This is a genomic window from Hymenobacter cyanobacteriorum, assembly GCF_022631375.1.
Lineage (GTDB): Bacteria > Bacteroidota > Bacteroidia > Cytophagales > Hymenobacteraceae > Hymenobacter > Hymenobacter cyanobacteriorum.
In genome coordinates, this window is sequence record NZ_JALBGC010000003.1 from 456772 (window position 1) to 572114 (window position 115343).

86 protein-coding genes and 1 pseudogene (2 of these 87 only partly in view) are annotated in these 115343 nt (G+C 63.4%); 50 read left to right on the forward strand and 37 right to left on the reverse strand.

Annotated elements, in window-relative coordinates:
- Nucleotides 1-322, reverse strand: the beginning of a protein-coding gene (locus tag MON38_RS11765; protein WP_241936363.1) for a hypothetical protein. Its footprint begins 1088 nt before the window's first position; only the first 322 of its 1410 coding nucleotides appear in the window; it begins with the start codon at nucleotides 320-322; its stop codon lies off the left edge, out of view.
- Between the two features lie 184 nt (nucleotides 323-506).
- Between MON38_RS11765 and MON38_RS11770 the strand changes: the two genes are divergently transcribed.
- The 17 genes from MON38_RS11770 (at nucleotide 507) to MON38_RS11850 (ending at nucleotide 19670) form a co-directional block, all read left to right on the forward strand.
- Nucleotides 507-926: a ribosome-binding factor A gene (locus MON38_RS11770; protein WP_241936364.1), complete on the forward strand. Its 420-nt coding sequence runs from the start codon at nucleotides 507-509 to the stop codon at nucleotides 924-926.
- A 98-nt stretch (nucleotides 927-1024) separates the two neighbouring features.
- A complete protein-coding gene (locus tag MON38_RS11775) occupies nucleotides 1025-1834 on the forward strand; it encodes a class I SAM-dependent methyltransferase (RefSeq protein WP_241936365.1) in 810 nt (269 codons plus the stop codon).
- A gap of 220 nt (nucleotides 1835-2054) precedes the next feature.
- Nucleotides 2055-3287 (forward strand): ABC transporter permease, encoded by a 1233-nt coding sequence (locus MON38_RS11780; protein WP_241936366.1) that lies wholly within the window; start codon nucleotides 2055-2057, stop codon nucleotides 3285-3287.
- Nucleotides 3288-3480: 193 nt separating this feature from the next.
- Entirely contained in the window at nucleotides 3481-6459 is a 2979-nt protein-coding gene (locus tag MON38_RS11785) for a DEAD/DEAH box helicase (RefSeq protein ID WP_241936367.1), read from the forward strand.
- A 261-nt stretch (nucleotides 6460-6720) separates the two neighbouring features.
- Nucleotides 6721-7293: a CsgE family curli-type amyloid fiber assembly protein gene (locus MON38_RS11790; protein WP_241936368.1), complete on the forward strand. Its 573-nt coding sequence runs from the start codon at nucleotides 6721-6723 to the stop codon at nucleotides 7291-7293.
- Between the two features lie 43 nt (nucleotides 7294-7336).
- Nucleotides 7337-7756, forward strand: coding sequence for a curli production assembly/transport component CsgF (locus tag MON38_RS11795; RefSeq protein WP_241936369.1), 420 nt, complete (start codon nucleotides 7337-7339; stop codon nucleotides 7754-7756).
- A gap of 87 nt (nucleotides 7757-7843) precedes the next feature.
- Nucleotides 7844-9319: a CsgG/HfaB family protein gene (locus MON38_RS11800; RefSeq protein ID WP_241936370.1), complete on the forward strand. Its 1476-nt coding sequence runs from the start codon at nucleotides 7844-7846 to the stop codon at nucleotides 9317-9319.
- Nucleotides 9320-9531: 212 nt separating this feature from the next.
- Nucleotides 9532-10224, forward strand: a complete 693-nt coding sequence (locus MON38_RS11805; protein WP_241936371.1) for a hypothetical protein — start codon at nucleotides 9532-9534, stop codon at nucleotides 10222-10224.
- A 131-nt stretch (nucleotides 10225-10355) separates the two neighbouring features.
- The gene (locus MON38_RS11810) at nucleotides 10356-10985 is read left to right on the forward strand and encodes a hypothetical protein (protein ID WP_241936372.1); all 630 of its coding nucleotides are present in this window, start codon (nucleotides 10356-10358) and stop codon (nucleotides 10983-10985) included.
- A gap of 74 nt (nucleotides 10986-11059) precedes the next feature.
- Nucleotides 11060-11446, forward strand: a complete 387-nt coding sequence (csgH, locus tag MON38_RS11815; protein WP_241936373.1) for a curli-like amyloid fiber formation chaperone CsgH — start codon at nucleotides 11060-11062, stop codon at nucleotides 11444-11446.
- Between the two features lie 57 nt (nucleotides 11447-11503).
- Nucleotides 11504-13018, forward strand: coding sequence for a carboxypeptidase-like regulatory domain-containing protein (locus MON38_RS11820; RefSeq protein WP_241936374.1), 1515 nt, complete (start codon nucleotides 11504-11506; stop codon nucleotides 13016-13018).
- A gap of 39 nt (nucleotides 13019-13057) precedes the next feature.
- Nucleotides 13058-13498 carry an SRPBCC family protein gene (locus tag MON38_RS11825; RefSeq protein ID WP_241936375.1) on the forward strand — a complete coding sequence of 147 codons (441 nt, stop codon included), beginning with the start codon at nucleotides 13058-13060 and terminating at the stop codon, nucleotides 13496-13498.
- Nucleotides 13499-13621: 123 nt separating this feature from the next.
- Nucleotides 13622-14821 (forward strand): class I SAM-dependent rRNA methyltransferase, encoded by a 1200-nt coding sequence (locus MON38_RS11830; RefSeq protein WP_241936376.1) that lies wholly within the window; start codon nucleotides 13622-13624, stop codon nucleotides 14819-14821.
- 122 nt (nucleotides 14822-14943) lie between these two features.
- Nucleotides 14944-16449, forward strand: a complete 1506-nt coding sequence (crtD, locus tag MON38_RS11835) for a 1-hydroxycarotenoid 3,4-desaturase CrtD (protein ID WP_241936377.1) — start codon at nucleotides 14944-14946, stop codon at nucleotides 16447-16449.
- Between the two features lie 88 nt (nucleotides 16450-16537).
- Complete coding sequence (locus MON38_RS11840; protein WP_241936378.1) at nucleotides 16538-17218, forward strand: carotenoid biosynthesis protein; 681 nt, start codon at nucleotides 16538-16540, stop codon at nucleotides 17216-17218.
- A 75-nt stretch (nucleotides 17219-17293) separates the two neighbouring features.
- Entirely contained in the window at nucleotides 17294-17908 is a 615-nt protein-coding gene (locus MON38_RS11845; protein WP_241936379.1) for a TetR/AcrR family transcriptional regulator, read from the forward strand.
- A gap of 40 nt (nucleotides 17909-17948) precedes the next feature.
- Entirely contained in the window at nucleotides 17949-19670 is a 1722-nt protein-coding gene (locus MON38_RS11850) for a M28 family metallopeptidase (protein WP_241936380.1), read from the forward strand.
- A gap of 101 nt (nucleotides 19671-19771) precedes the next feature.
- Here the strand turns inward: MON38_RS11850 and MON38_RS11855 are convergent, their stop codons facing one another.
- Nucleotides 19772-21226, reverse strand: a complete 1455-nt coding sequence (locus MON38_RS11855) for a hypothetical protein (protein ID WP_241936381.1) — start codon at nucleotides 21224-21226, stop codon at nucleotides 19772-19774.
- 235 nt (nucleotides 21227-21461) lie between these two features.
- The gene (locus tag MON38_RS11860; protein ID WP_241936382.1) at nucleotides 21462-21893 is read right to left on the reverse strand and encodes a hypothetical protein; all 432 of its coding nucleotides are present in this window, start codon (nucleotides 21891-21893) and stop codon (nucleotides 21462-21464) included.
- A gap of 159 nt (nucleotides 21894-22052) precedes the next feature.
- Between MON38_RS11860 and MON38_RS11865 the strand changes: the two genes are divergently transcribed.
- Nucleotides 22053-23687 (forward strand): NADP-dependent glyceraldehyde-3-phosphate dehydrogenase, encoded by a 1635-nt coding sequence (locus MON38_RS11865; RefSeq protein ID WP_241936383.1) that lies wholly within the window; start codon nucleotides 22053-22055, stop codon nucleotides 23685-23687.
- A 128-nt stretch (nucleotides 23688-23815) separates the two neighbouring features.
- On the opposite strand, the gene MON38_RS11870 is transcribed toward MON38_RS11865, so the two are convergent.
- The 3 genes from MON38_RS11870 to MON38_RS11880 form a co-directional block, all read right to left on the reverse strand.
- Complete coding sequence (locus tag MON38_RS11870; protein ID WP_241936384.1) at nucleotides 23816-26020, reverse strand: tetratricopeptide repeat protein; 2205 nt, start codon at nucleotides 26018-26020, stop codon at nucleotides 23816-23818.
- Between the two features lie 57 nt (nucleotides 26021-26077).
- On the reverse strand, nucleotides 26078-26698 hold the full coding sequence (locus MON38_RS11875) for a hypothetical protein (protein WP_241936385.1): 621 nt from the start codon (nucleotides 26696-26698) through the stop codon (nucleotides 26078-26080).
- A gap of 74 nt (nucleotides 26699-26772) precedes the next feature.
- Nucleotides 26773-27192, reverse strand: coding sequence for a VOC family protein (locus MON38_RS11880; protein ID WP_241936386.1), 420 nt, complete (start codon nucleotides 27190-27192; stop codon nucleotides 26773-26775).
- 326 nt (nucleotides 27193-27518) lie between these two features.
- Here MON38_RS11880 and MON38_RS11885 point away from each other — a divergent pair, with 326 nt between their 5' ends.
- The 6 genes from MON38_RS11885 (at nucleotide 27519) to MON38_RS11910 (ending at nucleotide 34509) form a co-directional block, all read left to right on the forward strand.
- The gene (locus MON38_RS11885) at nucleotides 27519-29570 is read left to right on the forward strand and encodes a M13 family metallopeptidase (protein ID WP_241936387.1); all 2052 of its coding nucleotides are present in this window, start codon (nucleotides 27519-27521) and stop codon (nucleotides 29568-29570) included.
- A 230-nt stretch (nucleotides 29571-29800) separates the two neighbouring features.
- Entirely contained in the window at nucleotides 29801-30667 is an 867-nt protein-coding gene (nadC, locus tag MON38_RS11890; RefSeq protein WP_241936388.1) for a carboxylating nicotinate-nucleotide diphosphorylase, read from the forward strand.
- 90 nt (nucleotides 30668-30757) lie between these two features.
- Nucleotides 30758-31390: a hypothetical protein gene (locus MON38_RS11895; RefSeq protein WP_241936389.1), complete on the forward strand. Its 633-nt coding sequence runs from the start codon at nucleotides 30758-30760 to the stop codon at nucleotides 31388-31390.
- Between the two features lie 27 nt (nucleotides 31391-31417).
- Nucleotides 31418-31786 carry a hypothetical protein gene (locus tag MON38_RS11900; RefSeq protein WP_241936390.1) on the forward strand — a complete coding sequence of 123 codons (369 nt, stop codon included), beginning with the start codon at nucleotides 31418-31420 and terminating at the stop codon, nucleotides 31784-31786.
- Nucleotides 31787-31963: 177 nt separating this feature from the next.
- The gene (locus MON38_RS11905) at nucleotides 31964-32710 is read left to right on the forward strand and encodes a ZIP family metal transporter (RefSeq protein WP_241936391.1); all 747 of its coding nucleotides are present in this window, start codon (nucleotides 31964-31966) and stop codon (nucleotides 32708-32710) included.
- Between the two features lie 38 nt (nucleotides 32711-32748).
- Nucleotides 32749-34509: an ankyrin repeat domain-containing protein gene (locus tag MON38_RS11910; protein ID WP_241936392.1), complete on the forward strand. Its 1761-nt coding sequence runs from the start codon at nucleotides 32749-32751 to the stop codon at nucleotides 34507-34509.
- Between the two features lie 17 nt (nucleotides 34510-34526).
- Here MON38_RS11910 and MON38_RS11915 read toward each other — a convergent pair whose 3' ends face one another.
- Both MON38_RS11915 and MON38_RS11920 read right to left on the reverse strand, forming a co-directional pair.
- Entirely contained in the window at nucleotides 34527-34850 is a 324-nt protein-coding gene (locus tag MON38_RS11915; protein ID WP_241936393.1) for a chaperone modulator CbpM, read from the reverse strand.
- A gap of 18 nt (nucleotides 34851-34868) precedes the next feature.
- Nucleotides 34869-35813, reverse strand: coding sequence for a DnaJ C-terminal domain-containing protein (locus tag MON38_RS11920; protein WP_241936394.1), 945 nt, complete (start codon nucleotides 35811-35813; stop codon nucleotides 34869-34871).
- 296 nt (nucleotides 35814-36109) lie between these two features.
- On the opposite strand from MON38_RS11920, the gene MON38_RS11925 reads away from it, so the two are divergent.
- Nucleotides 36110-36610, forward strand: a complete 501-nt coding sequence (locus tag MON38_RS11925) for a DUF6799 domain-containing protein (RefSeq protein ID WP_241936395.1) — start codon at nucleotides 36110-36112, stop codon at nucleotides 36608-36610.
- Between the two features lie 116 nt (nucleotides 36611-36726).
- Complete coding sequence (locus MON38_RS11930) at nucleotides 36727-38088, forward strand: lysophospholipid acyltransferase family protein (protein WP_241936396.1); 1362 nt, start codon at nucleotides 36727-36729, stop codon at nucleotides 38086-38088.
- A 67-nt stretch (nucleotides 38089-38155) separates the two neighbouring features.
- Here the strand turns inward: MON38_RS11930 and chrA are convergent, their stop codons facing one another.
- A complete protein-coding gene (chrA, locus tag MON38_RS11935) occupies nucleotides 38156-39463 on the reverse strand; it encodes a chromate efflux transporter (protein WP_241936397.1) in 1308 nt (435 codons plus the stop codon).
- Between the two features lie 111 nt (nucleotides 39464-39574).
- Nucleotides 39575-40549: an isopenicillin N synthase family dioxygenase gene (locus MON38_RS11940; protein WP_241936398.1), complete on the reverse strand. Its 975-nt coding sequence runs from the start codon at nucleotides 40547-40549 to the stop codon at nucleotides 39575-39577.
- 154 nt (nucleotides 40550-40703) lie between these two features.
- On the opposite strand from MON38_RS11940, the gene MON38_RS11945 reads away from it, so the two are divergent.
- The 4 genes from MON38_RS11945 to MON38_RS11960 all read left to right on the forward strand — a co-directional run bounded on the left by MON38_RS11945 (nucleotide 40704) and on the right by MON38_RS11960 (nucleotide 44673).
- The gene (locus MON38_RS11945; RefSeq protein ID WP_241936399.1) at nucleotides 40704-41546 is read left to right on the forward strand and encodes a hypothetical protein; all 843 of its coding nucleotides are present in this window, start codon (nucleotides 40704-40706) and stop codon (nucleotides 41544-41546) included.
- Nucleotides 41547-41723: 177 nt separating this feature from the next.
- Nucleotides 41724-43025, forward strand: coding sequence for an AAA family ATPase (locus MON38_RS11950; RefSeq protein ID WP_241936400.1), 1302 nt, complete (start codon nucleotides 41724-41726; stop codon nucleotides 43023-43025).
- Nucleotides 43026-43089: 64 nt separating this feature from the next.
- On the forward strand, nucleotides 43090-43545 hold the full coding sequence (locus MON38_RS11955) for an SMI1/KNR4 family protein (protein ID WP_241936401.1): 456 nt from the start codon (nucleotides 43090-43092) through the stop codon (nucleotides 43543-43545).
- A gap of 93 nt (nucleotides 43546-43638) precedes the next feature.
- Nucleotides 43639-44673 carry a 5-methylcytosine restriction system specificity protein McrC gene (locus tag MON38_RS11960; protein ID WP_241936402.1) on the forward strand — a complete coding sequence of 345 codons (1035 nt, stop codon included), beginning with the start codon at nucleotides 43639-43641 and terminating at the stop codon, nucleotides 44671-44673.
- Between the two features lie 169 nt (nucleotides 44674-44842).
- On the opposite strand, the gene MON38_RS11965 is transcribed toward MON38_RS11960, so the two are convergent.
- Nucleotides 44843-45100 carry a hypothetical protein gene (locus tag MON38_RS11965; protein ID WP_241936403.1) on the reverse strand — a complete coding sequence of 86 codons (258 nt, stop codon included), beginning with the start codon at nucleotides 45098-45100 and terminating at the stop codon, nucleotides 44843-44845.
- Nucleotides 45101-45268: 168 nt separating this feature from the next.
- Here MON38_RS11965 and MON38_RS11970 point away from each other — a divergent pair, with 168 nt between their 5' ends.
- From MON38_RS11970 to MON38_RS22970, 3 genes and pseudogenes are all read left to right on the forward strand, one after another.
- Nucleotides 45269-45847: an RNA polymerase sigma factor gene (locus tag MON38_RS11970; protein ID WP_338423770.1), complete on the forward strand. Its 579-nt coding sequence runs from the start codon at nucleotides 45269-45271 to the stop codon at nucleotides 45845-45847.
- A gap of 84 nt (nucleotides 45848-45931) precedes the next feature.
- The gene (locus MON38_RS11975) at nucleotides 45932-47095 is read left to right on the forward strand and encodes a S1 family peptidase (protein ID WP_241936405.1); all 1164 of its coding nucleotides are present in this window, start codon (nucleotides 45932-45934) and stop codon (nucleotides 47093-47095) included.
- Nucleotides 47096-47533: 438 nt separating this feature from the next.
- Nucleotides 47534-47695, forward strand: a pseudogene (locus tag MON38_RS22970) (YkvA family protein); the annotation flags it as partial.
- A 371-nt stretch (nucleotides 47696-48066) separates the two neighbouring features.
- Here MON38_RS22970 and MON38_RS11985 read toward each other — a convergent pair.
- The 5 genes from MON38_RS11985 to MON38_RS12005 form a co-directional block, all read right to left on the reverse strand.
- The gene (locus tag MON38_RS11985) at nucleotides 48067-48333 is read right to left on the reverse strand and encodes an acyl carrier protein (protein ID WP_241936406.1); all 267 of its coding nucleotides are present in this window, start codon (nucleotides 48331-48333) and stop codon (nucleotides 48067-48069) included.
- A gap of 117 nt (nucleotides 48334-48450) precedes the next feature.
- Complete coding sequence (locus MON38_RS11990; protein ID WP_241936407.1) at nucleotides 48451-51888, reverse strand: efflux RND transporter permease subunit; 3438 nt, start codon at nucleotides 51886-51888, stop codon at nucleotides 48451-48453.
- Between the two features lie 111 nt (nucleotides 51889-51999).
- A complete protein-coding gene (locus MON38_RS11995; protein ID WP_241936408.1) occupies nucleotides 52000-53139 on the reverse strand; it encodes an efflux RND transporter periplasmic adaptor subunit in 1140 nt (379 codons plus the stop codon).
- Between the two features lie 115 nt (nucleotides 53140-53254).
- Nucleotides 53255-54919 (reverse strand): TolC family protein, encoded by a 1665-nt coding sequence (locus MON38_RS12000; protein WP_241936409.1) that lies wholly within the window; start codon nucleotides 54917-54919, stop codon nucleotides 53255-53257.
- A gap of 41 nt (nucleotides 54920-54960) precedes the next feature.
- Nucleotides 54961-55575 (reverse strand): TetR/AcrR family transcriptional regulator, encoded by a 615-nt coding sequence (locus MON38_RS12005; RefSeq protein ID WP_241936410.1) that lies wholly within the window; start codon nucleotides 55573-55575, stop codon nucleotides 54961-54963.
- A 329-nt stretch (nucleotides 55576-55904) separates the two neighbouring features.
- Here MON38_RS12005 and ispF point away from each other — a divergent pair, with 329 nt between their 5' ends.
- The 6 genes from ispF (at nucleotide 55905) to MON38_RS12035 (ending at nucleotide 71832) form a co-directional block, all read left to right on the forward strand.
- Nucleotides 55905-56384: a 2-C-methyl-D-erythritol 2,4-cyclodiphosphate synthase gene (gene ispF / locus MON38_RS12010; protein ID WP_241936411.1), complete on the forward strand. Its 480-nt coding sequence runs from the start codon at nucleotides 55905-55907 to the stop codon at nucleotides 56382-56384.
- Nucleotides 56385-56529: 145 nt separating this feature from the next.
- Nucleotides 56530-58203 carry a M28 family peptidase gene (locus MON38_RS12015; protein WP_241936412.1) on the forward strand — a complete coding sequence of 558 codons (1674 nt, stop codon included), beginning with the start codon at nucleotides 56530-56532 and terminating at the stop codon, nucleotides 58201-58203.
- A gap of 181 nt (nucleotides 58204-58384) precedes the next feature.
- Nucleotides 58385-60061: a M28 family peptidase gene (locus MON38_RS12020; RefSeq protein ID WP_241936413.1), complete on the forward strand. Its 1677-nt coding sequence runs from the start codon at nucleotides 58385-58387 to the stop codon at nucleotides 60059-60061.
- A gap of 6 nt (nucleotides 60062-60067) precedes the next feature.
- Complete coding sequence (locus MON38_RS12025) at nucleotides 60068-61456, forward strand: LutB/LldF family L-lactate oxidation iron-sulfur protein (protein ID WP_241936414.1); 1389 nt, start codon at nucleotides 60068-60070, stop codon at nucleotides 61454-61456.
- A gap of 51 nt (nucleotides 61457-61507) precedes the next feature.
- On the forward strand, nucleotides 61508-62563 hold the full coding sequence (locus MON38_RS12030; protein ID WP_241936415.1) for a hypothetical protein: 1056 nt from the start codon (nucleotides 61508-61510) through the stop codon (nucleotides 62561-62563).
- A gap of 338 nt (nucleotides 62564-62901) precedes the next feature.
- On the forward strand, nucleotides 62902-71832 hold the full coding sequence (locus tag MON38_RS12035) for a beta strand repeat-containing protein (protein WP_241936416.1): 8931 nt from the start codon (nucleotides 62902-62904) through the stop codon (nucleotides 71830-71832).
- Nucleotides 71833-72007: 175 nt separating this feature from the next.
- Here MON38_RS12035 and sdaAA read toward each other — a convergent pair whose 3' ends face one another.
- The 4 genes from sdaAA to MON38_RS12055 form a co-directional block, all read right to left on the reverse strand.
- Nucleotides 72008-72916, reverse strand: a complete 909-nt coding sequence (sdaAA, locus tag MON38_RS12040; RefSeq protein ID WP_241936417.1) for an L-serine ammonia-lyase, iron-sulfur-dependent, subunit alpha — start codon at nucleotides 72914-72916, stop codon at nucleotides 72008-72010.
- Nucleotides 72917-73023: 107 nt separating this feature from the next.
- Nucleotides 73024-74283 carry a T9SS type A sorting domain-containing protein gene (locus MON38_RS12045; protein ID WP_241936418.1) on the reverse strand — a complete coding sequence of 420 codons (1260 nt, stop codon included), beginning with the start codon at nucleotides 74281-74283 and terminating at the stop codon, nucleotides 73024-73026.
- 75 nt (nucleotides 74284-74358) lie between these two features.
- Complete coding sequence (gene msrB / locus MON38_RS12050) at nucleotides 74359-74826, reverse strand: peptide-methionine (R)-S-oxide reductase MsrB (RefSeq protein ID WP_241936419.1); 468 nt, start codon at nucleotides 74824-74826, stop codon at nucleotides 74359-74361.
- Between the two features lie 102 nt (nucleotides 74827-74928).
- Complete coding sequence (locus MON38_RS12055; RefSeq protein ID WP_241936420.1) at nucleotides 74929-75468, reverse strand: RBBP9/YdeN family alpha/beta hydrolase; 540 nt, start codon at nucleotides 75466-75468, stop codon at nucleotides 74929-74931.
- 31 nt (nucleotides 75469-75499) lie between these two features.
- On the opposite strand from MON38_RS12055, the gene MON38_RS12060 reads away from it, so the two are divergent.
- Nucleotides 75500-77026, forward strand: coding sequence for an NAD(P)H-hydrate dehydratase (locus MON38_RS12060; protein ID WP_241936421.1), 1527 nt, complete (start codon nucleotides 75500-75502; stop codon nucleotides 77024-77026).
- 79 nt (nucleotides 77027-77105) lie between these two features.
- Here MON38_RS12060 and MON38_RS12065 read toward each other — a convergent pair whose 3' ends face one another.
- The 4 genes from MON38_RS12065 to pafA all read right to left on the reverse strand — a co-directional run bounded on the left by MON38_RS12065 (nucleotide 77106) and on the right by pafA (nucleotide 81229).
- On the reverse strand, nucleotides 77106-77738 hold the full coding sequence (locus MON38_RS12065; RefSeq protein ID WP_241936422.1) for a CatB-related O-acetyltransferase: 633 nt from the start codon (nucleotides 77736-77738) through the stop codon (nucleotides 77106-77108).
- 61 nt (nucleotides 77739-77799) lie between these two features.
- Nucleotides 77800-78684, reverse strand: coding sequence for a UbiA prenyltransferase family protein (locus MON38_RS12070; RefSeq protein WP_241936423.1), 885 nt, complete (start codon nucleotides 78682-78684; stop codon nucleotides 77800-77802).
- 138 nt (nucleotides 78685-78822) lie between these two features.
- Entirely contained in the window at nucleotides 78823-79377 is a 555-nt protein-coding gene (locus MON38_RS12075) for an inorganic diphosphatase (protein ID WP_241936424.1), read from the reverse strand.
- Between the two features lie 145 nt (nucleotides 79378-79522).
- Nucleotides 79523-81229: an alkaline phosphatase PafA gene (pafA, locus tag MON38_RS12080; RefSeq protein ID WP_241936425.1), complete on the reverse strand. Its 1707-nt coding sequence runs from the start codon at nucleotides 81227-81229 to the stop codon at nucleotides 79523-79525.
- Between the two features lie 69 nt (nucleotides 81230-81298).
- Between pafA and MON38_RS12085 the strand changes: the two genes are divergently transcribed.
- Nucleotides 81299-81991 (forward strand): HAD family hydrolase, encoded by a 693-nt coding sequence (locus MON38_RS12085; protein WP_241936426.1) that lies wholly within the window; start codon nucleotides 81299-81301, stop codon nucleotides 81989-81991.
- Here the strand turns inward: MON38_RS12085 and MON38_RS12090 are convergent.
- Complete coding sequence (locus MON38_RS12090; protein ID WP_241936427.1) at nucleotides 81988-82431, reverse strand: hypothetical protein; 444 nt, start codon at nucleotides 82429-82431, stop codon at nucleotides 81988-81990. The two genes, MON38_RS12085 and MON38_RS12090, sit on opposite strands and share 4 nt — an antisense overlap.
- Nucleotides 82432-82477: 46 nt before the next feature.
- Nucleotides 82478-82894, reverse strand: coding sequence for a hypothetical protein (locus MON38_RS12095; RefSeq protein WP_241936428.1), 417 nt, complete (start codon nucleotides 82892-82894; stop codon nucleotides 82478-82480).
- 269 nt (nucleotides 82895-83163) lie between these two features.
- Here MON38_RS12095 and MON38_RS12100 point away from each other — a divergent pair, with 269 nt between their 5' ends.
- Nucleotides 83164-85635, forward strand: a complete 2472-nt coding sequence (locus MON38_RS12100; RefSeq protein WP_241936832.1) for a S9 family peptidase — start codon at nucleotides 83164-83166, stop codon at nucleotides 85633-85635.
- A 178-nt stretch (nucleotides 85636-85813) separates the two neighbouring features.
- On the opposite strand, the gene MON38_RS12105 is transcribed toward MON38_RS12100, so the two are convergent.
- Together MON38_RS12105 and MON38_RS12110 are read right to left on the reverse strand one after the other, a co-directional pair.
- Nucleotides 85814-88045, reverse strand: a complete 2232-nt coding sequence (locus tag MON38_RS12105; RefSeq protein ID WP_241936429.1) for a prolyl oligopeptidase family serine peptidase — start codon at nucleotides 88043-88045, stop codon at nucleotides 85814-85816.
- Between the two features lie 54 nt (nucleotides 88046-88099).
- Complete coding sequence (locus MON38_RS12110; protein ID WP_241936430.1) at nucleotides 88100-89170, reverse strand: hypothetical protein; 1071 nt, start codon at nucleotides 89168-89170, stop codon at nucleotides 88100-88102.
- Between the two features lie 604 nt (nucleotides 89171-89774).
- Here MON38_RS12110 and MON38_RS12115 point away from each other — a divergent pair.
- On the forward strand, nucleotides 89775-97136 hold the full coding sequence (locus MON38_RS12115) for an FG-GAP-like repeat-containing protein (RefSeq protein WP_241936431.1): 7362 nt from the start codon (nucleotides 89775-89777) through the stop codon (nucleotides 97134-97136).
- Nucleotides 97137-97272: 136 nt separating this feature from the next.
- Here MON38_RS12115 and MON38_RS12120 read toward each other — a convergent pair whose 3' ends face one another.
- On the reverse strand, nucleotides 97273-98274 hold the full coding sequence (locus MON38_RS12120) for a sugar phosphate nucleotidyltransferase (RefSeq protein ID WP_241936432.1): 1002 nt from the start codon (nucleotides 98272-98274) through the stop codon (nucleotides 97273-97275).
- A 226-nt stretch (nucleotides 98275-98500) separates the two neighbouring features.
- Here MON38_RS12120 and MON38_RS12125 point away from each other — a divergent pair, with 226 nt between their 5' ends.
- The 3 genes from MON38_RS12125 to MON38_RS12135 all read left to right on the forward strand — a co-directional run bounded on the left by MON38_RS12125 (nucleotide 98501) and on the right by MON38_RS12135 (nucleotide 100552).
- Nucleotides 98501-99079, forward strand: a complete 579-nt coding sequence (locus MON38_RS12125; RefSeq protein ID WP_241936433.1) for a LemA family protein — start codon at nucleotides 98501-98503, stop codon at nucleotides 99077-99079.
- Nucleotides 99080-99236: 157 nt separating this feature from the next.
- Nucleotides 99237-99695 (forward strand): TPM domain-containing protein, encoded by a 459-nt coding sequence (locus tag MON38_RS12130; protein ID WP_241936434.1) that lies wholly within the window; start codon nucleotides 99237-99239, stop codon nucleotides 99693-99695.
- On the forward strand, nucleotides 99692-100552 hold the full coding sequence (locus MON38_RS12135) for a TPM domain-containing protein (RefSeq protein ID WP_241936435.1): 861 nt from the start codon (nucleotides 99692-99694) through the stop codon (nucleotides 100550-100552). The genes MON38_RS12130 and MON38_RS12135 overlap by 4 nt, the downstream gene beginning before the upstream one ends.
- A gap of 150 nt (nucleotides 100553-100702) precedes the next feature.
- Here MON38_RS12135 and MON38_RS12140 read toward each other — a convergent pair whose 3' ends face one another.
- Nucleotides 100703-101338, reverse strand: a complete 636-nt coding sequence (locus MON38_RS12140; RefSeq protein ID WP_241936436.1) for a DUF1684 domain-containing protein — start codon at nucleotides 101336-101338, stop codon at nucleotides 100703-100705.
- A gap of 269 nt (nucleotides 101339-101607) precedes the next feature.
- On the opposite strand from MON38_RS12140, the gene MON38_RS12145 reads away from it, so the two are divergent.
- Complete coding sequence (locus MON38_RS12145; protein WP_241936437.1) at nucleotides 101608-101787, forward strand: hypothetical protein; 180 nt, start codon at nucleotides 101608-101610, stop codon at nucleotides 101785-101787.
- Nucleotides 101788-101863: 76 nt separating this feature from the next.
- On the opposite strand, the gene MON38_RS12150 is transcribed toward MON38_RS12145, so the two are convergent.
- The 6 genes from MON38_RS12150 to MON38_RS12175 form a co-directional block, all read right to left on the reverse strand.
- Complete coding sequence (locus MON38_RS12150; protein WP_241936438.1) at nucleotides 101864-102532, reverse strand: sterol desaturase family protein; 669 nt, start codon at nucleotides 102530-102532, stop codon at nucleotides 101864-101866.
- 36 nt (nucleotides 102533-102568) lie between these two features.
- Nucleotides 102569-103153 carry a shikimate kinase gene (locus MON38_RS12155; protein ID WP_241936439.1) on the reverse strand — a complete coding sequence of 195 codons (585 nt, stop codon included), beginning with the start codon at nucleotides 103151-103153 and terminating at the stop codon, nucleotides 102569-102571.
- Between the two features lie 129 nt (nucleotides 103154-103282).
- Nucleotides 103283-104341, reverse strand: coding sequence for an ABC transporter permease (locus MON38_RS12160; protein WP_241936440.1), 1059 nt, complete (start codon nucleotides 104339-104341; stop codon nucleotides 103283-103285).
- A gap of 130 nt (nucleotides 104342-104471) precedes the next feature.
- Nucleotides 104472-105629, reverse strand: a complete 1158-nt coding sequence (locus MON38_RS12165; RefSeq protein WP_241936441.1) for a BT_3928 family protein — start codon at nucleotides 105627-105629, stop codon at nucleotides 104472-104474.
- A gap of 103 nt (nucleotides 105630-105732) precedes the next feature.
- Nucleotides 105733-107007 (reverse strand): TPR end-of-group domain-containing protein, encoded by a 1275-nt coding sequence (locus MON38_RS12170; protein ID WP_241936442.1) that lies wholly within the window; start codon nucleotides 107005-107007, stop codon nucleotides 105733-105735.
- 331 nt (nucleotides 107008-107338) lie between these two features.
- The gene (locus tag MON38_RS12175) at nucleotides 107339-107881 is read right to left on the reverse strand and encodes a DUF1599 domain-containing protein (RefSeq protein WP_241936443.1); all 543 of its coding nucleotides are present in this window, start codon (nucleotides 107879-107881) and stop codon (nucleotides 107339-107341) included.
- A gap of 89 nt (nucleotides 107882-107970) precedes the next feature.
- Here MON38_RS12175 and folP point away from each other — a divergent pair, with 89 nt between their 5' ends.
- The 3 genes from folP (at nucleotide 107971) to MON38_RS12190 (ending at nucleotide 114122) form a co-directional block, all read left to right on the forward strand.
- Nucleotides 107971-108849 carry a dihydropteroate synthase gene (folP, locus tag MON38_RS12180; RefSeq protein ID WP_241936444.1) on the forward strand — a complete coding sequence of 293 codons (879 nt, stop codon included), beginning with the start codon at nucleotides 107971-107973 and terminating at the stop codon, nucleotides 108847-108849.
- 86 nt (nucleotides 108850-108935) lie between these two features.
- Nucleotides 108936-109772, forward strand: coding sequence for a diadenylate cyclase CdaA (gene cdaA, locus MON38_RS12185; protein ID WP_241936445.1), 837 nt, complete (start codon nucleotides 108936-108938; stop codon nucleotides 109770-109772).
- A 420-nt stretch (nucleotides 109773-110192) separates the two neighbouring features.
- Nucleotides 110193-114122 (forward strand): HYR domain-containing protein, encoded by a 3930-nt coding sequence (locus MON38_RS12190; RefSeq protein ID WP_241936446.1) that lies wholly within the window; start codon nucleotides 110193-110195, stop codon nucleotides 114120-114122.
- A 113-nt stretch (nucleotides 114123-114235) separates the two neighbouring features.
- Here the strand turns inward: MON38_RS12190 and kbl are convergent, their stop codons facing one another.
- On the reverse strand, nucleotides 114236-115343 hold the 3' portion of the coding sequence (gene kbl, locus MON38_RS12195; RefSeq protein WP_241936447.1) for a glycine C-acetyltransferase. It continues 89 nt past the right edge of the window; the window shows 1108 of its 1197 coding nt (coding positions 90-1197); the start codon falls outside the window, past its right edge — the gene reads right to left on this strand; it ends in the stop codon at nucleotides 114236-114238.

The window sequence follows — 115343 nt, forward strand, 5'->3', positions numbered from 1 at the left end:
CGTCGTAGCGGGCAAACACCAGGTTCAGGCGCAGCGCCTGGATGAGCAGCAACGCCAGCGCCACCACCCGGTACAGCCACACGGGCCGGGCCAGCACGGCATCGAGGCCGGCAAAAAAGGCGGCGGCCAGCGGCGCGGTGCCGTCGTACAGGTCGCGGTACGGAATGGCCCCGCCGTGCAGCCGCTCGCCCACCAGCAGCGCCCGGAGCTCTTCGGCCGTGAGGGGCAGGCCCAGCCACAGCAGCGGCAGGCGCAGGGCCAGCACCAGCAGCAGCAGCGCCGCCAATTGGGCCGGCAAAGAGCTTTTGAAAAAGCGTAGCAAAGCGTTGGGGTATGAGGGTAGGTGGGTAAGGGGGCAGGAGTTGTTGGACCGGGGCAAAGGTATTGCGTTGGCTCAAGGCGTGGCCCTACTCTTTCTGCCCGTTCCTTGCTGAAACTTAAAACTCCTGCCCTCCCACCCTCCTACCTGCATACCCTAAAAACCCCTCGTACCTTTGCCGGTCATTATGGAAAGCAAACGACAACAGAAAATGGCCAGCCTGCTGCAACAGGAGCTGGCGTCCGTGCTTCAGCGCGATTTGCCGCACCTGTTCGGGGGCGGCATGGCTCCGGGCATCAGCACCGTGAAGGTGACGCCCGACCTGGGCCAGGCCCGCGTGTACCTGAGCCTGCTGCTGGGCGGCGACGCGGAGGAACGCCTCGCGACCATTCGCGACAACGGCAAGGAAATCCGCCACGCGCTGGCCAAGCGCATCCGCCAAACGGCCCGCGTGGTGCCCGAGCTCATCTTCTTCCACGACGACAGCGCCGCCTACGCCGCTCACATGGACGGCATCCTGGGCACGCTCGTCATCCCGCCCGCGCCCAAGGACGACGCATCGGACGACGACGACGACAAACCCGCCCGCCCGCGCCTTTTTAATTAGCAAATGAGCAAATGAGTAACTGAGTAAGGGCACGGACATTATCGTGTGATGCGCCTTCTCACTCATTTACTCATTTACTCAATTACTCACTTACCGACTTGTACTACGACCCGATTAAGAAGACGCTCGGCCAGGTATTCAACCGCACGCCGTGGCTGCGCCGGCTGTTTTATCACCTGCTCGACCTGCTGCTGCTGCGCACCTGGCACGTGCACCGCGAGCTGCGCCGCTGGGCCAAAGGCCGCACCCAGGAGCCGCTGAACATCCTCGACGCGGGCTCGGGCTACGGCCAGTACACCTACTGGCTGAGTGGCCTGAGCTCGAAATGGAACATTCTGGCTGTGGATGTGAAGGACGACCAGGTGGCCGACTCGAATGCGTTCTTCCGGCAGATTGGCCGCAAGAACGTGCAGTTTGCCGTGCAGGACCTCGTGCTGTACCAGGAGCCCAACACCTTCGACCTGGCTCTGTCGGTCGACGTGATGGAGCACATTCTGGAAGACGTGGAGGTGTTCCGCAACATCCACGCCTCGCTGAAGGACGGCGGCATGCTGCTGATTTCGACCCCCAGCGACCAGGGCGGCTCCGACGTGCACGACGACGGCGAAACCAGCTTCATCGAGGAGCACGTGCGCGACGGCTACAACATCCGCGAGATTCAGCAGAAGCTGAGCACCGCCGGCTTCGAGCGCATCGAGGCCCGCTACAGCTACGGCGAGCCCGGCCAGATTTCGTGGCGCCTGAGCATGAAATACCCCATTCTGATGCTGGGCAAGTCGCGCACATTTTTCATTCTGCTGCCCTTCTACTACGCCATCGTTTTCCCTTTCTGCCTGCTGCTGAACTGGTTTGATGCCCGCACCACCCACGATTCGGGCACCGGCCTCATTGTAAAGGCGTGGAAGTAACTCACGCACCGGCTACGCCGAACTTCGTTTCGTCGGATTTCAGTTGAATTCGTCGGATTTTGTAGTTGTTAATACCCGGCCTTCCTGCGTTAACTTTCCTTTTACGTCTTCGTTAGCGTAGCTTTCCGGGCGCAATCGCTGCGCCGCCACTCTACTAGCACCTGAGGAGTCGTTCACGAAATCAGCCTAATCGGCGCGAAATCCGACGAATCCGTGATTTATGAACGTACCCTTCCTCATTGCCCGGCGCTATTTCCGTTCCAAGAACAAGCGCAACATCATCACCATCATCTCCAACATTTCGATGATTGGGGTGGCGGTGGGCACGGCTGCGCTCATCATTGTGCTGTCGGTGTTCAACGGGCTTGAAGACTTGGTGCGCACGCTCTACGGCAAGTCCGACCCCAACCTCGTCATTTCGGCTACCAAGGGCAAGGCCTTCGACGTGGACCGCACCTTTTTGATGAAGCTGGAAAACACGCCCGGCGTGGCCCTGCTCACCCAGGTGATTGAGGACAACGCCCTGCTGCAGTACCACGACCGCCAGATGGTGGTGAAGATGCGCGGCCTGAGCGACAACTACTTCGGCCAGAGTCAGATAGATGCCAACATCCGCGAGGGCGACCACCGCCTGCACCGCGACAGCCTCGACGTGGCCCTGGTGGGCGCCGGCGTGCAGCACGAGCTCAGCATCACGCTCAACAACCGGCTGGCCCCGCTACGCCTGCTGTATCCGCGCAACACGGCCGGCCGCAAAACCCTGAGCATGAACCCCGAAGAGGCCTTCAACCAGGAAAGCCTGATTGCCGGCGGCGTGTTTCTCATCGAGCAGCACATCGACGACAGCTACATCTTCGTGCCCATTTCGTTTGCCCAGCGCCTGTTGGGCTACACCACCCGCCGCACCGCGCTGTATGTGAAAGTGGGCCAGAGCTTCGAAATCGACCAGGTGAAAAACCAGCTCCGCAAGCAGCTGGGCCCCGATTTCAAGGTGCAGGATTCGGACGAGCAGCACGTGAGTTTGTTCAAAGCCATCAAGGTCGAGAAGCTGTTTGTGTTCATCACCTTCACGCTGATTCTGCTCATCGCCTCGCTCAATATTTTCTTCTCCTTGTCGATGCTGGTAATTGACAAGAAAAAGGACATTGCCGTGTTGCTGGCCATGGGGGCCAACCAGCTGGCCGTGCGGCGCACCTTTCTGTATGTGGGGGCCATTGTGGCCCTGGTAGGCGCGGCCGTGGGTTTGCTTACGGGCGTCACGCTGTGCTGGCTGCAGCAGCGGTTCGGGCTGGTGAGCATGGGCATGGCCACGAGCGTAGTCGAGTCGTACCCGGTGAAAATGCAGGTGTCGGACATTGCCTTCACCTGCCTGTCTATTGTGCTTATCACGCTGGCCGTGAGCATTCGGCCGGCGTTGAACGCGGGCAACCTCGATTTGCGCGAAAACCTGTAGCCTGCACGCCTGCCCCAACCGCCTTAAATGACTGTTTATGTGGCAAACAAGCAGCAGCATTTGAAAAGCCGGCCCAAAATGGGCTGGCTTTTCCCGTTTTAGAACTACGGCCCCACGCCAAAATCACAAAAAATTAACAGTGTAAATTCCCCGTTTCGGCCCTACCTTGCGCATTCCGCGAGCGTGCCCGGCTATGAAAGTATCTACTGCTGAACCTTTTCAAATCGTCTACTCCCTTTTCGAACACGAGTGCCTGGGGCACCTGTTTGCAGCCTACGTGGTGCAGCTGGGCCCGCGCGGGCAGCTTACCCTGCAGCACCAGACGGTTTCGGGCAAGAACGTGCACGAGTTTGCCGCCGGCCTGGACGCGACTGATTTTGAGTTGGTAGCCCTCTGCGACCAGCTGCAGCAGGAGGCCATTGTGAAGGAATTCTGGCCCCGCAAGATTGCCACGGCCGAGTTCTTCCTGAAAACCTACCACCCCGAAAAAGGCGACAAGCCGCTGCAGGAAGCCATTGCCCGACAGGTGCAGGCCCGCATGGGCGCGGTGCTGGCCCGGCTGGCCGGCAAGCAGGTATTCATCATGGGCCGCGACGGCGAGCCAACCTGGAAGGAAATCGGCATGGCCCCGGCCAAGGCGTCGATTCTGTTCCACTTCCGGCGCAACGAGGAGGGCACGCATTACTTCCCCACCATTCAGTACCAGGGCCAGAAGCTCGATTTTCAATACAAGGATGCGGTGCTGGTGTGCCTGCAGCCGGCCTGGCTGCTGCTCGGCGATTTGCTCTACACCTTCCGTACCGAGGTCGACGGGCGCAAGCTGCTGCCCTTCCTCAAGAAGAAGTTCATTGTGGTGCCGCGGCAGGTGGAAGAAAGCTATTTCCAGAAATTTGTGGCCCCGCTCATGGAGTCGTTCGAGGTGCACGCCCGGGGCTTCGACATTCGCTCGGAGCGGTTTGTGGCCCGGCCGCTGCTCACCTACACCGATGCCGTGCCCGCCCCGCCGCTGCCCGAAGCGCCCGTGCGCCCGCCCGGGCCGCCGCGCCGGGGCCGCATTCCGCAGCCCAAGCCGGTTGCGCCCCTGCTCACGGGGGCCGAAACCGAGCAGATTCACTTCGAGCTCAGCTTCCGCTACGGCCCGCACCTGATGCCGCTGGGCACCAACAAGCCCGTGAGCGTGCACCTCGAAAAAACGCCCGAGAGCTACGTGTTTCACCGCCTGCTACGCAACCCCGAGCAGGAGCAGGCCACCGTGGAAGAGCTGCGCGCCCGCCAGCTGAAGGTGGAAAACGGCCAGGTAACGCTGCCCAAAGGCGAAGCCTTTAAATGGCTGCACGACCACACGCCCGAGCTGACGGAGCTGGGCTACACCGTGGAAGCTGCCACCACGGCCATCAAAAACTACTTCATCGGCCCGACCAGCGTGCAGGTGGGCATTCAGGAAGCCGGCGACTGGTTCGATGTGCGCGGCACTGTGCGCTTCGGCGACATTGAGGTACCGTTTATCCGGCTGCGCGGCCACATTCTGCAGCGCCGCCGCGAGTTCAAACTGCCCAACGGCCAGATTGCCATCATTCCCGAAGAGTGGTTTACCGATTACCTGGAGCTGTTTGCCTTCGGCGAAGAAACCGCGGAGGGGCTGAACCTGCGCCGCCACCACCTGGCCCTGGTGGCCGACCTGCAGAGCAACGAGCTGGCCACCGTGCGCATGGGCCGCAAGCTGGCCAAGCTGCGCGATTTTGCCGAGGTAGAAGACCACCCGCTGCCCGCTGGCTTCCTGGGCGAGCTGCGCCCCTACCAGAAGGCCGGCTACAACTGGCTGCGCTTTGTGCAGGACTACCAGTTTGGCGGCTGCCTGGCCGACGACATGGGGCTGGGCAAAACCATTCAGACGCTGGCCATGCTGCAGCAGCGCAACGAAAGCGGTGATAACCAGAATGCTGCTTCGTTGCTGGTGCTGCCCACGTCGCTGGTGTATAACTGGCAGAGCGAGGCGGCCAAGTTCACGCCCGGCCTGCGCGTGCTGGCCTACACCGGCACCTACCGCGACAAAAACCCTGACCGGTTTGCCGACTACGACGTGGTCCTCACCAGCTACGGCATCGTGCGCTTGGATACTGAATTGCTGGCCAGCTACAAGTTCGACTACGTGATTTTAGACGAGTCGCAGGCCATCAAAAACCCGTCGAGTACCACCTCACAGGCGGTGCGGCAGCTACGCTCACGGCACCGGCTCATCCTCACAGGTACCCCGGTGGAGAACAGCACGATGGACTTGTGGTCGCAGATGTCCTTCATAAACCCCGGGCTGCTGGGCACGCAGGCATTTTTCCGGAAGGAATTCCTGAAGCCCATCGAAAAAAACCAGGATGAAAGCCGGACCAAGCGACTGCATGCGCTGATTAAGCCATTCATCCTGCGCCGGCACAAGTCGCAGGTAGCCAAGGAACTGCCCGCCAAAACCGAGCAGCTCAGCTACTGCCCGATGACGGAGGAGCAGGCCCACGCCTACGAGGAAACCAAGAGCTTCTACCGCAACAAGATTCTGCAGAACCTGGACGAGCACGGGCCAGCCAGCACGCAGTTTTTGCTGCTGCAGGGCCTCACGCGCCTGCGGCAAATTGCCAACCACCCGCATTTAGCTGACGAGCACTATACCGGCGAGTCGGGCAAGCTGCGCGAGGTGCTGCGGATGCTGCGCAACGTGGTAGCCGAAGGACACAAGGTTTTGGTATTCAGCCAGTTTGTGCAGCATTTGTCGTTGGTACGGGCTGCGCTCGATGAGCGCCAGATGCCCTACGCCTACCTCGACGGCGCCACCCGCGACCGCAACGGCGAAGTGGCGCGCTTCCAGGAAGACGAGGAGTTGAAAATCTTCCTCATCAGCCTGAAAGCCGGCGGCGTGGGCCTGAACCTGACCGCCGCCGACTACGTGTTCATCCTCGACCCCTGGTGGAACCCCGCCGTGGAGGCCCAGGCCGTCGACCGTGCCCACCGCATCGGGCAGCAGCGGCCGGTGTTTACCTATAAGTTCATCACCCAGAACACGGTAGAGGAAAAAATCCTGGCGTTGCAGCGCCGCAAGCTGGCGCTGGTGAGCGAGCTTATTGCCACCGACGAGGCCGTGATGAAGCACCTCACCCGCGCCGATATCGAGGAATTGTTGAGTTAACTCACTTTTTGCGCAGCGCCTCTGGCCCCTGCCCCTGCCCGGCTTCCCTGCCGGCCCGGGCAGGGGCCTTTTTGTTGGGCTGGAATCACCGACGGCCAGTTCGATTGAGGCAGCCTTGAATTTAATTATTCTTGCATTTACTTGAAATATATCTTACGTTTGTTGCCCGACCGGTGCAGGCTCTGCTTTTCACTTTTATTCTGCTGAAACGCCTTATTGGTCTACCTCTCACGCCATTAATAGTGCGGTTTCATGCAGCTGGTGCATACAATCAGACAGTTGAGCAGCAGCACGGTTCGGGCCGGGGCACTCCTGGCCGGGTTGTGGCTGACCAGCACGCCTGCACCTGCCCAAACGCGGGGCCGCCAAGCCGTGCCCACCAAGCCCACGGCCGCCCCTACCGGCCAGCCAGCCCCTCTGGCCCCCGCCAAGCTCGAAGAAGCCCTGCGCATGCTACTCAAAGCCGATTCGGTGGCGACGCTTAAAGGACGCAAGCTGGGGGGAGCCGAGTCGCAGGGCCTGGTGCTCGACCAGGCCCTGACCAAATTGGGGCATGATTTCTACGACCAGTTCTACAGCACTTTCGAAGCCCCGATGGGTGTGGTAGACTACAACATTGTGGTGGCTGAACGGCCTGCCCGCGGCAACTCGGCTCTGGTGGTGCTGACGGTGAACGACACGGAACTGCTGGAACTGCCCCTGCCTACCCGCGCCGACCAGATGGAAGAAATTGTTTCGGCAGCCGTGGAATCGGCCCAGGAGTTTCTGCAGGAAGCCCTGAACACCAGCCGCCAGCTCGAACAAGGCCACCGCCTGCCACCCGAGCAGTACTAGCGCATTTTACGTCTTAATTCATTCCCACCTTTTCTGCACGCTCATGAAATCTTTTTTTACCCTGCTGCTGGCATTGCTGCTGGTTGGGCTGGCCCACGGGGCCCAGGCCCAGGACATGGTGTACCAGCCCAAAAACCCGGCTTTTGGCGGCGGCAACCCGTTCAACTACTCGTGGCTGCAGGCCTCGGCCACCGCCCAGAACACCATTCCGGACCCGGTGCAGCCCACAACCGCCCAGGACCCGCTGGCCCAGTTTGCGACCAACCTCAACCAACAGGTACTGGCTCAGCTCACCAACCGGCTCATTACCTCGCAGTTCGGTAGTGGAGCCATCCGGCCCGGCACGTACACCGTGGGCGGCTACCAGGTGCAGGTGTCGCAAGGCACCTCGGGCGTGGTGGTGCAGGTAACCGATACCGGTACCGGCAACCAAACCATCATTACCATCCCCAACGGGCTGTAGCCGGCTACGCTTCCGGCTTGGTATTTCCTTAAGCTGGCCCCGGCACCTGCCCGGGGCTTCGGTCGTTCCTTCTTCCTTTTTTCTGCAATGAAATTACCAAAACTGCGCCGGCTGGGGGCTACCCTGGCCTTGCTGCCCGCGCTGCTGGCCGCCTGCACTCCTTACCTGCACCAGCACCTGCTGGCCACGCAGCCGGCCCGCCTGGGGGCCGAAATCGCGGCCAATTCGCTGTGGCGGGGCCTGCCGGCCCCTAAAACGAAATCGGTGGTGGCGGTTTATAAATTTCGCGACCAGACCGGCCAGTACAAGCCCCAGGAAAACGGGGCCAGCTTCTCGACGGCCGTGACGCAGGGCGCCACCACCATCCTGCTGCGGGCGCTGGAAGAATCGCAATGGTTTGAGCCCATTGAGCGCGAAAACCTGGGCAACCTGCTGAACGAGCGTAAAATCATCCGCTCGACCCGCGAGGAATACGCCGCCCAGACCGGCAAGAAGCAGCCGCCGCTGGCCCCGCTGCTCTTCGCCGGCATTATTCTGGAAGGCGGCATCGTGTCGTACGATTCCAACATCCTCACCGGCGGGGCCGGGCTGCGCTACTTCGGAGCGGGCGCGTCGGGCCAGTACCGGCAAGACCGGGTGACGGTGTACCTGCGGGCCATCAGCACCAACTCGGGCAAGATTTTCAAGACGGTTTACACCTCCAAAACCATTCTTTCGCAGCAGGTCGATGCCAGCTTGTTCCGGTTTGTCGACTTCAAACGTTTGCTGGAAACCGAAACCGGCTTCACCTACAACGAGCCCAGCGAGATGGCCGTGAAGGAAGCCATCGAGAAAGCGGTGGTCGCGCTTATCTACGAGGGATTTGCCGAGCGGCTGTGGGCCCCGCGCGACTCGACGGAGTACACCGGCTACGGCATCCAGAACTACCTGTATGAAAAGAATCAGAACCTGGGCATCGACGTGCTGGGCCGCGAAATGAAGCTGCGCCGCTCGCCGCTGGCCCTGGGTGCCAACGTGGCCGTGCAGGAATATTCGGGCGACTATGCCAACCCGCTGCGTCGCCCGGGCGCCGAACTCACCCTGCACTACCAGACGACAAACGCCACCAGCCTGTTTCTGAATGCGGGCCGGGGCCAGCTGGCCGCCGGCCTGGGTGCCGCCGCGCTGCGCCAAACCCTTAACTATGCCGAAGCCGGCGTACAGTACCGGCTGCTGCCCTTCGATAACTTTACGCCCTACCTGCTGCTGGGCGGCGGGGCCGCGCGGCGCACCACCCCGCTGGCCGATGCCCCAACGGTATTGCCCTACGCGGTAGCCGGCGTGGGGGGCGAATACCTGATTACGCCGCACCTGGGCCTGAGCGTGGGCGTCGATAACCACTATTTCCTCAGCGACCAGCTGGACCGGCTCAGTGCGGGCCGCTACAACGACTACTACTGGAGCGGCCGGGTAGGCGCAGTGCTGTACTTCGGCAAAACGGCGCAGGAAAAAGCCTTGGCCAAACAAGCCAAATCGGCGGCCGAAGCGGCGGCTGAACAACAGAAAAAGGCCGACGGAAAATAGCGAGTTTTAAATGTTTGATGAATTATTCATATTAAAAACTGCTTAAATGACTTAAAAATCAACTTTTATCATTATTGCGATAAATATTTTAAATATTTTTTCAATCACCTATTGACATTCTTATTTTGAATAGTATCTTTGACATGTTCTTCCGGAGAGAGCTAGTTCACACCCCCAACCTTCACATCCTCATTTTTCTCACTTTCCCTTTTATGAAAACTCTGCAAAAACTTACCCTGATGGCTTTTGCCATTCTGTCGGCCGGTGCCGCCAATGCCCAAACCCAGTGCAATAACTGCACGCCGCCCACCATCGTGCAGCCTCCCGTTGGCCAGCGTCCTCCCTGCCCCAGCTGCGGCACTACCACTACGTTCGACGCGGCTGCCCGTCTGGCCAGCATTGGCTCGCAGCCGCTGCCCAACGTTTCGACCATCAACTCTTCGTCGGTGTACCAGCGCGGCACCAACCAGTTCGCTTGTGTAGAGCAGGTATTGGGTGACAACGTAGCTACTCTGGTGCAGGATGCCGGTTCGACCACCGCCATCGGCCGCAACGATGCTTACCAGTCGCAGTACAACCCCGGCTTCACCGACAACCAGATGTATGGTGCCCAAACCGGCAACAACAACCTGTTGGTGCAGCGCCAGCACGGGGTGGGCAACTACGCCCGGGCTGAGCAGAGCGGCAACCGCAACATCGGTGCCCAGAGCCAGGGCGATGCAGCCACCGGCGACTCCAACACGAGCTACGCCATGCTGCAGCAGTCGAGCAGCGACAACGTAGCAGTGCAGTACCAGCGCGGCACGACCAACTTGTCGGATGTAGCTCAGTACAACATCGGCGGCAACTGGAGCACCACGACCCAGCTGGGTTCCAACAACTCGGTGGTTGTTAACCAGCACTAATCCCTTCCGGATGGCCCGCGGCACTTGCCGCGGGCTTCATTCTGGTTTCTGCCGGGCTTCGGGCATGCCTCCGGACATGCCCGAAACCCGGCAGAACTGGGTTTAGCCCCTTCCACTTTTTCTTCCAGGCCATGAAAACACTTCTTGTTCTGAGTTTGGCTTTGGGGGCCGCGACGTCGGCATTGGCCCAGGGTCAGGGACGCGGAACGTCGGAAACGGCCCCATCGGCCGCGCAACAGGTAGTCGAAGAAATTGGCCTCGACCGGCTGACTTCAACTACCAGCGCCCTGCGCCCGGCCGATGCACGCAACCTGAGCGTGCTGCGCCAAACCGGCCAGGGCAACCAGGCCACTATCGAACAGGTGAGCCAGGGCAATGGCATTAACCAGGCCCTGATTGTGCAGGCCGGCAATGCCAACATTGCCGACTTTTACCAGTACGGCAACGGCAACGAGGCCAACCTGACGCTGCAAGGCAACAACAACACCAGCACCGTGGACCAGCGCGGCAGCAACAACACCTTTGACGGCCGCATGGTGGGCAACCGCAACGACGTGGACGTGGTGCAAAACGGCCAGAACAACCGTGCCACGCTGGACGTGGCCGGCAACAACCGCCGCTACCCCGTGCTGCAGGTAGGCGACAACAACCAGCTGACGCAACGCGAAGCGGCTGGCACCACCGCTCCTCAGGGCTACGGCGTGGAGATGCGCGGCAACGGCATCCGGCTCACCATCGAGCAGGGCCGTGCCACTCCGTAATCTTTCCGCCCGCTTTTTTTTCTGTTTTTTGCTTTCCCAGTTTTCGGCTTTCCCACCGTTCTTCTTTCCGAGCTATGAAACGCGTCCCGTTGGTGCTGGCAGCTTTATTGGCGCAGCCCGGCGGGGCGTTTGTGCAGGTACCGGTGCCACCCTGCCAGGCCCGGCTCGAGCTCACGCAGCACGACCAGCTGCTCACCGTGGCCGGGCACTGCCGCAGCACGGCGCCCGCCCCGGCCCACTACCGCTACCAGCTGCTGGTGACGCGCCAGAGCCGGGCCGGCCGCTCGCAAAACAGCCAGGGCGGCGAGTTCATGCTGCTGCCCAACCAGGATTTGGTGTTGTCGCAGGTGCGCGTGAGCGCGCTGGCGCACGATGAATACCAGGCCAAGCTGTTGATTTTTGACCTGCAGGGGCAAATCGTGGCGCGCGACTCGGCCGGCCAAGGCACGGCGATGCATTAATATTCCCGCTTTTTCTTATCTTTCCTCCCCTTTTTCTGCATCTTTCCTTTCCTGACCATGAGAATTGGTTTATTGTTGCTCACTGGGTGGGCGTTGGTGCTAAGCGCTCTGAGCGGCTGTGAAGACGCCACGGTCGAACCAACTACTTATGGCAGCGTGGACGTGACGGTGCTCGATGCCCGCACCAACCAGCCCCTGCCCAATACCGGCATCAGCACGAACCCGGCCACGGGCTCGTACGTGACCGACGCCCAGGGCCATATCGCGCTTACCCAAGTGCCGGCAGGGCTGGTGGCAATTTCGGCCCGACGTACGGGCTACGTGGCGGCCACTACCAACGTGAACGTGACGAGTGGGCAAACGCAAAACGTGGTGCTACAGCTCGATAAACCCAGCAGCACAACTCCGCCCAATGCCCCGGTACGCCCCGCCCCGGTTAGCGGCGCTACCGGCCAGCCCACCGACGTGGCCCTGAGCTGGCACCCCAACGGTGCCACCCGGGCCGATTCGCTGCGCTACGACGTTATTCTTTTCGAAAGCAACAACCTGAACCAACGCACCCTGCTTTCCAATTCGAAAGACACGGTGGTGACGGCCACTGGCCTGCTCTACAACACGACGTACTACTGGCAGGTAACGGCCCGCAACACCGGCGGCGCCAGCGCCCGCAGCCCGGTGTGGAGCTTCCAGACCGGGCCGCTGCCCGACAACCGCTACCTGTTTGCCCGCACTTCGGCGGGCAATACCGACATCTACTCATCGGACAACGCCGGCGGCAGCCTGGTACGGCTAACTTCTTCGGCGGCGGTGGAAACGGCCCCGCAGCTGAGCCCGCTGCGCGATATTGTGGCCTACGCTTCGAACGCGACGGGCCAATACCAGCTGTATACGATGAACCGCGACGGCTCGAACCAGCGCCAGATTACGGCGCTGTCGGCCGAAGGCTACAGCAACGCGGGCGTGGGCTACCGCTGGTCGCCCGACGGAGCGCAGCTGATTTATGCGCACTACGACCAGCTGTACCGCATCAACCGCGACGGCTCGGGGCTGACGCTGCTGGCCACCGCGCCGGCCGGCCGCCACTTCCGCGAGTGCGACTGGACGGTGCAGGGCAACCGGCTGGTGGTGCAAACCATCGGGGCCAACCCCTACGACTCGGAGCTGTACCTCTACAACGCGGACGGCACCAACCCCGTGCTGTTCGTGAGCAACCTGCCGGGCCGCGTCGACTCGCCCAGCTTCAGCATCGACGGGACCCGCGTGGTGTACACGCGCGACGTAGCCGGTTTCAACAGCGCGACGGGCCGGCAGCTCGATGCGCACCTGCTGATTCAGCGCGTCGATGGCACCGGCACGCCGGTCGATATATCGGCCGGCAACGCATCGATGAACAACAACAAGCCGGCCGGCACCAACGACCTGACCCCGCGCTATTCGCCCGACGGCTTCCGGCTGATTTTTGTGAACCGCGTCAACGACGACCTCAGCCCGCCTGAGCTCTGGACGGTGAACCTCGATGGTACGAGCCGAACCAAGCTGTTCAGCAACGCCTTTTTGCCCGACTGGAAATAAGCCGCTGAACCAAGGGCCCGCGACCGGGTTATCAGGGCCATGCGCGTTGTTCTTCGTACCCCTGTTTCGCAAGCACCGGCCGCGGTGATGGCCGGTTTCACCCGCGACTTGTTTGTGGCGCTGGCGCCGCCGTTTCCGCGGCTGCGGGTGCGGCGCTTCGATGGCTGCCGCACCGGCGACCAAGTGGAAATTGAGCTGGACACGCTGGTGAAGCGCCTGCCCTGGACGTCGCTGATTGTGGATGACGGCGTGCGGCCCGATGGCACGCATTTTTTCATTGACGAAGGCCAGATTCTGCCGACGCCGCTACGCTACTGGCGGCACCACCACCGCATCGAGCCCGGCCCCAATGGCGGCAGCGTAATCGTGGATGATTTGGAATACCGCACGGCTTCGCGACTGCTTGATGTGCTGATATATCCGGCTATGTGGGCGCAGTTTGCCTGGCGCAAGTCCATTTACCGGCGCTGGTTTCGGTAGCAGCCCGGCCTGTCATTCCGACGCAGGAGGAATCTGAGTAAAACCGTCCAAATAGATTTCCCAGATTCCTCCTGCGTCGGAATGACAGGCCGGGGTAGCGCGGGGCCGTACCTTTGCGGGCCTATGCCGAATACCACCACCATCGTCCTCAAGAACGGAAAAGACCACAGCCTGCGCCGCCGCCACCCCTGGGTGTTTTCGGGCGCCATTGCCCGCGTGCTGGGCGAGCCCCGCGAGGGCGAGCCCGTGCGCGTAGAGGCCATCAACGGCGAGCTGCTGGGTGTGGGCCACTTCTCGGGCGGCGGCTCCATTGCCGTGCGCATGCTCGACTTCGGCCCCGAAGCGGAACTGCCGACGGCTACATTCTGGGAAGACAAGCTGGGCAATGCCTACCGTCTGCGCCAGCGCCTGGGCCTGACGGGCACCGCCGACACCAACGTTTTCCGGCTGGTGCACGCCGAGGGCGACGGCCTGCCGGGCCTCATCATCGACGTGTACGGCGACACCGCCGTGGTGCAGGCCCACAGCGTGGGCATGTATCGGGCGCGGCCCGAAATTGCGGCCGCGCTGCGCGTGGTGTTCGGCGATAAGCTGCGCGCCATTTACGACAAGAGCGCCGAAACCGTGCCCGGCAACGCCGTGCCCGATGCGCAGAACGGCTACCTGTTCGGCGAAAGCTCGGGCACCGAGCACGTGGTGATGGAAAACGGCCACCAGTTTGCCGTGGATTGGGAAACAGGCCAGAAAACCGGCTTTTTCATCGACCAGCGCGACAACCGCGCGCTGCTGGCCCGCTACTCGCCGGGCCGCAAGGTGCTCAACACCTTCTGCTACACGGGCGGTTTCTCGGTGTATGCGCTGGAAGCTGGCGCTGAGCTCGTGCACTCGGTCGATTCCAGCAAAAAAGCCATTGCCCTGACCGAGCGCAACGCCGAGCTAAGCCACCACGCCGACCGCCACGCCGCCTACCCCGACGACGTGCTGGGCTTCCTGAAAAACCACTCGGCCCAGTACGATTTGCTGGTGCTCGACCCGCCGGCGTTTGCCAAGCACATGGGCGCCCGCCACGCCGCCCTGATGGGCTACAAGCGCCTGAACATGGCCGGCATTGCGCACCTCGCGCCCGGCGGCCTGCTCTTCACGTTCAGCTGCTCGCAAGTGGTGAGCCCCGAGTTGTTCGAGGGCGCGGTGCTGGCGGCGGCCATCGAAGCGGGCCGGCCGGCCCGCATTCTGCACCGCCTCACTCAGCCCGCCGACCACCCGGTCAGCCTGTTCCACCCGGAAGGCGCGTATTTGAAGGGGCTAGTGCTGGCGGTAGAGTAGGCGCGTTTTGAAAACAGCAGGCGGCGCTTCGGAGCAGACGGAAAACGTCTACTTCGAAGCGCCGCTTTATTTTTGGCGGCTTCGGCCAAACTTCTCCCCCCGTTGCGGCGGTTAGCAGTCCAGTGTTCAAGAAAAAGAAAACCACCATTGCGCCTTCCCGCCAGCCCGTGGCCATCATCGGGGCGGGCATTGCGGGGCTGGCCACGGCGGCACGGCTGGCGGTGGCCGGGCACCCGGTTACGGTGTTTGAGGCGGGGCCCACGTTTGGGGGCAAAATGCACCAGTTTGCGCTGCCCGGCGGCTACCGCTTCGATGCCGGGCCGTCGCTATTCACGCTGCCGCAGCTGGTGGACGATATTTTCCGGCTGGCCCACCGCGAACCCGCCGACTACTTCCGCTACGAGCGGCTCGACCCCATCACGAACTATTTTTTCGCCGACGGCACCCGCCTCACCGCCTGGGCCGACGCGGCGAAATTCGCGGCCGAAGTGGAAGAAAAACTAGGCACCCCGGCGGCCGACGTGACGCAGTTTCTGGCCCGGGCGGGGAAGGCGTACGATGCCACGGCGGGCACGTTTCTGCACAAGTCGCTGCACAAGGCGGGCACGTATTTCAGCCCCGAAACGCTGAAGGCCGTGGCCGCCCTGCCGCAACTGGGCCTGCTGGGCACCATGCACCAGCGCCACGCCAGCGCCTTCGGCCGCGACCCGCGCCTGGTGCAGCTCTTCGACCGCTACGCGACCTACAACGGCTCGGACCCCTACCAGGCGCCCGCCACGCTGAGCATGATTCCGCACCTGGAGCACGGCATCGGGGCTTTTTACCCCGAGGGCGGCATCTACGCCATTGCCGAAAGCCTGCACCGGCTGGCGGTGGAATTTGGGGCGAAATTCCGGTACAATGAAGCGGTGGAGGAAATCATCATCGCCGACGGGCGCGTGACGGGCCTCCGCACGGCGCAGGACGTGTACGACTTCGGCCAGGTGGTGAGCAACATGGACGTGGTGCCCACCTACCGCCGCCTGCTGCCTCGCGAGCCCGCGCCCGAGCGCACGCTGGGTCAGCCCCGCTCCTCCTCAGCCCTGATTTTTTACTGGGGCATCCGCCGCGAGTTTACCGAGCTGGGGCTGCACAATATCTTCTTCTCGGAGGATTACAAGGCCGAGTTTGACGCTATTTTCCAGCAGAAAACGGTGGCCGACGACGTGACGGTGTACGTGAACATTACCTCCAAGAAGACGCCTACCGACGCCCCGGCCGGCCACGAAAACTGGTTTGTGATGGTGAACGTGCCCCACGACCAGGGCCAGGATTGGGCCGCCCTCACCCGCCAAACCCGCGCCGCCGTGCTGCGTAAGCTGCGCCAGGCCCTGGGCACCGATGTGGAGCCGTTCATTGCCACCGAAAAAGTGTGGACCCCGCCCGGCATCGCGGCCGATACCTCGTCGTTTGGCGGGGCGTTGTATGGCAGCTCCAGCAACAATGCGCTGGCGGCGTTTCTGCGGCACCCGAATTTTTCGGGGCGGCTCGAAGGGCTGTACTTTTGCGGCGGCTCGGTGCACCCGGGCGGCGGCATTCCGCTGTGTTTGCTGTCGGCCAAAATCGTGGCTTCTCTCATTGATAGTTAAAAGTTAAAAGTTGAGAGTTAAAACAGATGCGTAAAACGAGGGCGTTTTAACTCCCGACTTTTAACTTTTAACTGCTTGACTCCGCCGAATGGAGTATTCTGAATTTGTTACCCCGGCCGCTCCCATGCGCCGGCTGCGCGTGGCCCAGGGGCTGGTGCTGCTGTTTCACCTCACGGGCTTTGTGGGGCTGGCTTTTTCCGACGACCCCGGGTTTTACCTGCGGTTTACGCCCCTCACGCTCGGGCTCACGGCCCTGCTGCTGCTGTGGTTTCAGGAGGGGTGCGACGCCAGCTTCTGGGGCTTCTGCCTCACGGTGGTGCTGCTGGGATTCGGGGCCGAGTTCGTGGGCGTGAACACGGGCAAGGTATTCGGGCACTACACGTATGGCGACACGCTGGGTTTCAAGCTGTTCGACCAGCAGCCGTTCAGCGGTGTGCCGCCCATGATTGGGCTGAACTGGCTGGTGCTCACCTACCTGTGCGGCATGCTGGTGCGCTACGTGCCCATGGGCGAGCTGGCCCGCATTCTGATTGCGGCCATGCTCATGGTGGGCTTCGATGCCTGCCTGGAGCCGGTGGCGGGCCGCTTCGATTTCTGGCACTGGACGGCCGGCGTGATTCCGGCGCAGAATTTCCGCGACTGGTTTATTTTCGCCTGCATTCTGCAAATGCTGTTCAACCGCACCACCTTTGCCAAGCGCAACCCGCTGGTGCCGCTGGTGTACCTCACGCAGCTGCTGTTTTTCTTTTTGCTGGGCGCGCTGAAATAGCGCCCGTCGGTGAACCAGGACCGGCGCAAAATTGTCCGGCTGCCGTACTCTGCCTTCCCCGCCTTCCTATCCGCTATGAGCAACGTTACCCTGCCGACTGCTTCGCTCGAAGCCGCCATGCCCGTTTTTTATTCTCACGGCCTGGCCGGGGCTTCCGAGGCGGCCCTGGCGGCCAGCCTGGGCACCACCACGGCCGACCTGACGGCCCAGTTCCCGAGCCGCGACCTGCTGGTGCACCACACCATGCTGGCCGACATTGAGCGCCAGAAGCGCGAGCACGTGGCCCTGTACGCCGAGTTTCCTACGGCCGTGGAACGCCTCTACGGCCTGCTGCGCCTGGGCCTGCGCGATTTGGCCCAAACGCCTCCTACCTTCTACGGCGAGCTGCAAGCGGGCTTCCCGCTCACCTGGGAGGCGGTGCTCGAACACCTGAATACGTACTCGGCCCCGCAGCTGCAGCAGCTGCTGAACGACGGCATCCGGGCGCGCCTGTTCCGCTCCGACATCAATATCCAGCTCGTGACCAAGATTATTCTGGAGCAGCTGAACATGATGCTGAACCCGCTCACCTTCCCGCCCGAGCGGTTTAGCCCGGCCGAGGTGTTCCGCAGCATCTTCCTGTACTACATTCGCGGCATCTGCACCGATGAAGGCGCGCGGATTGCGGCCGAGCATTTTGCCCGGCTGTAGGCAGCTCCGGCGTCGCGGCTGGGGGTAACTCTCGGGACAAATGCGTTTCACCACTTTGCGCGGCTGGCTGGTGCCGGCCGCCGCGGGCCTGCTGCTGACAAGCTGCCAGGGCCAGAATTCGTCGTCGGAAAAATCGACGACCGTCATCAAAAACGAAAGCGCCCCCGGCGACACCGCCAGCGTGGCCGCCCCCAACGACGGCATCACGCCCGCGCTCATGGCTCGCCACATCAAGGCGCTGGCTTCGGATGCGTTTCAGGGCCGGCGGCCGTTCACGGCGGGCGAGGAAAAGGCCACGGCTTACCTGGCGGCCGAGTTCAAGAAGCTGGGGCTGCAGCCGGGGCCGGCTGGGTCCTACTTCCAGGCGGTGCCGCTGGTGGAAATCGTGGGCACGCCCGATTCGGTGGCAACCATTGCGGGCAACGGCAAGACGCTGGCGCTGAAGTACCGGCAGGATTTTATGTTTCTGAGCGAGCATGAGCAGCCGGTTATCAGCATCAAGAACTCGCCGCTGGTGTTTGCCGGCTACGGCGTGACAGCCCCCGAATACGGCTGGGACGACTACGCCGGCCTCGACGTGAAGGGCAAGACCGTGGTGGTGCTCATCAACGACCCCGGCAACGCGGGCAACGACACCACGATGTTCAAAGGCAACGCCATGACTTACTATGGCCGCTGGAGCTACAAGTACGAGGAGGCCGCCCGCCACGGCGCCACGGGCCTGCTCATCATCCACGACACCAAGCCGGCATCCTACCCCTGGACGGTGGTGCAGAGCAGCAACGGCGGCGCCAAGCTGCGCCCCCAAACGGCCGATAAAGGCGCGAGCAAAGTGGCCCTTGAAGGCTGGCTGGCGCTGGATGCGGCCAAACGGCTGTTCACGGCCGCCGGCCAGAGCTACGACGAAGCCTACGCCGCCGCCAACAAAAAAGGCTTCCGGGGCCGGGCGCTGGGGCTGAACATCAGCACGACCATCCACAACAAAATCACCCGCAAAACCTCGAAAAACGTGGTGGCGGTGCTGCCCGGCACCACGCGGCCCAAGGAATACATCATCTACACCGCGCACTGGGACCACCTGGGCATTGGCAAGCCGGTGGCGGGCGACTCGATTTACAACGGCGCGCTCGACAACGCCAGCGGCTGCGCCGGCCTGCTGGCCATTGCGACGGCCTTCCAGCAAGCCAAGGAAAAGCCCCAGCGCAGCATCGTGTTTCTGGCCGTGACCGGTGAGGAGCAGGGCCTGCTGGGCTCGGGCTACTACGCGGCGCACCCGCTGTACCCGCTGGCCAGCACCGTGGCCGATTTAAACATGGACGAGCTATTTGGCTTCGGCCCCATGCGCGACCTGACGGTGGTGGGCTACGGGCAGTCGGACATGGACGACTACGCCCGCGCCGCCGCCCAGGAGCAGAACCGCTACGTGCTGCCCGACCAGCACCCCGAAACCGGCTACTTCTACCGCTCCGACCATTTCAGCTTCGCCAAAGTGGGCGTGCCGGCCCTCTACGCCCGCGGCCTGTTCGAGAGCCGCCTGCATGGCAAGGCCTACGCCGAGGCCCAGCGCGTGGGCTTCGACGAGAAAAACTACCACCAGCCCAGCGACCAGTACGACCCCGCCTGGGACCTGCGCGGCGCGGCCCAGGATGCGCGCCTGCTGTTCCGCGTGGGCCAGCGGCTGGCTAGTGAGACGACTTTCCCGAAGTGGAAGGACGGCTCGGAGTTTAAGGCCGCGCGGGAGAAGAGCCGGCCGGGGAAATAGCACGAACGACTGTCATGCGGAATGCAGCGAAGCCCCTTATCACGCTCGAACGACTTGTTCTGATGTGATAAGGGGCTTCACTGCGTTCCGCATGACAGTTCTTACTTCAGCAGCTTCAGCGGCTCTTTCGGGTTCATGCGCCTTTGCTGCTCCAGCAGCTTGGCGGCGGTGGCAAGTTGGGCCGGGTCGTGCACATTCACCAGAATGAGCGGGCCGCTGGGGCCGCTGGTGCTCAGCACGAAGCTTTGCTCTGGGCGCAGGCGGTGGGCGCGCAAGGCGGGCAGCTGCTGGCGCAGGTACTTGAGCGTGGCCTCGTGCTGCTGGGTGACCATAATAACCGGCAGGTGCTCGCCGCTGCGGGCGCTGGCCAGGTGTTTGGCCGAGTTCAGGATGGGCGCCCCGCTGTAGGTATAGGTGCTGCGCAGCTGCGACCGAAACGCCTGGATGGCCCCGTCAAAATCCTCGGCATCGGTCCAGTAGAGCACGTTGCGGAACAGGTTGCCGTATTCGGTGGCGGCCTGCGGAAAATCTTTATCGAAGAGGCGCACGGCCTGGCCCACGAAGGCGCTGTCGATGGGCTGGCTGCGGTCGGTGTAGGCGGCTACCAGCGGGTAGAGTGCGTGGGCGTAGCGGTTGATGTAGTCGTCGTTGTACCACTCGCCGGTTTCGGGCTGGCCGGTCTGGCGGGCATGAATCCACTCGCCGGCGGCGGTGGCCAGGGCTTCTTCCAGCAGGTTGTAGGCGTAGCGGCGGTTGGGCGAGGCGTTGTGCAGGAACCAGCCTTCCAGCTGCTGCTGCAGGCTCAGCCGCTGCTGCGTGGAGAGGGCGTGGCACATCTCGTGAAACATGACGGTGCTGCCGCCCACGAACTCGCGCGAGGCCGGGTTGCAGTTCAGCAGCACCACGTTGCCGCTCACCGAGGCTTTGTTGGTGAAGCCGCTGCCCGGCCCCAGCTGCGAGTTCAGCAGCACGCGGAAGGGCAGTGCATCGGGCCACACGCCGCCGTAAAAAGTGCGCAGCCGCCCAAACTCCCGCATCAGCTGGCTTTGGGCTAAAAACTGCGCGTAAGCCGTTTGCAGGCGGGCCAGCTCGGCGGCGTGGGGCTGCCAGGCCAGCGTATCGAAGGTGGGCTCGAAATAGCGGTATACGCTGTCCAGGCTCACCAGCACTTCGTTGGGCAGCAGGCCCACGGTGCGGCGCTGCAGGTCGGACAGGTCGCGGGCATCGGCGCTGGCGGCCAGGTAGCCGGGCATGATGGAACCCGTGCTGCCCAGACGGTCCGCCGGGTAGCCGTCGCGGTCGAAGCCGGGGTCGTAGTCGAGAGCCTGGTAGCGGCGCAGCCAGCGGCGGGCGGCGGGCGTGTTGAAACGGCTATGCTCAAACATCCAGCGCGAGCCGACGTGCGTGCCGCTGCCACCGGCCATGGTTTGCACGAACCGCACCAGGCTGTGCGTCCGGCTGACTTCCACCGTCACGGCCGGGCCAGGACTGATAACCGGCTGCGCCCGCAGCGAAAACCACCCCAGCAATAACCCCAGGAACAACAATTGCTTCATGCCGCTAAAAGTAGCTACAGAAGCAAAGCAGCGCCGTGCTTCTGCACGCCATCTTCCTGCATTTGAAACCATCCTGAATACTTCATTAAGTTAGGCCAGCGCACATGGTTTATGTGCTCATAACATACCCAATGATATGGCCAGACCTTGTTTATGCACCCGGCATATACTCACCATTGATGATGCACCGCGCCTATGTACTTAAAATATACTTACTCGCAGCCGCATGCTTTACTTACCTCGCTAGTAGCCAACCCAATAGCGCCAGCCGCACCGTCCAGGCCAGCGTGCGTAGCCAGTTGGTGCGCGTGAGGCCATCTATTGCAATGTAGTCGAAACCGTGTTCGAGGCGGTTGTGGAAAGGCACGGCGATGAAGAACGTGGCGGCCCAAATCAAGGCTACCAGCCCCAGGCTCCACCAGCCGGCCCCGCCGGGCAGGGCGTCGCGCCCGGCCCAGGCCAGCCAGGCGGCGAGAGCCAGCTCCAGCACCATGGGGGCCAGCACCACGTAGCTCATGCGGCGGGTGTGGGCGCGGTGGAAAGCCAGCCACGCGTCCTTCGGCACCAGCCCGAAGCTGGGGTAGTGCACCACCTGCACCGTCCAGATGAGGCCGGTGAGGTAGGCCGCGGCGGCGAAATTGAGCAGGAGCAGCAGGTGAAGCGTCATGGATTCAAAATAATTTTCGGCCGAAACATAGCGGTTTTCGGAGGCCTGCGCGGTACGCAAACGTTCCCGTAAAGAAACGCCCCAAACCGGGCCGGCAGGGCATTATTTCCGTACCCGATGGCTGGTGCGTAGGTTCGCACCGCACCTTTTGCCTGTTCTATGCCTGTTTCCTCCGAAAGCCTGACTCAACTCTTCCCGCCCGACGTGGCGGCCATTCCCGACGCCTGGCGGCTGGCCGCGCCGCTGCACCAGCGCCAGTACCTGCTCGACGGCGAGCTGCGCGAGTGGGCCGGCCCCGTGCAGGAAGTCATTTCGCCTATGTTCGAGCGCCAGCCCGACGGCACCCTGAAACCCCGCGTCATCGGCTCCTATCCATTGTTCGACGAGGCCGAAGCCATCAAGGCCCTCGATGCCGCCGTGCAGGCCTACAATTTCGGCCGCGGCGAGTGGCCGATGATGAGCGTGGCCGAGCGCATCGCGGCCGTGGAGAAATTCACCCGCCTGATTGTGGCCCGCAAGGCCGAAATCGTAAAGCTGCTGCTCTGGGAAATCGGCAAGTCGGCCGCCGACTCCAACAAGGAGTTCGACCGCACCATCGACTACATCCGCAACACGATTGATGCTCTCAAGGACATCGACCGCGACTCCTCGCGCTTCACCATCGAAGAAGGCATCATCGGCCAGATTCGGCGCTCGCCGCTGGGCGTGGTGCTCTGCATGGGCCCCTTCAACTACCCGCTGAACGAGACGTTCTGCATGCTCATTCCAGCCCTCATCATGGGCAACACGGTCCTCTTCAAACCTCCGAAACACGGCACCCTGCTGCATTTCCCGCTGCTGGCCGCCTTCGCCGAAGCCTTCCCCAAGGGCGTGGTGAACACCGTGTACGGCCGCGGCAACACCGTAGTGCCAGCCCTCATGGCCTCGGGCAAGATTGACGCGCTGGGCCTCATCGGCAGCAGCCGGGTGGCCGACTCGCTCAAGAAGATGCACCCCAAGAGCAACCGCCTGCGCGCCATCCTGGGCCTCGACGCCAAGAACGCGGCCATCATCATGCCCGACGCCGACCTCACGGTGGCGGTGCAGGAGTCGCTGCTCGGCGCGCTCAGCTTCAACGGGCAGCGCTGCACGGCGCTCAAAATGTTCCTGGTGCACGAAAGCATAGCCGATGAGTTCGTGCAGCGCCTTGCCACCGAAATCAACAAGCTGAAGCCCGGCATGCCCTGGGATGCGGGCGTGAACATCACCCCCCTACCCGAGCCTCAGAAACCCGCCTACCTGGCCGAAATCATCGCCGATGCCGAAGCCTACGGCGCCCGCGTGATGAACGAAGGCGGCGGCACCGCGGCCGGCCCGCTGGTATACCCCGCCCTGCTCTACCCGGTGCAGGCCGGCATGAAGGTGTGGCGCGAGGAGCAGTTCGGCCCGGTGGTGCCGGTGGCCCGCTTCGCCCAGACCGAGGAGGCCATTCAGTACCTCATCGACTCCGACCACGGCCAGCAGGTGAGCATCTTCGGCTCCGAATCGCAGGAAGTGGCCGACCTCATCGACCAGCTCGTGAACCAGGTCAGCCGCGTCAACCTCAACGCCCAGTGCCAGCGCGGCCCCGACACCTTCCCCTTCACCGGCCGCAAAGACTCGGCCGAGGGCACCCTCTCGGTGAACGACGCGCTGCGTTCCTTCAGCATCCGCACGGTAGTGGCCACCAAGCTCACCGACGCCAACAAGCACCTGCTGAATGAGATTGTGGACGGCCAGGAAAGCAGCTTCCTGAGCACGCGGTTTATTTTGTAGAACGGCGGCTATTGTCGGTTGTCATGACGAACGCAGTGAAGCACCTTATCACGTTCGAACAACTTGTTCAGACGTGATAAGGTGCTTCACTGCGTTCAGCATGACAGCTCTGTCCCAATCAGCCTTCCCTACTCGCTGCCCTCAATCTCGGCCAGCTCGGGCGCGGCCAGCGGTACGCTTTGGTCCTGCGGCAGCGTCACGATGAACTCGGTGAAGGCGCCGACTTCGGAGCGGGCCGTGAGGGTGCCGCCGTAGCCCTTAGTCACGATGTCGTAGGTGAGCCATAGGCCCAGGCCAGTACCCTCCCCAGGCGGCTTGGTGGTGAAGAAGGGGTCGAAAATCTTGTCCATCACGCCCACCGGGATGCCGGGTCCGTTGTCGCGCACGTGCAGCTCCACCGCGCCGCTGATGCGCCGGGTGCGCACCCGCACCGAGGGCACGTAGTCGGGCCCCAGCAGCGCAGCCTTTTCGTGCACGGCATAAAAGGCGTTGGCGAACAGGTTGAGCAGTACCCGGCCCAGCTCCTGCGGCACCACTTGCAGCGGCCCCAGCGCGGGGTCGAGGTCGAAGCTGCGGGCCACCTCGAAGTTGTGATGCTTGGTTTGCAGGGCGTGGTAGGCCAGGCGCAGGTATTCCTGGGCCATGTTGTTGAGGTTGACGGGCTGGCACTGGCCGGGGTCGGCGTGGGCATGCTCCAACATCCCCTTCACAATGCCCGAGGCCCGGTCGCCGTGCTGGTTGATTTTAAGCAGGTTTTGGCGCAGGTCGGCCAGCAGCTCGGTCGTCAGGCCGGCATTGGGCGCGGCCTGCTGGTGCTCCTCTTCCAGCTCGTTCAGCAATTCCAGGCTCACTTCGGCAAAGTTGTTCACGAAGTTGAGCGGGTTCTGCATCTCGTGGGCCACGCCCGAGGTGAGGGCGGCCAACGCCACCATCTTCTCGCTTTGCACCAGCTGGGTTTGGGTGGTTTTCAGCTTGGTCAGGGTCTGGTCGAGGCGGTCGCGCTGGCGGCCAATCTCCTCGTTTTTCTCGTTGAGGGTGCGGTTGGCCCGCTGCTTCAGGTAAATGTTGCGGGCCAGCAGTCCCAGCAGCAGCAGCAAGCCCCCGAGGCCGGCCAGCAACGCCCGCATTTCCTGGCGCTGCCGAAAGGCGCGCTGGGCCTGCAGCTCGCGGCTTTGGGTGAGCAGCGCAATCTGGTCCTGCTTCTTATCGAGCTCGTAGCCGTAGCGCAGGGCGCTGGTGCGGCGCTGCGTCAGCTCGCCCGACACCGAGTCGCGGTAGGCAGCCCACAGCGCCTGGTAGCGGTAGGCCTCGGCAAACTGCCCCTGCCGGGCGTAGGCCCGGGCCAGAATGTCGCTGGCGTTGCGCAGGTTTTCGTTGCTGCGAGTACGGCGACTTTCGGCGTAGGCGTGCCGGGCCAGCCGGCGGGCGCTGTCGGGCTGGCCCAGCAGCAGGTACACGCGGGCCAAGGCCAGCTCGGCCGGGGGCTGGTTAAAGGCATCGTGGGTGGCGTAGGCCTCGGTACGGGCCCGCTGCGCATAGGCCAGCGCCTGGGGCAGCCGTCCCTGGTCCACATACACCTCGGCCAGGTTTATTTCGTCGATGAGGGCGCTTTGGTTGTCGCCCACCCGGCGGTTGAGGCTCACCGAGCGGCGCAGGTAGCGCAGGGCGCGGGGGTAGTCGCGCAGGCGCAGGTAGGCATTGCCGAGCAGGTTCGAAGCGGCCGCGCGCATGTGCTCGTCGCCACGCGCATCGGCCGTGCGCAGGGCCGGGCGCAGCACCTGAATGGCTTCGGCGTAGTTGCCCAGCTGCACGTACACGTTGCCCAGGGCCACCTGCAGGTAGGTTTGGGCCACGCGGTCGCCGGCGCGCTCGGCGTAGGGCAGCCCCTGCAAAGCGGCCCGCAGCGACGCCAGCGTGTTTTCCTGCTCGCTGGCAATAAAGCTCCACTGCACAAAGGTTTTGGCCAGGCCGGCATTGTCGTGGCGGCGGGCAAACAGGGCCTGGGCCTCGCGGGTGTAGCGGCTGGCCTGGGCGTAGTCGGCACGGCGGCGGGCGCGGGTGCCCAGCCCCAGCAAGGCCTGGCCCATGCCCAGCGAATCGTGCAGCTGCCGGCCCAGCGCCAAGGCCTGCTCCAGCACCCGGGCCGATTGGTCGGCGGCACTTAGCTGCAGCTCCGCGCTCAGGGCCTGCAGGCGGCGCACGCGGGTGGTGTCGGCGGCGGGCTGGGCGGCCAGCAGGGCGCGCAGGCTGTCGGCCGGGCGTGTTTGGGCCTGCGCGGGGCGGGCCAGCCCCCAGCCAATAGTCAATAACGCGAGCGCCAATATGAATTTCATAGCTAGCTCCTGGCAGTGCCCCGGTTTATTTGCACGCAATTCCGCCCCTGCTCGCTATCAGGGGTAGGGCGGGTTAATCACCAACCCGAAGGTGCCCTCTAACACCAGCCGCTTGTCGGAGGAGTTGATGGGCTTGTCGGTGTGCAGCACCACGCGCCAGGCCCGCTTACCATTAATGGGGTTGGGGTCGATTTCCTGCTTTCTCACGATGGTAGCCCCGGCCTTCACCAGTTCTTTCACGACGTCCCGCAGTTCCCGGGCATTGGTCGAGTCGGTAGGCGCTGGGCTTGCCTGCTCCACTTCAAGAAACGACACGTTGCTGCTGTCAACAACCGCTGCTGTCGTGAACCGCAGTTCCTTCGGCTTCACGCCCCCGTTTCCCGGTTTGGGGAAAGAATACGTGAGCGGAGAGCTTGTGTACGGCACGGGCTCACCGGCATTGTGCAGCACGTTTTTGTGGTAGCGGCGCGCCGCTTTTAGGCAGGCGGCATCCGTAGCGTATCGGCGCTCAATTGCCGCCTCGCGCCCTATCATGGCCTTGTCGCCAAAACTGGCAAAGCTCACATCCGCCGCCGGCATCGCCTGGGGCGGGCCGCTGCCCATGTGGGGCGGCCGGCGGGCGCACGAACCACCCGCCGCCAGCAACACCGCCCACAGTATCAATCGATGCACGTTCATCACAAACAAGTGTGTTTTTGGTATTGCAAAAATTCAGACGGTTCCATACCGGGCGTGGGGCTACGGGCAAGCCACTAGCGCACAAACGGATACGGCGGGTTTATCACCAGCCCCAGCACGTTGCCCGCAGCATCGGCCAGCGTGGCCAGCTCCAGGTCGCTTTTGATAGCAGGCAGCAAGTTTTTGGGCGGCTTGTGGGGCGGGTGCACCCCGCCGCAGCCGTGGTTCTTAATCAGGTCGTCGTACACCTTCTTCAGGTCGGCGCTGTCGCCCGGCACTTCCCAGTAGATGAGGGTGTGCGTGCTGCCGTTTTCGGTGGCCACGCACAGCAGGGCCATGTCGGTAGTGAGCCGGTAGGGGTAGTTGGTTTCGCCCAGCAGCGCCTCGTAAAACGTTTTGGTTTTGGCGAGCTGCGCGGCATCGGCCACACCCAGCTCGATGATGGCGGGGCGGGACACTTTGCCTTTAAGAATCGGTGGCGAGGGCGTTTGCATGGCAACGGGATTAATGAAGGCGAAACGGCTGGCTGCCGCTCCAGCAGTTGCGGCGACTAGCCAGCGCTGGGGCTTCAGCCAAGTATATTACAACCTAAATATACAGCTTATTTATAAATAAGCACAATTTTTTATCCGCATTATCATATCATATTTCTCAACAAAGCGCCAACGGCCTGGCAATGCAGGCCCGCAAGCCGTCTGCTGCTGATGCGCTGCCTTGCGCAACCGGCTTCGCATTCGGGCAACTATTGGCGCGGCCGCTGGTCTATGCCGGGCGCCGGGTGCCGATATTCGCCCCATTGCCGCTCCATCTCATCCAACGCATGAAAAAACACTTTCTGCTGCTGCCCGTGCTGGGCGCGGCCCTCGCCGGCTGCCCCGCCAACTCGCTGAAAACCGCCGGCTCGGCCGACGGCAAGCCCGACATCCTGCGCGCCGCCCTCGACACCACCGTGGCGCCCGGCGACGACTTCTTCTCCTACGCCAACGGCACCTGGATTAAGAACAACCCCATTCCGGCTTCGGAAAGCAATATGGGCATCGGCAAAAAGGTGCAGGACGAAGTGTACGCCCGCCTGCGCCAAACCAGCATCGAAGCCGCCGACGCCAAAGCCGCCGCCGGCAGCAACCAGCAGAAAATCGGCGATTTCTGGGCCGTGGGCATGGATTCGGTGAAGGCCGACAAGCTGGGCGCGACCCCGCTGAAAGCCGAATTGGACCGCATTGCGGCCATGAAAACGGCCGCCGATGTACCGGGCGTTATTGCCCACGAAATTCCGTTGGGCGTGCGCGCCCTCATTGGCCCGCGCGTGGGCCAGGACGACAAGAACAGCGACAAAATGGTGCTGTATCTGCGGCAGTCGGGCCTGGGCCTGCCCAACCGCGACTATTACTTCAACACCGACACGCGCACCAAGAACATCCGGGCCGAGTACCTGAAGCACGTGGCCAACACCTTCAAGCTGCTGGGGCAAGACGAGGCCACGGCCAAAACCAATGCCGATAAGGTAATGGCCCTGGAAACAGCGCTGGCCAAGTCGTCGCGCAAGCTCGAAGCCCTGCGCGACCCCTACGCCAACTACCACAAAATGAGCATTGCGCAGCTCAACAAGCTCACGCCGGGCATTGAATGGAAAAGCTGGCTGGCCCAGATGGAATTCACCAACGTGGACACCGTGATTGTGGGCCAGCCCGAATTTTACCAAACCGTTGGGCAGCTCCTGAAAACCAAGCCCGTAGCTGACTGGAAAGCCTACCTCACCTGGCGGGTGGCGGGGTCGTTTGCCCCCACGCTCAGCAGCCAGTTTGTGAACGAGAACTTCCACTTCTACAGCACCGTGCTGCGCGGTGCCAAGGAAATCCGCCCGCGCTGGAAGCGGGTGCTCGACATGCAGGAAAATGCCCTGGGTGACGCCCTGGGGCAGCTGTTCGTCAAGGAATACTTCAAGCCCGAAGCCAAAGCCCGCTACGACACCCTGGTGAAAAATGTGACGACGGCCTTCGCCGAGCACATTCAGAAGCTGGATTGGATGAGTGCGCCCACCAAAGTGGTGGCGCTGGACAAGCTCCATAAAATAACCCCCAAGGTGGGCTACCCCGACAAATGGAAGGACTACTCCAGCCTGAAAATTGACCGCAGCTCGCTGGCCGAAAATGTGATGCGCGCCAACCTCTGGGATTACCACTACGAGCTGAACAAGCTGGGCAAGCCCGTCGACCGCACCGAGTGGGGCATGACGCCCCAGACCTATAACGCCTACTACAACGGCTCGAACAACGAGATTGTGCTGCCCGCCGCCGCCTTCGCCATCCCCGGCCTGCTCGATGCCGACGCCGACGACGCGCTGGTGTATGGCTACGCTGGCGCCAGCACCATCGGCCACGAGCTCACGCACGGCTTCGACGACGAGGGCAGCCAGTACGACGCCCACGGCAACCTGCACGAGTGGTGGAGCAAGGAAGACCGCCAGCGCTTCAACCAGCGCGTGAACGGCATCGTGAAGCAGTTCAACGGCTACACCCTGCTCGATTCGCTGCACATCAACGGCAAGGCCACGGCCGGCGAAAACATTGCCGACCTCGGCGGCATCGTCATCGGTTTGGATGCCTTCAAGAAAACCAAGCAGTACAAGGAGGGCAAGAAAATCAACGGCCTCACGCCGGTGCAGCGCTACTTCCTGGGCTACGCCCTGGGCTGGCAGATGCACGTGCGCGACGAAAGCCTCGCCTCGCAGCTGCTCACCGACGTGCACTCGCCCGCCCAATACCGCGTGAACGGCCCGATGGCCGACGTGCCCGCCTTCTACGAAGCCTTCGGCATCAAGCCCGGCCAGAAACTCTACCGCCCCGATTCGACGCGGGTGGTGATTTGGTAATCGGCTGGCTTGTTTGATTAATGAAGAACGTCATGCAGAGCGCAGCGAAGCATCTCGCCCGCCGCCACTAATTCAATCGTTGGTGCGTCAAACAGTAGTGATTGCACGCGAGATGCTTCGCTGCGCTCTGCATGACGTTCCTACTTTAGGTTTATTCTCTCCCAACCAACCCAAACGGCCCCTGCCCGGCGCGGCTTTCGCCGCCGCCGCAGGGGCCGTACCTTTGCGCCGTGCAAAACCTTCCCGCTCCTTATCTCACGCCCGAGGCGCTGACCACCTTCATCCGCACGGCCCTGGCCGAGGACGTGGGCGACGGCGACCATTCGGCCCTGGCCGCCATTCCGGCCGATGCCCGCAACCGTGCCCACCTGCTCGTGAAAGGCGACGGCGTGCTGGCCGGCATGGAACTGGCCCCGCTCATCTTCGCCGAAGTCGACCCCAGCCTGACCATGACGCCGCTGCTGGCCGATGGCGCCCGCGTGAAACACGGCGACATTGCCTTCACGGTAGAAGGCCCGGCCCGCAGCATCCTCACCGCCGAGCGCCTGGTGCTCAACTGCATGCAGCGCATGAGCGGCATTGCCACCTACACCGCCCACCTGAACACGCTGCTGGCCGGCACCAGCGCCAAGCTGCTCGACACCCGCAAAACCACGCCCAACTTCCGCCTCTGCGAGAAGTGGGCCGTGCTCATCGGCGGCGGCGTAAACCACCGCTACGGCCTGTTCGACATGATTATTCTCAAGGATAACCACGTCGACTACGCCGGCAGCATTGGGGCCGCCATTGCCGCCACGCACGCCTATTTGCAGGAAAAAGGGCTGAAGCTGCCCATCGAAATCGAGACCCGCTCGCTGGCTGAAGTGCAGCAGGCGCTGGATGCCGGCGGCATCGACCGCATCATGCTCGACAACATGCCGCCCGAGCAGCTGCGCGAGGCCGTGGCGCTCATTGCCGGCCGCTTCCCCACCGAAGCCAGCGGCGGCATCACCGAGCAAACCATCGGCGACGTGGCCCGCACCGGCGTGGATTACATCTCGGTGGGCGCGCTCACGCACTCCGTCAAAAGCCTCGATTTGAGTTTGAAAGCATTTTAATCTAGTTGTCAGTTGCTTGTTGTCAGTTGTTAGTTTCCACTACTTCCTGAACGACCTAACAACTGACAACAAACAACGAACAACCAGCAAATGAACCAACCCAACCAACGCGGCGGCGGTGGCGGCTTCCGCCAGGCCCAGCAGATGCCGTCGCTGGCCATCCGCACCAAGAAATCACAGCTTACCACCGATGCCTACACTAAGATGGTGATGGGCGAAGTCTGGAAAAAAGACTGGGTGTACGCCCTCATTCCGTTTGCGCTGGGGCTGCTGCCGGCCCTGTTTGTGCACTCGTGGTGGTGGATTGCGCTGGCCGTGGTGCTCACCATCCTGTTCGTGCTGTTCCGCTCGGCCCAGGTGACGGGCGTGACGCAGATGGAGCAGAGCAAGCCGCTGTTCGAGCGCATGGCGTTTGAGATGGACAACAAGCAGATTCTGCTGCGCGTAGGCCCCGAAAAGGAAGGCAAAGCCATGCAGCTGAACTGGGACATGATTGGCCGCGCCCGCCGCGACGTCGACGCCTACGTACTGTACCTGAAGCCCGGCACGCCGCCCGCCGGCATGGCCGCCTGGCGTTTGTGGCTGGCCCGCACGTTCGACGTGCCGGTGTTTCTACATTTGCCCTTCAAAATTTTCAGCGCCGACAACGACCGTCGCTTGTTCGAGGCCATGCTGCGCCGCAAAAACCTGCTGCCCGCCGAAGCCGGCGCGCCAACCGCTTAATTTTCAACCTCTGCTAATTTTACTTCGATGAAATTGACCTCCACCCTGTTGCTGGCCATTTCCGCCGCTACTTTGGCCCTGACTTCCTGCAGCAGCGAGCCCTCCGATTGGCGCCCCGACGACAAAGTATCGACCGACGTGGTAGCCCCCGGCACCCGCGATACCGAGAATTTCGACCACTCGGTGCCCAACGGCTCCATCGAAAACGCCAACTCGCCCCTGATTCAGGCCGCCGAGGCCGAAGCCCACGGCACCAACGCCAAGCCCGTGCCCTCGGCTGAGTCGGCCATCTCGGCCAACGCCGAGGAAGGCATGCGCAAGCGCGGCCAGCTGCACGACGCCGGCAAATCGGGCCAGGCCGACACGGCCGAAAACGGCCACGAAATCCAGCGCTAAGGCGCCGACACTCTTCGTCTAAGCTATTGTGGGTGGCAGCTTTGCCCGCCGGTTGGCGGTCGCAAAGCTGCCGCTTTGCGTCTTCTCCATCCGGATAATGTGCGCGGCAAGCTGAACCACGCCGGCCTTTGCCGGTAGTACTTGCTTCCGCGGGTTTTATTCCTGATTTCTTCGTTTATGGGTTTTGCCATTTTTCTACTCCTGCTCACGGTGCTGGGCGCGGGCGCGGCGGCGGCCTGGGTGCCCGTCGCGCGCGGCGGGCAGTGGCTGAAGCCGCTGCTGGCCTTTAGCGGGGCGTATCTGTTCACGCTCACCGTCACGCACATTCTGCCCGAAGCGCTGCAGCTGCTGCCTGAGCACCCTACGCGGGTGGGCTACTGGGTGCTGGCGGGCTTTTTCGGCCAATTGCTGCTGGAAGTGCTGTCGCAGGGCATCGAGCACGGCCACGTGCACCACGAGCACGGCCACAGCCCCGAGGCGCCCGGCCGGGTACCGTTTCTGCTGCTGGGGGCGCTGATACTGCATTCGTTTCTGGAAGGCAGCGTGCTGGTGCACACGCCCGAAGCCGGCGACATCAGCCGGAATTTCTACGCCATTGTGGTGGGCGTGGCGCTGCACCACATGCCGGCCGCGTTTGCGCTGGCCACGCTGCTGCGGCTGCGGCTGGGCAGCTTCCGCCGCGTGTGGGTGGGGCTGTTGATATTTGCGCTGGCCTCGCCGGTGGGCATCATCGTGAGCAACTACGTGGTGCTGTCGCAGCTGCTGAGCAGCGGCTGGTACGCGGCGCTGCTGGGGCTGGTGGCCGGCAATTTCCTGCATGTTTCGACCACCATTCTGTTCGAAACCAGCCCCGAGCACCGCCTCAACTGGCCCAAGCTGGCGGCTACGCTGGCCGGGCTGCTGCTGGCGCTGGCCGTGGCGTAAGCGGCAATTATCCACTATCCTTTGCCTGTTATTTCCCGATGAAGCGGCTGCTTGGTTATCTGCTCCTGCTGGGCTGGAGCGCTCTGCTGGTGCCCCACGCTGCGGCGCAAAGCCGGCGCAAAGGCTCGGCCGAAGCGTCCATGTTCCGGTTCAGCCAGCCGCTGGCGGCGGGGCAGTATTCGTTCGAGCCCACGGGCCTGTTCTGGTTTCCGCAGCCGCCGGAAACGCAGATTAAGCCGGAAGCTTTCCAGCCCGACGCGTACTTCGACCAGAAGGCCCAGCCGGTGAAGCTGAAGGCCCAGCCGGTGCGCTACGGAGCCTATTTGTTCACCAACAAACAGGAGTACTTGTACGCGCTGGTGAGTGGCAAAGCGGGCTGGCTACGCGCCCCGGTGCCCGTGCCGGAAGCCCTGAAGGCACAGTACCGCACGCTGATAAGCCAGCAACGCCTGCGCAGCGCCGAAACGCGCCTGAAGCTGGGGTCGGAATACGGCTACGTGCAGATTACGCCTTTCAACGACGCAGATTATGTGTTGATTCGCAACGGCTTCGACAACGACTTGGTGCTGCACCTGCCTACGCGGCGCATCACCTGGCAATCGGGCGGGCGCTACGAGGGGGCCGAAATCAACTTCGCCACCGACCAGCTCGAATGCCACGGCGACTTGATGGGCGGCCGCTTCACCTTCACGCGGCAGGGCCAGCTGGTGCCCGACAAGCCCACGCCCGCTGCCAGCATGAGCGCGGAGGAAAAGCTCTTTGCGCGCATGATGTCGTCGCCCCAGGCCCAGAAGCACATCATCGACAGCCTGCGCCGCAACTACAAGCCCAGCGCCGCCGAGCTGATGGGCCAGGCCCTCGAAACCGGCAAGCTCGCCCGCGTCGATTCGCTGCTGAAACGCGGCTTTGGGGTCGATTCGGCGGTGTATATCAAGGGCCGTAAGCTGGGGCCGCTCAGCCACGCGCTGGTGTTCGATAATGTGCCGCTCGTGGCGCTGCTGCTGAAACGCGGGGCTTCGGCCACCAAGGTTAACCGCTACGATATTGCCCGTCATCCGCCCATCTGCTTCGCCAAGTCGCCAGCGGCGCTGGAACTGCTGTTTGCGCACGGTGCCAACCTGCAGCTCATCAGCTACACCGACTATTACAACCGGCGGCGGTACCCGACGGAGTTCCTGGGCGAGAAGGCCGAGCTGCGCCCCGTCCTGCTGCGCCACGCGCCCGATTCGCTGTTCAAGCAGTTCGACTTCTACGACACCATGCTGTACCGCTACATCTGGGAAGGCGACACGGTGGCCATTCAGCACCTGCTCGACCGCGGCGCCAGCCTGGTGAAGCCGCTGCGGGTGGGCCTGAAATACCCGTTTGCCGAAGCCGAGCGCAAGCCGCCGCTCTACCAGGCGGGCCGCGTGAGCACGGCCATGTTCCTGCTGCGCCACGGGGCCCGGCTCGATAACCCATTCCACCTGCCCCTCAACCCGGAGGAATACGTGCTGCGCTTCGAAAGCTTGCCCTTCCTCAACTACGCCGAAAAGCGCCTGGGCGTGAAGCTCACCACGCCCAACAACCCCACTTTCGCCGTGCTGAAGGATACCGTGATGATGCAGGCGCTGATGCAGCGCGGCGTATCCATCAATTCGGTGGACAGCTACGGCAACACGGCCCTCATCTACGCCAAGCAATGGGACCAGAACGTGCCGCTGGAGAAATTTCTGCTGCGCCACGGAGCCGACAAGGCCATCGTCAACAAGCGCGGCGGCAGCTACCTCATCGGCCGCGAGCGGCCGTATGGGCGGTAATTCTCAGCCACAGCAGCTTACCCGAAATCTTCCACTGCGCCGCCCAGCAGGAAATTTTCCAGCTGGCGGGCGCGGGCCGTTTCGCGGGCCAGGGTGGCCTGCAGGCGCACCAGCCGCTGGCGCATGGCCAGAATGATGTCGAGCGCCTCGGGGGCCAGGCCCAGCTCGTGGTGCAGGCGGGCGAGGCGCGGCAGGTCGTCGGGCTCGTCGATGATGACCGTTTCGGGCGCGGGCGCGGCCCGCAGCAGGCCGGCTTGCAGAAATTCGCGCAGCGCGGCCGGAGCCAGCCCGTAACGGGCCGAGCATTCCTGAAACGTAAGGGTGAGAACGTGCATTTCCATGGCGGGCAAAACGAGGGGTTAAGCCTCCGGACGCAAAGCGGCCAGCTGCTGAATCAATTCTTTTTCCGGTTCGGTGAGGTTTTGCGGCAGCGTCAAATTCAGGCGCAGGTACAGGTCACCAAACTGGCCTTCTTTTTTATAAACCGGGAAGCCCTTGCCGCGCAGGCGCAGGCGGGTGCCGTTGGCCGTTTCGGGCTTGATTTTGATTTTGACGGAGCCGCTGAGCGTTTCCACCGTTTGCTCGCCGCCCAGCAGGGCTTTGTAGATGGAAACGGGCACATCCTGCGTCAGGTCGTCGCCGGTGCGGGCGTAGCGGGCATCGGGCCGGATGCGGAAGGTGATGAGCAGCGCGCCGTTGGGGCCGCCGTTGCGGCCGGGCCCGCCCTGGTCGCGCAGCCGGATGGTTTGGCCGTCGGCCACGCCGGGCGCGATGGTCAGGCGCAGGTTCTTGCCGTTCACCGTGATGGTGCGCGGGCCGCCCTGGTAGGCTTCTTCCAGGCTCAGTTCCAGCTCGGCCTGGTAGTCGGGGCCGGCGCCGGGCCTGCTGGTGCGGCCCCCGCCCCCGCCGCCCATGTTGCCGAACAGCGAGCCGAAGAAGTCCGAAAAATCCTCGCCCTCGCCAAACGGGCTGCCGCCCCCGCCAAAGCCGCCGCCCTGGCCCTGCGTGTACTGGCTCCAGTCGAAACCGCCGCCGGGCTGGCCACCGCGGCCCGCGCCGCCGCCGGGCTGCTGCTGGTAGCGCTGCCAGTCGGCCCCAAACTGGTCGTACTTCTTCCGCTTCTCGGGGTCGCTCAGGACTTCGTTGGCCTCGTTTATTTCCTTGAACTTTTGCTCTGCGCCCTTGTCGTTGGGGTTCACGTCGGGGTGGTGCTGGCGGGCCAGCTTGCGGTAGGCCTTTTTGATTTGCTCGGGGGTGGCAGATTTCTCCAGGCCCAGCACTTTGTAATAGTCCTTGTAATCCACTTGATGCAGAAATTTATGAATATGAATGCTTAAATGATGGAAGCGTGTATTTTCGCCAACCCATCAGGGCGCAATATCCGTACGTAAGCGTGCTGGCCCGGGCCGGATAACGCCTCTGACCGGCCACTATTGAACGGAAATAAATCGGCAAAAGTTAATTTGCCCGCTGCCCAAAAGCTGGCCCCGATTTTGCACTTGCAACCTGGTCAACGCTCGCATCACACTGTAAAAGGCGGTATCTTGCGTTGAATTAGCTTTTTATATTGTTTTCATCCGGCCTTGTTTTTCATTTTTCCATGAAGACACCCTCCCCTTTCTATACGTTTCTGCTTGTCGTGCTATTCGGCACCTTCGCGGCCCAGGCCCAGACGCCGCGCCCCGGCCGGGCAGTGCCCAAGCCCCGCACCGCCGCTGCCAAAGCCGAAGGCATCAAGGACGGCCTGTCGATGCAGAAGGGCCGTGTGGTGCTCACCGAGCTCGGCATCAGCAACCCGCTGGTGGCCGATAAAAAACTGGTTAACGGCACCATCATCACGCCCGCCGGCGTAGTTACGGGCACCGATGGCACCACCGCCCAAATGAAGGAAGGCGACCACGTGTCGCTCACCGGCCGCATCACCTCGCGCGCCGAAATCGTGGCCGCCGACAGCATCGCCAAAATCCAGCTTTTCGACGCCCTGCACCCCGGCAAGCGCAAGAAAATGGAGGCCGAAGCCGAGAAAAAAGCCAAAGCCAAAGAGAAAGCCGCCGAAGCGAAAGCCAAGGCCAAGGAGAAAGCCGCCAAGCGCCGGAAATAAGCTTAACCACTAGCTGGAATTCAACCGCCGCCCTGGCAAAGGGGCGGCGGTTTGTTTTTATGGGGCGGCGGCGCCGCGGGTTCGTCCTATCTTCGGGGCCTTACGTATCCCGCCCCATGCTCTTTTATACTGTGATGAAGCCGCTGGTACAGGTGGCGTTGCGCGTGTTTTTCCGCCGCATCGAAGTGCGGCACCCCGAACGGATGCACCTGCCCGGGCCGCTGTTGCTGGCCGGCAACCACCCCAACACCCTGATGGACCCGCTGCTGGCCGCCGTGAACCGCCGCCAGCCCATCGCCTTCCTGGCCAAAAGCACGTTTTTCCAGAACCCGGTGCTGCGCGCCATCATGCAGTCGGGCAACTCCATCCCCATCTACCGGGCACAGGATACGGGCACCGGCGTGGGCGGTGTGGCCACGCCCGAGGAGCGCGCCGCCCAGAACGAGGCCAGCTTCGGCCGCTGCTACGACTACCTGGGCAAGGGCGGCACCATTATGATTTTCCCGGAGGGCACCAGCGTGAGCGAACGCCGCCTGCGCCCCCTCAAAACCGGAGCCGCCCGCATTGCCTTAGGAGCCGAAGCCCGCTACGGTTTCAAGCTGGGCCTGAAAGTGGTGCCAGTGGCCACCAACTACTTCGACCCGCACAAATTCCGCTCCGACGTGCTGCTGAACGTGGCCCCGCCCATCTGCGTGGCCGACTATGCCGCCGCCTACGCCCACGACCCCGACGAAGCTGCCGACCAGCTTACCGAAGCCATTCGGGTGGCGCTGGAGCGGCGGCTCGTCATCAGCCGTGACGCGGCCGAGGATGCCTTTGTGCAGCAGATTGAGCGCACCTTTGGCGACCACCTCAACCCCGACGACGACCCCGACACGCTCTACGACAACTTCCAGCTTAGCCGCACGCTGCTGCAGGCGCTGCCCTGGGCCGAGCAGCAGTTTCCCGAGCGTCTGGCCGAGGCCCGGGGCCGCTTCGACAACTACCTGGCCGAGCTACGCCGCCACGGCCTGAATGATGAAGCCCTCGACAGCCAGCGCCGCGGCTCCATTGTGGGCCTGCTGAACCTGGTGCTGGGCGCGCCGGTGTGGCTGTATGGCGTTATCAACAACTACCTGCCTTACATTCTGCCTTCGGCCGTGGCCAAGCGCGCTACCAAGGATGTGGAGTTTGTGGCCCCCATCATGCTAGTGGTGGGCATGATGACCTTTCCGCTGGCCTACGCCCTGCAGATTGCCGCCGTGCAGCACTGGCTCACCCACGACTGGCGCCTGACGCTGCTCTACGGCCTGAGCCTGCCCGCCACCGGCTTCTACGCCCTGAGTTATTGGAGTACTCTTTCGGCGCGGCTGCGGCGGCTGCGGGCGGCGCGGCTATTCCGCCGCGCGCCAGCTGTGGGCGAGGCGCTGCTGGCCCAGCGTGCCGACCTGGTGGCCGAGCTGCAGGAGGCGCGGGAGGCGTACCTGGCGGCGCGGTGAGTAGTGGAATGGCAAATTGGTGAATTGTACGATAAGCAAGTGCGCCCAAGTCCACGTTAGCAATTCATTACACCAAAGCCCCGGCCAGCAGCGCCGCACCCACAATCACCACGCTCGGCACCTTTTCCCAGAGCAGCAGCAGAAACGTGAGGCCCACCAGCAACGGATTCAGCGGCAGCGAGTGGATGGGACCGAGGTGGAAGGGCAGGTCGAGCATTCGGTCGGGCAGCGGGTGGTAGAGCAGGAAGGTGGCCGCGCACACCAGCCCCGCGCTCACGGCGTTGATGCCTTCGAGCGAGGCCTGCACCACGCGGTACTGCCGCAGCCGGTCCCAGAAGCGGATGACGAAGAAGATGAGAAATGTACCCGGCAGGAAAATGCCCGCCGCACCTACCAGCGCGCCCATTATCTGCACGCCGGTGCCGCCCGCCGGCCGCATGGCCAGCGCTCCGATGTAAGCCGCAATGGAGAAATTCGGTCCCGGCATGGCCTGCACCAGCCCCAGGCCCGACAAAAACTCCGGCCCCGTGAGGTAATGCTTCGACTTCACAAACTCGGCAAACAGCAGCGGGGCCAGCACCTGCCCACCGCCAAACACCAGCGAGCCGTTGCGGTAAAAATTTTCGAACAGCCGCACCGGCAGCAAATGCGTGAAGTAGCCCAGCGCCGCCGCCCCCACCAGCGTGCCGAACCACAGGAAAAAGTTGGCCCATTCCACCCGCAGCGGCTTTTTCTCCTGCACGATGGCGTGCTTGCGGTAGCGCACCGTGGTAATGGCCCCGCCCGCCAGCAGCAGCAGCGGCAGCATCCAGGGCAGCTGGAAGAAATAGGCCAGCATGGCCGCCGCCACCAGCAGCGCCACCGAGGTTTTGGTATGAATAACCTTCTCCGAAATCTTGTAGGCCGAAAACGCCACGAAGCCCACGGCCACTGGCTGCACAAACTGCACCAGCGCCGCCATGCGGGCCGGGTCGAGGTGGTTCAGCGTGAGAGCCGCCAGTGTCATCAGCACCACGGCCGGCATCATCCAGACCAATAAGGTGAGGTAAGCCAGGTTCGGCCCGCCCAGCCGAAAGCCGATGACGGTAATGGTCTGCGTGGAAGTCGGGCCCGGCAGCAGGGCGCACAGCGCCTGCAGCTCCAGCAGCTCGGCCGCCGTGATGTAGCGGCGCTTCTCCACCAGCAGCCGGAAAAACATGGCCAGGTGCGCCTGCGGCCCGCCAAAGGCCGTGAGCGACAGCCCGGCCACGTCCTTCAAAAAAATAATGCCCCGCACCCGCCGCGTCCGCTTGCCCGAGCGCCGCGGGGGCGGCGTGAGCGAAACGGGTGCGGCGGGTGGCGGGGCAGGATTATTCGTTGGGGGCAGGATTGTCATGCAGAGCGCAGCGAAGCATCTCGCGTGCTTCGTTGAGAAAGTAATTTAATTACTGCTGCACGCGAGATGCTTCGCTGCGCTCTGCATGACGTTTGTCTAAAAGCTGCTGCCTTACTTCTTCTTCAAGCCCAGCTCAATCAGGCGCTCGTTCAGGAACTCGCCGGCCGTGATGTCGGCCTCCTTCTTGGGGTTGTCGGGCGTCACGCAGTGGTCCAGGGCAGCCAGGCTCATTTCCGAGCGCGGGTGCATGAAGAACGGAATGCTGAAGCGCGAGGTATTCATTTTCTCGCGGGCGGGGTTCACCACGCGGTGAATGGTCGACTTCAGCACGCCGTTGGTGAGGCGCTGGAGCATGTCGCCCACGTTCACCACAATCTGGTCGGGCAGGGCCGTGATGGGAATCCATTTGCCGTCGCGGCGCTTCACTTGCAGGCCGTCGGCGCTGGCACCCATCAGCAAGGTAATCAGGTTGATGTCGCCGTGTTCGGCGGCGCGCACGGCATCGGCGGGCACTGCGTCCGGGTCTTCGATGGGGAAGTAATGGATGGGACGCAGGATGCTGTTGCCGTTCTTCACCTTGTCGTCGAAGTAGTTCTCGGGCAGGTGCAGGTACAGGGCAATGGCGCGCAGCACGTCTTTGCCGGCCGACTCCAGGGTGCGGTAAGTGGTCAGGGCCGTGTCTTTGAACGTGCTGAGCTCTTCGGGCCAAATGTTGTCGGGGTACTCACTCTTAATGGGGTCCTCGTCCTGCACTTCCTGGCCGACGTGGTAAAACTCCTTCAGGTCGCCGGTGTTGCGGCCCTTGGCGTGCTCCTTGCCCTTGCTGATGTAGCCGCGCTGGCCGGCCAGTTCGGGCTTCTCGTAGCGCTGCTTGGCTTCGTCGGGCAGCCGGAAGAAGGCCTGCACGTCGGCGTACAATTGTTTGGTTTGCTCGTCGTTGAGGCCGTGGTTTTTCAGCGCCACAAAGCCGATGTTCTGGTAGGCCTCGCCGAGCTGCTGCACGAAGCGGGCCTTGCGCTCGGGGTCGCCCGAACGGAAGTCGGCGAGGTCGAGCGAGGGAATCTGGTCAAGAAGTTGGTCTTGCATAACAATTTTTGGATTTACTTTGAGGCCACTACGCCCCATTGGTGGGCAACGACGCAAGTTAAGCAAAACCCCGCACCGTACCCACTACGTAAGTGGGCTGATTGTAGCCCCGCCTTCCAAATACTACTATCTTTCTCTTTTTGACCTTTTACATATGAAACGTTCCCTGTGGCTGCTGTGCAGCACTACCCTGACCCTCGGCGCTTTGGCGAGCTGCGAATCGAGCAAGCCCGCAACCGACGTTAGCGCCACGGCCGGCACTACCAGCCCCGCGGCTACCGGCGTGGCCAGCAACGAGGCCATGGAATCGAACGGCATTCGCCTGACGCCGTTCAGCGACTCGCCCAAATTCCCCGAAGCCCAGATGCAGCTGCGCGCCCCCATCGCCGGCTCCACGGTGCCCAGCGGCGAGGTAGCGTTTGATTACCAGCTCACCAACTTCCAGCTCACCAAAATGAGCGGCGGCCCCCATATGGCCCAGATGGCCAACTCGATGAAAGGCCAGCACATCCACAACATCGTGGACAACGAGCCTTATACCGCCCACTACGAAACCCGTTTCTCGAAGCCGATGGCCGACGGCCAGCACGTGGTGCTCTCGTTCCTGTCGCGCTCCTACCACGAAAGCCTCAAGCACCGCGGCGCCTACGACTTGCGTGTGGTGACGGTGGGCAAAGCCGCGCCCGGCACTGCTCCTTTCGACACCAAAGCCCCGGCCTTGTTCTACAGCCGCCCCAAGGATACCTATGCCGGTGCCGATGCCCGCCGCATCATGCTCGACTTCTACCTCGTGAACACCACGCTGGAGCCCGGCGGCAACCGCGTACGTGCCACCATCAACGGCACCGAGTTTATGCTCGACAAGTGGCTGCCCTACATGATGGAAGGCCTGCCCGCTGGCGAAAACACCGTGAAGCTGGAGTTGGTGGATGCCAGCGGCACCATGATTCCCGGCCCGTTCAACTCGGTGACTCGCACTTTTACGGTAGCCCCGTAACGGTTCGCAGGCCGCTTCTCTCAGCCAGCATAACGTCATGCTGAGCGAAGCCGAAGCATCTCTACCGCGCATCGCAATCCAATCAACAGGATTACTGCAGCGGTAGAGATGCTTCGGCTTCGCTCAGCATGACGTTCTTTTTTACCCATCGTTCCAGTCAGCCTTACCTTGCCCACCATGTCTGACGCTTCGCCTGCTCCTGCCGCCACACCCGCCTCGCCCCTGCTCACCCGCGAGCACGTGTTGCGCGCCCTGAAGCAGTTGGCGCGCGAGGCGCCGACGCTGCCGCCCGGCACCGTGTACGAGCTGGTGTACCGGGGCCGCCGCTACCCGCCCCGCGTGGTGGCCGAGCGCGCCTACCGCCTGGCCACCGGCAACCCCGAAGCCCGCTGGCCCCGCCCCGCCGGCGCCCCCACCAACACGGTGCTCGAAAAGCTGGATTTCACCATTAGCACGCGGCGGCCGGTGCTCACGCCCGGCTCGGCCACCGACGGGGAAGAAGCCGACCAGCAACAGGCCGAAGACCTTTACACCGGCCTGCCACCAGTGGCCGAGCCCTTGCCGAAGCCGAGCATCGCGGCCGAGCCCAGCGCAGCTTATGAGGCGTCCGCTTATTTGCGCGCCGAAGCCCTAACCGAGCTTTTCATCAGCGAAGCCGAGCTGGATGCGGCCCTGGCCGGCCTGCAGCGCCGCCGCAACCTGCTGCTGCAAGGGCCGCCCGGCACCGGCAAAACGTTTCTGGCGCGACGGTTGGCTTGGCTCCTGCTCGGCGCGCGCGACGAAAGCCGCATCGAGCTGGTGCAGTTTCACCCCAGCTACGGATACGAGGATTTTATGCTGGGCTTCCGGCCCGATGCGCAGGGCCGCTTCCACCTGGTGCCCGGCGTGCTGCCCCTGCTCTGCCAGCGCGCGGCGGCCGACCCCATGCGGCCCCACTTCCTGCTGATTGACGAGGTGAACCGCGGCAACGTGCCACGCATCTTCGGCGAATTATTGCTGCTGCTGGAGGCCGACAAGCGCGGCCCGGCCCACGCCCTGCGCCTGCCCTACGCCCCGGCCGAGGCCCCGCGCTTCTTCGTGCCCGAGAACTTATACGTCATCGGCACGCTCAACCTGGCCGACCGCTCGCTCAGCCCGCTCGACTACGCCCTACGCCGCCGCTTCGCCTTCGTGGCGCTGGGGCCGCAGTTCGGCCCGCCACTACAACAGTTTCTGACGGCCCGGCAGGTGCCGGCCGCGCTCGTCGAGCAACTCTGCACGCGCATGGCGGCCCTCAACCACACCATTGCCGATGACCCCGAACTGGGGCCCGATTTTGAAATCGGCCACAGCTATTTCTGCCAGCCGCCCGCCAACCCGGCCGAGGCGCCCGCGTGGCTGCGCCTGGTTTTCGAGCAGGAAATCGGCCCGCTGCTGGCCGACTACTGGCGCGAGCAGCCCGCCACGGCCGCCGCTCAGCTGCGCAAGCTGCTGGCGTAGGGCGCCGACTTTCCATATACATCATGCGCCCTCTCAGAATATTCTCCTAGCCACACTTGATGAATTGACCGACTACTGGCGCAGCCAGAAAATCTTGGCCACACCTGAAGAATCGTGGAATCCCCAAGTGGTGGCGTTTGCTAATGGGGTAACGCTTCCCGATGATTTTGTGCAGCTATATCGTTGTTCCAATGGCATGCACCTGAATACAGAGCAGTACCAGGATTTCGATGACAATTACTTCTACTTCTTATCCGCTGAAGAGCTTCGCTCAGAACGACGGGAATTAGTCATTGACTCAATGCGTGGAGTAGAAACCATCTCAACTGATGTGATAGTATTTGTAGACTACATGCACTGGAGCTGGCAATACGGACTTATTACCAACCCATACGGTGATGGCTATTTGATTGGCATAATGGGCACGCCCAACAAAATTAAGGTAATTACCTCATCTTTAGCCACTTTTTTAAGCCTATATATGGAAGATGCAGTGGTGATGTACGACCACGGTGACTAATCCATGTAACTCAGACCGGAAGATGCCCTGGTTTAACTTTTCGTGTTGCTCAACTAGCGTCACTAAAGCTCACAGCCCATCTTGTTACAATTCGTGATTCCCCTCCCCACTCTTTACTACCTTCTCTGCTACGCCTGGAACCGGCTGCCCGAGCCGGCCGTGCTGCAAGCCAGCGAAAGCACGCCGTTTGCCAAGCCGCTGGCGCTGCTGGCTCAGGTGCTGCTGCACGGTATGCGCCGCCGACTGCGCAATGGGCTGCCGCGCACCTTCCAAACCCAGGAAGCCGAGCTGGCCAGCCTGCGCGGCCGCATCGAGCTGGCCCCCTCGCTCGGGCGCGGGCTGCTGGGGCAGGGCCGCGCCGTATGCACATTTGATGAGCTGGGCGTGGATTCGCCCCTGCACCGCCTGCTGGCCCACACGCTAACCACGCTGGCCCATGCCACCGGCGTGCCCGCGCCGCTGCGCCACGAGTTGCGCCAGGCCCGGCAGCGCCTGCCAATAGCCGCCGGGGCGGAAGTCGCACCAACCGCCGCAACCTTCCGCGAGTTGCGGCGGCAGCGGCTCGATGGCGCGGCGCAGTTTCTGACCCACGTGTGCGAGCTGGTGTGGCAGGTGGCCCTACCCGAGCCGGCCGCTGATGGCCGCCGACGCTTCACCGATTTCCGGCGCGACGAAGTGCTGATGGCCCGCATTTTCGAGCAGTTCGTGCGCAACTTCTACCGCCGCGAGCAGCGCCGCTACCGCGTATTTGCCGAAACCATTGCTTGGCAAGCCGAAGCAGACCTGCCTGCCGACCTGTCCCTGCTGCCCACCATGCTCACGGATACCACGCTCGAAGCCCCCGACCGCAAAATCATCCTCGATACCAAATACTACGCTGCTGCCCTGCGCGCCCGCTACGACCAGCAGCGCCTCATCGCCCCGCACCTCTACCAGCTCTATGCTTACCTGCAAAACCAGCAGCCCGGTCCGGGCCAAGCCCTGGAAGGCGTCCTGCTCTATCCGGCCAACGCGCAGGCAGTCGACCTGCGCTACACGCTGGGTGGGCACCCGGTGCGGGTCGTCACCCTCAACCTACACCAGCCCTGGCCCGGCATCGCGGCCGATTTGCAGCGGCTGATAGAATAGGGAGCAAGAGGAGTATAACCGTTGTACTTCGCTGCGCGCTGCAAGACGCTCATTCTGCCCTGCCGGCCAATCCTCCCAAACGCAAAACAGCCCGGACTTTCCTGCTGGAAAATCCGGGCTGTCGGCGAATGCCAGAGAATTGGAGCCGGCCGCGAGGGCCAGCGGCCAATTACTTCTTAACTTCCTCGGTGGTGGTGGTGGTGGTGCCAGCAGCAGGAGCCATAGCGCCATCAGCAGCAGGAGCAGCAGCGTCCGTGGTAGCGGGAGCCATTGCGGTGGTGTCGGTGGTCGTGGTGGTCGAGGTCGAAGTCTCGGTGCCAGCAGCAGGAGTTTCAACGGTGGTCGACTCGGTCGACTTCGACTCGCAAGAGGTCAGACCAGCGGTCAGGGCCAGGCCCAGGGCAGCAACTTTGAACAGGTTGTTCATTTTGAGGGTAATTTTGAAAATGGGTTAACTTAAAAACGCCCTTTATGCCGGTATCCGCGAAAGGTAACCCGGGGCAGAAAAATATTTTTTCGACGGGTTACTTAGGCCCCTCGTTTGTATTAACCCCCAAAGTGAATGAGCAGGGGCACTCCCAACATTTCCTCTCCGTTGACTCCGACTGACGACGCACTTATTGCCGCCATCCGCGGCGGCGATGAGCGGGCCCTGGCCCACCTCTACCGGCTGCACTGGCCCATGGTGTCGCACTTCGTACTGCAAAACAGCGGTTCGGAAGACGATGCCCAGGACGTGTACCAGGAAGGCGTGATGGTGTTTTATGAAAAGGTGCGCGACGGCTCGCTCGAGCTCAGCTGCCAGATTAAAACCTACCTCTACGCCGTCTGCCGCCGGCTGTGGCTGAAGCGCCTGACCAGCAAAAGCCGCTTCGGCGTGCGTTTGCTCGACGACGAGGAGCACGGCCCGTACCTGAACACCGGTGCGGAAGATGACGTGCTGGCCGCCGAAGAGCAGGACCGCCGCTTCGCCACCATGAGCGAAGCGCTGAACAGCCTCGGCGAACCCTGCAAGTCGCTTTTGGAAGGCTTTTACCTGCTCGACAAGTCGATGCAGGACCTGACGGCAGAATTCGGCTACACCAACGCCGACAATGCCAAAAATCAGAAATACAAGTGCCTCGTGCGCCTCAAGAAGTTGTTTTTTACCCACTATAAAGAAGAACCTATTTAAGCTATTCGCTAGCCGCCGGGCGTTTTACCGGCGGAAATTCCCAGTGTTTACCCGCGGCCGCCCACCCCTCCGGTCGCTAACGCCATGATGACTGAAGCAGACTATTACGCCTTATTTGAAGCCTACGCCGCTGGCGAGCTGGCCGCCCCGGCCCGCGCCGACCTCGAAGCGCGCCTGAGCGCCGACCCTACGTTCGCCCTGCGCTACGCCGACTTCACCGAGCTCACCGATACGCTCCGCGCCCTTGGGCAGCGGCAGCAAGCCCGGCAACAGCTGCGCGGCATTCACGCCGCCATGCTGGCCGCCGAGGCACCCGCCGAAATAGAAACTCCGGCCGCGGGCAAGCTCACCCACACGGTGCACCCCATTCTGCGCATTTCGCGCACCGAGCGCAAGCTCCGCGAGTTCTGGAGCGGACACCGCGCCACGGTGGGCGTAGCTGCCTCGGTGGCCGTGATGGCGGTGTTTGCCACGCTGCTGGGCCTCGATTTGTGGCGCGCTACCAAAACGCAGCCCGGCTATCAGGCGCTGCGCCTCGAAATCAATAAAATCAAGCGCAACCAGCGGGCACTGTCCACCATCATCACGCAGGGCACGGCGACTACGCCGCCGGTTGAGCCCAGCAAGTTCAGCGGCACGGGCTTCGCCCTCACGTCGGAAGGCTACCTCGTTACCAGCTACCACGTGATTCAGGGCGCCGACTCGGTACTGATTGAAGGCCGCGACCGGCAGCGCTTCCGGGCCGAGCCGGTGTATTCTGACGTCAAGCACGACCTGGCCATTCTGCGCATCACCGATAAGAAATTCAATGGTTTTGGCCGGCTGCCCTACGCCATTAAATCGGGGCAGGCTGATTTGGGCGAGCGGGTGTTCACGCTGGGCTACCCACGGGAGGACGTCGTATATGGCGAAGGGGCTCTCAGCGCCCGTTCGGGCTTCGAAGGCGACACGGCCTTCTACCAAATCAGCATTCCGGTGAACCCCGGCAACTCGGGCGGCCCGCTGCTCGACGAGCGCGGCAACCTGATTGGTGTGGTGAGCGGCCGCCAGAACGATGCCCAGAGCGCCGCTTTCGCAACGAAGTCGTCGTATTTGGTGCGGCTGGTCGATTCGCTGGCTGCTACCGCCAAGGCCGATGCGCCCTACCACCTGCCCCGCTACGGCCAGCTGGCCGGCTCGGGCCGCCCGCAGCAGCTCAAGAAGCTGCGCGACTACGTGTTTGTGGTGAAGGTGTACGAAAAAGAATAGCGTCGCTTTCTACACTGCCTCAGGCTTTCCAACGCCCCGTTCCTGCCGGAACGGGGCGTTTTGCTTTATGCCCCTCAACTACCGTCTATATATTTATTTCACGATGCTTTCGCAACGAATTGTGTAATGAATTGCGCCGGGCCGCGAATAACCTTGCGGGCCGAAACCTAGTATCTAAGCCCGGCGACGCGGCCGGTGCCGCGCTCCTTTTCTGCTACTTATTAACTCCCGAATTCCGTGGCTTCAAACCAACAAACCCCGCCCAATGGCAACGACGTTGCCGGCTCGGCCATCTTCAAGAAATTCATCAGCGCAGCCGAAGGCTACATTAAGCAGCCCACCCGCCTGAAATCACTGCTGACCGACGCCTACAAAAAGGCCAGCGAGAAAAACGACGTGGGCACCCTGGCCCACGAGGCCTGGGAGACGCTCCAGACCATGTTCCGGCTCATCAAGGCCTCGGTTTCGGGCGAGTACACGGGCGTGCCGACCAGCACCGTGGCGGCGGCCGTGGCCGTGCTCATCTACTTCATCAGCCCGATTGACCTGATTCCGGACTTTATCCCGGTACTGGGTTTGCTCGATGACGTGGCGCTGGTGGCCTGGTTCTCTACCACCCTCAAGCATGAGATGGACAAGTTCCACGAGTGGGAGCTGACCCGCCCGGCCGAAGTGAAAACGGAGCCGGCCACATCATCGGCATCGGCCAGCGGCCTCACGCCCAAAGCCGATGCGCCCATGGCCCAGCCGTCGCACTCCAACGACCCGGCCGCCAGCACGCCGCAGCCCGCCGATGAATCGGCCAAGCACGCCGGCACCGCTAGTGTGGCCGCCAACACCACCGACAGCAGCCGTGAACCCGGCACCACCGCCACCGATACCGGCGGCAACGTGCGCTAACCCATAGCCATAAAAAAAGCCCCCGCAACAGTTGTTGCGGGGGCTTTTTTTATGGGTTCTGACACCAGATACTACGCGGCGGCGGCGTGCTCGCGCACGTAGCGCACGAAGTCGCCCACGGTGGTGAGCGGAACTTCGTCGGGGATGGTGATGCTGAAATTGCGCTCCAGCTCGAGGATAATGTCGACCACGTCGAGGGTTTCGAAGCGGAGGTCGCGGGCGAGGCTGGCGGTTTTGCGCACGCGGCTGGCCCGAATGGCCTTGCGCTTGCTGATAATGCGGAATACCTGCTGCTCGATAGTAGCGGTGGGGGCGAGGCTAGTAGTGGATACGTACATAATAAAGCGGCGAAAAAAGATGGTGAGTGAGCCCTAGCAGTGGCGCGGGCCAGGTGCCCGCCGGCGGCAGCTGCTGCAACAGCTGCCGGCCGGCGGACACCGACAACGCCTTAAGCGCTATGCCAGTACCGGCGGCGTAGCCGCCTGTATTTCCTCAGAGTCCACCTCTTCCGGATTGGTTGCAAGGGTGTCCGGATTTTTTCCGGAAATTTTTGCTTTGAGGCTTTCGCTCAGCAAATACATCACCGGCACGACCAGCAACGTGATGCCCGTGGCGAATACCAGACCGAAGATGATGGTCCAGGCCAGCGGGCCCCAGAACGTCACCGACTCGCCGCCGATGAAGAAGTGGGCGTTGCCGGAGTTGAACAGCTCGTAGAAGTCGATATTCAGGCCGATGGCCAGCGGGATGAGGCCCAGCGTGGCCGCCGTGGCCGTCAGGATTACCGGGTTCAGGCGGGTGCGGCCGGCCAGCACGATGGCCTCGCGCAACGGCATGCCCTGCGCCCGCAACATGTCCATGAATTCGACCAGCAGAATCCCGTTTTTCACCACGATACCAGCCAGGGCGATGATGCCCACGCCCGTCATCACGATGCTGACGCTTTGGCCCGTGATGGCCAGGCCCCAGAACACGCCCGCAATCGAGAACAGCACTTCGGAGAGGATGATGACCGGCTTGCTGAACGAGTTGAACTGCGTCACCAGAATCAGGAAGATGAGGCCCAGGGCGCCGATGCCGGCCAGCGGCAGGAAGTCGGAGGTTTCTTTCTGGTTTTCCTGAGCGCCGCCCATGTTGATGGTGTAGCCGGGGGGTAGCGGGAAGGATTTGAGGGCCGTCTGGATGTTGCGCACCACGTCGGGGCCGGTGTAGCCGCCCAGCACGTTCGAGCTGATGGTGATGATGCGCTTGGTGTCCTTGCGCTTGATGCCGCCGTAGGTGCTGCCGTAGGTGACATCAGCGATGGCCGAAATGGGCACCTGGCGCACGGCGCCGGTGGCGTCGCGGAAGGTGAGCGGGGCATTTACCACCGCGTCCACGTCGTCGCGGTAGGGTTTGGCGTAGCGCACCTGGATGGGGTATTCGTCGTCAGCCGTTTTGAATTTGCTGGCCTCGGTACCGTAAATAGCGGTGCGCACTTCCAAACCAATCTGGCCGGTGCTGATGCCTTCGCGGTTGGCGCGGGTGCGGTTGATATTGACGGCGATTTCGGGGTTGCGGTCTTCGAGATTGGAACGCAACTGCTCGACACCGCCAATTTTCATCGAGTCGACGTAGCGGATGACCTTTTTCGAAAGGGCAGCCAGTTTGGGGTAGTCGTCGCCGGCTACTTCGATGGCGATTTCCTTGCCCGTGGGCGGGCCGCTGGCTTCCTGGTCGACCGATACTTCGGCGCCGGGAATGCCTTTTACCACCTCGCGGATTTTATCCATATAGGTGTGGGTGGCGGGGCCAGTACGCTCGCTCAGTTCCTTGAAGGCCACGCCGACCTTGCCCATGTGCGATTGCGACACGCCGGCGGCGGTAGCTTCGCCGGGGTCGCCGGCGCCGATGGCCACGTTGGTGATGACCGATTCCACGTCGGGGTTTTTCTCACCGATGACGCCGTAGATGCGTTTTTCCAGCACTTTGGTGATGGAATCGGTGACGGCCACGCGGGTGCCAACCGGCATTTTCAGGTAGGTGTAGATGAATTTGGGGTCGCCCTTCGGGAAGAAGGCCACGGCCGGCTTGCGGATGCCCACGGCCACGAACGAGCCAATAAACAGCACCACCACGCCCACCATCACCATCACCGGATGGCTGATGGACCAGCCCACGAGGCTGCCGTAGCCGTTCTGGAAGCGCGGCAGGGCACGCGTCTGGAACCAAGCAATCATTTTCACAAACACGAACTTATCGAGGAAGCACAGCAGGATAACCGTGATGGACAGGTTGCCCACGAAAGTGGAATGCGCCACGTAGCCGATGATGGCTACCACGAGCAGCACGCCCATGGCAATCAGGAAATTGCGCGTCAGTTTCGGCTTGCTGTGCAGGTCGTCTTCGAAATGCTCCTCGCGCTCCATAAAGCTCACGGCAAACACCGGGTTCATGATGAAGGCCACGACCAGCGATGCCATCAGCGTGATAATGAGCGTCACGGGCAGGTAGTACATAAACGAGCCCACGATGCCGGGCCAGAACAGCAGCGGCACGAACGGCGCCACCGTGGTCAGCGTACCAGCAAGTACGGGGATAAATACCTCGCCGGCGGCGAATTTGGCCGCTTTGGGGGTGGTCAGGTTGGGGTGCTCGTGGAGCAGGCGGTGGGTGTTTTCGATAACCACAATGGCGTCATCGACCACGATGCCCAGCGCCAGCAAGAAGGCGAAAAGCACAATCATGTTCAGTGTGAAGCCGAACACGGGGATGACCAGGAAGGCCAGGAACATCGAAATCGGCACCGAAAGGCCCACAAACAGGGCGTTGGTGGTGCCCATGAAGAACATCAGAATCAGCGTCACCAGCAGGAAGCCGATGATGATGGTGTTGATGAGGTCGTGCAGCGTGACGCGGGTGTCGTTCGAGGTGTCGCCGGTCACGGTAATGGTCAACTCCTTGGGCAGGCTGGCTTTCGAGTCAGCAATCAGGGCCTTGATTTTATCCGAAGCGTCAATCAGGTTTTCGCCCTGACGCTTCACCACGTTCAGGGTAATGGCGGGCTTGCCGTCGAGGCGGGCGTAGCTTTCGCGGTCCTTGAAGCCGTCTGTCACGGTGGCAATGTCGCCGAGGCGTACGGGCGCACCGTTCAGGTTTTTGATTTGGATGTCGGCAATGTCGGCGGCCCGCACGTACTGGCCGGCCACGCGCACGGCGCGCTTCTGCCCGCCCACGTCGATGGAGCCGCCCGAAACCGTCACGTTCTCCCCGCCGATGGCGCGCGAAATGTCCGAGAAGCCGAGGCGCGAGGCGCGCAGCTTGTTCAGGTCTACATCCACGTTCACCTGCTGGTCGAGGGCGCCCACGATGTCCACGCGGGTGATTTCGGGCAGGGCCTCAATCTTGTCCTGGAAGTCGTCGGCGAACTTTTTGAGCTGGGCGGCAGGGAGGTTGCCGGCCAGGTTGACGAACATGATGGGCTGCTCGGAAATGTTGATTTCCTTCACCAGCGGGGCACTCGGCAGGTCGTTGGGCAGCTCGGTGCTGGCCTTGTCCACGGCATCCTTGATGAGCTGCTTGGCGGCCTGCACGTCCACGCCGGACGTGAATTCCACGTCCACTATGCAATAATCCTGGTTCGAAGTGGAGTTGATGTGCTTCACCCCGTTCACGCTCTTAATCTCCTTTTCGAGCTGGCGCGTCACCAGGTTTTCGATGTCCGTCGGCGAGGTGCCGGGGTACACCGTGGCCACGATGATGCGCGGAATCACGATGTCGGGGAATTTCTCCTTGCCGAGCTTGATGTAGGCAAAAATGCCCGCCACGCACAGCAGCACCGTGATGATGTAAATGCTGGTTTTGTTATTGATGGACCAACTGGTTGGGCCAAATTCTTTTTCGATATCCTGCATGACTTTTAACGAAAAGCTTGAGAACTATTTAGGTGTAGAGACGCATAATTGCGTCTCGTCGTCTGCGTCGTTTCACGATTCTGTTCAACGACGAGACGCAATTATGCGTCTCTACGCGCCCTGCACGGCCACCTTCTGGCCTTCGTTCAGGTTCTGGTAGCCGCCCGAAATCACTTGGTCGGCAGCGGTGAGGCCGCTGGTCACTTCCACCTTGCCGTTGTAGGTATTGCCGGTTTTGATGATGCGCTTCTTAGCTACGGCCTTGCCGGCCTCCTGAGCCACCACGTACACGTAGCTGTTTTCTTCGTCGTGCTGCACCAGGTCCACCGGAATGACGGTAGCACTGGCAGCGGCGTAGTTCTGGATGCGCACCGTGGCCACCATGTTAGGACGCAGGTCGGCAGCTTTGGCACCTTTCAGGCGCAGCTCCACCGTGAAGGTGCGGCTGGTGGCGTTGATGCTGCGGCTCACCACGCGCACCGTGGCGGGAATTTCCTCGCCGCCGAGGTCCGGGATGGTCACCACGGCGTTGTCGCCGGCCTTGATGCTGTTGCCGTAGGCCTCCGACACATCGGCCAGGATTTTGCCGCCCGTGCCGCTGGTCAGGCGCACCACCGGCGCGCCGGGCGCGGTGATTTCTCCTAGCTTGGGCAGCACCTCATCCACGGTGCCCGAGAACGGGGCCACTACATTATATAAGGCACGCTGCTGGTTGAGCGTGGCCAGGTTGCGCTGCAGGGCTTGATAGTTGTTCTTGGCCTGCAGGTACTGGATTTCGGTGCCAATCTGCTGGTCCCATAGGCTCTTCTGTTTTTCGTATACGGTTTTAGCGAGGTCCATGCGGGTGCGCAACTCGGCGGCATTGGCGTCGAGGATGCTGGCATCCACGGTTGCCAGCACCTGGCCCTTGCTCACGCGGTCGCCGCGCTGCACGCGGATGCTGGTGAGCGAGCCGGCGGCGCGGCTGCCCACGGTGGCGTTCTGGTCGAAATCGACGCGGCCCTGCACTTCGAGGTAGCTTTTGAAGCTCTCGGGCTTGGCGTTCATCACCGAAACCGGCGTGGGGGCCACGGTGGCGGGGCCACCGGTTTTGGCTTCCAGCTCGGTAATCTTGGCCTGCGTGGCGGCCTGCTCGCTTTTCAGCTTGGCGAGTTCGGCCTTGGGGTCTTTGTTGGAAGAGCCGCCGCAGGAAGCAAGCAGCAGCGTACCGGCGAGAAACAGCGCGGCGGGTTGAGTTGAGGAGAAACGCATGGGTAAGCGGGGTGATTTGGAGTAGGGTGCGGGGCTTGCCCCCGCCCGTCGTAAAACGTATTCGTTGAGGCGGCGCGAACGCCGGGCGGGGGCAAGCCCCGCCCCTACCCGTTAGTTATTTCTTAACCTGGCTATACAGCTCGCCAGTGGCTTTGTCGCGGTCGACTTTCGCCACCAGCACGTCGTAAACAGCGCCGTAGTAGTTGGTCTGAGCCGAGCGCAGGTCAGTCTCGGCCGTAATCACCTCCAGGTTGGAGCCTACGCCGGCGTTGAATTTGATGCGCGTGACGCGGGCCACGTCGGTGGCCAGGTCGAGGTTGGCTTTCTGGTTGTCCAGCACATCCAGCGCGTTGATGAGCGTAGTGCGGCTCTGGGCATCCTGCAAGTCGATACTCTGCTTCAGGGTTTCGAAGCCGCGCTCGATGGTTTGCTGCTGAATGCGCGTTTGCTGCACCAGGTACTTGCGGCGGAAACCGTCGAACACCGGCACCTGCAGGCTTAGGCCCACGTTGCCGAAACCGAACCAGTTCTGGTTGGCAAAGCCGGCCGAGTTGCGCGAGTCGGGCCCGCGGAAGGCGAACAGCTCGCTGCCCGTTTTGGCCGAGCCCGTGAAACCGTAAGCCCCCGTGAGCACGAGGCGCGGGTAGGCGCCGGCCTGGCGGTTGCGCAGGTCGAGGCCGGCCAGGGCCTGCTGGGTTTCCAGGGTCGAGAATTCGATGCGGTTGTTGTAGTTGATGGCCCCGCGCGCGGCCACCGACTGGCCACCCGAGAGGGCGTTCTGCTGGTCGAGGCGGTTCTGGGCGGCGGTGTTATCGGTGCCGGGCGACACCGGGGCGGTGGGCACGGCCCCGAGGCCATCCACGCCGCCGCCATTCGTCAGGCTGGCGGCACCGAGGCGCTGTCGCAACGAACCGGCATCCACTACGGCCGCGCCGAGCGAGTCCGTCAGCTGGATATTTTGCTGCTGCGGGAGGCCCATCTGGAATTTCAGCAGGCCCACGCTCAACTCGGTGAGGCGCTGGGCTTTCTGCTGCTCCACCACCAGGTTGTTGCGCTGCACGCGCAGGCGGTCCACGTCGAGCTTCTCGGCGAAACCGGCTTTGTAGGTCTTATTGGTCTGGTAAAGCACCGTGTCGAGGCGCTGCACGTTGCGGGCCAGCAGGGCGAGGCGCGAGCGGGCCACCAGCGTGCTGTAGTAGGCCTTGCTCACCTGCTCCACCACATCGATTTCGGCCTGCTGGGTCTGCTTCTTGGCCAGCTCGGTGTACACTTTAGCGGCTTTCAAACCAATCAGATACGAGCCATCGAACAACAGCTGCGACACCGAGGCGCTGGCGTTGCCAGCGTATTGCAGGCCGAAGGCAAACGGCTGCGGCGGCAGGGCCAGCTGCTGGGTGCCCAGCACCTGTTGCTGGCCGCCCTGGGCAGCAGTTAAGTCACTCTGCGTAAGCACGGTTTGCGAGAGCGGGAAGCTCACCAAGCTCTTCTGCAGCTTAAAGTTGTCGGACACCGTGGCGGCCACGTTCACCTGCGGCAGGCCGGCGCTCTTGATTTCGCCCACCCGGGCGGCGGCCGTGGCCTCGCCCAAGCGGGTAGCCAGCAGCGTCGACTTATTCTGGATGGCGTAGCTCACCGCCTGTTGCAGGCTCAGCGGCATGGTGCCCGTGGTGGGCGGGGCCGCGGGCATGGCTTTCGGCGACGTTTGAGCAAGCAGCGCCTGCGGCACGGCCGCACTCAGGGCAGCCGCCAGCAGGAATCTGGTTCGAAACAGCGTGTTCATAAACAGCTAAAAAAGAAAACGGGGAAGCGGGGAAAAGCGGATTATTCGGCCTCGGTGATGTGCCGGTACTGGTTGATGAGCTTGTGGCCCTTGAGCGTGGCCACGCCCAGCAGAAAATGCTCGTCGAACACCTGGTTCACGCGCATCGGGCTGAACTGCGCGGGCGGGTACAGCTCGGGGTCGAAGGCCAGCTCAATCTGGGCCAGGCTGAGGCGGGCCAGCACCTCCACGTCGAGGTCGGGGCGGAAGAGGCCCTCGGCCATGCCCCGGCGTAAGTTTTCGGTTATCTGGGCCAGGATGAAGGTGTTTTTGTGCGCCCTGAACAAGTCCCAGGCCGTGGGGTGGTACTTCTTCAGGTCGTTGAAGATGCTGGGGTGGATGTCGGCAAACTGCTCGTCGGCCCACTTCGATATCAGCAGCATTTCTTCCACGGCGTTGGCGGCCTTGCCGGCCACCACCGCGCAGTCGCCCTGCACGCCGTTGAGGTGGTTGGTGATGCCCGCCATCACAATCTGGTCCTTGTTTTCGAACCATTTGTAAAGCGTTTTTTTCGACATGGCCATGTCGGCGGCGATGTCGTCCATGCTCACGCTTTTGATGCCGTTACGCAGAAAAAGCTTCTGGGCGTGGTTCAGGATTCGGTCTTTGATTTCCATAACTAACGCCGCAAAGATACGATGGAAACTTTCATTGTACTCAAAGTTTCCATTTTCTTTTTGGCGTTCCCAGCAAGCCCGGGCACTTTTCGCCTCTGCCTGACGCATAGCCGCCGCAGATATTTTACCGTTTCCCGAAAAAAAGTGAGATACGACCCGCATGACTAACTAATTTGACTGGCAATACAAAGCTAATAAATTTAGCTTATTAGTATGCATTAATCGTATTATTAATTTGTGAAAATGCCCGCCGCGGCGCCCTGCGCCGGAAGCGCCCGCCGCCCGGTACTTTTGCAGCGGCCGCGTTGGCCCGCTCTTACTTTGCCCTTATGAAAATCCGGACCGGCTTCGGCTACGACGTTCACCAACTGCAGGAAGGGTTGCCCTTCTGGCTCGGCGGCATTGAGGTGCCGCACACCCACGGGGCCCTCGGCCACTCCGATGCCGACGTGCTCATCCACGTCATCTGCGACGCGCTGCTGGGTGCGGCCAACCTGCGCGACATCGGCTTTCACTTCCCCGACACCGACCCGCAATACAAGGGCATCGACTCAAAAAAGCTGCTCTCCGGCGTGATGCGCCTGCTGCGCGAGCGCGGCTACGAGGTGGGCAACATCGACTCGACCATTTGCTTGGAGCGCCCCAAGGTGAACCCGCACATTCCGGAAATGCAGCGCGTGCTGGCCGCCGTGATGGGCATCGCCGAGGAGGATATTTCCATCAAAGCAACCACCACCGAAAAACTGGGTTTTGTGGGCCGGCAGGAAGGCGTGGCCGCCTACGCCAGCGTGCTGATTCAGAAAGCGTAATTATTTGCCTGGAATGTAGAGACGCGACACTTCGCGTCTCGGCGGCCGCGCCGTTCAGGGCACGTTCAATTTGCATCGTTCAACGCCGAGACGCGAAGTGTCGCGTCTATACATCGTTCTAGAATTTCCCACCACAATTTATAAGATGAAGCAAACCCCTCTCCTGCTGGCCTTTCTGGCCCTGGCCAGCGCCGCCCCGGCCCACGCCCAGGGCAAGGTTAAAGTAAAAACCAAGCCTGCCACCGGCGCAGCCGCCACCAAAATCAAAACCACCACCGGCAAGGCCGACGGCAAAGACTGGAGCGTGAAATACGCCGACATGGTGAATGCCGAGCGCCTGCGCACCCATCTGGCCGTGCTGGCTTCGGATGAGTACGAAGGCCGCGAAACCGGCCAGAAGGGCCAGCACATGGCCGCCGACTACGTGGCCAAGCAGTTCAAAGCTGCCGGCCTGACGGGCCCGGTAACCACCGGCACCGACCCCTACCAGCAGCATTTCGACGTGGAGCAGGTGACCTGGGCCGAAGGCAACACCCTGAAAGTGGGCAGCACCAGCTATGCCTGGCTGACCGACTTTTACGGCACCGGCGACTCGCCGTTCGGCCAGGAAACCAGCGTGAAGCCGGTTTTTGTGGGCTACGGCATCGAGCAGGACGGCTATTCCGACTACGCCAACGTGGACGTGAAGGGCAAGGACGTGCTCATCCTGCTGGGCGAGCCCACCGGCGACGGCGGCAAGGCCCTGCTCAGTGCCGACGGTGCGCCCACGAAATGGGGCACCGATACCGGCCGCGGCGCCAAGGCCACCCTGGCCGCGCAGAAAGGCGCGCGCTCGGTGTTTTACGTGAGCTTTAACCCGACCAGCAACTTTAGCAAGCAGGCCGGCCGCCTGGCCCCGTTCATCGCCCGGCCGTCGATGGTGATGGTGGGCAACGACCGGCCGGGACGCGTGCCGGCGTTCTTTATTTCGCCGGCTGTGGGCCTGGCCGTGCTAGGCACCACGGATGCGGCCATGCAGGCCTACCTGGGCAAAATCAACAGCACCAAGCAGCCGGTAGCTTCCACTTTTACGGTGGTGCCGATGCAGATTAAGGCCGAGCGCAAGCGCGAGAAGCTGGATACGCAGAACGTGCTGGGCTTCATCGAAGGCACCGATAAAAAGGCCGATGTGATTGTGATTTCGGCCCACCACGACCACCTCGGTAAGCACGACGGGCAGGTGTTCAACGGGGCCGACGATGACGGCTCGGGCACCTCGGCGATTGTGACGATGGCCGAAGCCTTTGCCAAGGCCAAGAAGGAAGGCCACGGCCCGCGCCGCAGCCTGCTGTTTCTAAGCGTGACGGGCGAAGAAAAGGGTCTGTTTGGCTCGGAGTATTACTCGAAGCACCCGATTTTCCCGCTGGCCCAAACGGAGGCCGACCTGAACGTGGACATGATTGGCCGCACCGACGTGGAGCACGAGGGCAAGCCCGACTACGTGTACGTTATTGGCTCGGACAAGCTGGCCTCGGAGCTGCGCGTTATTCTAGAAACGGAGAACAAGAAATACGGCCCCATCGACATGGACTACCGTTTCGACGACCCCAACGACCCGAACCGCTTCTACTACCGCTCCGACCACTACAACTTCGCGGTGAACAAGGTGCCGGTGGCGTTTTTCTTCAACGGCGTGCACGCCGAATACCACAAGGAGAACGACGAAATCAGCAAAATCGAGTTCGATAAGATGGAGAAACGGGCGCGGCTGGTGTTCCACACCGCCTGGGAGCTGGCCAACCGCGACGGCCGCATTGTCGTTGACTCGAACAAGCCGTAGTTTTTATCGCAACTGTCTGATTCGTCTGTCATCCTGAGCGCAGCGAAGGACCTTCTCACGACTGAACTGTTTGCAGGCATTGACTACTGCTAATCGTCCAGTCGTGAGAAGGTCCTTCGCTGCGCTCAGGATGACAGACGTTTTTCATTTCATTTCCAGTGTTCCACCTCTCTCCTACCCCATGCTGAAGCCCCTCGCGCTGGCCACTCTGCTGCTGGCCGGCGCGCTACCCGCCGCCGCCCAGAATGCGCCCACCAAAATCAAGATAAAAACCAAAGGAGCAACGGTTGGCCCCGCTGCGCCGGACCTGTCTCGCACCTACGCCGCGCTCATTCAGCCGGCCGACCTGCGGGCGCACCTCACGGTGGTGGCTTCGGATGCGATGCATGGGCGCGAAACGGGGCAGCCGGGCCAGAAGCTGGCGGCAGAATACCTGGTGAAGCAGTTTGCCGAAATTGGGCTGCAAGGGCCCGTAGCGGGCAGCGACAATCCGTATTTGCAGCACTTTCAGCTGGCGCGCAGCACGTATGCGCCGGGCGGCTATTTGCAGGTGAACGGGCAGCGGCACGAGTACCTGAGCGACTGGTTCAGCTACGGGCCGATGCCGTCGCCCTTCCTTACCGAAACGGCTTCGCAACCGGTTTTTGCGGGCTTTGGAGTGGAGCAGGGCACGTATTCAGATTATACCGGGCTCGATGTGAAGGGCAAGGACGTGGTGGTGATAATGGGCGAGCCGCAGGACGAGCGGGGCCGCAAGCTGCTGAAGCCGCTGGGTCGCAAGGCCGACTACTGGGACTCGGGCCTGCGCAAGGCGGCGCTGGCCAAGGCCCACGGCGCCCGCAGCATTTTTTTGATGACGTTTGCCCCGGCGGCCGCTTTTCAGAAGCAGACGGCCGAGTTGGGCGAGTCGTTGCGCGAGCCGGCGTTTTCGCTGCCCGAACCGGGACCGGAAATTATCGACACGGTGGCCGAGAATATCCCGCCGGGCATTGGCGTGTACTTCACCTCGCAGGAGCTGGGGCTGGCGCTGGCGGGCACCACCATGAACGGGCTGGTCGACTACGTGCGGGCGCTGGGCCGGGCCGGGCGGCCGGTGCCGGCGGGTTTCCAGGCCCCCGCGGCGGCTATTTATCTACCCCAGAATCAGCAGCCGCTCACGACGGAGAACGTGCTGGGCTTTCTGGAAGGCTCGGATAAGAAGGACGAGGTGCTGGTGATTTCGGCCCACTACGACCATTTGGGCGTGAAGCACGACACGATTTACAACGGGGCCGACGACGACGGCTCGGGCACGGTGGGCGTGCTGGCGCTGGCCAAGGCCTTTGCCCAGGCCAAGAAGGACGGGCACGGGCCGCGCCGCAGCATTCTGTTTGTGCTAATGACGGGCGAGGAAGAAGGCTTGTTTGGCTCGGAATACTACACGGCGCACCCCGTGCTGCCGCTGGCCAGCACCATTGCCGACCTGAACATTGACATGGTGGGCCGCACCGACCGCAAGCACAGCCCGAAGAAGCATTTCGTGTGCATTGTGGGCTCGGATAAGCTGTCGTCGGAGCTGCACGCCATCAACGAGGCGGCCAACCGCGACTACACGCACCTGGAGCTGGACTACCATTTCAACGTGCCCGGCGAGCCGGAGCACATCTACTACCGCTCGGACCATTACAACTTTGCGCGCCGCAAAATTCCGGTCATCTTCTATACCACCGGCGAGCACGTGGACTACCACAAAGCCACGGACGACGTGGAGAAGATTGAATTCGATAAATTGGCGGAACGCGCCCAGCTGGTTTTCCATACCGCCTGGACGCTGGCCAACCGCGAGCAGCGCATCGTGGTTGACTCCAACAAGCCTTGATTTCCCATGACTACCGCCACCAAAGCCGACCAGTTTCAGCTCGACGCCGAGCGCAAAGCCTTCGACCGCGAGCACCGCCGCAAAATCCGCTTCAACATCGGCAAATACGACGCGGCCGTGAGCGCCGGCCTCAAGCTCTACGACGAGCACGAGTTGGCCCGCGACCGCGGCGCCTACCTGAAAGCCACCGTGCTGGAGAAGCTGGACGAGTACCTGCTGCAGTTCGAGGCCGCCTTCACGGCGCGGGGCGGGCGCGTGATTTGGGCGCGCGATGCGGCCGAGGCACTGGCCGAAATCGGCACGCTGACCAAGGCCCGCGCCACCAAAACCGTGGTGAAGGCCAAGAGCATGACCACCGAGGAAATCCACCTCAACAAGTACCTCGCCACGCAGGGCATTGAGTCGGTGGAGACGGACCTGGGCGAATACATCGTGCAGCTGAACGGCGAGCGGCCCTACCACATTGTGACGCCCGCCATGCACCTGAGCAAGGCCGACATCAACGACATTTTTGTGAAGCACCTGGGCACCGAAAGCACCGACGACGCCCAGAAGCTCGTGCTCACGGCCCGCCACCTGCTACGCGGCAAGTACACCGCCGCCGAAGTGGGCGTGACGGGCGGCAACTTCCTCATTGCCAAAGAAGGTGCCGTGGCTGTGACCGAGAACGAGGGCAACGCCCGCCTCTCAGCTACCTTTCCGAAGCTGCACATTGCGGTGGTGGGCATCGAGAAAGTCATTCCGCAGCTCACCGATTTGGACTTGTTCTGGCCGCTGCTCAGCACCAGCGGCACGGGGCAGCAGGTGACCGTTTACAACACCGTCTACTTCGGCCCGCGCCAGCCCGACGAGGTGGACGGACCCGAGGAAATGGTGGTGATTCTGCTGGACAACGGCCGCACCAACCTGCTGGCCCAGCCCGACAAGCGCGCTGCCCTGCGCTGCATTCGCTGCGGCGCCTGCCTGAATGTGTGCCCGGTGTACAAAAACATCGGCGGGCATACCTACGAAACCACCTATTCCGGGCCCATCGGCTCGGTCATCAGCCCGCACTTATCGGGGCTGCCCGAGCACAAGCACCTGAGCTACGCCAGCAGCCTGTGCGGGGCCTGCACCACGGTGTGCCCGGTGCGCATCCCGCTGCACAACCTTTTGCTGCTCAACCGCAAGCAGAGCGTGGAAGAAGGCCATGCGCCAACGGAAGAGAAAGTAGCCATTGGCCTGTGGCGCTGGAGTATGCAGCACCGCTGGGCCCTCGACCTGCTGCCCGTGAAGCTAAAGGACTGGAGCCTGGGCCGCCTGCTGGGCCAGGTGGGCTGGAGCAAGCGCCGCGCGAGCCTGCACATCGGCGGGCCCTCGTTCCGGGAGCTGTGGCAGGCGCGGGCGAAGCGCTAAGCGACTTCGGCGGTTTGCGGGCGCTGTGCGTATCAAGGGTTTTCGCCGCTTATGCCCGCATACCTGCTGTTTGCCTTGCGCGTTGTGACCGGCCTGGGCGGCATGGTGCTGGTGATTACCACGTTGTCGGCGGCCATTCGGTCGTTTGTGCTGCCCCGCAACGAGGTGGTGCGCCTGAACGTGTGGGTATTCATGGGCATCCGGACGGTTTTCGACGGGGCGGCCAAGGTGGCCAATTCCTACGAGCGGCGCGACCGCATCATGGCGCACTACGCGCCGGTGGCGCTGGTGGCGCTGCCCGTGGTGTGGGAGGCATTGGTGAGCGTGGGCTACACGGGCATGTACTGGGCCGTGGGCGAAGGCACTTGGCTGCACTGCTACCAACTGAGCGGCAGCTCGTTGCTCACGCTGGGCACCATCGATGATTTCAGCCTGTTCGGCGGCGTGCTCACTTATTCGGAGGCGGCGCTGGGGCTGCTGCTGCTCACGCTGCTGCTGTCGTATTTGCCCACTATCTACCAAGCGTTTTCGCGGCGCGAGGCCACGGTGGCACTGCTGGAACTGCGGGCCGGCACGCCGCCCACGGCCGCCTGCCTGCTGGGCTGGCTCAACCACGACGGCTCGGTGCAGAACGACGACCAGCAGTGGGCCGAGTGGGAGCGGTGGTTTGTCGAGATTGAGGAAAGCCACACCTCGCTGCCCATCCTTTCGTTTTTCCGCTCGCCGCAGCCGGGCCGCTCCTGGGTAACGGCCGGCGGGCTGATTCTGGACACGGCCGCGCTGCTGTTTGCCGCCGTAGATGGCCCCCAGCCCCGCCAGGCCCAGCTTACCTTCAAGGCCGGCTGCCTGGCGATGAACCGGGTGTACCGCTTCTTCGACGACAAAGCCGGCTCGGAACCCACGGACCTGCTGCCCGAAGGCGAAGGCGCCGACCCGGGCCGGGCCGAATTCGACGAAGCCTGCCGCATTCTGGCCGGCAAAGGCCTGAAAATTTGCGACGACCGCACGGCCGCCTGGCAACAGTACCGCGAGCTGCGCAGCCGCTACGCCACGGCCGTCCAGTTTCTGGGCCGCCTGCTCATGGCCCCGGGCACGGCCACCACCTAGCCCTACTTCTTGGCAATAGTAGCCCGGGCCATTGGCCGGGCAAACGTGCGCTCGCGCAGTTGGTTTGGGCGTTGAGCCGGTTCGGTAGGGCGCAATATTCAGCTATAGGCGTGCTGGCAAAACGTGGCTTGCGCAACGATGACAGCGGGGTTTTGACCGTTCGCCGAAAATATTATTACATCTGCGCTACATGCTATTGCTTTATGGGTAGTAATAGGCAGTAACTTACGCCGCTGTCCGGAACCCGCGTGCTATGGCGGGAGGCCGAACAGCGTTGTTGCTTTTCCCGACTTCTCCATTTTTTCACCCTCTTTTTCTCCACCTATTTCCAAACCTCTATGCACACATTTCTTCTAAGCAGCCGGCTGGGCCGGTGGCTGGCGGTGGCCGTGCTGGCGCTGTTGGCTGCCCCTGGGGCGCAGGCGCAGCTCAGCGGGGCCAAGGCCATTCCGGGCGATTATGCCACGGTGGCCGCCGCCATTACGGCCCTCAACGCCGGGGGCGTGGGCGCGGGCGGCGTCACGTTCAACATCGCGGCGGGCTACACCGAAACCTTTGCCAGCCCCACGGCCGGCGCCATCACGGCCACGGGCACGGCGGCCAACCCCATCGTGTTCCAAAAGTCGGGCAGCGGGGCCAACCCCAAAATCACGGCCGGCGTGGGCACCACCACCAACCTCGATGCCATCATCAGCCTGTCGGGTTCCGACTACGTGACGCTGGATGGCCTGGAGCTGGCCGAAAACGCGGCCAACACCACGGCCACCACCCAGATGGAGTTCGGCATCGCGCTGTTCCGGCCCTCGGCCACCGACGGCTGCCAGTTCAACGTCGTTCGCAACTGCGTGATAACGCTGAACAAAGCCAACACCGGCACCTTTGGCATCTACGGCGCGGCTTCCACTGCCGCTTCGGCCACTTCGGTGGCCGCTACCGCCCCTAGCGGAGCCAACTCCAGCAACAAGGTCAGCGGCAACATCATCACCAATTCGGCTTCGGGGATGTACTTCACGGCTTCTACCTCGACCACCCTGGCCAACTACGACCAGAGCAACGAGGTGGGCGTGACGGCAGCCAACCAGGTATACAACTTTGGCACTACGGCCACGGGCTGGGGCATTGGCGGCAACTACCAGAACGGCTTCCGGGTGCTGAACAACGTGGTGAACAACACGCTGAACTATGTCGGCGGCACCACGGTACCCGTAGCCGCTTCGACGGTTACCAGCACGCTGCGCGGCATTTATGGCAATACGGCCCCTTCGGCCAGTATCGACATCACCGGCAACACCATTACGCTGGCCAGCGGGGCTACTACTTCAACGACAACTGGCATCGACAACGGTATTGGCTCGACGGCCGCCAGCAACACGGTGAACATCACCAACAACACGGTCACCATCAGCAGCGCCACCGTTACTACGGGCGCGGTGGTGGGCATCACGTCTTCGGCCTCGGCCGCGACGGTGAACGTGACGGGCAACACGGTGAGCAACTGCTCGTTGTCGGGCGCTACCACGGCCGTGTTCACGGCCATCAGCAATAGCGCTTCGGCCGGCACTATCACCCTGAGCAACAACACGGTGAGCAACAACACGGCTACCGGCACGGGCACGATGTCGCTGATTTCGGGTGGTTCCCCGACGGCGCTGACGATGAACAGCAACACCCTGACCGGCAACAGCAAGCCCCCGGCAGCCCCGTCGGCGAGCATTACCCTGCAATGCCTCGTGTCGTCGACCACGGCCGTGACGGCTAACAACAACACGGTGAGCAACAATACCATCGTGATTTCGGGCACCTCGACCTCGGCCGGCACGGTGTACGGCTATAGCAACGGCGGCAGCCCTACGGCCGAAACGCTGACGAGCAACAGCTTCAGCGGTCTGAGCGTGAGTGGGACGTCGACGGCAACCACGCACTTGGTGGTGGGCATCCGGACCAACACGAGCACCTCCGACGTGCAGACCATTACGCAGAACACGATAAACGGCCTGGCCATTGCGGGCAGCGGCAGCGGCACGGTCAACGGCTTTTCGTTTTTGCTGGGCGGCGGTACGGGCACCCTCATCAGCCGCAACAAGGTGTACGACCTGAGCGCCGTGGGTGCGGGCGCGACCGTGAACGGCATCAGCATTTCGGGCGGGGGCACCTATCTGGTGGCCAACAACCTGCTCGGCGACCTGCGCACGCCGGCCGCCACGGGCCTGACGGCCGTGAGCGGCGTGGCCGTGAGCGGCGGCACGGCCGCCAACCTGTACTACAACACCCTGTACCTGAATGCCAGCAGCAGCGCGACTCCGTTTGGCACCTCGGGTATTTACCTGGCCACCACCGCCACCACCGCCGACCTGCGCAACAACATCGTGGTCAATAAGTCGACGGCGGCCGGCACGGGCCTCACCGTTGCCCTGCGCCGCTCGGCGGCCGCGCTCACGGGCTACGCCAGCACTTCCAACAACAACCTCTACTACGCCGGCACCCCATCGGCAACGCAGGTGCTGTACTACGACGGCACCACCGCCTACCAGACGCTGGGCGCCCTGCAGGGCGCCGTGGCCCCTCGCGAAAGCAGCTCGGTAACCGAGGATGCACCCTTCCTGAGCACAACGGGCTCGGCGGCTACGTTCTTGCACATCAACCCGGCTGTCGCCACGCAGGTGGAAAGCGGCGCGGCACCCCTTGCCAGCGTCACGACTGATTTTGACGGCGACGCGCGCAACGCGACCACTCCCGACATCGGGGCCGACGAAGGCACGTTTACCCCGCAGGACCTGAGCGGGCCGGCAATTGCCTTTACGCCGCTGGGCAGCACCGCGAGCACCGCCAGCCGCACGCTCGCCGTCACCATCACCGACCCGAGCGGCGTAGCCACCGGCGCCAACGCGCCGCGCCTGTACTTCCGCAAGGGCACGACGGGGGCCTTTGCGTTTGTGAACCCAAACAGCGTGAGTGGCAGCACCTACACCTTCACGTTCGATTACAGCCTTATTGGCGGGGCAGCGGGCTTCGATGTAATTCAATATTATGTGGCCGCCCAGGATGCGCTGGGCAACGCTTCGACCAATCCGGGCGGGGGCTCGGGCGCTAACCCTCCCGGCACGACGCCGCCGACCTCGGTGTATCAGTACCTGATTCAGGGCGCACTGGCCGGCACTTACTACGTGGGCACCAGCACCTCGCCGAACCCCGCGCGCACCTACCCCACCCTGACGGCAGCCGTGAATGCCTACAACGCCAACACCCTGGGCGGGGCCGTCACCTTCCTGCTGCTGGACGCGGCCTACTCGGCCAGCACCGGCGAAACCTTCCCCATTGCCATTTTCAACCAGGCCGATGCCAGCGCCACCAACACCCTCACCATCAGCCCCAACACCGGGGTTTCGGCGACGGTAACGGCGGCGGGCAGCGTGCTGGTACTGGCCAGCTCGCGCTACGTCACCATCGACGGCTCGAACACGACCGGCGGCACGACCCGCAACCTGACGCTGACCAACTCGACCCTCACGGCGAGCACCTACGGCGTGGGCCTGCTGCTGCAAAGCGGCCAGACCCAAGGCAACCAGTTTGCCACCATTCGCAACGTGAACGTGGTGGGCGGTGGCCTCACCACCAACGCAACCCTGGGCATTGTGCTCGCGGGTGCCGACAACGACAACGTGACGCTGCAGAACAACAGCGTGGTAGGCGTCACCACCGGCATTCAGGCCGCGGGTACGGCCCTGGCTTCGGCCGGCGGCCTCGATAACCTGGCGCTGACCGGCAACGTGGTGGGCCCGACAACGGCCACTACGGGCGCGAATATCAACGGCACGGGCATTCTGCTCAGCAACGTGATTGCCCCGTCGGTGACGGGCAACACGGTGCAGAACGTGATTAGCACCGGCACAGCCCTGGGCCTGCAGGTGCAGAACGCCACCACCCCCACCGTCACCGGCAACTCGGTGCTGAACGTGGTGACCTCGGCGGGCGCGGCCACCGGCCTGGCCCTGTTTGCCAGCACCGGCGGCACCCTGAGCCAGAACTTGCTGCAGGGCCTGACCGGCAACAGCAGCACGGGCCTCTCGGTGGGCCTGCTGCTGGGCAGCGGCACCACGGGCGTAGTGATTGACCGCAACCGCCTGCAAGGGCTCACGGAGGTGAACACCGGCGGCAACGGCGTGAAGGGCATTGAGGTGCAAACTGCTCAGACGGCAGCCAACGTGCGCATCAGCAACAACTTTGTGCAGGTGCCGGGCGCTACCGGCTTCTCGGGCACTACCTACAGCAACGCCGGCATCCGCCTCAGCGGCACGCAGAGCGGCATCAACCTGTACTACAACTCGGTGAACCTGACCGGCACCGACACCTATAACATCGCCTCCATCTCGGCGGGCCTGGTGGTGTTGACAGGCTCGACCGCCCTCGACATCCGGAACAACATTTTCCGCAACTCGATTGTGAACTCGGGCAACGCCGGCGCCAAGGCGTATGCGTTTTACTCGACGGCCCCCGCGGCGGCTTTCACCACCCTCAACTACAACGACTACTTCGCCAGCGGCACGCAGGCAGTGCTGGCCTACTTTGGTGGGGCCGACGTAACGACCCTGGCGGCGCTGCGCACCGCCACTACCCAGGACGCCAACTCGGTGAGCGCCGACCCGCAATATGTATCGGCTACCGACCTGCACGCGGTGGCTTCGGCCCTCAACAACGCGGCAACTCCCATTGCCAGCGTAACGCTGGACATTGATGGGGAAACCCGCTCGGCTACTACGCCCGACATTGGGGCCGACGAGTTTACGCCCGCGCCGATTGATGTGGCCGCTACTGCCCTGCTGAACCCGCTGACCGTGGGCTGCTATGGCGCCAGCGAAACCGTGGCCGTAAGCATCACGAACAACACGGGCACGGCCCTGAACTTTGCCCTGAACCCGACCACGGTGACCGTGACGGTGACCAAGCCGGACAACTCGACGCAGACCTTTACGACGACGCTGAACACCGGCACGCTGGCCGCCAACACCGCCCAGACCGTGACCCTGCCCGGCACGCTGAACCTGACCAATGCCGGCACCTACAGCTTCGCCGTCACGACGACGACCACCGGCGATGGCACCCCCGGCAACGACAACCTGACCGTGACCCGCACGGTGGTGGGCGTGGCCGCCCAGCCCCAGCTCGTCACCTTCACCGGTTTCACGGGCGCGAACCTGAGCACGGTGTTCCCGGGCTGGAGCGAGGCCGCCGGGGCGACGGTGCCCACCGGCACCACTTCGCTGTGGACCAACCAAACCGGCTTTGGCAGCACGGGCAACACCACGGCCAAAGTGAACCTATATGGGGCCGCAACGGCGAGAAACGAATGGATTTTATCGCCAAAATTTCTGGCTACCAGTTCCACTGTTCTCACCTTTGATGCGGGCCTGTCCGACTTCGGCAGCACCTCGGCCGACCCGGCCGGCATGACTGGTACCGACGACTTCGTAGAAGTGCGCATCTCGACCGACTGCGGCCAGACATTTACCCGCATTCCGACGTTTGCGCAGTTCAACGCGGCCAACCAGCCTACCAATGGCAGCCTGCGCAACTACTCCGTCGACCTCAGCGCCTACTCCGGCCAGCAAATTATTTTAGGCTTCTTTGCCTCGACCGGTACCACGCAGGATACCCCGGACTACGACTTCCACCTCGATAACATCAGCGTACGCAGCCCGTTGCCCATCGACCTGGGCCCGCTGGCCCTCGTGACGCCCACCGCCACCCAGGGCTGCTACACCGCCGCCGAAACCGTGAGCGTGAGCGTAACCAACCTGGGCTCGCAAACGCTGGACTTCGCCGCCAACCCCGCTACCGTGACCGCCGTGGTAACCACGCCCAGCGGCCCGCAGACCCTGACGGGCAGCATTACGACGGGCACGCTCGGCGCCGGCGCCAACCAGACCGTGACCCTCGCGCCAACCCTCGACATGTCGGCCGCAGGCACCTACTCGTTCGCCATCACGGCTACCGTGGCCGGCGACCAGACGACCAGCAATGATGCTCTGGCGGCTGTAACCCGCACGGTAGCGGCCCCGGTGGCCGGCACGCTGGCTCCGGCCAGCAGCACCATTTGCGTGAGCGGCACCGCCAGCCTGACGCTGACCGGCGCCGCTAACGGGACCATTCAGTACCAGAGCAGCACGGATAACGTGACGTTTACCGACGTAGCCGGCGCTACCAGTGCAGCCTTCACCACGCCGGTGCTCACCAGCACCACCTACTACCGCGCCCAAGTGCGCTGCGGCACGGCCGTGGCCACTTCCAACGTAAGCACCCTCACGGTGAACAACCCGCTGGTGGCCTCGACCAACACGCCGCTGAGCATCTGCTCGGGCAGCACGGCCACGCTCTCGGCAACGGCCAGCGCGGGCTACAGCATCCGCTTCTTCAGCACTGCTACCGGCGGCACGGCCCTGACGAGCACCACGGCCGGCAGCTACACCACGCCAGCCCTCACGGCCAGCACCACCTACTACGCCGAAGCCTTCACGGGCAGCTCGGCTTCGGTGGGTCCGCTTACCAACGCCATCGGCACCGGCAGCACCAGCACGGTCAGCAACTACCTGCAGTTTAACGTGAGCCAGCCCACGACGCTGCTCGGCGTGAACGTTTATCCGGGAGCTGCGGGCAATGTGGTTATCGACTACCGCAGCAGCACGGGGACGCTTATCCAGACGGCAACCGTAGCCGTGACGGCGGCGCAGGTGAATACCAAGACGTTCATTCCGCTCAACTTCAGCCTGGTGGCCGGCACGGCCCAGCGCCTGGTGATTGGCACGGGTAGTGTTTCGCTGTATCGCAACGACAGCGGGGCTTCTTACCCCTACACCGGCGGTGGCGTAACCATCACGGGCAACTCCTTCGACGCGGCTTACTACTACTATTACTACGACTGGAGCGTGAGCTCGGAATGCGCCAGTGCTGCCCGCACCGCCATTCAGGTGAACGTGACGCAGCCAGCCACGGCCAGCTTCACCACGGCCTCGGGCACCACCTGCGGCACCTCGGCCTACCAGCTGGCGGGCACGGTGGGCGGCTCGGCCACGGGCGGCACCTACACCAGCAGCGGCACGGGCACGTTCAGCCCCGATGCCAACACGCTGACGGCCACCTACACGCCTTCGGCCGCCGACGTAGCTGCTGGCACGGTAACCATCACGCTGACCTCGGCCGGCTCGACGCCCTGCCCGGCCGCCACGGCCAGCTTCGCGCTGAGCATCAGCCCGGCTCCGGTAGCGACGTTCAGCTACCCGGCAGCTACGACGTACTGCGCCGGTTCGGCCAGCACCGTAACGCCCACGCTGGGCAGCAGCGCCACGGCGGGCACATTCAGCTCGACCACGGGCCTGACCATCGACCCGGCTACCGGCGTAATCACGCTCAGCAGCAGCACCGCCGGCACCTACACCGTGACCAACACCGTGGCCGCTTCGGGGGCCTGCGCGGCCGTTTCGGCCACTGCTACGGCAACCATCACGCCGGCCACGACGGCCACGTTCAGCTACGGCGGCGGCACGTTCTGCGTGACGGGCACCAACCCCACGGCTACCGTGACCGGCACTGCCGGCGGCACGTTCAGCTCGACTTCGGGCCTGACGATTAACGCTACTACTGGTGCGATTACGCTCAGCAGCAGCACGCCCGGCACCTACACCGTAACCTATACGGTGGCCGGCCCCTGCGGCAGCAGCAGCACGCAGTTGGTAACGATTACCACGGCTCCGGTGGCCACGTTCAGCTACGGCACTTCGCCCAGCTATTGCGTGAGCGGTGCCACCAACCCGGCTCCCAGCTTCGGCACGGGTGCCAGCGGTGGGGTGTTCAGCTCGACCGCTGGCCTGACCATTGACCCAGCTACCGGCACGATTACGCTGGCTTCTTCGACGCCTGGCACCTACACCGTGACCAACACCATTGCTGCCAACGGCGGCTGCGCGGCGGCTACGGCCACGGCGCAGGTGACCATCACGGCGGCCCCGCTGGCCACGTTCAGCTACGGCACCACGTCGACCTTCTGCGTGAGCGGCACGACGGCTCCGGCCGTGGTACTGGGCACCGGCGCAACCGCGGGTACGTTCAGTTCGACTGCGGGCCTGACGCTTAATGCTACCACGGGCGCAATCACGCTGTCGAGCAGCACGCCCGGCACCTACACCGTGACCAACACGTTGGCTGCGGCTAACGGCTGCGCGGCGGCCACGGCCACGGCGCAGGTGACCATCACGGCGGCCCCGCTGGCTACGTTCAGCTACGGCACCACGTCGACCTTCTGCGTGACTGGTGCGACCAGCCCAACCGTAGTACTGGGCACGGGTTCCACCGCTGGCACGTTCAGCTCGACCGCCGGCCTGACCATCAATGCCAGCACCGGCGCTATCACGCTCAGCAGCAGCACGCCCGGCACCTACACCGTAACCAATACGGTAGCCGCCGCCAATGGCTGCGCGGCGGCCACGGCCACGGCGCAGGTGACCATCACGGCGGCCCCGCTGGCTACGTTCAGCTACGCTTCGGCCAGCGCCTGCGCCGGCTCGGCTGCACTGCTGACGCCCACGCTGGGCACGGGTGCCACGGCCGGCACGTTCTCGTCGGCCGCCGGCCTCACGATTAACGCCACGACCGGCGTGGTGGACCCGGCTACCTCGACGGCCGGCACTTACACCGTGACCAACACGGTGGCCGCCAGCGGCGGTTGCGCCGCCGCGACTGGCACGACCACCGTCACCATCAACGCGCTGCCGGCTACGCCGACCTACACGTACACCTACCCCACCCGGAGCACGGTGCTGTTCACCAGCAGCGTGGCCCCGGCCGGCACCACCTACCAGTGGTACCTCAACGGTGGTATCATTGCCGGCGCGACCAGCCAGACCTACACGGCCAACGGCGCGGTTGCACCGGGCAACTACACGGTGCGCTTCATCAGCACGGCCACGGGTTGCCAGTCGGCTCCTTCGACGGTGCTGGTAGTGACGGCCACCAACCAGGCCCTGGCCGGCTCGTCGCTGCGCTTGTTCCCGAACCCGACGCCCTCGGGCCAGGTAACGCTGGAGCTGACCGGCTACCGCAGCGCCACCCAGCTCACGGTGCTCGACGCCCTGGGCCGTGTGGTAACGCAGCAGCTACTGCCGGCTAACGCCGGTACCGCCACCCACGCCCTCGACCTGACGGGCGCGGCCACGGGCGTGTACCTGCTACGCCTGAGCAATGCCGACGGTGTAGAAACCCACCGCCTGGTGCGTGAGTAACCGGTAAGGTTACGCTCAACACAAAAAAAGCCCCGCTGGCATTGCCGGCGGGGCTTTTTTTGTGTTGAGGCGGGGCAGGTTGTCAGAGAGCGGGTGTCATTCCGACGCAGAAAGAACCTGAGGAAATCCATTTAGATTTCTCGCTCATATTTCTCCTGCGTCGGAATGACAAACGCTACATTTCGTCAGGGTCGTCAGGCAGGATGTTGACGTCCTGCACCAGCACCATTTTCTCGATTTCCTTGCCGCGCTTGGTGGCGGCCAGCCCGCCGAGGGCGGTTTCCTTATAGCGGGTTTCCATGGCCTGGCCCACCTCGCCGAGGGCCGCCACGCACTGGTCGACGGGAATCACCGGGTCGATGCCGGCGATGGCAATCTGGGCCGAGCTGAACGCAATGGCCGCCGCGGAAGCGTTGCGCACTACGCAGGGTACCTCCACGAGGCCAGCCACGGGGTCGCACACCAGCCCGAGCATGCACTGAATGGTGACGGCCACGGCCGCAAACACCTGCTCGACCGGCCCGCCCAGGCAGTACACGATGGCCCCGCTGCCCATGGCGGCGGCCGAGCCGGTTTCGGCCTGGCAGCCGCCCACGGCCCCGGCCAGCGAGGCGTTTTGCTCAATAATCAGGGCAATGCCGGCGGCCACGAGCAGGCCCTCCAGAATCCGGCGGTCGTCGAGCTTGTGTAAATCCTGCAAGGTTACGAGCACGCCGGGCAGGATGCCCGAAGCCCCGGCCGTGGGCGCGGCTACTACGCGGCCCATGCAGGAGTTTACTTCCTTGGCACCCAAGGCGCGGGTAATGAGCTGTTTGAATTCGGGCGAGAGGACGGTGACGGGCGAGGCGGCAATCTTTTTGGCCCCGTTGTTTATCATGCCCGAGCGGGAGGTCATGTCGCCGGTCAGGCCTTCGTGCACGGCATCGCGCATCACGTCGTAGGCCCGCTGCAGGCCGGCCCAGATTTCGTCTTCGGTGCGGCCTTTTTGCTCGATTTCGTAGGCCAGCACGGGCTGGTAGAGCGGCTCGCCGGTTTCGGCGCAGTGCGCGCCCCAGGAGGCGAAATCATTAAATAGCAACGACATGGTGGGTGGGATTGGGATGGGTGGTGGGCTATAAACGCAAAGCCCCGGCCGAAGGTGTCTTCGGCCGGGGCGCAAAGCTACGCGCGAGGGTGGCGCGGCGGTGCCGGCTAGCGGTTATCCCACTTGGTTTGCCACTGCTGCTGGCCGGCGCGCAGGCGCACCAAGTACAGCCCCGGGGCCAGCGCCACGCCCGTCAGGGCCACGCGGTGCTCGCCGGCAGCCTGGGCTTCAGAAGCCAGCGCGGTAGCTACGTGGCGGCCCAGCAGGTCGCACACGTCTACCGAAACCGGAGCGGCGGCCGGCAGCTGGTAGTAGAGGGCCGCCGATGCCCCCGAGCCGGGGTTGGGTGCCACGGCCAGGCCGAGGGCAGCATTGTGAGCCCGCTGGATGGCCGTTACCTGGGCGTAAGTATACAGGGCGCGCTGGTAGTTCTGGAAAGCGTTGGTGTTGGGGTTCCAGGCCTGCAGGGTGGCCGTGCTGGGGTCGCCGTTGGCAGAATAAGTGTAAAGGGTTTGCGACGAGGTGGCCCAGGCGCTATTGGTGCCCCACGTTTCGGTGGTCAGCACCGACTCGCGGCCCTGCGCGTCGAAGCTCATGGTGTTGCGGGCCGAGTTGCCGTAGGTATTGCTGCCCAGCAGTACGCTTTCGGTGATGGACTGCTGCAGCTTGCCGGCCGCGTTGTAGGTGTAGCTGAAGCGCTGGAGCGGGTCCCAGTTGGTGGGGCCGCTGTTACTCTGGGTTTCGTACACGGCCACCTGGCCCAGGCCATTGTACGTCCAGAGCCGGCGGGCTGTGGCTGAGAAATAGCCGCTGGTGTAAAACTCCTCGAGCACCTGCGTGCGCTGGCCGGCCGCGTTGTAGCTGTGCGAATTACGCTTCAGCGAATCCCAGGGCGCCGTCGTATTGAAGGCATTGCGGGTCTTGTACCACTCCCAGCGCACCTGGCTGGGGGTGTTGAAGGTGTTGATGGAGGCAAAATAAGCCCCGTAAGGCGTCTGCTGGTATTGGTCGGTGGTGTCGCTCAGGATTTCGCCGGCCGAGGTGTAGCGGTAGCGATGTGCGCCATTTAGCACCCAGGCGCTGCCGTTGCTGCGGTCAATTCGAATGGTGCCCGGCAGCGTGGGCGTGGCGTAGCGCAGGTAAGTCTGCCGCTGCAAGTCGACCCAGGCACTGCCGTTCCAGTTCTGAATCAGAACTTCCTGCAACTGTGAAACGGTAGCAGCGGGCCGGCCGGCCAATGCATTATCGCGCTTGCTGAAGCCGGGCGCTTCATCGGGCGGGCGAACTTCGATAGGGGCCAGGGTTTGGGCGGAGCTGTGGTAAGCCAGCAGGGCCGCGCCGGAGAGGAGCAGTAAACGTTTGAACATGGAAAGGAATAAAAAAACCTGATTGGCCGATAGTAGCCAATCAGGTTCAAAACTAAGCGCTTTTCAGCACCGGGCCTAATGCGCAGCCGGCTGTTTCTCGCCCTCGCTCACCAGCTTGATGCTGGCCGAGTTGATGCACAGGCGCAGGCCGCTGGGCGCGGGGCCGTCGGGGAACACGTGGCCCTGGTGGGCGTCGCACACGTTGCAGAGCACTTCCACGCGGGTCATGCCGTAGCTGGTGTCCTTCTTGTAGCGGATGGCGCTTTCGTCGACGGGCTGCGTGAACGAGGGCCAGCCGGTGCCGGACTCGAACTTCGTGCGCGAGTCGTAGAGCGGCGTGCCGCAGCACACGCAGGCGTAGAGACCGGCTTCGTGGGCCTCGCAGTACTCGCCGGTGAAGGCGCGCTCGGTGCCGTGCTCGCGGGTGACGTGGAACTGCTCGGGCGTGAGCTGGGCGCGCCATTCGGCGGGCGTTTTCTCGACACGGCGCGGCGAGGGAATGGGGTGGTTGGCAAGGCGGATAACGTCGTTCCAGGTTTGCATATCGGGGGAGTTATTTGAAGGAAAGCGGCAGGAATAAGGTAAACGCGGCCAGCCCCGGGAGGTTTCCGGCCGCGTTTGATAGACGCTGCGCCGGGGCTTTCCTTACACCATAGACTCCAGCAGCGCCAGCCCGGCCGGCCACGGCCCGTAGCCGCTGGCCGTGTTGATGTGGCCGGCTTCGCCAATGTCGACCAGCTCGCTGCCCCAGGCCTCGGCAAACTGTCGGGCGCGGGCGGGTGTCACCCATTCATCGTTCTGGCTGAACACGACTTTGCTCGGAAACGGCAGCCGGGCCAGCGGCATGGGGCCGAAGCCGGTGGTGGGAAAGGCGGCATAGTGCGCGGTTTCCACGTCGCTGGGCGCTACCAGCAGCGCGCCTTTGATGCGGTGGCCGTACTGCTCGGCCCAGTGCGCCACCGTGACGCAGCCCAAGCTGTGGGCTACCAGCACCACCTGGCTCAGGTCTTCGCCGTCGAGGGCGTCTTCGAGGCGGGCCACCCATTCGGCGCGGTCGGGCACGTCCCACTCGCGCTGCTCGATGCGCGTAAAATCCGGCTGCGTGCGCTCGAAATACGTTTGCCAATGGTCGGGCCCCGAGCTGCCGAGGCCGGGCACGATGAAGACGCGAGTGTTTTCCTGCATGCCCAAAAGTAACCCGCCTGCCTGCTTTCCCATGAAAATACTCACCGCCGCCCAAACCCGCCAGCTCGACCAGGCCACCCTGCGCGAGCAACACCTGCTTTCGCCCGAGCTGATGGAGCGCGCCGCCACGGCTTTTGTGAAGTGGTTCAGCAGTCGTTTCGCGCCGGCCGAGGCGGGCGAAATCCTGCTGCTCTGCGGCCCGGGCAACAACGGCGGCGACGGCCTCGCGGCGGCGCGCCTGCTGCAGCGCGCCGGCTACCGCCTACGCGTGGCCCTGCTGCCGACCGAGAAGCAGTCGGCCGACTGGCAGCACAACCGCCACATGCTGCCAAATTCGGTGCCCGTAGTCGAAATCGGCCCGGCGCGCCTACCGAAAATCGACCCCAGCCAGCTGGTAATTGATGCCCTGTTTGGCACCGGCCTGAGCCGGCCGCTCGCGGGCCTGGCAGCCAAAGTCGTGCAGCACCTCAACCAAGCGCAGGCCCGTGTGGTAGCCATCGACCTGCCCAGCGGCCTGTTCGCCGATGCGCCTCAGCCGGTCGATAGCGCCGTGGTGCGGGCGCAGCACACCGTGAGTTTCGGCCTGCCCAAGCTGGCGTTCCTGCTGCCGCAGAATGCTGAACTGGTGGGCGAATGGCAGGTAATGGACATTGGCCTGAGCGCCAATTTTATTGCCGAAGCAGTTACGCCTTGGCATTACACCGATGCTGCTACCGTGGCCGGCCAGCTGCCGCCGCGCCCCAAGTTCAGCCACAAGGGCACGTTTGGGCACGCGCTGCTGCTGGCCGGCAGCCGGGGCAAGATGGGCGCGGCCGTGCTCTCGGCGGGGGCCTGCCTGCGCAGCGGCGTGGGGCTGCTCACGGCCCACATCCCCGGCTGCGGCTACGACATCTTCCAAATCAGCCAGCCCGAAGCCATGTGCCTGACCGACAAGCAGGCCGATTTCATCAGCGAGTTGCCGGAGCTGAAACCTTATCAGGCCGTCGCCATCGGCCCGGGCCTGGGCCAGCAGCCGGCCAGCCTCGCCGTGCTGCGCCAGCTGCTGAAAGCGGCCGCCAAGCCGCTCGACAAAACCGGCCAGCCCCTGCCCCTCGTCATCGACGCCGACGCGCTGAACCTGCTCGGCAGCCACCGCGCCCTGTTGAAGCAGCTGCCCGAAAACACCGTGCTCACCCCCCACCCCAAGGAGTTTGAGCGCCTCACCGAGCCCGCTCGCGACGACTACCACCGCCTGGAGCTGCTGCGCGACTTCGCCACCGAGCACCGCTGCCTGGTGGTGCTAAAAGGGGCCTACACCTGCCTGGCCACGCCTACCGGCGAGCTGCACTTCAACAGCACCGGCAACGCCGGCATGGCCACCGGCGGCAGCGGCGACGTGCTCACGGGCGTGCTGCTGGCCCTGCGCGCCCACGCCCAGCTGCCGGCCTTCGAGGCGGTGCGGCTGGGCGTGTACGCCCACGGCCGGGCCGGCGACCTGGCCGCCGCGCTCACCGGAATGGCCGGGCTGGTGGCGGGCGATATCGTGCGCCACCTCGGCCCGGCGCTGGCGGAGGTGTAGGGGCGGGGCTTGCCCCCGCCCGGACGTTTGTTTGACCTCAACGACTCTGTTCAATGGCGGGCGGGGGCAAGCCCCGCCCCTACTCATTCAAAACTGCCAAAAATGCGGCCACGTCGCCGGTTAGCAGCGGGGCGAACCGGGTGATTTTTTCGATGGGCCAGTCCCACCACGCCAGGGCCAGCAGGCGGGCCACGGTATCGGCATCGAAGCGCATGCGGATGATGCGGGCAGGGTTGCCGCCCACAATGGCGTAGGGCGGCACGTCGCGCGTGACCACGGCGCAAGCCCCGACGATGGCTCCGTCGCCAATCGTCACGCCCGGCATGATGGTGGCCCGGTAGCCAATCCAGACATCATTGCCCACCACGGTATCGCCTTTGTTGGGGTAGGTTTTGCCGGCCATCGCCCCGGCCCAGTCGCCGCCGAACACGGCAAACGGGTAGGCGCTCACGGCCTCGGCCAGGTGGTTAGCACCGTTCATGATGAACTCGACGCCCGAAGCCAACATGCAGAATTTGCCGATGCGTAGGTGGTCGCCGGTGAAATCGAACAGGTAGCGCACGCGCCGCTGGAAGTTGGCAACGTCCTCAAAATCGTCGTAATACGTGTAGTCGCCCACGGTAATCTGCGGGTGGTTGACCACGTTTTTCAGGAAGCACAGCCGCTCGTAGCCGGCCAGTGGAAACACGGTAGAGGGGTCGACGACGGCCATAGAGAAAAGGAAAAGGCAGGAATGACGCGGGCCGAAAATAGCTTTCGGCGGCTTCTCGGCCTTACCGCCCAATCAAATACAGCACGGCCGGCACCAGCAGCACGCCATCGGCCAGCAGGGCGAAAAAGTAGTCGGAGCGCCGCTCCTCGGCCAGCAGGATAACGGCGGCTGCGGCCAGCGCCGTGAGGCCCAGGCCCAGCGGTGGCACGCCGCGCTCGTAGCCCAGCGTCATGGCGGCGGCCAGGAAGGCCAGCGCGGCGGCTTTGGCTCCGCCCACGCCCAGCACCAGCGGGAAGGTGCGCGTGCCCGCCGCCCGGTCGCGGCTCAGGTCCCGAATGTCGAACACGATGGTGAGGGCCAGCACCAGCATGAAGCGCTGCGCCAGCAGGCCCAGCGCCTCGGCCAGCGGGCGGTGCAGGGCCAGGGCAGGCAGGCCCACGGTAATGGCCGACCACACGCCCGCAATCAGAAAGCCCTTCAGCAGCGGCACTTCGCGCACGGCCCGGCGCTGCCCCTGCCAGCGCACCAGCGGCCACGAGTACAGCAGCGCCAGCCCCGTGAGCGGCAGCAGCGCCGGCAGGAAATGCCACCAGCCATCGGCCAGAAAAAAGTAGCCCGCCGCCAGCGCCGCCACGCCGGCCAGCGCCGCCAGCGCCCGGCGGTGCCGCTGCTGCCAGGCCTTGCGCCCCGAGCCGGCCGCCGGCTGCCGGTGCTTGAAGGGCAGCACGGCATCGAGATTATACACTAAAAGCGTGGCGGCAAACACCAGCGCCACCACGCGGCCATTCACGCCGCCATCGGCCGGGGGCCAACGCCGGAACGAGGCCGCCGTTTGCACCGCCGCCGCGCCGGCCAGCCACGCACTGCTGAACAGCACGGCATCGAGCAGCCGCTGCCCGAAGCGGCGGCCACCTTCAGGAGCGGCGAAAGAGGCGGGAGAATCCACGAAGCGAAGGTAGAAGCGGATGGCCGTTGGGTGGGCTTAAAACGAGTACCCCGAAATTTCACTTCGGGCCGTTGGAACGTCAACCGTTCGCGTGGGCCGAAATAAAATTCCGGGGTACTCGGGTACTCGGGCCGGTAGCTATTTCGCCGCGCGGTCGCCGAAGGTTTCTTCGTACAGTTTGATGCTGTCGTTGATGATGCGGTAGGCGTCTTCCTTGCCCATGAAGCGCTCCACGGTCACGTGCTTGTTGTGCTCCAGGGCCTTGTAGTCCTCGAAAAAGCGCTGCATTTCGAGCAGCGTGTGCGGGGGCAGGTCCGAGATGTCGTTGTAGTGGTTCACCGAAATGTCGTGGGCGGCCACGGCGATGATTTTATCGTCCTCCTCGTCCTGGTCCACCATCTGCATCACGCCGATGACTTTGGCTTCCACGAGACACATGGGCACAATATCGACCGAGCAGAGCACCAGAATATCGAGCGGGTCCTTGTCGTCGCAATACGTTTGCGGAATGAAGCCGTAGGCGGCCGGGTAGTGCACGGCCGAGAACAGCACGCGGTCGAGCTTCAGCAGGCCGCTCTCTTTGTCGAGCTCGTACTTGCCTTTGCTGCCTTTCGGAATTTCGATGATAGACTGAACGACGGTGGGGGTTTCGTCGCCGCGCGACACGTCGTGCCAGGGGTTAAAATGGGTCATAAGCGGGGTAAACAACCGGCTACTTGACGGTTGGGTTGGTCAAAATTACAAGCAGATGCCTGGAGTTTGGTTATAAAAAGTACGAACGTCGTGCAAAGCGCCCGCCGTGCCGCACGTAGCGAAGCCCGACCGGCGGCGTTTTGTTTTACCGGCCCAGCACCTCGCGCAGCGGCACGCCCGAGCAGCCGCTGGGCTCCTGAATGTGCAGAAACTGCGCAATGGTGGGCGCAATGTCGGTGATGCGCGCGGCGGCCGACGAGGCGCCGTGCTTCACGCCCCATCCCCAGAACAGCAGCGGCACGTGCGTGTCGTAGGCCCCGGCCGAACCGTGGGTGGTGCCCTTCACCACGGGGTAGGCGTAGGCTTCGAGCCAGCCGGGGGCCAGCACCGTGAGCACATCGCCCGAGCGCGGCGCGAAAAAGCCGTTTTCCTGGTACATGCCCAGGCCCTCGCTCCAGTGGGCGCGCTGCAGGTCGAGGGCGGTGAGGGCCTGCGTGACGCCGGGCAGCGTGAGCAGGGCGGCGGCCACGGCCGCCTGGGCCTGGCCGAGGTCAATATTTTTCGTTTTGAGCAGCGGGCGGTTCAGGTACACCTGCTGGTTTTCGTAGCTCAGCACCCACTGGCCGGGGCCATACTGCCGGGTGAGGGCGCGCTGCACCGAGTCGCGCATGATGCCGGGGCCCACGCCGCCGCCGGGCAGCCGGTGGGCCTGGTTGAAGCCCACGGCGTGGGCGGCGGCGTGGTCGGCGGTGAGGAACACCAGCGTCTGGCCGCGGCCCACCTGCTGGTCGAGGGCCGCGAAGAGGCGGGCCAGCTCGCGGTCAAGGCGCAGGTAGGTGTCTTCGGCCTCGATGGAATTGGGCCCGAACTGGTGGCCCACGTAGTCGGTGCAGCTGTAGCTGATGGCCAGAAAGTCGGTGATGCTGCGCTGGCCCAACTGCTCCTGCCGCAGGATTTCGAGGGCGAAATCGGTGGTGAGCGAGTTGCCGAACGGCGTGCTGCGGATGAGGTCGAGGTTCTGGGTGGGGGCCTGCGGGTTCTTGGCATCGCCCGAGTTCTTGAGGGCAGGCTGCACCGAGGCGGGCGCGCCGGCCGAGAGCGTGGGCAAATCGTGCGGAAACACCGGCTTGCTTTCGCCCTTGAACGCGGCCTCCCAGGGCACGTCGTCGGCCGAACTTTCGGTGTACTCGGCAATGGGCAGCAGCGTGTTCCAGGGCTGGGCCAGGTAGCCGGCGGCGTGGCCGGCGGCATTAAACTTGGCCACCCACTCGGGCAGGGCCGCCTGGTAGAAGGTGCTGCTGATGAATGCGCCGTTGGTGCCGTCGTACCAATACGCGGCGGTGGCCGCGTGGCCGGCCGGCAGAATGCTGCCCCGGTCCTTCATGCTGATGCCAATGGTTTTGGCCTGGAAATTTGTGGCCAGCCGCAGCTCGTCGGTGATGGTGGTGCTGAGCAGGTGGCGCGGCGACATCTGGCCGGCCGCCGCGGTGCCGCCCACGGCCTGCACGGTTTTGTCCTCCGTCACGTAGGTGCCCTTGCCGGTTTCGCGCTCAAACCAGTTGTTGCCGATGATGCCGTGCACGGCCGGCGTGGTGCCCGTGTACACGCTGGCGTGGCCGGGGCCGGTGTAGGTGGGCACGTAGTTGTAGTGGCAGCTTTCGTAGCTGAAGCCCTCGCCCAGCAGGCGCCGAAAGCCGCCGGCCGGGTACTTGGCCCAGTAGCGGTAAATGTAGTCGTAGCGCATCTGGTCGACCACGATGCCCACCACCAGCTTGGGGCGCGGCACCGGCTTTTCGGGCTTGGCCGCCAGCGTGGGCAGGGCCAGTAAAGCCAGGGCAAGTAGTTTTTTCATAAGTCAGCAAAAGAGCAAAAGCCCGGCAAAGATACCGCCGCTCTTCCGCCGGCCTGCGTAGGCAAGGTTATGAAACCAACCCTCATCTTCGACATGGACGGCGTCCTCGTCGACAACACGCCCGTGCAGGCCCGCGCCTTCCAGCTCCTGTTCCGCGACCTTGGCCTGACCACCAACGCCCGCCAGCTGCTCCGGCGCCTCAACGGCATGCCCGCCGGCGACATCATCCAAAGCGTTTTCCGCCATTCCATCCCCCAAAAGCAGCTCGATATTTATGCCGAGCAGCGCGAGTTTCTCTACCGCACGCTGTACTGGAGCAAGCGCCGCGCGCTGCCGGGCCTCGTGGCTTTTCTGAAATCGGCCCGCGCCGAGGGCTTCAACATCGGCCTCGGCACCGGCTCGGGCGGCCCCACGCTCAGCTATATCCTCGACCATCTCGACCTGCGCCAATACTTCGACGTCATCATCGGCAAAGACGACGTGCCCAATGGCAAGCCCCACCCCGATACCTACTCCCTCACAGCCGCCAAACTGGGCGCCAAGCCCGAAAGCTGCATCGTATTCGAAGATGCGCTGCTGGGCGAGCAGGCGGCCTACCGTGCCGGCATGCGCTGCGTGGCCGTGGCCACCACCCTGCCGGGCAAGGCATTTCAGGCCCCGCTCGCCGTCATTAAGGATTTCACCGAGCTCACCCCGGCCCGCCTGCTGGAGCTGCTGGCGCAACAGCCCGAAGCGCCCCGGCCGCAGAAGCGGCGCGTTTAGCGGCTAGCCTCTGCCATTGCTTGACGGGCTCCCTCGGCAGCGGCGGCCATTGTGGGGTAGAGCACAGTGGGTAGCACGTCGGCCAGGCCGGTGGCGGCGCTCTCGCGCTGGTAGCGCTGGGTGGCCAACTGGCCAAAAACCGTTTCGGCGGGCACTACGCTCACTTCGCGCAAGCCGGCGGCCACGGCCCGGGGGTTAAAGTCGTTGACCAGCCACTCCTGCACTTCGGTGGGAATGGCCCCCATGCGGCGCACGTCGGCCACCAGGCCCCAGGGGCGGGCGGGCGTGGCGTGGTCTTCGAGGTAGCGCAGGGCCGTGTTCTGCAAGGCCAGAAACTCGGTACGGTTGGCAAAGCCAAACCACTGAATGATAACGCACGGCACGGCTTCGTCGAGCAATACGCGGCCGTAGGGTTCGGAGAAAATTTCGGTATCGGGCATCAGGCAAACGGATAGGCCGGCGCGGGCCGGGAGCGTGCTTATTTATTTATACAGCCAGGGTGGCCAGGTAGGTATGGGCGGCCAGCTCGTCGGCAAAATACGCATAGTGCGTGAATGCCGGGGCCTGCAAACGCAGTTGCCCAACGGCCGGCCCCACCCCGGTGCTGGCCGGCAGCAGCAGCGCCTTGAAGATGCGTGGCGGCTGCGGCACCACCCGCGCAAACCAGTAGCGCTGCAGCCAGTCAAGGGCCTCGTCGCTGAAAACGGGCAGTTGGCGCACGTCGGCCAGCAGTCCGTTCCACCGGCGGGCCAGCAGTAGCGCCCCGGTTTCGGTAACCAACTCAGCCAACGACTCCACGGGCCAGGGGCCGGGCGCAAAACGCAGCACCGCGTAGCCGGCCGGGTGGGCGGCCAGGCAGCCGGCGGCGTTGGCAAACACAAGGGTTGGGTCAGGAATTGTCATACGCCCAGACAGTTAATTGCCGAACCTACGACCTGCTGCCTTTACAGGCTTGCGCTGCCCGCCCAGCGCCGGCTCCTGCCCGACCAACGCTCCGCCATTCCCCGCGGATGGGCATTCGTTTCACCTCCGCCACAATGCCCCCGTTAGCGCAGTAGCACCGCCATCTATTTGCCCAGCAGGCCGCGGGTTGGTTTATTCCCCGGCTTCCCGGCCGCCTGAGAAGCCGCCGCTGCACAGCAATTCCGGTCCTCACTGGAGTAGATTTGTCCATGCGCAATGTGTACCTCCTTAGCTTACTGCTGGCCGCAGCCGCGCCGGCTCTGGCCCAAACCGCCCCCACTCCCACCCCGGCCGGCCCGCTGGCCCCGCTCACCGTCGACAAAATCATGCGCGACCCGGCGCAGTGGCTCGGCACCTCCCCGTCCGGGGTGTACTGGGGCGAAGACGGCCGCCACATCTATTTCAACTGGAACCCGACTAAGCAGCGGCGCGACTCGCTGTACCAGGTAGCGCCCACCGGCACCGCCGCACCGCAGAAGGTGAGCCAGCGCGAGCAACGCGTCCTGCCCACCAACGGCGGCGAGTACGATGCCAAGTACGCCCGCAAAGTGTACGAGCGCGACGGCGACATTTACCTGCTGGACCTGAAAACGCAGAAAATCCGGCGCGTGACCAACACCGCCGAGCGCGAAACCAGCCCCTCGTTTGCCCTGCTCGATAAGGTGGTGAGCTACGTGCGCGCCCAGAACCTGTACACCTGGGACCCCGCCACCGGCGAAACCGCCCAGCGCACCGACTTTCGCAAAGGCCCCAAGCCGGCCAGCCCCCTACCCACCGACAAAGCCGAGCGCTACCTGCGCGCCCAGCAACTGGCCTTGTTCGACGTAGTGCGCCTGCGCGACCAGGACCGGCTGGCCCGCGAGCGCCAGCAAAAGGCCCTGGCCCGGCTGCGCCCCAAGGCCATTTACCTGGGCACGCAATCAGTTGACAACCTGCAGCTCAGCCCCGACGGCCGCTACGTGACCTACACGCTGGGCCAGGAGCCCACGGCCGCCAAGGTGGCGCTGGTGCCGAGCTACGTCACAGCCTCGGGCTTCACCGAAGATATTTCGAGCCGCACCAAAGTAGGCGCGGCTCAAACAGCCTACGAGCTGGGCATCTACGACCTGGCCCGCGACACCACCTTCGTGCTGGGCTATTCGGAACTGAAGGGGCTGGATGAGCTGCCGGCCTACCGCAAGGAGTACCAATTGCCCGCTAAAGCACCCGTGGCCGCCGACTCGGCTAAAGCGAAAGCCGCCGCGGCCGCCAAAGCCAAGAAGCCCGAGCTGCGCCGCGTGCAGCCCTTCGGGCCGTTCTGGTCGGATGATGGGCAACGGGCTTTCCTGGTGATGCGCACCGCCGACAACAAGGACCGGTGGCTGGTGGGACTGGACCCGGCCACGCAGAAAATCAAGCTGCTTGACCGCCAGCACGACGATGCCTGGGTGAACGGCCCGGGCATTGGCTACGGCGCGGGCAACGTGGGCTGGCTGCCCGACAACCGCCGCGTGTGGTTCCAGAGCGAGGAAACCGGCTACAGCCACCTCTACGCCGTGGACGCCACCACCGGCCAGAAGCAGGCCCTGACCAGCGGCAAGTTCGAAATCCAGAGCGCCCAGCTCAGCCGCGACCGCCGCACCTGGTACCTCACCGCCAATGCCACGCACCCCGGCGAACAGCACTTCTACCACCTACCCCTGAACGGCGGCAAGCTGGAGCAAATTACCACCCGGCCCGGCGCGCACGAAGTCACGGTATCGCCCGACGGCCGCACGCTGGCCGTGCGCTACAGCTACACCAACAAGCCCTGGGAACTGTTTGTGATGGACAACAAGCCCGGTGCGAAGATGCGCCAACTCACCCACAGCACCACGCCCGAGTTCGAGAGCTACCCGTGGCGCGACCCCGAAATCATCACCATCAAAGCTCGCGACGGGGCCGACGTGTACGCCCGCCTCTACCGCCCGGCCCAGCCCGTAGCCCAGGGCCCGGCCGTGATATTCGTGCATGGGGCCGGCTACCTCCAGAATGCCCACAAGTGGTGGAGCACCTACTTCCGCGAGTACATGTTCCACAACCTGCTGGTGGAGAAGGGCTACACGGTGCTCGATATCGACTACCGCGGCTCGGCCGGCTACGGGCGCGACGTGCGCACGGGCATCTACCGCTACATGGGCGGCAAGGACCTTACCGACCAGCTCGACGGGGCCAAGCTGCTGACGGACAAGTATGGCGTGAGCCCGCAGCGCCTGGGCATCTACGGGGGCTCCTACGGCGGCTTCATCACGCTCATGGCCATGTTCACGCAGCCTGACGTGTTCAAGGCGGGCGCGGCCCTGCGCTCGGTGACCGACTGGGCCCACTACAACCACGGCTACACCGACAACATCCTCAACGAGCCCTACAACGATTCCATCGCCTACGCCCGCTCGTCGCCCATCAACTACGCCAACGGCCTCAAAGGTGCCCTACTCATGTGCCACGGCATGGTCGACACCAACGTGCATTTCCAAGACATTGTGCGCCTCTCGCAGCGCCTCATCGAGCTCAAAAAGGAAAACTGGGAGCTGGCCGTGTACCCCGTCGAAGACCACGGCTTCATCGAGCCTTCCTCTTGGACCGATGAGTACAAGCGCATCCTCAAGCTCTTCGAAACCAACCTGAAGCCGGCGGGCGAGAAGGGTGGTATTGGGCAGTAGGGCTCGGGTATGGGGTAGGCAAAAGGGCTAGCCGCGTTGGCTAGCCCTTTTTATTAGGTGGCATTGCATGTAGGGGCGGGGCCTGCCCCCGCCCGGCGTTGAATGGCCACGATGCAACGGTGCGAACGGGCGGGCGGGGGCAGGCCCCGCCCCTACCTCGGCCGGTGTTAATCCCAATTTACTTCACCTCCGGCGTCACGCCCATGTTGGCGTAGCAGAAGCTCCACACGTCGGCCCACTCGTCAATCTGCAGCTTGGTGCTTTTGCCCGCGCCGTGGCCGGCGTTCACGTCCACGCGAATGAGTGTGGGGTTGGAGCCGGTGTTGGCGGCCTGCAGGGCGGCGGCAAACTTGAAGGAGTGCGCCGGCACCACGCGGTCGTCGTGGTCGGCGGTGGTGATGAGCGTGGCGGGGTAGGCGGCCGGCTTCAGGTTGTGCAGGGGCGAGAAGCGGCGCAGGTTTTCGAACTGCTTCTGGTCGGCCGAGGTGCCGTACTCAGGGGCCCAGTTCCAGCCGATGGTGAATGTCTGGTAGCGCAGCATGTCCATCACGCCTACGGCGGGCAGGGCCACTTTGCACAGGTCGGGGCGCTGCGTCATGGTGGCGCCCACCAGCAGGCCGCCGTTCGAGCCGCCCGCGATGGCGAGGTGGTCGTAGTCGGTGTACTTGTTGGTTTTGAGGTAGTCGGCGGCGGCAATGAAGTCGTCGAACACGTTCTGCTTGTTGGGCGTCATGCCGGCTTTGTGCCAGGCCTCGCCGTACTCGCCGCCGCCGCGCAGGTTCGGAATGGCCAGCACGCCGCCGTTTTCGAGCCACAGCATGCGCGCTACCGAGAAGCCCGGCGTGAGCGAGATATTGAAGCCACCGTAAGCATACAGGTAAGTCGGGTTCTTGCCGTTCAGCTCCACCCCTTTCTTATGCACAATGAACATAGGAATCTTCGTGCCGTCCTTGCTCGGGTAGAACACCTGCGTGGTCACGTAGTCCTGCGGGTTCATGTCAACCTTCGGCGCGCGGAACACCGTGCTGGTGTTGGTGGCCAGGTCGTACTTATAAATAGTGGTCGGGTAGGTGAACGAGGTGAAGGCGTAATACACCGATTTGGCATCGCGCCGGCCGCCGAAGCCGCTGGCCGTGCCGATGGCCGGCAGCTTCACGTCGTGCTCGAACTTGCCGAGCTCCGAATACACTTTCACCTGCGAGCTGGCGTCGTTTAGGTAATCGGCAATCAGCTTGCCGCCCACCTGCGTCACGCTTTCGAGCTTGTTCTTGCTTTCGGGCAGCACATCGTGCCAGTTGGCTTCGGCGGGCTTCTTCGGGTCGATGCGGACCACGCGGAAGTTGGGGGCCTTGTAGTTGGTGTACACCAGCACCTCGCCGCCCACGTTGCCAATCACGCTGTTGTTGTCTTCGTAGCTGGCAATCAGTGTAGTCCAGGTGTTGGTCTGCTTGGGGTCGGTGAGGTCGCGCACGCGCAACTGGTTGCCATCGGCCTTGCCATCGGTCAGGCTCAGCACCAGAAACCGCTCGTCTTCAGTCGCATTGGCGAAGCGGAAACCCAGCGCCATTTTGGGGTCCTCATACACCAGCTTGTCGGCGCTCTGCGGCGTGTTCAGCTGGTGGAAATACACCTTATGGAACTCGTTTTTGCCCGACAGGCCGTTCTGGCCGGCCTTGGGCGCGTCGTAGCGGCCGTAGTAGAAACCGTTCTTCGTCCACGACGTGCCCGACACCTTCACCCATTCCAGGGTTTCGGGCAGAAGCTTGTTGGTCTTCAGGTCCAGTATCTGCACCTTGTGCCAGTCGGAGCCGCCGCCGCTGGTGGCGTAGGCCAGGTAGCGGTGGTCGTTGCTGAACTCGGTGCCGGCCAGGGCCGTGGTGCCGTCGGCCGAGAACTTGTTGGGGTCGAGCAGCACCTGCGGCTCGCCGCTGCCGCGCTGGCGATACAGCACGGCCTGGTTCTGCAAGCCATCGTTCTTGCTGAACACCAGCTCCTCCCCCACTTGCTCGGGCACGCCAAACCGCTCGTAGTTCCAGATTTTCGTCAGCCGCTGCCGAATCTTGTCCCGGAACGGAATCTGGTCTAAATAGCCGAATGTCACCTTGTTCTCGGCTGTCACCCACTGCTTGGTATCGGGCGCGTCGAGGGCTTCGAGCCAGCGGTAGGGGTCGGGCACCTTGGTACCGAAGTACGTGTCGACGTGGTCGACTTTGCGGGTTACGGGGTATTTCACGGGTGGCAGGGGGTCAGGCAGCTCCAGCCCGGCTTTGCGGCTGGGCTCGGCGGTTTCGGGGATGGTGGTTTCGGTCACGGGGCGGTGGTTGGGCAGCGTGTTGCGGTCGTTGGGCGCGGTGGCGCGGCAGGCGGTGGCGGCGGCCAGCACCAGCACAACAGGTAAAGCAGCTTTCATGGTTATGGCGAAGGGTGGTTTGTTGTGGTTATTCGTGGGTGTAGGGGCGGGCAACTAATCCATCTGCACATCATCCGCCACCTGCCCGGTCGCGGGTGCGTCCGGCAAAGGTGCGGGTGCCGCCGTCGGCGTTGCAGCCGCGCCCGTTGCCTCGGCCACCAGCTCGGGCAGGTTGGCGCGCAGCCAGCGCAGCTCCTCGTCCACGCGCTGGCTCACCAGCCGCTCCACTTCCAGCCGCTGGGCCGGGCTGAGGCGGTCGAGGGCCGGCGTGGCGGCGGGTTCGGGCGCGCCGGCCAGCACCAGCGCTTCGGCGCGCTTGAGGCGGGCGGCCGAGTCGGCCACGGCGGCGCTGGTTTCGGCGGCGGCGGCCTGGGCGGCGGTGGCAGCCTGCTTGGCTTCCAAGGTTTCGCGGCGCTGCTGGCGGCGCCACTGGCCCAGCGTCACGCGCAGCATGATGTACAGCACCAGACTCAGAATGCCCAGAATCAGCGCCAGCGGCGCGGCGAAGCGGTTCAGCAGGCTTTCGGTGCCGGCGGCGGGGCTGGCATTAGGATTGGTGCCGGCTGCATCGCGCTCGGCGGCGGCCTGTGCTTCAGCGGCTTCGGCGGGGCCGGGTGCGCCGGGGGCAGTGGCCGCTACGGCGGTATCGGCTTTTTCGGGGGCCATGGCGGCCGAGACTTCGCCCATCGGCGTGCCCGAGGTGACGTAGTTGGTGAGGGCCGTTTCGAGGGCGGCCACGCGGGCCATGCGGGCGGGGTCTTTGCGGCGGGCGGGCGAGCCTTTCAGCTTGTTCACAATGGCTTTGGCCAGCGCCGCGAGCCGGGCCGGGTTGTCCTTCTTGCCCTGGTAAATGGCGCCCCGGCCCTCAATGGGCTGGTACAGCAGGCTGTACACCCGCAGGCTGTCGGGCCGGATGCTGGCGGCCAGCGCGTCGAGGTTGCCGCCCTCGCAGCGCACGGTGCTTTTCAGGTTGGGCCGGCCGGCGTCGTCGTACACGAAACGCACCGTGGCACACCACATCTGCACCTTGCTCTCGTCGAGCGAGGGCTGGCCGAGGGGCGTTTGGGCGCGGGCAGTGAACAAGACGAGGGCCAGCAGAACGGCCAGAACGGAACGGGAAATCATAAGCAGCGCGATTTTACCGGAAAAGTACGGGTTTGGGCGCTATTTATTATGGGTTTGGTGCTACGGGCAGTTAATCACGTTGAAGAGGGGCTTTACCCAAGTTCCTTACCGAATGGAGAGAGGAGTCAGAGCGAATAGGCTCCACTGCTCCGACTACGGCGTGCGCCGCTTCGAGGGGCAGGGGCGGCGGCTACCGAAGTAACCGGAATGGTGGCCAGAGGTGGAGAATATAGCATAGTGCGTTAAGCCTTTATGTAAGCTGTCTGACACCAGCTTGAATGAGCTAAAAGCGAATCTGATAGTCGTCCGGGAGACAGTACGTTCACAATGCCTATTACCATCACTATAGCGCAGGATAGGAGATGCTTCGGAGCGAACCAGCTTGGCGTTGATGTACTTGCTTGGCAAGGCTTGAAATTATACGCGCTGGGCTGAATGCCTGCTATATTCGCAAGCTTGGTTATGAAATGCTATTTTAATTATTCTTTTAAAAAGATTCTCTACTTCATCGTTAAAATGAAAATTTCTTATGTGATTTTTTTATCGCAAACCACTGGATTTCAAGCAAAAAATTAATTATTAGCATAGAACTGTCCCGAAGTAAATGAAACAGCTGTACCCTCACTCTGCTCCTGATACTAACTCGCTAACTGAACATTCCCGCCAACGGCCGCAACCGCTGCGCATCTGTTGGTGGACTTTGTGCTGCTTTACCTGCCTATCGCTGGGTACGGTTGGGCACCAAGCCTGGGCACAGGCTCCGCAAGTGGTAACAGTAGTGCCTAGTCGCAATGCCATCGCTGCCGGGGCGGGCACGAACGTAGCAGTTACTTTTTCTCAGCCCATGCAGGCCGTGGCCGCGTCGGCTGCCGGCCTGCGGGTATTCAGCAGCCAGCGGGGCGGCCTGCTGACGGGCACTTACGGCGGAGCAGGCACGGCAACGGCAACTTTTCAGCCGGCCCAGAACCTGCGGCCCGGCGAAACCGTGCAGGTATGCGTAAAACAGGGTACGCTGAGTACGACAGGACAGGCGCTGCCAATGGCCTCACTGGCGCAATTCACCGTTGGCACGACGCCATCGGCGGGCACGTTCGGGCTGCCGGGACAGGCGCTGGCCGCGACGCCGTACACCTACGGGGTAGCGGCGGCCGACTTTAACGGAGACGGCAACCTGGACCTGGCCAGTTGCAGCCAGTACACAACCTCCAAGGTGCAGATACGCTTCGGGCGGGGCGACGGGACGTTTGGCAGTGCCTTTGACTACGCAATGGGGGCATCCTATTTTCTGACATCGGCCGACCTGGACAACGACGGCGACCTGGATTTGGTGGTGGGCAACTACGGGCAACTGGTGGTTATGCGGAATAATGGGAGCGGCGTATTTACGTCGTTGCGCGGTTTTCCGACGGGTAACGACGTGCGCACCATTGTGCCGGCCGACATGAATGGCGACGGCAACCTGGATGTAGTGGTGGCCTGCGCCTCATCCGGCAGCGTATTCGTGCATTTGGGGCAGGGCGATGGCACCTTTAGCACCGCAGGAGGTAGTTATTTTGTCGTGACCGCCCCGGTAGGGGTAGCGGTGGGGGACGTAGACGGTGATGGCGACCTGGACTACGTGACGGCCGGCGCCCAGAGCAACCGGGCATTTGTGCGCCTCAACGATGGCACGGGCAACTTTCCGGCAGGAAGCACGCTAACCGTTGGTTTTCAGCCCAACAGTATTGCCCTCGGCGACCTGAACGGCGACGGGGCGCTGGACGTGGTGACGGCCAACCAGAACAGCAGCAACGTCTCCGTGCTGCTGAATACGAACGCAGGCACCGGCACCTTCCAAGCGGCTACCACGGTGAACACGGCCAACATTCCCACCGACGTGAAGCTGGGCGACGTGGACGGTGACGGCGACCTCGACCTGGTGGTGGGTGGCTACAACCGCGATGTGCGGCTCAACAATGGCATTGGGGTTTTCAGCGCCGGCCCACTTATTCCATTTGGAGCGTACTACGTGGTGCTGGCCGACGTGAACAACGACGGTACGCTGGACCTGCTGAGCGGCTCCGGCGACTCGCTTACCGGCAGCGTCGGCGTGTGCCTGAACGCCGCCACGCCGACGCTGACCAGTTTCAGCCCGGCAAGTGGGCCCATCGGCAGCAGCGTGGTGCTGACGGGCACCAACCTGGCGGGCACCACGCAGGTAGCCTTTAATGGCCGGCCGGCGGCCAGCTTCGCCGTCAACTCGGCCACCTCCGTCACGGCGGTGGTGCCGGCGGGTGCCACCAGCGGGCGCATCGGCGTCACGACGTTGCCGGGGATGAGCACTACCAGCGCCACCAACTTCACGATTCCTGCGCCCATCGTGACTAGTCTAAGTCCTGCTGAGGGGCCCGCTGGCACCGTGGTCACGGTGATGGGCACAGGTTTTCTGGATGCTACGCAGGTAACATTTGCTGGCACCGTCGCCGCTGGGTTTGTTGTGAATGCCGCCGGTACACAGCTGACGGTAGCCGCTCCGGCTGGCGTGAGTACTGGCCCGGTAGTAGCAACGACTCCCAATGGCACCAGCAATGGGGTGCAGTTCACTGGTGCGCCCGCGCTGAGCGGTATTTCGCCGGCCTTTGGGCCGGCCGGCACGGTGGTAACGTTAACCGGCGGCGGGCTGCTCAACGCCAGCGCGGTCACGTTTGGCGGAGTCGCGGCGCCGGGCTTCACAGTCAATGCAGCCGGCACGAGCTTGAGTGTGAGCGCACCCGTTGGGGTGCTCTCCGGGCCAGTACTGGTGACAACTCCCTACGGCGTAAGCAACGGCTTGACCTTTACGGGAGCACCGGTCATCACATCGTTTTCGCCGGCGGCGGGGACGGCGGGCACCCGGGTGACGGTGCAGGGCCTCAACTTTACGGGTGCCAACCAAGTGACGTTTGGCACGGCCACTACCACAACCTTTGCCGTCATTTCGGCCACCCAGCTTTCGGTGACGGTGCCCAGCGGGGCCAGCACCGGTCCCATTCGGGTGCGTACGTCGGCCGGCACAGCCGTGAGTACCACGTCCTACACCATCCCGGCCCCAGTGCTTACGGCCCTGACCCCCGCCAGCGGCCCGGCCAGCACCAACGTAACCATCACCGGAACTGACTTGGTCGACGTGACGGGCGTGACATTTAACGGCGTACCCGCCAGTTATTTTTACACTAACTCGGCTACTTCCGTTTCCGCCTACGCCCCCTACGGAGTTACGACGGGGCCGGTGGTGGTGACCACGCCGGGCGGGCCCAGCAACGGGCTGCTGTTTACGGCGGCCCCGGTGATAAGCAGCTTCAGCCCCACCGGCGGCAGCCCTGGCACTCTGGTAACCCTGACGGGTCAGAACCTGACCGGCACCACCCAGGTGAGCTTTAACGGAGTGGCGGCCGGCAGCTACACGGTCGTATCGGCCACGCAGCTTACCGCCACTGTGCCGGTCGGTGCCATCACCGGTCCCATCCGCGTGACTACCCCGGCGGGCACGGCTGTCAGCAATAACTACTTCTACGTCACGGCTCCGATACTGACAGCTATTGCTCCCTCGGCTGGACCAGCCGGCACGGTCGTGACGCTGACCGGCAGCAATTTGCTGGGACTGACGGGCGTGACGTTCAATGGTCTGGCAGCGCCTGGTGCCACCGTCGACGCCACCGGCACCCAGGTGACCGTGACGGCCCCCACCGGCGTCACGACCGGGCCGGTAGTCGCGATTACTGGCACTGGCCCCAGCAATGGGCTGCTATTCAGCAGCGCTCCAACCCTGACGGCACTCAGCCCGGCTTTCGGGCCAGCCGGCACGCCGGTTACCCTCACGGGCACGGGCCTGACGGGCACCACCCAGGTAACCTTCAATGGCACGGTGGCGCCGGGCTTTGTGGTGAATGCGGCGGGCACACAGCTCACCGTGACGGCCCCGGCGGGCCTGACGACCGGCCCTGTAGTGGCGGCCAACGCCTATGGTGCCGGCAATGGTCTGGTATTTACTCTGCCTCCTGCCATCAGCGGCCTGAACCCGGCCAGTAGCCCCGTCGGCAGCAGCGTAGTTGTAACGGGCACCGACCTGACGGGCGCAACCCGGGTAACGGTAAACGCCACGGCAGCTGCCAGCTTCACGGTCAACTCCGCGACGCAGCTCACCTTCGTGGTGCCGGCCGGTGCCACCAGCGGGCTGGTGCGGGTAACTACCCCTGCCGGTACGGCCATCAGTCCCACCGGCTTGGTAGTGCCGGCCCCGGTGCTCACGACGCTCTCGCCCAGCGCTGGCCCGCTGGGCAGCTCGGTGGCCATTGCGGGCAGCAGTCTGCGTGATGCCAGTCGAGTAACCTTTAATGGCACCTCAGCTACTGGATTCGTGGTAAACACCGCCGGCACGCTGCTGACGGTAACCGTGCCAGCCGGGGCTACGACCGGCCCAGTGCTGGTAACTACTCCCAACGGCTTGAGCAACGGCCTGACATTTACGGTTGGCCCCACCATCACCAGCCTGTCCCCAGCGTTTGGGGGGCCAGGCACTCAGGTCACGATAACGGGCAGCAATTTCACGGGCACCACGCTGGTAACCTTTAATGGTACCGCCTCCCCCGGATTTGTAGTCAATGCGGCGGGTACTAGCCTGACGGTGACGGCGCCGGCCGGCGTAACTACTGGCCCAGTGGTCGTAACGGCCGCCGGCACGGCCAGCAACGGCGTCCTCTATACGGCGGCTCCGGTCATCATGGCTTTTACCCCCACTAGTGGAATCATCGGCACCAGCGTGACCATCGCGGGCACCGACCTGAATCAGCCCACCCAGGTGCTTTTTAACGGCGTGTCCGCCTCATTCACGGCTGGCTCGGCCACCCAGTTGACCGCAATTGTTCCCGTGGGCGCCCGCACCGGTCCGGTGCAGGTAGTGACCGCGCACGGTAGCGGTGCCAGTGCCGCCAACTTTACGGTACCAGCCCCGGTGCTTACGGGCGTAGCGCCTGCAGCAGCAGCCGTGGGCGCTACTATTACGCTGACGGGAAGTAACCTGCAAGGCACTACCGGGCTCACGTTCGGGAGCGTGGCGGCTAGCGGCTATACCGTGAACCCCGCGGGAACTAGTCTGACGGTGACCGTGCCGACCGGGGCTACCGGCGGCCCGCTGGTGCTCATGGCTCCGCACGGCAGCAGCAACGGCCTCGCCTTCGCAGTGCTGCCAGCCATCACGAGCGTCACCCCGGCCACCGCCGTGGTCGGCACCCAGGTGACCATCATGGGCACCACATTTGGTGGAGCAACGCAGGTAAGCTTCAACGGCGTAACTGCCGCGTTCGCCTTCGTATCGGCTACCCAACTAACGGCCGTGGTGCCGGCCGGGGCTACGAGTGGCGCGTTGCGGGTTACCACAGCGACGGGAACCAGCGCCGCATTCACATTTGCCGTGCCCCCTACTTTGGTGCAATTGGCGCCAGCCGGCAACAGCCGGAACGTGCTGCCGACGGCCAGCGTCACGGCCAGCTTCTCGCGGGCAGTGAGCACGGCCACAGCCGGGCAGGCGGGACTTCGGGTGTTCGGCAGCCAGTCGCTGGGGCTACTGCCGGGCACTTATGTGGGCAGCGGCACCAGCACGGTTGCTTTCACTCCCAGCCAAGCGCTGCGGGCCGGCGAAGTTGTGCAGGCTACGGTACTGGCCACCGCCGCTGCGGCCGACGGCACGCCGGTGAACCGGCCCTACGTCGCCCAGTTTACGACGGCTACCGGCCCGGCACCGGGCACCTTTGTAGCCGGCAGCCAGTACCTATCCACCACCGGCAGCACCACTGGCGTGGCAGTGGGCGACTTCGACCGCGACGGTTACCCCGATGTGGCCGCCTCCAGTTCACGCACCAGCCCCACGGCCTTCCTCACCATCTATTACGGCGACGCCACTGGCACCTTCGCCCGCAGTTACAGTGTCATGCTCGGCGCGGCTACATACCTGACCAGCGTCGACGTGGACAACGACGGCGACCTGGATTTGCTGGCCACCAAGCCGTTGGGCGGCGCAGAGGTGTGGCGCAACGACGGCATCGCGGGCTTTACCTTCCTCACAACTATAGCAACCCCCAATTCGCTGATGACAGTGGCTGCCGACCTGAACGGCGACGGCAACCAGGACCTGCTGATTAGCTGCAATTACGGGGGCGCATTCAGCTGCCTGGGGCGGGGCGATGGCACTTTTGGGCCAATTAGTGGCTTAATCACCGGCCGGATAATGGGGCTGGCGGCCGGCGACGTGGACGGCGACGGCGACTTGGATGTGGTAATGGCCAATGCCTCAGGCAACAACGTAGCAATCCGCCTCAACAACGGCGCTGGCAGCCTGGCGGCTCCCGTACTGGTGCCGGTGGCCAATGCCCCGAGTGCCGTTGCCTTGGGCGACGTGACTGGCGATGGGGTTCCTGACCTGCTCGTGACCCAGTACGACTACGGGACCACGACGGGGCAAAGCTCAGTGGTGGTACTGACCAACAACGGCACCGGTACATTTACGGTCGGCGCATCAGTGGCCATCGGCGGCCATCCCCTCGACGTTAAGCTCGGCGACGTGGACGGCGACGGCGACTTGGATGCGGTGACCGTGAACGAAGCTTCGGCCACCGCCTCGGTGTGCCTCAATCAAGGTCAGGGCACGTTTGCCCTGACTACCACGGTGCCGGTCGGCAGCGGCCCAACCAGCCTAGTGCTTGCCGACCTCGACGGCAACCGCACCCTGGACTTGGTAACGGCCAATGCGGCCAGCACGGCCACTCAGGCGGTTCTGTTGGTGTTCAACAAACCGGCCCGCTACGTGTGGACCGGGGCCGTGAGCAGCAACTGGAACACGCCGGGCAACTGGCAAAGCGGTTTGGTGCCCACCGCCGCCACCGATGCCGTCATTCCGGCCGGCTTGGCCACCTACCCGGTACTGAACAGCGGCCCGCAGGCGGTGAGCAAGCTCACCGTGGCGGCCGGGGCCACGCTGACCCTGCCAGCCACTGCCACCCTGCGCGTAAGCGGCGACTGGGAGCATAACGGCAGCAGCCAGCTGCTGGGGTCGGTGGTGTTCGCAGGGGCGGCCACGCAATTACTGACGGGAACCACTGCTCCCAGCTTCGCGACGCTCGAGGTAGACAAATCCGCTGGTATGCTGGCTTTGCAGCGTGCTGCCACCGTCACCGGCGCGCTGCGCATGACGGCCAGCCGGCTATTAACCGGCAATACCGAGCTGACAACCAGTGGAGCCACGCTCAGCGAAACGGAAACCAGCTACGTGCAAGGCACGGTGGTAAGCACCACAGATGTGCAGACGACTGGCACGCGCTACACTTTCGGCAACCTCGGCCTTAGCCTGACACCTAGTGGCCCTGGGCTACCAGGCAGCACGACGGTGCGACGGGTCACGGGCCAGTCTCTTTTCTTGTCGCCAAGCAACAGCATCCAGCGTTACTTCAGCATTCAAGCTGCTAATTCCACGGGCCTGAGCGTGACATTGGAAACTACTTACTGGGGCCACGAACTGGCAGGCCTGCGCAAAAGCCAGTTAGGAGCCTTCAGTGCCACATCGGTTAATGGCCCTTGGCAGCCCATGGCCAGCAGCAACGATTCAACGGCCAACAAGGTCACGGTCACCGGCCTCACTCAACTTAACGGGGTTTGGACGTTGGGCCGGGCTACTACCGTGCTGGCAGTTCAGTCTGGTGTTGGCGACCAGTCAGTTGCTGATTTCCGCGTCTATCCCACCCAGTTGACGGATGATGAGTTGCAGTATCAGTTCACCGGCAAACTAGCGGCTGATGCTACGCTTAGCATCTATAATACTCTGGGGCAGCAGGTAGTAAGCCAACTGGCTGTAAGGTCGACTACCGGCCGCCTGACGTTACCTACTCTGGCAGCCGGCTGGTACAGTATCCGACTACTCACCAGAGGCAGCGTTTACGTAGCGCGCTTTTATCGCTAGCCGACGGCTGTATGCCGCGTACCTGACCGCCCCAAGAATGTACTTCAGCAGAAGCCCCGGCCGCACCAGCAGCCGGGGCTTCTTGCGCTTCAGCGGTCGGCCAGCGGGTCGGGCCTAATGCCTGCCCTATCCGGCGTTAGCTGTAGTCAATCTCCGTGTTGTCGCCGATGTTCAGCGAGTGGTTCATGCCCCGGAACGAGGCGTCCGAGCCCACAATGCAGTCGTGCATCACGGCCGAGCGCAGCTCCGAATACGAGCCGATGATGGAGTCGCTCAGGATGGTGTTTTTGATGATGGTTTTGTCGCCGATGGCCACGTTGGGGCCGATGATGGAGTGCGAAATCTGGCAGCCGCGCCCGATGCTCACGGGCGGGATGATGACGGCGTCGGGGAACTCCGAATAGTCGCGGCCATCCAGAAACTCGGGGCGGTTCAGCAGGCGGGCGTTGGCTTCGAGCAGGGTTTCCTTGCGGCCGCAGTCGAACCAGTTATCCACCGGGCAGGTCGTCATCACCTCGCCTTCGTCGATGAGGTGCATCAGCGCGTCGGTGAGCTGCAGCTCGCCGTGGGTGCGCACGTCGGCGTCGTGCAGCCACTCCAGGGCCTGGGCCAGCTTTTCGGGGTAAGCCAGCTTATAGAGGCCCACCATGGCGAAGTTCGACTTCGGAATCTTGGGCTTCTCCACCACCTTGCTCACCCGGCCGCCGGGGCCGGTTTCCACGATGCCGAAGCGGCTGGGGTCCTTCACTTCCTTCACGGCCAGCACGGTGCCGGGCGTGGCCATCAGGGCGGGCAGGTCCACGTCCACGATGGTGTCGCCGAGCAAGATGAGCACGCCGTCGGGCTCGTGCCGGAACTCCTCGCGGGCCAGCCACAGCGCGTGGCCGATGCCCTCGCGCGGCTCCTGCACCACAAACGTAGCCTGTAACTGCGGGTAGCTGCGGCGCACGTAGCGCACAATTTTATCGCCCAAATAGCCCACGATGAACACGAACTCGGTGATGCCCGCGGCCGTGAGCCGGTCGATGAGGTGGCCCAGAATGGTGTTGCCGGCCACCGGCACCAGGCTTTTGGGCTGGGTGTGGGTGTGCGGGCGCAGGCGCGAGCCAATGCCGGCCACGGGGATAACGGCTTTCATGGGTGTAATGCAGCGGAATAAGAGACGATTCAGGAAAGGCCGGCGGGGCCGCCGGTACCCGCCTATGCAGCAAGCTACAACTACTCGGGCTAAGCTGCGTACTTTGGCGCACCGGGCTCAACCGTAAGCGGGGCCGCCGGGTTTCAAATCACCCTTCGGGCCGCGCCCCGCGCCGGCCCTTCTTTCTTCCCCAACCCAAACAACTAACCTCTTCTTCTTTCTCAACATGAAACGTTTTCTTCTCTATTTCGCGGGCCTGGCCCTGTTGCTCACCCAGTCGTCGTGCGGCTACAACGGCATGGTGCAGCGCGACCAGGCCGTGAAGGCCCAGGCCGGCAACGTGCAAAGCGCCTACCAGCGCCGCAACGACCTCATCGGCAACCTGGTAAACACCGTGAAAGGTGCCGCCAAGTTCGAGCAGGGCACCCTCACCAGCGTGATTGAGGCCCGCGCTAAGGCCACCAGCGTGCAGCTGAACGCCAACGACCTCACCCCCGAAAACATCAAGAAATTCCAGGATGCCCAGAGCCAGGTATCGGCCGGATTGGGCCGCCTGCTGGCCGTGTCGGAAAACTACCCCGACCTGAAGGCCAATGCCAACTTCCAAGAGCTGCAGGCCCAGATTGAGGGCACCGAAAACCGCATCAACGTGGAGCGCAACAAGTTCAACGCCGTTACCAACGACTACAACACCTTCACGCGCTCCTTCCCCAACAACCTGTTTGCCGGCATGTTCGGCTTCCCCCCCAAGCCCTACTTCGAGGCCGACCCGGCCGCCAGCAAGGCCCCCACGGTGCAGTTTTAATTCGATTGAACGTCGTGCATAGTTCGTCATGCTGAGCTTGTCGAAGCATCTCTACCGCGCAACTAATCCATTTGATTGGGTTTAGTATTGCAGTAGAGATGCTTCGACAAGCTCAGCATGACGTTCTGCTGACTTTCTCTACATCACCATCCCACCCATGACTTCTCCCCTTACTCCCGCCGAGGATGCGGCTTTGGTCGCGGCCATCCGCGCGGCCGAGGTGCAGACCTCGGGCGAAATCCGGGTGCACCTGGAGGACACCTGCCCCACCCCCGAGCCCCTCGACCGCGCCGCCCAGGTATTCGGCGAGCTGAACATGCACAAAACGGCCGCCCGCAACGGCGTGCTGTTTTACCTGGCCTGGCAGAGCCGGCAGTTTGCCGTGGTGGGCGATGCCGCCATCAACGCCGCCGTGCCCGACGACTTCTGGGAAGCCACCAAAGAGGCTGTGCTGGAGCATTTCCGGGGCGAGAAGTACGTGGTGGGCCTCGAACGCGGCATTCGCATGGTGGGCGAACAGCTCAAGCGCTACTTCCCCTACGATGCCGCCACCGACGAGAACGAGCTCGACGATGCCATTTCTTTTGGCGGCCCCAAGCCGCCCACCGACACATGAAAACTCCCGTGGCTGACGCCGCTCACTTAACGCGGCCCGCCGTGAATACCCCCGTGCCGCTGCTGCGCGCCCCGCAGTGGTGGCCCCGGCTGCTGGTGCTGCTGGCGCTGCTGGCCAGCCTCGGCGCGGCAGCCCAAACCCTGCCCCCGCGCCCCAATCCACCGCGCTTGGTGAACGACCTGGCGGGCCTGATGCAGCCCACCGAAGCCGACGCGTTGGAGCGCAAGCTGGTAGCCTACGACGACAGCACGTCGTCGCAGATTGCCGTCGTCACGGTGCCCAACCTCGATGGTGATGAAATTGCCGACTACGCCCAGAAGCTCTACGAAAGCTGGGGCATCGGCCGCAAGGGCAAGAACAATGGCATCCTCATTCTGGTGGCCCAGCAGGAGCACCAGGCCCGCATCCAGACCGGCTACGGCCTCGAAGGCGCCGTGCCCGATGCCTTGGCCAAGCGCATCATCAGCAACACGCTGGTGCCCGCCTTCCGCCAAAACCAGTACTACGCCGGCCTCGACCGCGGCACCGACCAGCTCATTGCCCTGGCTAAAGGCGAGTACCAGGCCAACCCGGCCGACGCCCGACCCCAGGGTGGGCGCGACAGCACCGGCTCGGGCTTTCCGTTCTGGATTATCATCATTGTGATGGTCATCGTCTTCACCATGCTCCGTAACCGGGGCGGGGGCGGCGGGCGCGGCAACCGCGGCTTCGGCGGGGGCTTCATCCCGCCCATCATTTTCGGCGGCGGCTTTGGTGGCGGCGGCGGCGGCTGGGGCGGTGGTGGCGGCGGAGGCGGTGGCTTCGGCGGCTTCGGTGGTGGCAGCAGCGGCGGCGGCGGCGCCAGCGGCAGCTGGTAATTTTAGTTGTTAGTTGCTCGTTGTCAGTTGTTAGGGCAGTACCGCGTGGTGCTGCCCTTTTTCTTTTTCAGGCGGTAGCCGATGCTGGGCCGTTGGTTCCTGCCTACTTGCGTCAACGACCTAGCAACGAGCAACTGACAACGGACTGCCCTAATGGTCGCTGCGCACACCGGCCGGAATAGCTACCGTCAACCGGTTTTCGGCGGGTGGCACCGGGCAGGAGTAATTGGGATTATAAGCGCAGGACGGGTTGTAGGCCTTGTTGAAATCGAGCTGCATCACGCGGGTGCCAACGGGCGGCAGGCGCAGGTCGAGGTAGCGGCCGCCGCCATAGCTGCCGTGCCCGTTGCTACCGTCGGTGAAGGGCAGCATCAGGTAATTCTCGAAGCCGGGCCGCTTCAGCAAATCCAGCGGCTGATAGATGCTTAGCCGCTGGGGCTGGCCATCGAGCACGAAGCGCAGCTCGCCGTACTTGCGGTAGAGCGGCCGCCGGGCCGTGCTGGTGGGCATGGCAAACGGCTGAGAGGTGGAGTCGCGCACCAGCGTGGCCTCCACGTAGTAGCGGTAATCGGTGGGGTAAAACGGCAGGCCGGCGAATGCTTTGCGCTCGGCCGCCGTCAGCGGCGATTCCTCGGGGTTACGGAATTCCGCATTCAGGTCGGCCTGAAACTTCAGCACGCTTTGCTGGTGGGCGGCCACGTCGAGGTGCGCGGCAGCTGTGGTCGCCTGGGCCCGCGCCGCGCCGGCCAGCAGCCCCAGCCACCCCAGAAACAACAGTTTTTTCATGCTCCAAAGTACGGCAGCAACGGCGGCGGCGGCGCTATTCAGAAGTTGGTGTGCCGTAGCGCGAACGCTGCAGCTCGCGCCCCTGAATGACTCCGCCGAACAGTAGCCAATGACACAGCGACGCGAACCACAAAGTTCGCGCTACTGCTCGGCCCTGTAGCGCCGGAAACTGAGCCAAGCTCAACCTTTTGGCAGCGCGCACAGTATCAGGCCTACCGGGGCAGCCGCGCTACCCGACTATTCTTTCTTCACCCTTCTTCTTTCACACCATGAGTGCTTCCCGGTTATCCGTGTTTCTGTTTCTGGCCGCGCTGGCCACCACCCTCACCGGCTGCGATGCCATCGCCGGTATTTTCAAAGCGGGTGCCTACACGGGCATCATCGCCGTGTTTATCGTGGTGGCTCTGTTGTTCTTCATCGTGAGCAAGATGCGCGGCCCGCGCCCCTAGTTCGTACTAATGCCAAACGCAAAAAGGCGCGGCTCCCATCCGGGAGCCGCGCCTTTTTTATGGGCTGATAGAATGCCTACTTCTTGTTGGGCATGGTGCCGATGATGTGGTCCCACAGCGTGCTGCTTACGCCGAAAGCCACTTCATCCTGGCGGTAGTGGTGCTGGCTGTGGTGCGTCCACCACACTTTCAGGAAGTTCTTGGGCGGCGAGTAGGCGTGGATGGCGTAGTGCACAAACAGGTACATGGCGTAGCCGAACGTGAAGCCCGACAGCAACCCAAAGGCATACGAGCCAAAGCTGAACCGGAAAATGAAAAACAGCAGCGAGGCCACAAACACTGTGATGATGGGCGGCATGGCCAGCCGGGTTTTATCCTTAGGGTACTCGTGGTGCACGCCGTGCATGGTGTACTGAAATTTGGCCCGGCCCGGCGTAGTAGCCGGAATATGGTACACGTAGCGATGCACCACGTACTCCACAAACGTGAAGGCCAGCAACCCGAGCAGGAACAACCCGATGGCCCCCAGCGCCGACATGAAGCCGTGCGTCAGGCCGTAATACATGCTGATGATGCCGGTAGCGGCAAAAATGCTCACCGGCAGGGCAATGTGCGTGTGCGACAAGCGCTCCAGTACTGGATTTTTGAACAGCTGCGCCGAGCCTTTGTGCTTGGGCCGCACGGGGGCGGCTTCGGTAGTCGGGGCCGGCGCTACGTCCGGCTCTTCGGTGGATACTGATTGCATATGGCTAATGAACAACGAACTAATCTAAGGACAAATTTACGACGCGGCCGGCAATGGGCCGGGCCGGGCAAACCCGGCCGCCGCCAGCCGGGCCACCACCGCCGGCAGCGTGCAGGCCACCGAGCAGCGCACCCGCGCCTGGGCGTAAAACCGTTTTCGGGCGGTAAGGGTTTCGCGCAGCCAGGCCTCCGCCCCCCCGGCAGCTGCAATCAGGGGCCGTTTGGCCACTTCTTCGGGAGCCATCCGAGCAGCCAGCGTCTCAACGGGCACATCGAGCCAGAGCGTGATGCCGGCCTGGTTGAGCAGCGCCATGTTGTCGTGAAAGCAGGGGGTGCCGCCGCCCGTAGCCAGCACCAGCGGAGGCCCGCCCGCCGCCAGCGCCGCCCGCAGTGTCTCCGCCTCCACGGCCCGGAAACCGGCCTCGCCTTCCTCGGCAAAGATTTCGCGCACGCCGCGCCCGGTGCGGGCCTCAATGGCGTGGTCGAGGTCGAGGAAGGGGCGGTTGAAGTGCGCGGCCAGCTGGCGGCCCAGCGTGGTTTTGCCCGCGCCGGGCAGGCCTACGATGCTGAGGTGACCGGAGCCGGTGGGCACCAGCGTTTCGCTGGGTGAGAGTGGATTCACAGACACTTTTTAACGCTTGAAAACATCTGTCATCCTGAGTGCAGCGAAGGGCCTTATCGTGTACGAACGGTTTGTTCTAACGGAATAAGGTCCTTCGCTGCGCTCAGGATGACAGAAAACTACTAGTTTTTACCCCAGCTTCACGCGCGGGTCGAGCACGGCGTAGAGCACGTCCACGACAATATTTATCAGCACAAACAGCGCGGCCACGAACAGCGTAGCCCCCATCACCACCGGAAAATCGAGGTTCTCCACGGCGCGAAGCGTAACGGTGCCCAGGCCCTTCCAGTTGAAGATGTACTCGATGAAAAACGCGCCCGCCATCAGCGAAGCCAGCCAACCCGATACGGCCGTGACGACCGGGTTCAGGGCGTTGCGCAGGGCGTGGTGCAGCACGGTAGCGGGGCGGCTCAGGCCCTTGGCGCGGGCGGTGCGGATGTAGTCCTGGGCCAGCACATCGAGCATGCTGGAGCGCGTGAGCTGCGTGATGATGGCCAGCGGCCGAATGCCCAGCGCCACGGCCGGCAGCAGCAGGTTGCGCAGCACCAAATGCCGCTCGCCCGTGAACGGGTCGGTTTCATACAGCTGGCCAGTGAGGCTTAGGCCCGTGAAGTGGCTCCAGTAGAAGCCAAACGTGACGGCGATGAGAATGGCCGCTACGAACGAGGGCACCGAAATGCCCAGCACCGAAGTGCTCACCAGCACCCTGTCGAGCCACGACTGGGGCCGCAGGGCAGCGGCCACGCCCAGCGCCACGCCGCCCACGCTGGCAATGAGCATGGCGGCCAACGCCAGCCACATGGTGCCGGGGAAGTAGTCGAGCAGAATGCGCAGCACGTCCTTGTTGCTCTGGAAGGAGCGACGTAGATAGGGCGTTTTCAGCACCAACACTTTTGAGCCCAGCGGCACCAGTGCAAAGCCGCCGTAGCGGGCGCGGCCGGCCGAGTCGGCGGGGTGCAGGCCGAGTGGCGAGATGTCGTTCAGGTAGCCCACCAGGCGGGCGGGCAGCGGCTGGTCGAGGCCCAGGTCGGCGGTGATGGCGGCTTTGGTGGCCAGGTCGGTGCGCTGGCCGGCGAGCAGCGCGGCCGGGTCGCCGGGCAGCACGTTGAAAAGCAGAAACACCGTGCACGCCACGCCCACCAGCACGAGCAGGCCCTGGGCTAAGCGACGGAGAATGAAGGGGAGCAAATTTTAGATGTGAGAAACATGGAAAATGTGAGAAATGCAAAAATGCATCGCGTGTGAAAATGCAGGTGGTGAAATATCCCTGTTATGCACTTTCACATTCTGCATATTCGCACATTTATCACATCACAAACTACTGCAGCTTCTCCTCCACTTTCCCGATGCTCGGGATGTCGTGGTAGTGGTACTTGCCTTTCACCACACCGTCCTTCAGCAGCACGAAGCCGGGGTTGGAGCGGATGATGGACTTGAGTACGGTGGCGTCGGCGTAGTAGAAGGGCACGGCCAGGTTGGCGCTGTGCCGGAACACGTCGAACTCGGCGGGGCTGCTGCTGGTGATGACCAGTGGCGTGATGCCGCGGCGCGAAGCCTGGGCATCGGCCAGCAGCTTGTTGATGAGGGCGTAACGGTCGCGGTCGGCCTTGTCCACATCCTGAATGATGAGCACGAGCTTGTTGCCGCGCAGCAGCTCGGGGGTGTAGTCGCCCTCGTCGTTCCAAACCTTGAAATCGGTGATTTTGGGGCCGTCCTCGGGGTTGAGGGCCTTCATGCTCTTGTAGGTCCAGGTCGAGTCGGGGTAAGTGGTGAAGCTTTCGGTTTTGCCGTTCTTCTCCATCTCGTACTCGTAGCGCATCGGCGCGCGCGCCTTCATCAGCTGGCCGATGTTGTTGCCCACTTTGTAGGGCAGGAAGTCGAAATACGGCAGGTGGCCCAACGCCCGCACCCCAATGCCAATGGCAATGGCCGTGACAAACGTCATGGTCATCACCCCAAACATGCCCTGCACAAACGCGTGCCGCAGAAACCGCTGGTGCGTGAACACCACGCCCCACAACACCAGCAGAAACAGGTCTTTAAAGAACGAAGTCCAAGGCTTGAGCTTGATGAAATCGCCGAAGCAGCCGCAGTCCGTTACCTTATTAAAGGCGGCCGAATAGAAGGTCAGGAAGGCGAAAAACACCAGCAGCGCCAGCAGCGCCCACAGCGTTTTGCGCAGGTGCCAGCGCAGCAGCAGCGCCGCCCCCAGAATGACTTCGGCCGAGCTTAGCAGGATAGACAGCGTGCGGGTGCTGCCCTTCAGCCACAGGAAGAACCCGCCAATGCTGGGCAAATCGGTGGCGAAGACCTCGAAGTATTCTTCGAGCTTGTAGGCCGTGCCCACCGGGTCGTTCAGCTTGATGAGGCCGGAAAAGATGAACAGGGCCCCCAGCAAAAACCAGCACACCCGCGTGAGGGTGCGCAGCGGGTGGGAAGCGGGAGCAACAGCGGCAACGGAGTTCGGAACGGACATAGGGAGCAAAGGTAAGCCGGGGGCAAAACGCGCCAGCCCCGCGCAAGGTTGGCCCTAAAGGTCGGGCGGGCGGCCCAATCAACCAACCCCGGCCCGCCGCCGCCTACCGCCGGGCCAGCGCCGCCGCGTAGCCGCTGCGGGCCAGGAAGTCGGGGGCGCTGCGAATGTTGAGGATGTCGGCCAGGGCCTGCTTTTTATCGGTGGCTTGCTGGTAATAGGCCTGCACGATTCGGTAGCCCACGTAATAGCCCAGGTCGCAGGGCTTTTCGGGGGTTTCCTGGCGGCCGTTGGCCATCCAGTTGTGGGCATCCTTGCCCAGCATTTCCTGCTGAAAAGCGGCCCACAATTCCTTTTCGTGGGCGTTGCCGTAGGGGTGCAGGCGGGCGTTGGTGACCTGGCCAGTCACGAGCTCGGCCACAAAATCGGCCATGCCCTCACTCAAAGCGTAGCTCAACAGGGTGCCATCCTGCGGGCCTTGGTTGCGGTGCACCAGCTCGTGCACCATCAGCGAGGGCATTTCCGACACGGGCGCGCAGCGGTTGCGCTGCACCAGGCTGAGCTCCGAGGTATTCACGCCGGGGCCGTTGGCCGTTTGGTCGGCCCCGATGAGCAGGCCGGCGTCCGACACGGTGCCGCCCGACACCCAGCCGCCCACCACGAAATAGATGTTCTGGAAGCGCACGGCCGGGTACAACTCCTGAAAACGCCGGAATGCGGCCACAATTTTCGGTTTCTCGGCGGCAATGCCCAGCGTGGTTTTTCGGATGGAATTGTAGTAGCGCGGCCGCCCCAGAATGGTGCGCGCAAAGTCCTGGTCGCTCGCAATTTTTAGCTTGTAGTAGTCCTGCAGGCCCGCCGAAGCTTTGGCGAAATACTCGCGCCGGAAAATAGCGGCGGCCTGGGCCGTGTCGCGCTGCACGGCGGCGTAGGCGGTCCAGAAATGGTCGATGTCGGAAGTTACCAGCTTCGCGTCCTCGGGCCGATGGATGATGCTTTTCTCTTCCAGCCGGCGGGCGCGGGCCAGCAGTTTCGGCCACTGCTTATCGGAGTGCAGCAGCTCCAGGTCAGAGTCGACGGCGATGTGGCTGGCATTCACGTAGCCCGCGTCGATGGCCTGGCCCAGGTAGCGCAGGGCGTTGGGCGCATCGTGCAGCAGCCCGTAGTAGCAGGCGATGTTGTAGTAGCTCAGCGCCTTGTAGCGGGGCGAAGCCGTGCGCTCCTGCGCCACCCGCTGATAGGCCCTGATGGCCTCGGGGTAGTTTTTCTGTTTGCTGAACGTCTGCGCGTTCAGCAGCAGCGAATCGAGGTGGGAAAGTTGCTGGGCCGGAGCCACAAAGGCCGCGCCCAACAGCAGGAGCAGAAGCAGCAGATGTTTCATCGGGAAAGGAATGTAGTATGGCCGGAAGATGCGCCGCCCCGGCCCGCGGTTGCCTGCGCCCGAGCGGCTGCCAACCGCTGCCAGCAGCTTCCCGAGTACCACTTCCCCCGCCAAACGTTACGCGGCAGGTCGTAGTCGGTGCTGGCCGGTGCTGGCCGTAGTCTAAGCGTAGCGACGACTACTGGCCCTACCGTAAGGCGAGTTTGCAACTCGCCTGCGCAGGTATATGCTCACTGCGGCGAGTTACAAACTCGCCTTACGGTAGGGCACGCAGTTGTGCGCTACGCGCTAAACTGCGGCCAGCGTACGGTACCGCCCCCCGCGCCAAGCGTTACCCTTCGCCACGCAGAATCAGCGCGAAAACGGCGTAGTTGAGCATGTCGCGGTAGCTGCCTTCCACGCTCTCGCTCACCAGGGCCGCGCCGCCGATGTCTTCGAGCTGCTTCACGCGGTGCAGCTTCATCAGAATCAGGTCGGTAATGCTGGCCACGCGCATTTGGCGCCAGGCTTCGCCGTAGTCGTGGTTTTTGGCCAGCAGCAGGCGGCGGTTTTCGGCGGCTTCATGGTCGTAGGCTTCGGCCACGGCGTTGGGCGTCATATCCAGCGGCGTATCCTGGGGCAAGTGCAACTGCATCAGGGCAATGAGGCAGTAGTTGATGATGGCCACGAACTCCTCGTTCACGTCGTCGGCCACGAGCTGCACGCCGGTTTCCTGAATGGTGCGAATGCGGTTGGCCTTGATGAAAATCTGGTCCGTGACCGACGGCAGGCGCAGAATGCGCCACGCCGTGCCGTAGTCGTGGGTTTTGGCCAGAAACAGGGTGCGGCAGCGGGCCAGCAGCAGGTCGTAGTGTTCGGGAGTCGAGGAAGGCATAGTAGCGCGAACTTTGTAGTTCGCGTCCCCGTGCCGTTGGAACTCATTGCAACCGGCACGGGGACGCGAACTACAAAGTTCGCGCTACTATGGCCAATTCCTCTCCCACCCGCCTGACCTCCTCCCCCCCTACCCTCCTAAGCCCCCACGGCCGCCTGCTCGACCTGCGCCGGCCGCAGGTGATGGGCATCCTGAACCTTACGCCCGACTCGTTTTTCAGCGGCAGCCGCGTGGCTTCGGAAAAGGACCTGCTCACTCGCACCGAAGCCATGCTCGAAGCCGGTGCGGCTGTGCTCGACCTCGGGGCCTACAGTACCCGCCCCGGTGCCGACGACATTCCCGAAGCCGAAGAAACCCGCCGCCTGCTGCCCGCCGTGGAGGCCCTGCGCAAGGAGTTTCCGCACGCCTTTCTCTCTGCCGATACCTTCCGGGCCCGCGTGGCCGAGGCGGCCGTGCAGGCCGGGGCCGACCTGGTGAACGACGTGGGCGGCGGCACGCTCGATGCCGACATGTTTGCCACCGTGGGCCGCCTGCGCGTGCCCTACGTGCTGATGCACCTGCGCGGCACGCCCCAAACCATGAGCAAGCTGACCGAGTACGACGGCGACATCGTGCTGGAGCTGCTGCGCTACTTCCGCGACCAGTTGGTGGCATTGCGGGCCGCCGGCGTGGTCGACGTGCTGCTCGACCCGGGCTTGGGCTTCGCCAAAACCGCCGCCCAAAGCCACGAGCTGCTGCGCCGGCTGCCCGAGCTGCAAATGCTGAGCCTGCCGCTGTTGGCCGGCCTCTCGCGCAAGCGGCTGGTGTACGGCCCATTGGGTCTGGGGCCCGAGGCAGCGCTGAACGGCACCACGGCCCTGCACATGGTGGCGCTGCAGGGCGGGGCCCGGTTATTGCGGGCCCACGACGTAGCCGAAGCCCGGCAAACCATCGATTTATTCGCCCACACCTTTCCCGGGGCGGAATAAAGGCCGTAATTTGAAGGGCGGCGTGCTGGTTTGTGCAACGGAAGCACAACAGTCGTTGTCATCTCTTTCCACCTCTCCCACCGCCCATGGCCGGCCCTTTCCCCATCAATTTCCTGCATTTCGGCTGGATTGACGCGGCCGACGTGTTGCTGGTGACGGTGCTGCTGTATCAGCTATACAAGCTGCTGCGCGGTTCGGTGGCCCTGAACGTGGCGCTGGGGCTGGTGTCGTTCTACCTGCTCTACCTCGTGGTGAAAGCCACGGGCATGGAGCTGCTGACCAAGATTCTGGGGCAGTTTATGAGCGTGGGTGTGCTGGCCAGCATCATTTTGTTTCAGCAGGAAATCCGACGATTTTTGCTGAACGTGGGCAAGGCCACCGCCATCGAACGCATGCGGGCCTGGACCTGGGGCCGCCCCGCCGAAGCCGCCCCGCTGGCCGTGGGCCCGTTCGTGGAAGCCGCCAAAAGCCTCTCCAATAAGCTCACCGGCGCGCTCATCTGCTTCACCCAGGCTTCCGACCTCACGCCCTTTGCCGACTCGGGCGACCGGCTCGATGCCGAAATCAGCAAGCGCCTGCTGCTGGCCATCTTCAACAAAACCTCGCCCCTGCACGACGGGGCCGTGATTGTGGCCAACGGCCGCCTGCAGGCCGCCCGCTGCATTCTGCCGGTGAGCGAAAACCCCGATGTGCCCGCTTCGCTGGGCCTGCGCCACCGCGCCGCCATCGGCCTGAGCGAAATCACCGACGCCGTGGTGCTGGTGGTGAGCGAGGAAACCGGCGCCATGAGCCTCGTGCGCCACGGCGAGGTGCACCGCAACCTGCCCACCGGCGAGCTGCGCGCCCTGCTGAACGAGTGGCTGTTGAGTGGTCCCGAGCAGCCGAAAGCGGCCACCGCCAGCAGCGCGGCGCTGTCGGCCTAGCCGGAAGAACTGGTTGATTTCTGGAATATCGTACGCTCCGCTGCAAGGCGGCAGGGCTGTTGCTGTGCTCGCCTGTTGGCGAATGATGATTTTTGGAATAGTAGTTCGCCCAAGGTGGCGCTTTGTCGTGCCTGATGGACAACAACGGCTGACACGCTATCTGGTCAAAAATAAAAGAAGGGGCGGCTGCCCCTTTTTTATTATCTGAACCACATTAGCATCCGTGACATTAACAGTCAAATAATTAGCAATGCACTTTTGCAATATTTATAAAAATTGAAATGTTTTTTAAGGGTAATTTAATAATTAATCAAAATTAATATTATAGTTTTGCCCGATTGTTAAATTCTAAGATTGTATTGAATCTAACATTCTTAGATGCATTTCCCATCACAACTATTCACCATTCTCCCTTTTTTCATGCAACAACCTGTTTACGCACCAATTTCAACTGCATCAACTCGTCCGGCTCTCGGGCTGCGGGTGTGGCTGCTGACTTGCTTGCTGACCTTCGGCGCCCTGTCGTCGGCCATGGCCTCGCATTTCCGCTATGGCAGCATCACGTGGCGCACCGTCACCACTGACCCCACCAAGCGCACGGTGGTGATAAAGGTGAACGAGTCGTTCCGCAAGAGCTACCCGGTTTTTAGCCCAAGCCTCGCCGTTGGCTCGGTTGTTTCCAACGCTGATGTGCTTTATTTCGGCGACGGTTCAAGCACGTCTATCAACTTGACGGTGACCTCCGTGGACGTGGCTGCGGACAACTTCTACGGCGAGTTTACGGTGACGCACACCTACGCCTCGAACACAGCTTACAAGGCCTACATCAACAATTCCAACCGACTGGTTGGATTAGTGAACAACTCCAATGGCGTCTGGCATATTGAAACCGTCATCAACGCAGGTTCGGGCAACAGTTCGCCGGTGTCGACCTTGCCACCGGTGGTGAATCTGGCCACTGGGCAAACAGCGGCTACCTTTCAGCTACCGGCCAATGACCCTGACGGCGACCCACTGACTTACAGCTTGGCCACTGGCGCCGACATGGCCGGCAACGCATTTACCAACGCGCCCGGCCTAGCCATCGACTCCAATACCGGCGTTATTACCTTTCCGACAACCGGCGCTACGGTGGGCGCGCTCTACGATGCCATTGTAAAAGTAAGCGATGGAAAGACCAGCATTATGGTCGACTTCATTATTCAGATTACGCAGGTATCGACCCCGCCCAAGTTTGACTACAGCATTACCCCGGCAGTAGGCTACGCGTACCAGGTGTCCCCCGGCACGCCGGTCAGCTTCTCAGTGCGCGCCACCGACAGCGACCCGGGTAGCTCGGTGACGCTCAAAGCAGTGGGCTTGCCCAGCGGCTCGGGCATGAGCCCCGCCCTGCCGGCCACCGGCAACCCGGTTACCAGCACCTTCTCCTGGACGCCCACCGCCGGCAGCCTCGGCACCTACGTTATCACCTTCGTGGCCCAAGACAACGTGGGCGTGCAAACCAACACTTCCGTCACCATCCAGGTCAGCACCAAGCCTACTTTTGACGTGCCGCCCACGCCCGCCGATGGCAGCGTAGAGCAGATTACGCCTGGCACCCCGGTGACGCGCACCATCCAGGCCTCGAACGCAGACCCCAACACGCTGGTGAGCATCATCAGCGGCACGGGTTTGGCCGGCGCTACCTTTTCGCCCGCGCTGCCCTCCACGGCCGGCAACCCTACCACTACCCAGCTGAACTGGACGCCCGCCTCGGCCAATTGGGGCCCGAACACGGCAACCTTCACGGCCAAGAACACCAACTCAAGCGACCAGAAAACTCACACCCTGGAGTTCATCGTGAACTCGGCCCCGAGCTTCACGTCGGCTCCGGCCCCGGCCTCGCTGAACGTAGTGGCTGGCCACCCGTTCAGCTACAGCATCACCCTCACCGACCCCGACCTGCCCTACGGCGACAAACTGGAGATTGAGGACCAGAACCTGCCCGCTTGGCTGACAGTGGTGGATAATGGCGACGGCACCGGCACGCTCAGCGGCACGCCCACCGTGGCCGATGCCGGCAATAACGACGTGACGCTGGTAGCCGCCGACATCTATCACCACGGCGCCAGCTACGGCCTGATTACGCAATCGTTCAGCATCAACGTGATTCCGTGCACGCTGCAGGCGCATGCAATGCCCCTGACGCTGGTGCTTGATGCCAACGGCACGGCCACGCTCACTACCGCCCAGTTTGATAACGGCTCAACGGCCACCTGCGGCATTGCTTCCATGACGCTGTCGCAGTCGGCTTTTAGCTGCGCCAACTACGGGGCCAACCCCGTGACGCTGACCGTAACCGACAGCTACGGCAACACCAGCACCGACACGCAAACCGTGCTGGTAACCGACAACACCGCCCCCACGGCCGTGGCCCAGAATGTGACCGTGCAGCTCGATGCCTCCGGCAATGCCAGCGTGACGGCCGCCCAGGTGAACAACGGCAGCAGCGACAACTGCGGAGCCGTCACACTGAGCATTCAGCCCAGCCAGGGCGTGGTGAGCGCCGTTGCACAGGAGCACGAGGTGCTGACGCTGACCGCACCGGCGGGCGCCACTTTCACGGCTGTAAATTTTGCCAGCTACGGCAACGCCGACTATGTGAACGGCACGTTTCAGTACGGTTGGTGCCACGCTGGCAACAGCCAGCAGATAGCCGAGCAGGCCCTGTTGGGCAAGAACTCAGGCAGTATCCCAGCCAATAACGACGTATTTGGCGACCCCTGCGGGGGCACGTTTAAGCGCCTGCTGGTGCAGGCTACCTACGTCTACGCCAACGCCCCCCAGACCAGCTACACCTGCGCCAATGTAGGCCAGCCCAACCCCGTGACCCTAACCGTGACCGACAGCTTCGGCAACGTGAGCACGGCTACCGCCAACGTAACCGTGCAGGACAATCTGGCACCCACCATCACGGCCCCCGCCGCCGTGAGCGTGAGCACCGATGCCGGCCAATGCACGGCGACCAATGTAGCCCTGGGCACCGCTACGGCTACCGACAACTGCACTGCCACGGTAACCAACAATGCCCCAGCAGCTTTCCCCCAAGGCACCACCACCGTGACCTGGACCGCTACCGATGCCGCTGGCAACGTGGCGACTGCCACCCAAACGGTAACCGTGAATGACACCGAGAAGCCGGTGTTGACGGTTCCGGCCAGCATTGTAGTTACTGCGCCTGCCACGCTGTGCGGTGCCGTGGTGACCTTCGCGCCGACAGCTACCGATAACTGCGCCGGCGCGACGGTAGTCGCCAGCCCGGCATCGGGCAGCACCTTCGCCGTGGGCACCAGCACCGTGACCGTGACGGCCACCGACGCCAGCGGTAACACCAGCACCGGCAGCTTCACCATCACCGTGAAAGACGTGACGGCCCCGGCCGTAGCCGTGCGCAACGTGACCGTGACCCTCGTGAACGGGGCCGCCTCGGTAACCGCCGCCGACGTGAACAACCACAGCACCGATGCCTGCGGCATTGCCAGCTACAGCCTGAACCGCTCGGCCTTCACCTGCGCCAACCTGGGCAGCAACCCGGTGGTGCTGACGGTGACGGACATCCACGGTAACGTGGCCAGCGCTTCGGCTACCGTGACGGTAGTGGGCAGCATCCCGGCCCCGGCCATCGCCGTGACGCCCGCCAGCAACGTGTACACCGGCGGCGTGGCCACCAACCTCTACCTCGGCTATGGCTCGCAGAGCGCTACGCTCACGGCCAAAGGCGGCGTAAGCTACGCGTGGAGCCCCGCCGCGGGCCTGAGCAGCACCACGGTAGCCAACCCCGTGTTCACGGCCACCACGGCCGGCACCTTCACCTATACCGTGACGGCCACCAACCAGTACGGCTGCACGGCCACGGCCACGGTGACGCTGCACGTGATGGATGCCCGCTGCGACAAGGATAAGGTAGTAGTGTGCCACAACGGCCACGAAATCTGCATCTCGCCCAATGCGGTGCCCGCCCACCTCACCGGCCACGCCGGCGACCAGCTGGGTGCCTGCGGCACGGCAACTCGTCCGGAGCCCGCCGCCCCCGCTGTTGAACTGGCGACCGAACTGGTGTTCGAAGCCTACCCCAACCCCTTCGGCGCCAGCACTACGGTGCACTTCCGCCCCACGGTGTCGGCCGCAGCCCAGATTCGGGTGTTTGATGCCGTAGGCCGCGTAGTGGGCACGCTCTTCTCGGGCACCACCGAGGCGGGCCACGACTATGCCCTCACCCTCGACGGTACGCCGCTGGCCGCCGGCCTCTACCTGTGCCGCTACGAAAGCCAGGGCGAAGTCCACGTTCAGCGCCTGTCGGTGGTGAAGTAAGCTGCCACTGCCCCTTGGGGCTATGCAATTAAAAAGCCCCTTGCCGTTGGCAAGGGGCTTTTTTTGTGGATTTTACCGAAGCAGTGCGATGAACTGCGGAGTAGCGTCAGCGGTTACTTCAGCACTTCCAGCTCGCGTCCCACTTTGGTGAAGGCGGCAATGGCCTTGTCGAGATGCTGCCGCGTGTGAGCGGCGCTGAGCTGCACCCGGATGCGGGCCTTGCCCTGCGGCACCACGGGGTAGTAGAAGCCCACCACGTAAATGCCCTCATCAAGCATTTTGGCGGCAAACTCCTGGGCCAGCTTGGCATCGTACAGCATTACGGGCACGATGGGGTGCTCGCCGGGCGTGATATCGAAACCGGCGGCCGTCATCTGCTCGCGGAAGTATTTCGTGTTCTCTTCGAGGCGGTCGCGCAGCTCGGTGCTTTCCGTCAGCAGCTCCAATACCCGCAGGCTCGCGCCCACGATGGCCGGGGCCAGCGTGTTGGAGAACAGATACGGGCGGCTGCGCTGGCGCAGCATGTCGATGATTTCCTTGCGGCCCGAGGTGAAACCGCCCATGGCCCCGCCCAGCGCCTTGCCCAGCGTGCCGGTGATGATGTCGACGCGGCCCAGCACGTTGCGGTACTCGTGGGTGCCGCGGCCGGTTTTGCCCAGGAAACCCATCGAGTGGCACTCGTCAATCATCACCAGGGCCTGGTACTTGTCGGCCAGGTCGCAGATTTTGTCGAGCTGCGCGATGGTGCCGTCCATCGAAAACGAGCCGTCCGTGACGATGATGCGGTGGCGGGTGCCTTTGGCCACGGCGTCCTGGAGCTGGGTTTCGAGGTCGGCCATATCATTATGCGCGTAGCGGTAACGCTGGGCCTTGCACAGCCGCACGCCGTCGATGATGCTGGCGTGGTTCAGGGCATCCGAAATGATGGCGTCCTGCTCGTTGAACAGCGGCTCGAACACCCCGCCGTTGGCATCGAAAGCGGCCGCGTAGAGGATGGTGTCCTCGGTGCCCAGAAACTCGGCCAGCTTCTTTTCCAGCTCCTTATGAATGTCCTGCGTGCCGCAGATGAAGCGCACCGAACTCATGCCATAGCCGTGCGAGTCAATGGTGTCTTTCGCCGCCTTGATGACTTCGGGATGCGAGCTCAGGCCCAGATAGTTGTTGGCGCAGAAGTTCAGCACTTCGCCGGCTTCGTTGGTTTCAATCTCGGCGCCCTGGGGC

Coding starts and splice junctions, on each gene's coding strand:
- MON38_RS12030 (WP_241936415.1), top strand. CDS start 61,508: ATGCCCGCATACCTGCTGTTTGCCTTGCGCGTTGTGACCGGCCTGGGC.
- MON38_RS12130 (WP_241936434.1), top strand. CDS start 99,237: ATGACTTCTCCCCTTACTCCCGCCGAGGATGCGGCTTTGGTCGCGGCC.
- folP (WP_241936444.1), top strand. CDS start 107,971: ATGGCCAATTCCTCTCCCACCCGCCTGACCTCCTCCCCCCCTACCCTC.
- MON38_RS12085 (WP_241936426.1), top strand. CDS start 81,299: ATGAAACCAACCCTCATCTTCGACATGGACGGCGTCCTCGTCGACAAC.
- MON38_RS12140 (WP_241936436.1), bottom strand. CDS start 101,338: ATGAAAAAACTGTTGTTTCTGGGGTGGCTGGGGCTGCTGGCCGGCGCG.
- MON38_RS11870 (WP_241936384.1), bottom strand. CDS start 26,020: ATGAAATTCATATTGGCGCTCGCGTTATTGACTATTGGCTGGGGGCTG.
- chrA (WP_241936397.1), bottom strand. CDS start 39,463: ATGACAATCCTGCCCCCAACGAATAATCCTGCCCCGCCACCCGCCGCA.
- MON38_RS11950 (WP_241936400.1), top strand. CDS start 41,724: ATGTCTGACGCTTCGCCTGCTCCTGCCGCCACACCCGCCTCGCCCCTG.
- MON38_RS12190 (WP_241936446.1), top strand. CDS start 110,193: ATGCAACAACCTGTTTACGCACCAATTTCAACTGCATCAACTCGTCCG.
- MON38_RS12120 (WP_241936432.1), bottom strand. CDS start 98,274: ATGAAAGCCGTTATCCCCGTGGCCGGCATTGGCTCGCGCCTGCGCCCG.
- MON38_RS11900 (WP_241936390.1), top strand. CDS start 31,418: ATGAAATTGACCTCCACCCTGTTGCTGGCCATTTCCGCCGCTACTTTG.
- MON38_RS11965 (WP_241936403.1), bottom strand. CDS start 45,100: ATGAACAACCTGTTCAAAGTTGCTGCCCTGGGCCTGGCCCTGACCGCT.
- MON38_RS11825 (WP_241936375.1), top strand. CDS start 13,058: ATGCGCGTTGTTCTTCGTACCCCTGTTTCGCAAGCACCGGCCGCGGTG.
- MON38_RS12175 (WP_241936443.1), bottom strand. CDS start 107,881: ATGCCTTCCTCGACTCCCGAACACTACGACCTGCTGCTGGCCCGCTGC.
- MON38_RS11975 (WP_241936405.1), top strand. CDS start 45,932: ATGATGACTGAAGCAGACTATTACGCCTTATTTGAAGCCTACGCCGCT.
- MON38_RS11895 (WP_241936389.1), top strand. CDS start 30,758: ATGAACCAACCCAACCAACGCGGCGGCGGTGGCGGCTTCCGCCAGGCC.
- MON38_RS12170 (WP_241936442.1), bottom strand. CDS start 107,007: ATGAAACATCTGCTGCTTCTGCTCCTGCTGTTGGGCGCGGCCTTTGTG.
- ispF (WP_241936411.1), top strand. CDS start 55,905: ATGAAAATCCGGACCGGCTTCGGCTACGACGTTCACCAACTGCAGGAA.
- MON38_RS11860 (WP_241936382.1), bottom strand. CDS start 21,893: ATGACGCTTCACCTGCTGCTCCTGCTCAATTTCGCCGCCGCGGCCTAC.
- MON38_RS11875 (WP_241936385.1), bottom strand. CDS start 26,698: ATGAACGTGCATCGATTGATACTGTGGGCGGTGTTGCTGGCGGCGGGT.
- MON38_RS11780 (WP_241936366.1), top strand. CDS start 2,055: ATGAACGTACCCTTCCTCATTGCCCGGCGCTATTTCCGTTCCAAGAAC.
- MON38_RS11840 (WP_241936378.1), top strand. CDS start 16,538: ATGGAGTATTCTGAATTTGTTACCCCGGCCGCTCCCATGCGCCGGCTG.
- MON38_RS12150 (WP_241936438.1), bottom strand. CDS start 102,532: ATGCAATCAGTATCCACCGAAGAGCCGGACGTAGCGCCGGCCCCGACT.
- MON38_RS12145 (WP_241936437.1), top strand. CDS start 101,608: ATGAGTGCTTCCCGGTTATCCGTGTTTCTGTTTCTGGCCGCGCTGGCC.
- MON38_RS11795 (WP_241936369.1), top strand. CDS start 7,337: ATGAAATCTTTTTTTACCCTGCTGCTGGCATTGCTGCTGGTTGGGCTG.
- MON38_RS11930 (WP_241936396.1), top strand. CDS start 36,727: ATGCTCTTTTATACTGTGATGAAGCCGCTGGTACAGGTGGCGTTGCGC.
- MON38_RS12020 (WP_241936413.1), top strand. CDS start 58,385: ATGCTGAAGCCCCTCGCGCTGGCCACTCTGCTGCTGGCCGGCGCGCTA.
- MON38_RS11785 (WP_241936367.1), top strand. CDS start 3,481: ATGAAAGTATCTACTGCTGAACCTTTTCAAATCGTCTACTCCCTTTTC.
- MON38_RS12115 (WP_241936431.1), top strand. CDS start 89,775: ATGAAACAGCTGTACCCTCACTCTGCTCCTGATACTAACTCGCTAACT.
- MON38_RS11990 (WP_241936407.1), bottom strand. CDS start 51,888: ATGCAGGATATCGAAAAAGAATTTGGCCCAACCAGTTGGTCCATCAAT.
- MON38_RS11995 (WP_241936408.1), bottom strand. CDS start 53,139: ATGCGTTTCTCCTCAACTCAACCCGCCGCGCTGTTTCTCGCCGGTACG.
- MON38_RS11905 (WP_241936391.1), top strand. CDS start 31,964: ATGGGTTTTGCCATTTTTCTACTCCTGCTCACGGTGCTGGGCGCGGGC.
- MON38_RS12165 (WP_241936441.1), bottom strand. CDS start 105,629: ATGTCCGTTCCGAACTCCGTTGCCGCTGTTGCTCCCGCTTCCCACCCG.
- MON38_RS11820 (WP_241936374.1), top strand. CDS start 11,504: ATGAGAATTGGTTTATTGTTGCTCACTGGGTGGGCGTTGGTGCTAAGC.
- MON38_RS12015 (WP_241936412.1), top strand. CDS start 56,530: ATGAAGCAAACCCCTCTCCTGCTGGCCTTTCTGGCCCTGGCCAGCGCC.
- MON38_RS11855 (WP_241936381.1), bottom strand. CDS start 21,226: ATGAAGCAATTGTTGTTCCTGGGGTTATTGCTGGGGTGGTTTTCGCTG.
- MON38_RS12125 (WP_241936433.1), top strand. CDS start 98,501: ATGAAACGTTTTCTTCTCTATTTCGCGGGCCTGGCCCTGTTGCTCACC.
- MON38_RS11800 (WP_241936370.1), top strand. CDS start 7,844: ATGAAATTACCAAAACTGCGCCGGCTGGGGGCTACCCTGGCCTTGCTG.
- MON38_RS12135 (WP_241936435.1), top strand. CDS start 99,692: ATGAAAACTCCCGTGGCTGACGCCGCTCACTTAACGCGGCCCGCCGTG.
- MON38_RS12055 (WP_241936420.1), bottom strand. CDS start 75,468: ATGCAGGAAAACACTCGCGTCTTCATCGTGCCCGGCCTCGGCAGCTCG.
- MON38_RS12110 (WP_241936430.1), bottom strand. CDS start 89,170: ATGATTTCCCGTTCCGTTCTGGCCGTTCTGCTGGCCCTCGTCTTGTTC.
- msrB (WP_241936419.1), bottom strand. CDS start 74,826: ATGCAAACCTGGAACGACGTTATCCGCCTTGCCAACCACCCCATTCCC.
- MON38_RS11945 (WP_241936399.1), top strand. CDS start 40,704: ATGAAACGTTCCCTGTGGCTGCTGTGCAGCACTACCCTGACCCTCGGC.
- MON38_RS12025 (WP_241936414.1), top strand. CDS start 60,068: ATGACTACCGCCACCAAAGCCGACCAGTTTCAGCTCGACGCCGAGCGC.
- sdaAA (WP_241936417.1), bottom strand. CDS start 72,916: ATGTCGTTGCTATTTAATGATTTCGCCTCCTGGGGCGCGCACTGCGCC.
- MON38_RS12035 (WP_241936416.1), top strand. CDS start 62,902: ATGCACACATTTCTTCTAAGCAGCCGGCTGGGCCGGTGGCTGGCGGTG.
- MON38_RS11770 (WP_241936364.1), top strand. CDS start 507: ATGGAAAGCAAACGACAACAGAAAATGGCCAGCCTGCTGCAACAGGAG.
- pafA (WP_241936425.1), bottom strand. CDS start 81,229: ATGAAAAAACTACTTGCCCTGGCTTTACTGGCCCTGCCCACGCTGGCG.
- MON38_RS11925 (WP_241936395.1), top strand. CDS start 36,110: ATGAAGACACCCTCCCCTTTCTATACGTTTCTGCTTGTCGTGCTATTC.
- MON38_RS11845 (WP_241936379.1), top strand. CDS start 17,294: ATGAGCAACGTTACCCTGCCGACTGCTTCGCTCGAAGCCGCCATGCCC.
- MON38_RS12095 (WP_241936428.1), bottom strand. CDS start 82,894: ATGACAATTCCTGACCCAACCCTTGTGTTTGCCAACGCCGCCGGCTGC.
- MON38_RS11805 (WP_241936371.1), top strand. CDS start 9,532: ATGAAAACTCTGCAAAAACTTACCCTGATGGCTTTTGCCATTCTGTCG.
- MON38_RS11830 (WP_241936376.1), top strand. CDS start 13,622: ATGCCGAATACCACCACCATCGTCCTCAAGAACGGAAAAGACCACAGC.
- MON38_RS11810 (WP_241936372.1), top strand. CDS start 10,356: ATGAAAACACTTCTTGTTCTGAGTTTGGCTTTGGGGGCCGCGACGTCG.
- csgH (WP_241936373.1), top strand. CDS start 11,060: ATGAAACGCGTCCCGTTGGTGCTGGCAGCTTTATTGGCGCAGCCCGGC.
- MON38_RS12005 (WP_241936410.1), bottom strand. CDS start 55,575: ATGGAAATCAAAGACCGAATCCTGAACCACGCCCAGAAGCTTTTTCTG.
- MON38_RS11885 (WP_241936387.1), top strand. CDS start 27,519: ATGAAAAAACACTTTCTGCTGCTGCCCGTGCTGGGCGCGGCCCTCGCC.
- MON38_RS11865 (WP_241936383.1), top strand. CDS start 22,053: ATGCCTGTTTCCTCCGAAAGCCTGACTCAACTCTTCCCGCCCGACGTG.
- MON38_RS12105 (WP_241936429.1), bottom strand. CDS start 88,045: ATGAAAGCTGCTTTACCTGTTGTGCTGGTGCTGGCCGCCGCCACCGCC.
- MON38_RS12045 (WP_241936418.1), bottom strand. CDS start 74,283: ATGTTCAAACGTTTACTGCTCCTCTCCGGCGCGGCCCTGCTGGCTTAC.
- MON38_RS12000 (WP_241936409.1), bottom strand. CDS start 54,919: ATGAACACGCTGTTTCGAACCAGATTCCTGCTGGCGGCTGCCCTGAGT.
- MON38_RS11880 (WP_241936386.1), bottom strand. CDS start 27,192: ATGCAAACGCCCTCGCCACCGATTCTTAAAGGCAAAGTGTCCCGCCCC.
- MON38_RS11910 (WP_241936392.1), top strand. CDS start 32,749: ATGAAGCGGCTGCTTGGTTATCTGCTCCTGCTGGGCTGGAGCGCTCTG.
- MON38_RS11850 (WP_241936380.1), top strand. CDS start 17,949: ATGCGTTTCACCACTTTGCGCGGCTGGCTGGTGCCGGCCGCCGCGGGC.
- MON38_RS12065 (WP_241936422.1), bottom strand. CDS start 77,738: ATGGCCGTCGTCGACCCCTCTACCGTGTTTCCACTGGCCGGCTACGAG.
- cdaA (WP_241936445.1), top strand. CDS start 108,936: ATGGCCGGCCCTTTCCCCATCAATTTCCTGCATTTCGGCTGGATTGAC.
- MON38_RS12060 (WP_241936421.1), top strand. CDS start 75,500: ATGAAAATACTCACCGCCGCCCAAACCCGCCAGCTCGACCAGGCCACC.
- MON38_RS12100 (WP_241936832.1), top strand. CDS start 83,164: ATGCGCAATGTGTACCTCCTTAGCTTACTGCTGGCCGCAGCCGCGCCG.
- MON38_RS12090 (WP_241936427.1), bottom strand. CDS start 82,431: ATGCCCGATACCGAAATTTTCTCCGAACCCTACGGCCGCGTATTGCTC.
- MON38_RS12075 (WP_241936424.1), bottom strand. CDS start 79,377: ATGACCCATTTTAACCCCTGGCACGACGTGTCGCGCGGCGACGAAACC.
- MON38_RS11985 (WP_241936406.1), bottom strand. CDS start 48,333: ATGTACGTATCCACTACTAGCCTCGCCCCCACCGCTACTATCGAGCAG.
- MON38_RS11940 (WP_241936398.1), bottom strand. CDS start 40,549: ATGCAAGACCAACTTCTTGACCAGATTCCCTCGCTCGACCTCGCCGAC.
- MON38_RS11915 (WP_241936393.1), bottom strand. CDS start 34,850: ATGGAAATGCACGTTCTCACCCTTACGTTTCAGGAATGCTCGGCCCGT.